The following is a 112,973-nucleotide window of genomic DNA, read 5'->3' as shown; positions in this document are numbered from 1 at the left end:
TGTGAAGGCCTGGGCCCGTTCCGCTGGGTGGCGCTGTCCGGGGACCCGGAAGACATTGCCGTGACAGATGCGGCGATCAAGGAACTGTTCCCGGAAAACACGCACCTGCACAAGTGGCTCGACGCCGCTGCGGACCGGGTGGAGTTCGAGGGCCTGCCGGCACGTATTTGCTGGCTCGGGTACGGCGAACGGGCCAAGGCCGGGCTGTTGTTCAACCAGCTCGTCGCCGAGGGCAAGGTCAAGGCCCCGATCGTGATCGGCCGTGACCACCTGGACTCCGGTTCCGTCGCGTCGCCCTACCGGGAGACCGAGTCCATGGCCGACGGGTCCGACGCGATTGCTGACTGGCCGCTGCTGAACGCCCTGATCAACACCTCCTCAGGCGCTACCTGGGTGTCGATCCACCACGGCGGCGGTGTCGGGATCGGCCGGTCCCTGCACGCCGGGCAGGTTTCCGTCGCCGATGGCACCGACCTCGCCGCGGAGAAACTCGAACGGCTCCTGACCAACGACCCCGGCATGGGCGTCATCCGCCACGTCGACGCCGGCTACGACCGCGCCGTCGAAGTCGCCAACGAACGCGGCGTCCGCATCCCCATGAACGAAGCCTAGTAACCCAACTGACTGGCAATAGTGGTTGCCACGAGCCTTCACAACAACCACAACTGCCAGTCAGTTGGGTGCTGGCACCTGGTCGCGAATGAAAGGATCGGTTCATGATCGTGATCGATGGAGTGCAATTAGAGTTGGCTGACGTCGTGGCAATTGCAGTTGGCGGCCAGAAGGTGGTTCTAGCTCCTTCGGCGATCGAACGCATGGCTGCCTCACAGCGCTCAGCCCGCGCAACGGCACAGGCACGGCCTGTGTACGGGCGGTCCACGGGTGTTGGAGCCAACCGCTCCGTGACCCTGGGTACATCGGATGCGTCCGCCGACCAGCACGGACTCAACTTGCTTCGGAGCCATGCCGTGGACGCCGGACGTGCCCTTGACCGGGAAACGGTGAGGGCCATGCTCGTGGTCAGAGCATCGCAACTGGCCGCGGGCGCTTCCGGGATCAACCCCGCTCTGTCCGAAGCGGTCGTGGAGATGCTGAACGCAGATACTTTGCCGGAAGTGCGGGAGTTCGGCGGTATTGGCACGGCAGATCTTCCTGCTCTGGCCGGAACTGCGCTAACACTCTTGGGTGAGCGTCCCGCGATGGATGGCAAGCCGGTGCCTGTGCCATTGGCTTCCTGGCCCACAGAAGATGCGCTTCCCTTCATAAGTTCCAGTGCCCTGACCATCGGGCAGGCCATCCTTGCCCACCAGAAACTGGCCACCCTGATGGAGAACCTGACCACGATCAGCGCGCTCTCCTTCACGGCCATGTCAGGGAATCTGGAGGCATTTGCCCCGGAGGTAGCAAAGGCCAGTGAATCGGACGCAACAGCGGACGTGGCTGCTATTCTGCGGGAATTGGTAGCTGGATCAGGCAAGCCTGCAAGGATTCAGGATCCGTATTGTCTGCGCATGCTGCCGCACTCGCTGGGTGCGGTACGGGAGGAACTGGAGTCGCTAAGGATCACACTGGAGCGCTTGGCTGTAGCGGGCCATGAGAATCCTATGGTCTTTGGCTCCGTGGAAGACGGCACCAACGGCGTGGCACACCACGGCCTGTTCCATATGTCCACGCTCGCCCGGCGTATCGACGGCCTGCAGGTGGCACTTGGTGCTGCATGTACAACGACGCTTGGCAGAGTCAGCCGTCTCAGCGATCCCGCTTTCACAGGTCTCCACCGATTCCTTGCAGGCGATGACGCAGGCCAGTCCGGCGTCATGATGCTGGAGTACGTCGCCGCTGCAGCGGTGGGCCGTATTCGCGCCAACGCGCAGCCGGTAAGCCTGCAAACCGTGAACCTTTCCCTGGGCGCCGAGGAAGATGCAAGCTTCGCGACTCTCGGTTCTGCACAGTTGGAGTCCACTGCGCACGCGTTGGCAACCGTCGCCGGCGTCGAGCTTGTTTGTGCGTCCCGGGCGCTCCGCGCGCAAAGCAGGCATCCGGAGGAATTCAGCAGCCCCAGGCTGCGGGCCATGATGGAGGTAGGCTTCACCTTGCCGTCCGACGTTCAGGACCGCGACTTGCGGGACGACCTTGAGCAGGCCCAGCGCCTTGTCCAGGAGTCTTACTGATCTCCAAGCAGTGAAGGACACCGACTTCGAACGACCATGGCTCCAAAAACAATAACGGCAGGCGGTCCGATGACCGCCTGCCGTTTCTGGTATTCGAGGAGCCGGTACCGCCTAGTGGGCGGGGACGGATTCCTTGGCTGCCGCCTTGGGGTCCATGAGCTTCTTATTCGGCAACGCGAAGCTGATGAGGAAGGCGATGAGCATGAGGCCAGCTGCCGTGAGCATCACAGTGTCAATTGCCTGTGCGAAGCCCTCGGTGATGGGCCTAGTGAGCGTGCTGTTGGCTGCGTGCAGCCAGCTGGTGTCGTTCAGGGAATCGTTGTTGGCGCCATTCTTGAAGAAGTCGAAGAGCTTGGCATTCGCAGGATCTGCCGCCACGGCCGGATCCTTCATGACCGCTTGGTAGTCCGGGCTGGAAGCAGCGGACTTCATGCCATCGGCGATCTTGTCCGCGGCCAGGCTGAACAGCATGGAGATGAACACGGCCGTGCCCACGGCTCCACCCATGGAACGGAAGAATGCCGCCGTGGAGGTTCCGACGCCCATGTCCTTCGGCGGTACCGATACCTGCATGGCAAGTGTCAGCGGCTGCATGCAGAAGCCCAAGCCGACTCCGAAGAACACGGCAATGAGTCCGGGGACCCAGAGGCCAGTGTCCACACCGAGCACAAGGCCCATGACCGTCGCGGCGCCGGCCAGGATTGCCGTACCCAGGATGGGGAAGATCCTGTAAACGCCCGACGACGAGATGGTGCGTCCGGCGCTGATGGAACCGAACAGGATGCCCACCGTGAAGGTGATCATCATCAGACCTGCTTCGGTGGGGGTGAGGCCTTTCACCAGCTGCAAGTACATGGGCAGCATTGCGATGGCGCCGAACATGCCGATGCCGATGATGAAGTTCAGCAAGGATGACAAACCGAAGGTTGCGTTCTTAAAGAGACGCAAGGGGATCAGCGCGTAGTCCCCGGCCCGCATCTCGGCGAGCAAGAAGGCCACGATACCGATGACGCCAAGGCCGTAGCAGATCCAGGATGCGCCCGATGCCCAACCCCAGGACCGGCCCTGCTCAGCGACAAGAAGGAGCGGAACGATTGCCAGGGTGATGGCTGCAGCGCCCCAATAGTCGATCTTCTGCTTCACGTGCCGGGCAGGCAGGTGAAGGAACATAAAGACCACGGTGAGTGCCGCCAGGCCAATGGGAAGGTTGATGAAGAATACCCAGCGCCAGCCGTCGAAGCCCAGGATGCTCGATGTTCCCGCGAAAGCGCCGCCGATGACAGGACCGAGAACGGAGGAGATACCGAATACGGACATGAAGTAGCCCTGGTATTTGGCCCGGTCCTTCAAAGCAACGATGTCGCCGATGATTGTCAGTGCCAGCGCCAAAAGGCCACCTGCGCCCAGGCCCTGCACGCCACGGGCGATGGCAAGCTCCGTCATGGAATGGACGGACCCGGCATAGAGGGAACCGGCCAGGAAGATCAGGATGGCTGCCAAGTACAGCGGACGGCGCCCGAAGATGTCACTGAGCTTGCCGTAGAGCGGCGTACTCACAGTAGAAGTGATGAGGTAGGCGGTAGTGGCCCATGCCTGGAGTGACAAGCCATCGAGGTCGTTGGCGATGGTGTAGATGGACGTCGACACAATGGTCTGATCCAGTGAGGACAGGAACATGCCGAGCATGAGTCCCACCATGACGGTGAGTGTCTGACGATGCGTCAGGACCTCGCCGGCGGCCCTGACGGGCACAGATTTGGACATATCTTCTCCAGAGGTGGCAGAAAAGTGGATTTTAAGCAGGATAGTTGCTTTCAGTAACTATCCTAATGCCTGTTTGATTCCCGGAAGAAGAATGTTTCTTGAACAACTCTCGTAAGTCGGCCAGTCCCGGCGTCAGCGTTCCACGAGAATGCCATCCGGATCGCTGTAGATCATTACGCCGGGTTGGATCCTCACGCGGTCAATCACCAGCTGGACATCAACCTCACCTACACCCGTCTTTGCGCTTTTCTTCGGGTTGCTGCCCAGCGCCTTGATGCCCAGCGGCAGGCGCGCAAGGGCTTCTCGATCCCGGACTGCTCCGTTAATGATCACGCCTGCCCAACCATTGGCTACGGCACTTTCGGCGATCATGTCTCCCATGAGGGCAGTCCTCAATGATCCCTGACCGTCAACAACCAGAACGGCTCCTTCGCCGGGCGTCCCAAGGACTGTCTTCACCAGGGCGTTGTCCTCGAAGCACCTGATGGTACGTACCTGTCCGCTGAAGTGCGTGTGACCGCCAAGGTTCTGGAACTGGACTGCTACCGATTCCAATTCATCGCCGCGATCGTCATAGAGATCAGCCGTATTAATCTGCTCGCTCATGTCCTTCTCCTCCATATGTTTGAGGCCACACTAACGCGTACGGCACGTGAGCGGCACGGCACGTCGTTGGCTATGTGGATAACTGACAACAACTTAGATCCCATGCCCTTCACGCGCGCTAATCTGAATCCAGACGTTGAAACTAGGGGGAACCTGCCATGAGCCTGTCCGACCTGCCCGGTCCAATTCCGGATCCTGCCGTTGTGCGGGGCGGTACGGCCACTGCCCTGGCCGAGCCTGTGGACCGTGTCCGGGCACTATGGATTACAGGCGTTGTACTCATCAATGTGGGCATCAACGCGGCGTTCTTCGGCCCCATTCAGGTGCTGTTGGGCCAGCAGGCGGCTCACTTTGATGAAGAACAAAAGGAAGCGATTCTGGCTCTTGTCACGGGCTGCGGCGCCGCTGTTTCCTTGGTGGCCAATCCCTTGTTCGGGGCGTTCAGCGACCGTACCGTCTCCCGCTTCGGACGTCGCGTTCCGTGGGTCCTCGTGGGAGCAATCCTGGGCGCGGTAGCACTCGTAGGACTGGCGGGAGCACCGAACGTCGCCGTCATGACGGTGCTGTGGTGCTTGGTGCAGGCCGGATGCAACGGCGCCTATGCGGCAATCACCGCTGCGATTCCAGACCGCGTTCCAGTGCCGCAACGCGGCACCGTCGGTGGCTTGGCAGCCATGGGACAGACAGTTGGCATCCTGGCGGGCGCGGTGATTGCCGCCGTCGTAGCTGGAAACTTTGCTGCCGGCTACCTGGTGTGTGCAGCGGCGCTGCTTGCCGGCGTCGTGTTGTATCTGTTCAAGAATGACGACCAGCCGCTTCCAGTCCAGGCGCGTCCCCCGTTCAGCCTTTTGCGGTTTTTCCAAGATTTTTGGATTTCGCCGGCGCTCTATCCAGATTTCGCCTGGGCATGGCTCACGCGGTTGCTGGTGAACATCGGCAACCACATGGTCACGCTCTATCTGCTGTTCTTCCTCAGCGATGCCGTGCATGTGAAGGAAACCGAGGGCATCGAACCCGCGTTCGGAGTGCTTATCCTGACTGGCCTGTATGCGGTCATGGTGATTATCACCAGCGTGATTGGCGGAACATTGAGCGATCGGATGGGCAAGCGGAAGCCTTTGGTCATCGCCTCGTCCGTCATCATCGCTATTGCGTCATTGATTCTCGGGTTTGCGCCGACGTGGGCCGGCGCCATCACGGGCGCCATCGTCCTCGGCATCGGCTTTGGAGCCTATTTGGCAGTGGACTTCGCACTGATAACCCAGGTCCTGCCAACGGCGCTGGACCGTGGCAGGGATCTGGGTGTGATCAATGTGGCGAACTCGCTGCCGCAGGTGGTTGCCCCGCTCATCGCTTTCCCGTTCGTCACGTACTGGGGCGGCTACGTCTCGCTGTACGTAGCCGCCGCCGTCATCGGACTCCTTGGGGCCGTGTTCGTGGTCAAGATCAAGAGTGTGGCATAGGCCTAGAAAACGGCGGTGAAGCCTCCCCAGCCCCAGCCGACGACCGGTGAGCCTTTCCATCGGTAGCCGGCGATGCCGGAGTATGAGTAACCCGAAGTATCGCCCAGATACATTGTCAGTCGGCCATTTCGATCGATCCCGTAAACGTCGGAATCACCGTCTCCGTTGAAGTCGCCTGCGACCCCAAAACGAGCAACGGTCTCCCAGCCCCAGCCAATGCTCCCTGCGTAGCTGCCCGGCGCGCCATAATCCTCGAACCAGCCGTTCCGATGCCCCGTGCGTGCCATGAGATAACCCGTCCAGTCTCGTGACAGGACCACGAGGTCATGGTTGCCGAAGAAGTGTCCGGCGCCAACTGACTCCAAACCCTGCCAGCCCTGTCCAATGCGCGTGGGCGTCAGCCAGCCGCCTGCGCCATTCCCCGGGTAGAGGAATAGGTTGCCTGCGTCGTCCTTGGCGAGGATGTCGTTTGTGCCGTCCCCGTTGAAATCGCCGAGCGCTAGAAGTTCCTTAAATCCTTGCCAACCCTGTCCTACCTGCAGAGCCTTCTTCCACCCTCCGGAACCGTTGCCTTGGTAGAGGAAGAGGCGTCCCTGCCCATCGCGGGCCAAAACATCGACAGCGCCGTCGCCGTCGAAGTCGCCGGGCGAGACCAGCAGGTTGAAGCCGTTCCAACCCCAGCCGATGACCTGTGGGGTCTGCCAATTGCCGTGTCCATCGGTGGGATACAGCAACAAACGGCCCGAGGAGTCGCGGGCAAAGAGATCCAACGTGCCGTCTCCATTGAAACCACGCGCGCGTGCAGCTGCTGCCACTCGCAGCGGATTTGCTGCTTCCACAGTCAGCTGTGAGTCGGCGTCGTAGGTGATGATCACGTTCGCCGCGATCACCCTCGCGAGGTCGGCAGCGGTTGGGCGGTAAGTAGCACTTGTAGCGCCGGGAATCACCGTTCCGTCTCTTGTCCAGGAGTACGAAACGGTTGGCGAGCCGCCCTCAGGTAAGACGTAGGCAAAGGTCGACGAGATGTCTACCTTCATCAATCCGCCAACTGTCGGATCGCCGCCAAGAACGGGAGTCCCGTTGGTGTACACGTAGCGGGTCGGTGCTGCAATTGCAGGCTCAGCAGCATCAGCAGGCAGTGCCGGAGCCATAAGAAGACCTGCCACCAGGGAAGCTGTCAGGACTGAAAGTAAACGGCGCAGCCGTGGCGCTACGTTGCGTGAAGGTGTACAGGGCTCCAAGGGGTCCTCCAGGAGAAGGGTGGGTGAGATTCAATTGGCGGTAGTAAGGGTCATGCGGTGCGAACGCAGGGACGCCGCCGAGTCAATCCGGTCAGGGCCCCTTCCTGCGCGATGAGGGGTAGCTCTAGAAAACAGCGTTGAAGCCGCCCCAGCCCCAGCCGACTACAGCGGAGCCCTTCCACCCGCCTGAGCCATTGCCGTAGTACATGCGCATCTGGCCGGAGGTGTCGATGCCCCAGACGTCGTTGGCGCCATCGCCGTCGAAGTCGCCGGCACCGCCGAGCTTGGTGATGGCGTTCCAGCCCTGGCCGATCACACGGCTGGTGGTCCACCCGCCATGACCATTGCCACCGTAGAAGACAAGGTTTCCGGCGCCGTCGCGGGCCAGGACATCAGGCTTGTGGTCGCCGTCGAAATCGCCAGGGGAGAACACAGAAGTCATGCCGCCCCATCCCCAGCCGATGGTTGAAGCAGCCAGGAATCCGCCTTGGCCATTGCCCGGGTACAGCACGAGCTCACCGGAAGACTTGCGGGCAAGGAGGTCGTTGTTGCCGTCTCCACTAAAGTCGCCCGCGGCGAAGATGCTGCTGAAGATTCCCCAGCCCCAACCGATCTGCTGCCTCGGATACCAACCGCCATGCCAGCCGGCCGGATAAAGGAAGAGCGAGCCGGCGCTGTCACGGGCGATGACGTCATTTTCGCCGTCGTTGTTGAAGTCGCCGGCAGCGAACATAGTGTTGAAGATGTTCCACCCCGAGCCGACTTCATATGCCTGTTGCCACGTGCCATTTCCGCCGGTAGGGAACAATCCGAGGCGTCCCCAGGAGTCCCGGACGTACAGGCTCATGGTGTACTGATCCCAATACTCGGCACGGTAGAAGCCGGACGTGTGGGGACGATCGATGTCTACGGGAGTCACGTAGTTGAAGTCCAGAGCGTCCAAGGCCACAGCCGCAGTTCCGGAGGCGGGGAGGTTGCCGGGATTGTGGATCAAGGAACCATCGCGCCAGTAACCAACTTCCTGACCAGCTGCGGTTTGAATCTGCATGTACTGGGCAAGGTACGTTCCCGGCGGGGTCCCCTGTGCAAAGAAGACGTCGAACGAGTACGTCGAATCAGCGGAGCTGTAAGAGCCCTGCGTCATCGTCGTGTGCAATTTGCCCGTTGCAGTATTCCGGAACAGGACGTAGACGTCAGTGATTGGACCGGATGCCTGAAGGGTGACACGTGATGTTGCCTGTCCTCCAGCGCTGATCGCGTCTGGCGTCGTAGAGACCGCTACAGGTACCGGTGCGAAGGCGTCATCGGCGTGGGCTGCAGGTGCCAAACCCAGCCCGCCGACCAAAATAGCGCTGCCCATAAATGCGGCCAGCCAGCTGCGCACGCGGCGCAGAGGAGTGCTCCCCATGGTTCCCCCAGATTAGGCCGGTCGCAGATGGCCGGCGGGTGTAAGTGACTTGAGAGTACATGGAGTCGCCGACAGTCTGGGAATTTGCTGACAAAAATTCGCGCAAAAGACAAGTCAAGCCGAAAACGCAACCAAAATCGGCTTAGAAAACCGCCGTGAACCCACCCCAGCCCCAGCCAACAACTCCGGCGCCTTTCCAGCCTCCGATGCCGCTGCCGTAGTACATGTTCAGTTGGCCGGCGGCGTCGATGGCCCAGACGTCGTTGAAGCCGTCTCCGTTGAAGTCGCCGGCCCCACCAATGCGGGACATGACGTTCCAACCAGTGCCAATGGCTCGGGCAGTTGTCCATCCGCCGTTGCCGTTGCCGCCGTAGAGCCGCAGGTTTCCACCGCTGTCACGGCCCAGGACATCGGGGTTGCCGTCGCCGTCGAAGTCGCCGGGCGAGAAGACCTGGCTGAGTGCGTTCCACCCCTGGCCTACGGCGCCGGGGGATTTAAAGCCGCCCGTCCCGTTGCCGGGGTAGAGCACTAAGGCGCCTAAAGGCGTGCGGGCGAGGACATCGTTGGTGCCATCGCCCGAGAAGTCGCCTGCGGCGATGATCGAATCGAAGACGTCCCAGCGCCAGCCGATCTGCTTGCGCGGAAGCCAGCCGCCAGTCCCATTGCCGGGGTACAGGAACAAGGAGCCATCGTGGTCCCTTGCGATGACGTCATTGAAACCGTCTCCGTCAAAGTCGCCGGCGTTGAAGACGATATCGAACACGTCCCAACCAAAGCCGATGGTCCGGGCAGCTTGCCAGTGGCCTGCGCCATCAGTGGGGTACAGGAGCAGGTTCGCCGCAGCATTCCGCGCGAACAGGTCCATGGAGGCCCCGGCGTCGAAACCTGTTGTGTGCGGTTTGTTCCGAACCACGGTGCGGCCGAAGACCGTAAACGGACGCGTGGCCGTCACAGGATTGCCCACTTGGACTACTGCCCGGAAACCAACGACGGCGCCGCGGTCCGCTGCCTGAAGAGTGTAAGTCTTCGTCGTGGCACCGCTGATCACCGTACCGTTGCGCACCCATTCGTATCTGACGCTTACGGGTCCTGCGAGTGTCCCGCTGGAAACACTGCCCTCGTTAAAGACGCCGGTGAGCTTCTCGCCCACGATCAACTTGCCTTGGAGTGTAGGAGCGGTAGCTGTGATGGGTGACGTTGGCGTCAGCGGGAGCGACGATGCCGACACAGCCCGGTAGCCTGACCGCGTGGCCGTGACCCGTACTGACAGCGTCTGGTCTAGGTCTGCTTCTGCGATGCGGTAAGTGTTTTGCGTGGCTCCAGGGATCGGCTGGCCGTTGCGCAGCCACTGGTAGGCGAAGCCAGTCGGCGGCTGGGTCCAAGATCCGTTGTCCGTGGTCAGCACTTGGTCGTAGCGTGCCACGCCTGTGATGCTTGGTGGCTTGATATTTGGATTGTCCACCAGCGGGAAGTTGGGATTATTGACGGCGAAGTCGACGCCGTCCAAGGGGCCCGGCCGCTGCGTCGGTGCTTCCAGCCCTTGGGAGAGGAAGAGGATGTTGCCGTCGCGGCCGTAGCGGACAACCCCCTGGCCCAAGGGGAGCATGATGTTGACGCTGAGGAGTTTGTAGCGCCCGGTTCGCTGGAAGGCGCTTCCGTCCACCGGCACTTTGGCTTGGGCGCTGTAGGGCCCGGACAGCTGGCTGGTAGGTCCGTAGAGGGTGGCCTGCTCCAAGGTGTCCTCATTGACGTAGGTGAAACCTACTTCCTTCGCAGGACCGCTCAGTGTGAAGGACAAGGAGATAACACTCCCGGGACCCACCGTTGCCGATGACGTCCGGACCACCACGGTGGGAAGCGGGGCGGTTGTTCCTGCAGCTGTAGCGCGGGGCGGTGGGACTGCGATGGCCAGCGCGGAGCACAGGAGGATGGCTAGAAGGATGTGAAAACCCGTCCGTACTGAATGCACAAAAGCCGCTGGGCGCACGGAAGAAAAAGTCGTCATGGTATCCCCCTATCCCTAGAACAAGGCGTTAAAACCGCCCCAGCCCCAGCCGATGGTTTGGGCGCCGTTCCAGCCGCCGTCGCCGTCGCCGTAGTAGGCCAGCAGCTGGCCGGATCCGTCCACTGCATAGACGTCTACATTGCCGTTACCGTCGATGTCGCCGGCGGCGCCAATGGCGGCCATTCCGTTCCAGCCTTGCCCGATCACGGCCATGCCTGCCCAGCCGCCAGCTCCATTGCCCTTGTACAGGCGCAGGGCACCTGAGGTGTCGCGGGCCAGGATGTCCACGTTGTGGTCACCGTCGAAGTCACCGGGTGTGATGATCTTGTTGACCACGTTCCAGCCGCTGCCTACAACAGACCGGTTGAGCCAGCCGCCGTCGCCGTTTCCGGGATAGAGGTAGAGCAAGCCACCGGAGTCGCGGGCGAGGATGTCGTTGTTGCCGTCCCCATCGAAGTCGCCAGGGGACACTATCGAATTAAAGCCATTCCAGCCCGCGCCTACTTGGCGGCCGGCGAAGAACCCGCCATCCCCGGTTCCTGCGTAGAGGAAGAGGTTTCCGGCTGAGTCCTTTGCGAGGATGTCGTTGGTCCCATCCCCATTGAAGTCGCCCGGCGAGACCACGGTCCCGAAACCATTCCAGCCGGGACCTACGGTCCTGGCGGATTCCCAGGCGCCGCCAACGCGGGGATACATCATGAGGGTGCCATCTGCGCGGCGGGCAAGCAGTTCGAAGGTGCCCCGCCCGGTGAAGCCGTTGGCCCGGTTGGAGGCGGAGATCTCTACAGTCTCGGCGCTGCCAACTTCCATGGGATCACAAGGATAGTTCGAGGCGACGTACGCGGCGATGGTCTTGCCGCGGTCCTCTTCGGTGAGCTTGTAGTTCCACCATTCCCAGTGGTCCTCGGCATGCACGCCGTCACGGGTCCAGTAGATGTGGTAATCGGGTCCGGCGGCCGCGCCGCAGCCACGGTAAGAGTCAGGATCGATCTCCACGGTTAGCGTGGAGCCAACAAACGGCGCACCGTGAACCACGGGATCTGTGGGGTCCATGGTTGCCATGGCAGGTGCCGGGGCGAAGGCGACGGCGGCAATAAGCGCGGCCGCAATCCCGGCTACCGCTCGGCGCACGCCTGATGCACGGCATGATAGAGCGTTCATTTTGTCCTCCCCAGACTTATGCCGTTAATGGTACCGCGGCTGGGACTCAGCTAGAAGATTGCTGTGAAGCCGCCCCAGCCGTTACCCACCACCTGGGATGTGCGCCATCCCGTCCGGCCATCGCTGTAATAGATCACCAGCCGGCCCTGCTGGTCCACGCCGTAAACGTCCGGGAAGCCATCATTGTCGAAGTCACCCGCCGCACCCGCGGCTTTGAGGGCATTCCAACCAACACCGATAAGCCAGGACCGCGTCCAGCCGCCGGCCCCGTTGCCGCCGTAGAAATACAGGTAGCCGCTGCGGTCACGGGCCAACACGTCCACCTTGCCATCGCCGTTGAAGTCGCCAGGCGTCAGCAGGGTGTCCATGACCTGCCAGCCCTGCCCGACGGCGGTCCTCGCCAGCCAGCCTCCGGAACCATTGCCCGGGTACAAGTAGAGGGCGCCGCCGGGTTCCCTGGCCAGGATGTCGTTGTTGCCGTCCCCGTTGAAGTCACCGGGGCTGACGATTGAGTCGAAAATGTTCCAGCCCTTGCCGATGGTCTGGGCCGGCTTCCAACCACCGGTTCCGTCACCGGCATAGAGATAAAGCGTGCCTGCTGAATCCCGTGCGATCACGTCGCCCTTGCCATCACCGTTGAAGTCGCCGGGGGAAAGGACAAGGTTGAAGACGTTCCACCCCCAGCCCACGGTGCGGGCGGCATCCCAAGCGGCGCCTGTCCGCCCATACAGCATCAATGAGCCGTCACTTCCGCGCGCCAGGAGTTCAAAGCTGCGGCCCGTGAATCCGTTGGCCCGGTTGGGCGCAGCGACGGGGCCGGTCTCGTCGCTGTGGAGGGTTTCGCCTCCGCAAGCGGTCTTGCTGGCAGTCAGGTGCGCGGCCATCCGGGCGCCCGTGTCATCCTGCTGCAGGAGATAGCTGCGCCCGGTTTCGCCCGCGACGAGGAAGCCATCCCTTGTCCAGTAGACGGTGAAATCAGGGCCCTTTCCGCCGCCGCAGCCGTAGAAGGTATATGGGCCGATTTCGGTTGTTAGCGTCTTGCCGACAAACGCGTCACCAATGACAACGGGGTCCGGCCCGTTGCTGGACGCGCCCGACGCCGGCAGGGGGCTAAGCGCCACGACCGCCACAGCGGCGGTCAGCAGCGCTGCTGCCAACCGGCGTCGAAAATTCCCCATGGTGGTCTTCCTCCCGTGTGCTCACCCAAATCTTCCTGCAGTGTATGTGCGGCAACCGCCCTTTCATGGGAACGGCATGGATGCGTTCGAAGAAGGGCGCTCTCAGGAAACGGTCATTTTGCTCACGTATCATTGGTGCGATCGGCCTGCCGCGGGTCCTTTGACCTGAGCCGGCCGTTTCCTTGCCAGCCTGCCAAGAGATCGCCGGAAATGCCCGAACCGTTTTCCCTGGAACCGTACTCCCTTGATCTGACGACGGGGTTGCCCCGTATGGCTGCCGCACCCACCACGCCGCGGCAGCTGCTGCGCTATGCCCGCATCCTGAAGACCGCGGCGGGCTTTGCTCAACGTCAATTCGACACGTTGAGTTTGTCGGACATTGCCGCTAAAGCGGACGTGCCGCTGGGCACCCTGTATCGCTACTTCCCCTCCACAGCGCACCTGATGTTGGCCGTGTACCGGCAGCAATTGCGCGAGCTTCGGGATGGCTTGCGCCAGAGGAAAGGCAAGGGCCATGCACTTGCGGGTTTGATGATGGAGATCTTCCACCTGAGGGTTATGCAGCCCGGGGTGGAGCACTGCCTCATCCGGCCTGCCGGCAAAGACAGCGATACCGCCCAGTTGCTGCGGGAGATCGACCTCTTGTCCGAAGAAGTCGTGGGTTCCTTGAGCAAAGAGCCCGGAAACGATGCCCCGAAGGCCAGGATTCTGTTGCATCTGGTCAGTGGTCTGGTCCAGGCCGTCCGGTGTCGTCGCTTGTCGCTCTTTGAGGCCGAGAAGGACCTCAAGAAGGCGTGCAGCCTCATGACCGGGGAATGACGAAGTAGGTCTTCTGGTCTAGACCACTGACCGTTGAGAATGCGTTTTTCCGCGTGAGCTGGGTCACTTTTGGAGCTGCCTAAACGTTTTACTCTCGAATCGTCTCTCTTGGTATTGAATCTTGTACCCTCCGCGCTTCCTTACGCTGGAAACACCGAAGCGGCTAGCAGCCCATACCTGCAGATGCACCTTCCGGGCCAGCCACCCTTGGTCCGAACCAGCAGTTCTGTTCCTGCCCGAACCATGCCGTGGGTCCACGGCTAGCCTGAGGAGACAAAGACGTGTCCATTGAGACAATCGCTACTGACAACGACGCCTTGGTACTGAGCGAAGAAGAGATCTTCGCAGCACACGAGGGCGGCAAGCTGACGATTTCCAGCACCGTTCCCCTGAACAACAAGCGTGACCTTTCCATCGCGTACACCCCGGGCGTCGCCCAGGTCAGCCGCGCAATCCACGCCAACCCCGAGCTTGCCCGCACCCACACCTGGGCTGAGCGCCTGGTAGTTGTGGTCAGCGACGGCACCGCGGTCCTGGGTCTGGGTAACATCGGCCCCAGCGCTTCCCTTCCGGTCATGGAAGGAAAGTCTGCCCTCTTCAAGTCCTTCGGCGACCTCGATTCGATCCCGCTGGTTCTCAACACCACCAACGTGGACGAGATCATCGAGACCTTGGTCCGCCTCCGCCCGAGCTTCGGCGCTGTGAACCTTGAGGACATCTCGGCTCCGCGCTGCTTCGAACTCGAAGAGCGTCTCATTGAGGCTCTCGACTGCCCCGTCATGCACGATGACCAGCACGGCACCGCCGTCGTGGTTCTCGCAGCCCTGACCAACGCTGCCAAGGTGACCAAGCGCGAACTCGCGGGCCTCAAAGTGGTTGTCTCCGGCGCGGGTGCCGCCGGCATCGCCATTGCCGAGATTCTTCTTGCCGTTGGCATCAAGGACGTCATCCTGCTCGATTCCAAGGGTGTGGTCAACGCTGAGCGTGCTGACCTCGCGGCCGATCCCAGCAGCGTCAAGGCCCGCATGGCCCAGCGGACCAACCCGCGCGGCATCAGCGGTGGTCCGGGCGAGGGTCTGACGGGTGCCGATGTTTTTGTCGGCGTGTCCTCCTCCAAGCTGGACGAAGAACACCTGAAGCTCATGAACGATCAGTCGATCGTGTTCGCGCTGTCCAACCCGGACCCGGAAGTTCTCCCCGAGGTTGCCCAGAAGTACGCGGCTGTTGTCGCCACCGGCCGGAGCGACTTCCCGAACCAGATCAACAACGTGCTGGCCTTCCCCGGCATCTTCCGCGGCGCACTCGACGCCAAGGCCCGCCGCATCACGCCCGCCATGAAGATCGCTGCCGCCAACGCCATCGCTGAGCTGGCGGCGGAAGACCTTTCCGCGGATTACATCGTGCCGAGCCCGCTGGATGCCCGCGTGGCACCGGCTGTCACCGCGGCTGTTGCCGCCGCAGTGGCTGAGTAGCGGTTACTAACGCAAGAACAACGACGACGGCGACGCCTCCCATGCCGGGGAGCGTCGCCGTCGCTGTTCGGTAAGGAGCAACGCGGGGTCACCTACGGCCCATGTTGCCCCGTGGGATGGGCCGTAGGTGACCCCGCGTTGCAAGTGGGGGCGGAGGGTCCGCACCTAGACTGGGGCCATGAACGCCGAACTCGTTGTGACCATTCTGTGCGGCCTAGCCATTGCGGTTGGGGTCGCCGGGACCATCATCCCTGTCCTCCCGGGCAGCATCCTCATTGGTGCGAGCCTGCTCGCTTGGGCCATTTGGGGCGGTGCGGGAACCCTCGGCTGGGTGATCTTCGCGATCGGCATGGTGTTTGTGGTGGCCGGGATGGCTGCCAGCGCCGTACTCACGGGGCGAAAACTCAAACAGCATGGGATTCCCAACAGGTCTGTTGTGGTTGGAATAGTTCTTGGCGTGGTGGGAATGTTCGTGATTCCGGTGGTTGGGCTGGTGGTGGGGTTCGCCGTCGGGCTCCTGCTGAGCGAGGTCCAGCGGACCCGTGACTTCCGTACAGCTGTCCGCTCAAGCGGCGCCGCGCTCAAGGCCACGGGCATAGGCATTCTTGTGGAGTTCGGGCTCGCATGTGCGGCTGCGAGCACCTGGATTATCGGAGTCTGGATCAACGCGGTGAATGGTTAAACTCCGGCGCCGAGATGGCAAAAGATGACAATCCCGGGCCGTGGGATTGTCATCTTTTGCCATCTCAGCGAAGCGCTAGCGGAGGGTGGGTACCCGCACCTGGGCCGGGCGGAATGAAGCGCCGGCTCCCGGGAACAAGGGGACGTCGATCCGCGCGTGGGTGTGGATTTCCTGAACCGTATCCTTCGTGTGCTGCGCGATCTCGGCAAGAGTGGTGACCCACATACCGTCGAGGTCTTTCACCCGTTCGATCAGCTGCTCCAATGCGACAGCCCTGGATGGCCGGCCGGAGATGAACGGGTGGTTGGTCAGGACGAAGCAGCTGCCCTGGGCGTGGTGCGCCTGGGCCTCAAGAGTCCACATTTCCAAAGCCTTGGCCGGACTTTCGATGACCCCGCTGCCCGTGATGCCGGGGTAGAACGCGTACTGCTCCCAATCATCCAGGGCCCAGTCAACGGGAATTTCCACGATGTCCCGCGGATCGTCCTCGGCCACTGACATGCGGTAGGGGGCATCGCCGTCGAGCAGGCTTGAGTCGTAAAGGAAGCCGCGGTCCGCGAGCAGTGCGGGCGACTGCCAGTTCAACTCCCACCACGGAGCCCGGTAGCCCACGGGCCGAACACCGGCGACGTTAGCCAGGGCTTCCAATCCACGGTCCAGGTAGCTGGCTTCGGTGGCCGCGTCGATGCCCTGCATTGGCTCGTGAAGGTAGCCATGGTGGGCTATTTCGTGCCCACCGTCAGCGATCCTGCGCACCACTTCGGGGTAGCTCTCCGCAGTGAATCCAGGGATGAAGAACGTTCCCTTGACGTCCTGGCGATCCAGGATTTGGAGGAGCCGCGGGACGGCAATCTTGGGGCCATACGACTGGTGGCTCATGAGGGACATGCGCCGGGTGCTGGACGGATCGTGGGCGATGGTGCAGGACTCGGCGTCCACGTCGAAGGTGAAGGACGCTGCGGCTTTGAAACCTTCAGGCCAGGTGATCGGGTGGAGGGAGTCCGCGAAGGCGGGCTGGCTCATGCTGTGGTCCTTTCAACGGCCGGGGCGGTTGCGGGTTGGGTAACGGACACGTGGTTCGAATCGGCAAGGATAAACTTTCGGTGCGCCCGGGGACCGAGGATTGCGTAGGCTGCCGCGCTGGTCAGTCCGCCGGCCAGCCACGAGAGATCCCAGCCGCCAAGTGCCACGGCGATGGGGCCTTGCATTACTGGGATCAGGCCGTACATGAACAGCCAGGTGGAGAAGATGCCAGCCAGCAGGGAGACGATGCCGGCCCAGTTGATCACTGGGAGGCGGTTGGTGCCGACGCCGTCGAAGAGCCGTTCAACCTTTCCGGGCCAGCGCTTCTCCAGCCAGAAGTAGTGCACCAACATGACGCCGCCCCAAGCAGCTACCCATGCCACCAGGCCGATCAACCAGGCGTCCAGTACCGAGGCGAAGTCCTCCTGGAAGATGAAAAACACGACGGCGAGCAGCGAGAAGACGCCGACGAACAGGTTGAGCTTGCGACGATTGATCTTGATGTCCAAGGCCTGCGTAGCCACTGAGAAGGTGTAGATGTTCAGGATGTTGGTGGCGATGGGGCCATGCAACACCATGAGGAGGACGGGGAGGGCAAGGACGCCGAAGTTCTGCACGATCAGCTTGCCGGGGTCGATCTCGCCGCTGTTCGTGGCAAGGCTCGCACCGAGGACACCGAGCCAGACCACGGGAATGAACTGGCCAAGGACCGAAGCCAGGTAGACCTTGCGCTTGGGAACCGAGGTGCTGACGAAGCGTGAGTAGTCCGCGGCGTACGTGAACCAGGTGATGCCCCAGCCGATGCCGATGGCCGTCATGACTGCACTCATCGCCGCGATCCGTTCGGATCCTTCAAGAATGTTGCCGGCCGGACCTGCATAGCCCCAGTCGATCTTCATGCCGAACCAGGCCACTGCGGACATAACGGCCAGGATGATGATGGTGGGCGGGACAGTCCACTTTTCGAAAGCGGCGATCGCCTTGTAGCCGAACCAGGCGATGGCAACCTGGGCGGTCATGATGAGAGTGGCCACGCCGATCTTCCAGGCGTAGTTCTTTGCGGTGGGGTCCACCCAGCCCAGCGTTCCGAAGAGCGCCATGACCAGGTCCAGGATGATCCACGTATTGACCGCGCACCATCCGATGACCAGGAGGGCCTGGATGGCGGCGGGGAGGTAGTTACCACGGCGACCGAACGCGGCCCGGGCGAGGACCATGCCTGTGGCGCCGGTCCTTTGGCCAAGGAGGACGAAACAGCCAAACAGCAACATGCCGATCAGGTTGCCCAGGACCAGGACAAAGACGGTGTCGGCGAAGCCGAGGCCGAGGTGGATTCCGAGTGCGCCCAGCACCCAGTTGATAGGAGCAAGGTTGGCGCCGGCCCAGATCCAGAACTGGCCTGAGACCTTGCGCGTGCGGTCTGACTCGGGGATGGGCTGCAGCCAGGCTTCGCTGTCATGGGCCGGCGCCGTTGCCGGGTCTGACTGCGCTGAGCCTGACTGCTGTGAGGCAGGGGAGAGGTTGTCTTGCATGAGGGAGAGCCTCCGTGTGTGAAAGGGACTCTTTCAGCGTATGTGCCACAGATCACAGCAACAAGATACGATGTGTCTACAGAAACTGTATTCGACAGTACGGAGTGTCATGTCCATCCTTCTCGGTCAGGCTTTGGAACGTGAAAGCCTCAAAGCCGCCGAACCGCGCCTGCTTAATTCGGTGGCTGACGCCCTGAACCGCCCCGTCCGTTGGGTGCACTCCAGCGAGGTTCTAGACATCGCTCCCCTCCTCAGCGGCGGCGAACTGCTCCTCAGCGGAGGCCAGGCGCTGGCCCTTGAGAGGCCCGGGCGGCAAGCCGAATACGTCCGGGAGCTGGCGGCCCGCGGCATAGCCGCACTGGCCCTGGAAACCGGACCGACACTGCCCGAAGTTCCGGGTCCCATGCTGGAAGCCGCCGAAGCGGCAGGCCTGCCCGTTATTGAATTGCGTCACGTTGTTCCGTTCGTGGCCGTCATGCAGGAGATCAACTCCCTCCTCGTCAGCGAGTCCGTCGAACAGCTTCAACGCGGCGACCAAGCCAGCCACGCGATGGCAGCCGAACTCGCCCATGGCGGCGGACTTGACCAACTTCTGGCTGTCTTGGCAGAAAGGACAGGTGCCAGCGCGCGGTTGGTATCGCCGTCGGGCCTTACCCTGGGTTCGGCAGTGGGTTCCCCAGCGGCTTCGGCCCCAGGCACAGCGCCGCCGGAGGAGGACGGCGGACTCATCACTGTTGATGTGCCCGTGCGTGGCGTCCTCGCCGCCCGCTTGGAGCTGCGAGTGCCCGACGACGGCGACAGTGGCCTCGCGCGCGTGGCGGGCGAGCGGTCGGTGGACATCCTTGGCCTGGCCCTGTTGCAGCGGATGCCGCCAGGATTGAAGGAGTTGGCGGGCATTGAACTGATGCGGGCCATCAATTCCGGCAGCCAATCGTGGCAGCTCCAGCAGCTCGGGCCGGCGTCGGGTTTTCCCGCCAACGGCCAGGTTGCTGCGCTGGTGATCCGCTCCACAGGTGCAGGGCATCTCCGCTCGGCCTTGGATGCAGTGCTGCGTGCGAACGTGCCGCACAGCGCAAGCTATGCAGATAACGCGGAGCTGATCGCACTCGCTTCCGTTGGCGATGGCGCTGCTACCCGGGTGGCCCTGATGGACGCGCTCAGGGCATTGGAAACGCCGGCCGGATCTGCGATAGCGCTAGGCCCGGTCGGCAAGGGGATCGATGAGGCCCCTTGGTCGTTGGCCGAGGCGCGCCGGACGTTGGACCTGGATCTGGTGGGAGGTGGCGTAGTGGATGCTGAAGCCTTCGCCGTGGAGCGCCTCGCCGAGGAACATCTGGACCCAGCAACCCGCGAAGGGTTCGTGCAGCGGCAGTTGGGTGCCGTCGTCGAGCATGACCAACTGCGGCGATCCGAGCTGTTACGGACGCTGACCGTGTGGTTGGACACCGGCTGCAACACGGCCCAGGCCGCACGCGAACTACACCTGGAACGGCAGTCCATGCACCACCGGTTGCAGCGGATCTTCGAGCTGTGCGGGGGAGATCCGCGGGGAACGGGAAGGCTCGCCGCGTTGCACCTGGCTTCGAGGCTGGCTCGGCTGCCGAACCCTTAAACGCCAAAACGACGGCCCGCTGCGCACACGACGATTTAATACGTCGACTGCGTAGCGGACCATCGAAATGGGGCGCGCAAGGCGTTACGTCAGCACAATCGTCCTGTTCCCATTCAGGATGATCCGCCCTTCGCAGTGCCAACGAACGGCGTTGCTGAGGGCCTTGCACTCCGTGTCCCGACCGGCGGCTACGAGATCTTCCGGTCCGAACGTGTGATCCACCTCAACCACCTGCTGGGAGATGATCGGGCCCTCGTCCAGCTCGCCGTTGACGTAGTGGGCGGTGGCGCCCACGGTCTTCACTCCGCGGGCGTAAGCCTGGTGGTACGGCTTGGCACCCTTGAAGCTCGGCAGGAACGAGTGGTGGATATTGATGGCGCGCCCGTCGAGCTTCCGGGCGAGATCGTCGCTGAGCACCTGCATGTACCGGGCCAGCACAACGAGTTCCACGTCCAGCTCGTCGATGATGTCCAGCAAACGCGCTTCCGCCGCAGGTTTGGTAGCAGCGGTGACAGGGACGTGGAAGAAGGGAATCCCGTGCCACTCCGCCAAGCCCTGGTGGTCCGTGTGGTTGGACACGACACCCACCACATCGATCGGCAGCTCACCGATCCGAGCACGGAACAGCAGGTCATTGAGGCAGTGCCCAAACTTGGAGACCATGATCAACACGCGACGCTTGGACCCCTGGCGTTCCAGCTGCCAGTTCATGTTGTACTTCTCGCCCACAGGGGCAAACGCTGCACGCAAAGCATCCACTGTGGTCTCGTCGCCGGAGGACGCGAAGTGAACCCGCATGAAGAAGTGGCCCTCGGCGCGGTCACCGAACTGCTTGTTGTCGATGATGTCGCAGCCATGCTCCAGCAGGAAGCCGGACACAGCATGGACGATTCCGGGACCTTCAGGGCAGTCCAAGGTAAGGACGTGCTCCACGGTGGTTCCGGCAGAGGAATCAGTAGACGATTCGGTTTGGATGGCAGTCATGGCTAGCACTCCACTACGTTGACGGCGAGTCCTCCACGGGAGGTCTCCTTGTATTTGGATTTCATGTCGGCGCCTGTCTCGCGCATGGTCTTGATGGCTTTGTCCAAGGACACTTTGTGGCTGCCATCGCCATGCAGTGCCAGACGGGCAGCATTGATCGCCTTGACGCTGGCGATGGCATTGCGTTCGATGCACGGGATCTGCACCAGTCCGCCAACGGGATCGCAGGTGAGGCCCAGGTTGTGCTCGATGCCCACCTCGGCCGCATTCTCCACTTGCTCCGGCGTTCCGCCCAGAACCTCGCAAAGACCAGCGGCGGCCATGGAGCAGGCGGAACCCACTTCGCCTTGGCAGCCCACCTCTGCACCGGAAATGGAGGCGTTGATCTTGAAGAGAATCCCGACGGCGGCCGCCGCGAGCAGGAAGCGCACGACGCCGTCGTCGTTGGCTCCGGGAACAAACTTTGTGTAATAGTGCAGCACCGCAGGCACAATTCCTGCGGCACCGTTGGTCGGTGCAGTGACAATCCTGCCGCCGGCCGCGTTCTCCTCATTGACCGCCAACGCAAACAGGTTCACCCATTCCATGGCGAGCAAGGGGTCCGCTGAGGATTCGCCCTTCAGCTGGGCGTCGGTCTCGGAAAGCTTCTTAAACAACGACGGCGCCCGTCGCCTGACTTTCAAACCTCCAGGCAGGATCCCCTCGGCCGAGCAGCCGTTGTCAACGCATTCACGCATGACAGCCCAGATCCCGAGGAGGCGCTCGCGGAGCTCCTCCTCAGACCGCCAGACGAGTTCGTTGGCCAACATGACATCGGAAATCGACATGCCCTCGCGTGAACAAATGGCAAGCAACTCGTCAGCAGTGGTGAACGGGTAGGGGAGCACGGTGTCATCGGCTACTACTTTGTCCGTGCCCGTGGCGTCCCCATCCACCACAAAGCCGCCACCGATCGAGTAGTAGCTGCGCTCACGCAGTACTGCCCCGGTGTGGTCAAGGGCCCGGAACGTCATGCCGTTGGGGTGTGCCGGAAGGGACTTGCGGCGGTGGAGGACCACGTCCTCGTCCCAGTTGAAGTCCACCCGGTGGTCGCCGCCCAAGCGCAGTTCGGCGTCGAGGGCTGCTGCGGCCACCTGGTCGTCAGCCGTTTTGGTGTCGACGGTTTCGGGTGAGTGGCCCTGCAGCCCCAGCACCACGGCTTTGTCGGAGCCGTGGCCCCGGCCGGTGGCGCCCAAGGAGCCAAAGAGCTCTGCCTGGACGCGCACCGTGGCCGGAAGCTGGCCGGACGATTCAAGACCGTCCGTGAACTGCTTTGCCGCCCGCATCGGGCCCACCGTGTGTGAAGACGACGGCCCGATGCCAACAGAAAACAGATCAAGCACACTCAGTGCCATTAGGGGACCTCAGGGGAGGCGTACTCCCGCATGGCGTCAAGGAGCCAGCGTCCCAGGAAATCGGCAAACGAGGCCCGGGGAAAGATCCGGTAGTTCTCCTCGGAGGTCTTCCACAGCATCACGGGGATGTGTGCGAGCTCCGTCGAGACGGCTGTGCCGGCCTTGAAGACGCGGGGGTGAAGGTCCAACGAGCACGTCTTTTCGAGCACAGCGCGGGCGTGGCTGCCATTGAGCTCGAACGTGGTGCGGTTGGCGGACAGGTCCACTACCTGACCTTCATCGCTGCCAAGTGCCGTGGTCAGGTCGCTGACCAAGGTACCGCCCAGTGAGTCGTGGGACTCCTCCGGAGCAACCACAAGGAACTCGGTGGGGCCGAGCCAGAGTGCGTTGACTGCGCCTGCCCCCGTCACTTCACCGCAAGTGGCCGGCAAGCCGCCGGTGATGGACGCAACGCGGGCGCCGGCGTCGGACGTTCGCTCAACCCGGATACCCACCATCGCCTGGTAGGGAATCTCCTTGAGCGTCACCGTGCCCGGCACTGAGCCGGAGGTGAAGGCGTCAGCCAGGTGTTCGGCCGGGCTGCGGCGGGCACCCCGTACGCGGTCGACGTGTGCGGTTTCTGCTGGTGTTGCTGTTTCAGCCATCTTTGCGGGTCCCTTCAGCATCGAAAAGTACGGTTTCGCCGACAACCACGTCCACCAATTGGTCTCCCACCGAGGCCACGAGGGTCTCGCCGATGCGGTTGCGGCCGTTTTGGATCAGGGCCAGGCCGAAGGAACGGCCCAATGCGGCACTGTGGTAGCTCGAGGTGACGAAGCCTTCCATGGGGACGGGTCCGTACGCCGGGTTGACGGGGATGCCCTTCTCCACAAGCTGAGTGCCTTCCGGCAGCCTCAGCGAGTGATCCACGGGAAGGACGCTCACCAGGTGCTTGCGGTCCTCGCGTTTGGCGTCCGCACGGAGGTAGGAGCGCTTGCCGATGAAGTCCTTGGCCTTGGAAACAATCCAGTCCATGCCAGCGTCCTGGGGGGTGACCGTGCCGTCGGTGTCCTGCCCGACGATCGGGTAGCCCTTCTCAGCGCGCAGCACGTGCATGGTTTCCGTGCCGTAGGGGGTGATGTTGAACTCAGCACCCGCAGCGGCAACGGCTTCCCAGGTGTTCAGCCCGTACCAGGACGGAACGTTGATTTCGTAGGCCAGTTCACCGGAGAAGGAGATACGGCAAACGCGTGCCTGCACTCCGGACGCCAGCGTGGTTTCACGGAAGGTCATGAACGGGAAGGCTTCAGCGTCCAGGCCGCCGTTTTCGGCAAGTTCCGGGGCAACCTTCGCGATCACTGCACGGGACTTGGGACCGACGACGGCGATGGTGCTCCACTGCTCCGTGACGGACGTGAAGACCACATCGAGTTCCGGCCACTCCGTCTGGTGCCACTCTTCCAGCCAATCCAGCACCTTGGCAGCGCCGCCGGTGGTCGTGGTCATGAAGTAGCGGTCCTCGTCCAGGCGCAGGGTCACGCCGTCGTCGAAGATCATGCCATCCGGGGTGCACATTACGCCGTAGCGGGCGGATCCCGGAGCGAGCTTCTTGAAGGCGTTGGTGTAAACGCGGTTCAGGAATTCGCCGGCGTCCGTGCCACGGATTTCGATCTTGCCCAAGGTGGTTGCGTCCATGAAGCCCACGGAATCGCGAACCGCTGCGCACTCACGCAGGACTGCCGTGTCCATGTCCTCACCGGACTGCGGGTAGTACCAAGGGCGCTTCCACTGTCCAACATCTTCGAACAGGGCACCCTGGGCGACGTGCCACGGGTGGATGGAGGTCACGCGGGCGGGGTCGAACAGCTCACCGCGCTGGCGGCCAGCCAAAGCGGCGAACGCGACCGGGGTGAACGGTGCACGGTAGGCGGTGGTGCCGATCTCGCCGACGCCGGGAACGCTTTCCGCGCCGCCGAACTTCAACGCAGCAGCGATCACGCCGATTGCGTTGACGCCGGAGGTCTTGCCTTGATCGTTGGCGGTGCTGATGGAGGTGTACCGCTTCACGTGTTCCACTGAACGCATGCCGGCACCGGTGGAGCGCAGGACGTCAGCCACGGACTGGTCACGCTGGAAGTCGACGAAGTGGTGGTGCCACTCGCCCGGTTCGCCGGTCTGGCCCGGGACAAGCCACAGCTGGCGGGTCGGTGCGGACGCCACGGGTGCGGTCAGCTCTTGTGGCGTCACCTCGGACTCAAAACCAGCAGCGATGGATGCTGCCGCTCCGGCCGAGATGCCCTCTGCCAGGCAGTCCTGGAGTTCGTAGCTGCCGCGGCCTGCGCCAACAACCTGCTGGTCGCGAACCACCGTGGAAGGAACAAAAGCGGCGAGTTCATCGTCCCAGCGCAGCTTGCCCTGGCGCTGGCTATGGAGGTGCACCACAGGGCTCCAGCCACCGGAAACAGCAAGCAGATCGGCCGCGATGTGCTCGACGCCCGAGGTGAGTTCGCCGTCGTCGTTGATGCTGCGGACGGTGACCCCGCTGAGACGGCCGTTGTCATCGGCGCTCGTGTCGGCAACCGCGCTGCCAATGAGGACCCGGATACCGGACTCGACGGCGGCAGCGGCCTTCGCGCTGATCTGCGGACGGGCATCGACGACGGCGGCAATCGCCACGCCTGCTGCCTTCAAGTCCGCGGCGAGCAAGTAAGCAGAGTCGTTGGTGGTGGTGATGACGACGCGTGAACCGGCTGCGACCGCGTAGCGGTTCAGGTACGTGCGGACAGCCGAAGCGAGCATGATGCCCGGGCGGTCGTTGTTCTCAAAGACCAGCGGACGCTCGTGGGCGCCCGGTGCCAGGACAACCTGCTGTGCGCGGATGTGCCAGATACGCTGACGCGAAACGCCCGGAGCGGCCGGAACGGTCAGGTGATCTGTGCGGTTCTGCGCTGCGATGAAGTAGTTGGAATCGTAGGAACCGAAGGCGGTGGTGCGGTTCAGCACGGTGCATTCTTCGGCGGAGACCAACTCGGCTTCCACATCGGCAACCCATTCCAGGGCAGGCTTGCCCTCGATGGTTTCCTGCAGGTCCTCGGCCGTCGAGCCGGAGAGCAGTGCACCTCCCAGTTCGGGCTGGTCGTCGATCAGGATGACGCGGGCGCCGGTGCGGACTGCTTCACGGGCGGCTGCAAGGCCTGCAACACCGCCGCCGACCACCAGGACGTCCGTGTGGACGTACTTCTTGTCGTACTCAGCCTTGTCCTCGGCAGGGTCAAGCTTGCCCAAACCATTCAGCAGCTCAACGTTCATGCCGTCCACGAGTGAAACGGCGGTGGCGGGGAGCATGGATTCGGCAACGTGGCCCGGGAAGCGGGGAGCGATCTTGACCAGGGCGTTGGACTCTTCCACGCCGGCGGCCATGATGCCGCGGGGGCGGTCCTCGTAGAGGGAGTTGCCGGCGTTGATGTGGCCGTTGGCCAGCAGCGCGGAGGCGATGGTGTCGCCGGGGTGGCCGGTGAATTCCTGGCCGTCCACAGTGAAGCGCCAAGCGATGCTGCGGTCAATGCGTCCGCCGGTGGCGAGGCGTGCGTTCTTGCTGGTCACTTCTAGACTCCTTCCGAGGAGGTGGGGGCGGCAGCGGCCGTCGAGGTTGTGGGTGCGCCGGGAGCCAGGCCTGCTCCGCCGGCCTGGCCGTACTCGCCGGTTGTATCCGGGCGGGGCTGGCCCATGGCGTAGATGGAGTGGATGTCGTAGCTCACGGTGTCGCGCAGCATGTTGAACCACTGGCGGCAACCGGTGCTGTGTACCCAGCGTTCGGCAAAGGTGCCCTTGGTGTTCTCGCGGTAGAACAGGTATTCAGCCCATTCGCGGTCCGTGAGGTCGTTGGGGTTCTCCGGGTAGGCGATGTGTGCCTGGCCGCCATAGTGGAATTCGGTTTCGTCGCGTGGCCCGCAGTTGGGGCATGAAATGAGAAGCATGTCTTTTCCCGTCCTTACTAGTGGGCCACGGCTGCGGCGCCGTGTTCATCGATCAGGGCGCCGGTCTCGAAGCGTTCCAGGGCGAATGGCTTGTTGAGCTTGTGCGGGGCACCGGTTGCGATGGTGTGCGCGAAGGTCAAACCAGCCGCCGGGGTGCCCTTGAAGCCACCCGTTCCCCAACCGCAGTTGACGAACATGTTCTCCACCGGGGTGAGGCCAACAATCGGCGAGGCATCCAGCGTGGTATCCACGATGCCGCCCCAGGTCCGGAGCACGTGGGCCCGGGCGAAGATCGGGAAGAGCTCCACGGCGGCTGCCATCTGCTCCTCGATCACGTGGAACGATCCGCGCTGGCCGTAACCGTTGTAGGAGTCCACGCCAGCGCCCATCACCAGTTCACCCTTGTGTGCCTGGGACACATACACGTGGACGTGGTTGGACATGACCACCGTGGGGTGGACCGGCTCGTGCAGTTCAGACACGAGCGCCTGGAGCGGGTGGGACTGGATCGGGAGGCGGAAGCCGGCCATCTCTGCGAGGACCGAGCTGTGACCGGCGGCGCAGAGGCCTACCTTTTCGGTGTTGATGTTGCCACGGGTTGTCTTGACGCCGGTAACCCGGTTTCCGTCCTTGATGAAGCCGGTGACTTCGCAGTTCTGGATGATATCCACGCCGAGTTCATCGCACTTGCGGGCGAAGGCCCAGGCCACGTGGTCGTGCTTGGCGATGCCGGCACGTGGCTGGTAAGTAGCACCCATGACGGGGTAGCGGATGTTGTCGCTGGTGTTCAGGATGGGGCAGAGTTCCTTGATCTGATCCGGTTCCAGCCACTCAGCGTCCACACCGTTTAGCCGGTTGGCGCCTACGCGGCGCATGCTTTCGCGGACGTCACCCAGGGTGTGGGCGAGGTTCATCACGCCGCGCTGGCTGAACAGGAAGTCGTACTCCAGCTCTTCCGGCAGGATTTCCCACAGTTTGAGGGCGTGCTCGTAAATCGCAGCACTCTCGTCCCAGAGGTAGTTGGACCGGATGATGGTGGTGTTACGGGCCATGTTGCCACCGGCCAGCCAGCCCTTTTCAAGGATGGCGATGTTGGTCATGCCGTGGTTCTTGGCCAGGAAGTAGGCCGTTGCCAGGCCGTGCCCGCCGCCGCCGACAATAACGGCGTCGTACGAGGACTTGGGTTCCGGGTTGCGCCAGAGGAAGTCGGGGTGTTCGGGGAGGTGGTCCGCGCTCACTGGGCTGCTCCAATCATTTCTTTGAGTTCAGTTGCGGCGTCGTTGCCGTTACTGAGGTGGGGGTAAAGCGGGAATTTGTCGGCCAGCGCGGTCACGCGGCGGCGGAGTTCGACGGCGGTGGCTTCGTCCAGGGTGACGTCACCTTCGGTGCCTGCTGCGGAGCTGCCGCTATTCGCTGCGGCGATCAACGCCGTCGCAATGATGTCCGAGACTTCCGTGAAGTCCTCAGCGCCGAAGCCGCGGGCGGCGAGGGCGGGGGTGCCGATGCGCAGGCCCGAGGAAACCATCGGCGGGCGGGGGTCGAAGGGGACGGCGTTGCGGTTCACCGTGATGCCGATGTGGTGCAGCGTGTCCTCGGCCTGCTGGCCGTTAAGGACGGAGTGGCGGAGATCGGCGAGCACCAGGTGGACATCGGTCCCACCGCTGACCACGGAAATGCCGGCTGCGGCCACGTCTTCCTGGAGGAGGCGATCGGCCAGGATCTTGGAACCCTCAAGTACACGGCGCTGGCGTTCCTGGAACTCCGGTTCGGCGGCCATCTTGAAGGCCACAGCCTTGGCGGCGATGACGTGCTCCAGTGGACCACCCTGCTGGCCGGGGAATACCGCGGAGTTCACTTTCTTGGCGATCTCGGCGTCGTTGGTGAGGATCACGCCACCGCGGGGACCGCCAAGGGTCTTGTGCGTGGTGCTCGTGACGATGTGGGCGTGCGGGACCGGGCTCGGGTGCAGTCCAGCTGCAACGAGGCCGGCGAAGTGGGCCATGTCCACCATCAGGTAGGCGCCCACGAGGTCCGCGATGCGGCGGAATTCTGCGAAGTCCAACTGACGGGAGTAAGCGGACCAGCCAGCGACGATCAGCTGCGGCTTGTTTTCAATGGCGAGGCGCTCCACCTCTGCCATGTCTACGGTGTGGGTGTCTTCGCGGACGCCGTAGGGAACAACCTTGTACAGCTTTCCGGAGAAGTTGATGCGCATGCCGTGGGTCAGGTGGCCGCCGTGGGCCAGGTTCAGGCCCATGATGGTGTCGCCAGGGGTGATCAGTGCGTGCATGGCCGAGGCGTTTGCCTGGGCGCCGGAGTGGGGCTGGACGTTGGCGAATTCTGCGCCAAACAGGGACTTCAGGCGGTCGATGGCCAGCTGCTCGATCACATCAACGTGTTCGCAGCCGCCGTAGTAGCGCTTGCCCGGGTAACCCTCGGCGTACTTGTTGGTAAGGACCGAGCCCTGCGCTTCCATGACGGCCGTGGGGGCGAAGTTCTCAGAGGCGATCATTTCCAGCGTGGACTGCTGGCGGATGAGTTCCAGGGCGATCGCCTGATCGACCTCCGGGTCCGCCTGTGCGAGCGGGCGGATCAGCGGTTCAACCATGGTGTTCTCCTTCGAAAGCTTGTCTAGTGGCCGACTGTTAGGCAACTGATATATTAGAACTATTGCCATAGTATGTTGAAGATCACAAGGTCGTCAACAGGTCTGCGGCAATCCATTCAGCAAACTGGATTGGCGACAACGGGAGAGAGCAATGAGCGCAGCATTGGAAGCACTGGAATCAGCTCCGCAGGGTTCGTCCCTGGCGGAGAACGCCTACCTGCTCCTCCGCGACAGGCTCATCATGCTGGACATCAAGCCGGGTGACCCCATCAACGACGGTCAGATTGCTGCGGAACTCGGCATTGGACGTACGCCCGTCCGCGAGGCCATCAAGCGCCTCGAAAGCGATCATCTAGTGGTTTCCTATCCACGGCGTGGGACGTTCGCCACCGGCGTGGACATTACCCAGCTCGCTGAGGTCTCCGAGATCCGCGAGCTACTGGAGCCACTCGCCTCCAGGAAGGCTGCCCGCATGGCCAGCCCTGCCATGCGTTCAGAGCTTCGCGCTGTCGCCGGTGCAATTCGTGATCTTGAAGGCCAGGACAATTCCTCCCAGGAACTCATGCGCTACGACATCCAGGTTCACCGCCTCATCTACAAGGCCTCGGCGAATGCGCACCTGGAAGACGTCCTGATCCGATACGACAACCTCGCCACCCGCATCTGGTGCTACATGCTGGAAAGAATGCCCTCCGTCTCCGGCCACATCTCCGAGCACGCAGAATTGCTGACAGCCATTGCCGACGGCGACGAAGACCGCGCCTCCGAGCTCGCCCTGCACCACGTAGTCAGCTTCGAGGAGACGATCCGCAAGGTCCTCTAGGCGCGGCCCTCCCTCACGTCCTGCCGCGTTCGGCGCGGTCCTCTCTCACATCCAACGCCCTTTTCGCGGATTCTCTCTCACGTCCAACGGCCTTTCTGCGGATCCTCTCTCACATCCAATGGCCTTTCGGCTGACGTTCTCTCACGTCCCGTCGCGTGTGGCGCGGTCCCCTCTCACGTCCTGCGGCGTTTGGCACGGTCCTCTATCACGTCCGTCGCGTCGGCTGAATAGCTGTCCCGTACTAAAGGCTCGACGTCGGCACCCACCCCGGGTGCCGACGTCGGGCCTTTCTTCGTGAAAGTGAGAGAGCGTTCCGAAATGGGCCACACGATGTGAGAGAAGATCCGGGGAAAAGGGTTTGGATATGAGAGAGGATTGGGGCATTTCGGCGCTCAGTGCAACCGTGTATCGCCCATTGCAACAAGCGTAATCAGAGTCGCGCCCACCGCAGCCGCCCAGAAGCCGTCGAATTAGTTTCAAAAACACTCTTGACCGTGATGCGGCGCACACGTAGTCTGATGCAACAGCGTTGCTTCTAATGCAACCCCAATTTTCTTGGTGGACACATGAGTAATGAACTTTCCTCTGTGGCAGCCGCGGGAGACCGGTCCAATGGCGGACGCAGTACCTCTCCCGAGTCAGGCCCCAATCACACAGTCAGCAAGGACACGCGCCGACGCGTCGTCACTGCAAGCTTCATCGGTAACTTCGTCGAGTGGTTCGACTACGCCGTCTATGGATACCTGGCCGGTATCATCTCCACGGTCTTCTTTCCCGAATCCGATCGTCAAACGGCTCTGCTTGCAACGTTCGGTGTTTTCGCCGTCAGTTTCTTCGTAAGGCCGCTTGGCGGATTCATCTGGGGCCATATCGGAGACAGGCTGGGTCGGAAGCAGGCGTTGTCGCTCTCGATCGTCCTGATGTCCGTGGCCACATTCTGCATCGCACTGATCCCCGGGTACGCCACTATCGGCGTCATGGCGCCGATCCTGCTATTGCTCGTCAGGGTTGTCCAAGGCTTCTCTGCTGCAGGCGAGTACGCCGGCGCGTCCGCCTTCCTGGTGGAGTACGCACCGTCGAATCGCCGCGGGCTCTATGCCGCCGTCGTACCTGCCAGCACCGCAGCGGGACTCTTGCTGGGATCCTTGCTGGCCGCCCTGCTGAGTTCAGTCCTGACCGCAGAGCAGCTCAACGAATGGGGTTGGCGCCTGCCATTCCTGTTGGCGGCGCCTATGGGCTTAATCGGCAGATACATCCGGACCAAGCTCGAGGACACCCCTGCCTTCCGTGAACTGTCCGAGAAGGAGACTGTGAAGGCGCCGGCGCTGGCGATGTTCAAGACCTACCGGAAACAGCTCGTGATCGCTACGGGCGCAGTGCTGCTGAACGCGGTGGGCTTCTACGTGATCCTCAGTTACATGCCAACTTACCTGTCGGTGGAATTGGGCTTTGGGGCGGCGGAATCGTTCCTCGCTACAACGATCGCCCTGGCCAGTTACATCGGCTTCATCTTCCTGACCGGTATCGCGTCGGACAAATTCGGCCGCAAGCGCATGCTTATCACGGCATCTGTTCTGTTTGTGGTGCTGACCGTCCCGGCGTTCATGCTTCTGGATACGCGTAACTTCCTGGTCATCGTCCTCGTCCAGATCCTGCTGGGCGGAATGCTCACCCTCAACGACGGCACCCTGCCGAGCTTCCTGGCTGAACTCTTCCCCACGAAGGTCCGCTACACGGGATTCGCCGTCAGCTTCAATCTTTCCAACGCGTTGTTCGGCGGCACTGCTCCGTTCATGGCAACCCTCCTCATCGGCATGACCCACAACCAACTGGCCCCAGGCTGGTACCTCGTGGCTGCCGCCCTTGTTTCCCTCATCGCAGTCCTGTTCGCCGCCGAGACTTCCAAGAAGCCACTGCAGCAGGACTGAAACCAACCACCCATTGAAAGGAACCACCATGACCATCACCGAGAACGAGCCCATCAACGACGTAGCCAAGCTCGAGCGTCTCAAGGTCCTCAACAACGGCGAGAAGGTCTCCCTGACCTTCTCCGACGCAGAGTTTGAGCGTCGCCTTGCCGGACTTCGCGGCATCATGGCCGAGAAAGACCTCGACGCCGTAGTCCTCACCAGCTACCACTCCATCAAGTACTACTCCGATTTCCTCTTCACTTACTTTGGCCGCTCCTACGGCATGGTGGTCACCAAGGATGACACGGTCACCATTACGGCAAATATCGACGCCGGTATGCCTTGGCGCCGCAGCTTCGGCGACAACCTCGTGTACACGGACTGGCGCCGTGACAACTACATCCACGCCATCCAGGAAGTCCTGCGCACCCGCGGCATCAACCCCCGCCGCCTCGGCGTCGAAGACGACTCCCTGCCGCTGGACAACCGCAACAAGATCCAGGCCGCATTCTCCGGAGCAACGCTGGTGGATGTCGCCCAGGCTGCGATGCGCCAGCGAATGATCAAGTCGGACGAAGAAATCGCAGTCATCAAGCACGGCGCCCGCATCGGCGATCTTGGCGGCGAGGCCATCCGCAACGCCATCACGGCTGGAATCACGGAGTACGAGGTCGCCCTGATCGGCACCGAAGCCATGGTCCACGAAATTGCCCGGACCTTCCCGGACTCAGAAATCCGTGACACGTGGGTCTGGTTCCAGTCCGGCATCAACACCGACGGCGCGCACAACTGGGCAACCACGCGCAAGATCCAGGAACACGACATCCTGTCATTGAACTGCTTCCCGATGACCAGCGGTTACTACACGGCACTGGAGCGCACCCTGTTCTATGGCGAACCGGACGCGCGCTCATTGGAGCTGTGGAACATCAACGTGGAGGTTCACAAGCGCGGCCTGGAACTCATCAAGCCCGGCGCAGTCTGCAAGGACATCGCCGCCGAGCTCAACGAGATCTACGTTGGTCACGGGCTCCTGGCCAACCGCACGTTCGGCTATGGCCACTCGTTCGGCGTCTTGAGCCACTACTACGGACGCGAAGCAGGCCTTGAACTTCGCGAAGACATCGACACCGTGCTGGAACCGGGCATGGTGGTTTCCATGGAACCGATGATCACCGTCCTGGACGGCCAACCAGGCGCGGGCGGCTACCGCGAGCACGACATCCTTGTGGTGGGCGAAGACGGTGCGGAGAACATCACCAAGTTCCCCTTCGGCCCTGAGTACAACATCATCGGAGCCTAGGTGGCGCGGCCGGTGGACGCAGTGCACGGCGTCCACCGGCCCAGCCCTGTCCGTGTCCGCCACCTTCGGCCAAATATAGTGAACCCATGACTCCCACGGAATCCAACGACGTTTCAGGCAACGGCGAAGCCAAAGGTACCTCGGTCATTGTCAACGCCATCGCGGTCCTGCGGAGTTTCAGTGCCGAAGAGCCGCTATTGGGGGTCACTGAAATCGCAGGGCGAATTGGCCTGCACAAGAGCACGGTTTCCCGCATCCTGGCCACGTTGGAGCAGGAGCACTTGGTGGAGCGCGACGTCGATTCGCGCAGGTTCCGCCTGGGGCTGGGAATGATCGCCATGGCGGGCCCACTCCTGGCGGAACTCGAAGAGCGGCGCGTGGCGTATCCGGTGCTACGCGAATTGACCGAACGGACGGGGGAGACCAGCGCGCTCATGGTCTGGAACGGCACCGAATCCATGAGTGTGGAGCAGATTCCCAGTCGGCACCAGGTCAAGCATTTGGCTCCGTTGGGTGTCCGCTACAACGAGGCACTCAGTTCTTCTGTTCAGGTCTTCCTGGCCGCGGAGGACAAGGATCGCGTTCGCAATCTACTCCGGAGCGGCGCGATCACTCTTCCTGGCCTCGATGAGGAAGCCATGGAGGCGTACTTGCGGCGGCTGGAGGACTCCACGAAGCGCGGCTGGGCAGTGAACTTTGGCGAGACGTCCATCGAGGAAGTGGGGGTGGCCTCGCCTGTCTATGACCACAGGGGAAACATTGTGGCGTCCGTGCTCATCCCCGCACCAAAGTTCCGGGTCTCGCAGGACACGCTTACCAGTCTCGGCGAAGCTTGTGCCGACGCCGCGGCCAAGGTCACAACACGCCTTGGTGGCCGCGCCCCGCGCTGAGGCCCCCGCGCTGAGCCTCCCCCGCGCTGTGCCATCTCGCGAAAGCAGAACGGCGACCGTCCCCGCGAAGGGGACGACCGCCGTCGTTCGTTGAACCGACGTCCGCGAGGTTACATCCTCCGCCGTGCCGTCGTTGTCTCGTCCATGGCATCCCTGCCCAGCCAAGCACCGAGGCCGATCATGGCCACGCCAAGAACGAAGTGCAGCCAGTTGTCAGCGGTGTTGAACGGAACAAAGTTGGCGCCGGTTTCCTGGTTGATGATCAGGCCGTAGATCCAAAGAACGAGATATACGGCGCCGCCACCAATGAGGAACAGGCGAGCCATACGAGCTGTCCTGGCCATGGCCAAACCGGCTACGCCAAACAGCAGATGGACGATGTTGTGGAGAATGGATACTTGAAATACTCCAAGCAGCATGGCGCCGGATTCATGTCCCGCGAAGGTCATGGCGCCGTAATTGGTGGTGATACCCGGGATGAAGCCCAGGACACCCACCAGCAGAAATACAATGCCAACGCCCATGGCGGTGTTGTGAAGCGTCAACCCCATCGCATGATGGTGTTCGGTGGGGTGCGAAGCGGTGGTCATGAAGTCCTCCCTTTCACGCTGTTAAACGGCTCTTCTCATGGAGAACCGTCCCGCGGCAAGGGGTGTCGGAAAACCTTGCCGACGCCGCCATAATACTCCTGAAATGCCTCCAATTGCAGGGGAATGGCCAGTCAGCTGACAGTTAGCATGGGTTCATGAGCCAGGCTCCCAACGGCGATTTCCAATCGATCTTCCATGACACCCGGGATCTCACTCCCTTCCGCGATGGATACGTTCGCACACCCGTCCGCGGATTGGCCGACGGCGTGGGTGAAGTGCTGTCCGGTGTCCTGACTGGCCGGGATCCTGCCCGCCTTTCTGTGCTGGGCGATGTTCCCCGGTTGAAGCGCCTGTCCACCAAGCAGGCCAAGGCAATGCATGAGGCCGTCTTCACTTCTACCGAGCCTGATCGGCTTATCTCCCTGGGTCGCGTCTACCCGGGGTGGGCGGGCTTGTGTTACGTGATGGCGGGACTATTGGCGTACAAGCACGGCGGTTATCTGCGGGCCTCCGAGTTGCTGCGGCGCGGCTTAACAACAAGGATCGACGACGACGCGAGCCAGTTCTCGGCCCTCTACCTCGGGCAGGTGGTCACCAGGGTTGAGGTGGCCGAACGCATTGAAGTTCCGGTTTTGTTCAGCGAGGAGTCCGTGTTCCTCGCGCTGGCCCATTGCCTTCGGGAGATGGGAATGATCGAGTCCGCGTTGGAAGCAGTGGTGGGTTTGCCGCCGTCGTTGCCTTCAGCCTTGGCGCGGTGCACCGCAGCGTTTGCCCTGGACCGGCACAGGGACGTGGTGATGTGTACGGAGGGGTTGTTGAATACGGATGATCTCTCGGCAGCCTTGCTTCTGATCCGGGCTAGGTCGCAACGGGCTCGTGGCGATTTTGAATCGGCCCAGGCGGCGCTGAAGGAGGTCCTTCGCCGGAGGAAGACCAGCCTGGCCTTGCGAAATGACGCCCTGACTGATCGCGCCCTTCTCGCCTTGGACCAGGGGCGGCGCACGCTGACTCCCCGATCCAAACGCCCCGCCCCGCCAGCAGAGCTGGAAGCCTTGGAAGTGATCCGCAAGGACGCCGAGATGCGTCGTTTGTGGGAGAACGACTTCAGGGAACTCAGCGGGGAATAAAGACCATTGTGGAGGAGCAGCTGCAAGCGTAGCCTTGTAATCAACCAAGTGATTGATAAAGCATTTGGTTGACAAGGAAAGGTCGCGCAGGGTTATGGATTCAGACGCTCTGGACAAGGCGTTCATGGCCCTTGCTGATCCCGTCAGACGGGGAATTGTTGCCCGGCTGTCCCGGGGAGACGCAACGGTCAATGAACTGGCGGAGCCCTTTCCGATCACCAAGCAGGCAGTTTCAAAACACATCCAGGTCCTGGAGCACGCAGGGCTGGTGACCCGGTCCCGTGATGCCCAACGCAGGCCGGTGCACCTGGATGCAGCCGCCCTCGAAGAGCTGACGGCATGGATAGACCAATATCGACTGATCGCCGAGCGTCGCTTCCGGCTGCTCGACGAACTCCTGGCTGAGTCCCGCCCCGGGGTCCTCCCAGGGCTACAACAACAAGATGAAGAGGAATTGAAATGAGCAATCCAACGGCAATCACTGCTGATGACGGCGTTCCGTTCGTCGATACTGTCCGCGAATTCGATGCACCAGTCAGTGCAGTGTTCAAGGCACACGTGGACCCGGATCTCCTGGCCAAGTGGCTTGGTCCGCGGGACGCGAGACTGAATGTCACCGAATACAACGCCACCACGGGCGGTAGCTGGCACTACGAAAGTGGCCACGAAAACGCGATGTACGGATTCCGTGGGGTCTTCCACACCGTAGACACCGACGAGCTGATCATCATGACCTTCGAATTCGACGGCGCCCCGGGCCAAGTGGGCATCAGCACCACCAGGTTCGAGGAAATTGACGGTCGCACCAGGATCGTCGCCCACGAGGTCTACCCATCGGTGGAAGCGCGTGACATGGCCCTCGCCACAGGCATGAATTACGGCGTGATCGAAGGGTACGAGCGACTGGATGAGGTACTTGCCGCCTAAGCCCGGCTCGCCACGAGGGGAAGGAGTTGCTCCGTCAACAACACTGCTCCCAGCCCAATCATGATGATCCCGCTGGCCAGCGTCACCACGCGCGCGGCGCCTGGACGTGAAGCGAGCAGCCTCCGCGAGGTCAACGCGACCCCGGTGTACACAAGGCCGGCGAGGATCACGAACGTTAGTCCCAGCAACCCGGACTGAACAGGAACAGGCAGTGCGGCTTCGGGGCTGACGAATTGCGGCACCAGCGCCACAAAGAACAGCAGGCCTTTGGGGTTGATGCCACTGGTGCCCATGCCTTGGAAGAACGTCCGGACCTGGTTTCCGGACTGCACGACGGCGCCTTCCGCACTAAAACTCGCACCTCGCCATGACCGGATGGTGGTGAAGCCGAGCCACAGCAGGTATGCAGCACCGGCAATCGTGAGCCAGCCCAGCAGGCCGGGTACTCCCGTCAGCAGGGCTGCCAGTCCGGCCGCCATCAGCACCGTGTGAATCACATATCCGCTGCAGAGTCCCGCTACGGCCGGCACGAAACTATGCTTCCTGAGTCCAGCTGAAATCGAGTAGGCCCAATCGACGCCGGGGGTGCAAGCCAAGGTGACTGACACAAGCAGGAAGGCGAAGAACAATTGCGGGTTCACGGTCTCTCCAGAGTTTTCGTTGGTAGGAAAACTCTAGGGAAAATCGCCTGATAAGTGTTCCCTGATTTATCCCAGAAACTGGGTATCTGGGTAAGATCATTGCGTGATTGACCACATTGACAGAAGTATTTTGCGCCACCTCCAAGAGGATGGTCGAATGACCGCCACTGCCTTGGCATCGAAGGTCGGATTAACAGTGGCTCCGTGCCATCGAAGACTCCGGGACCTGGAGTCTTCCGGGGTCATTCGGGGCTACCGTGCGGACATTGATCCAGCAGCGGTGGGGCTTGGTTTCGAGGCAATCGTGTTCGTCACGCTCCGTCAGGTGGAACGCACCATCATGGCGGAGTTCGAGGAACGTGTGGCTTCAAGCCCCAACATCGTTGAGGCACAGCGGCTGTTCGGCTCTCCCGACTATTTGTTGAAGGTCATCGCGGCGGACCTTCCTGCCTACCAGCGCTTCTACGACGACGAACTCGCGGCCCTTCCGGCTGTTGAGCGTCTCACGTCCACCCTGGTGATGAAGAATCTGAAAACCAACGTAGGTCCACCGGTCTGATGGCAACACAGCGGATGGACTGCCTGTGAAATCTGGCTAGTACCAGTACCGGCGCCCAGCCAAGATGGGGCGATTGAGCGCGCCGAGAATAAGCAGGATGAGGCCGATGGCCAGCACAATCCAGCCTATGGTGACGAGGATGCCAATGTTGAGTAACCAGCCGGCAATCAGAAGAACAAGTCCCAGGACGATCATTTCTTTCCTTTCGCGTTGTCGAGCAGACTAGTCATTAAATAAGCACCCTGACTAAATCAAGATTACCTGAACCGGCAGGAAATGGGGATGCTGCTTTGTTTGCCGAGGCGGCAGGTGCCTTGGACAGGGTGGTGCGCTTCAGGCCGGTCTATTCCGTGATTTCGTGGATGCTTGCTCCCTTTGTCCTGGAGCGTGACAGCATGCTCGATCTTCGCTGGATCGACCACGGACGTGTTTGAAGGAGGTGCCATTCGCGTCGGTGCTGCACTTGAACGAAGGCTGTAGCTTTAGAGCCATGGAATGGTACGAGAACCGGCGGCAATTGCCACCGCCCTCAACGCACCAAGAGGTATGGTCGCCTGCCCGCCCATCGCAGGGTTCATCCTCGACGCAGTAGCGCTTTTAGGCTGGGTTCTGCTTGTGCTGATCGTCGTCCAGCCTTGTAATTTCTCCGTCCCACCGCAGAAGTGACTTCCAAAGCTACCTGATAAGGAGACCAGCCACTAGGGCGATAGCCAGGGCTGCGATGACAGCAAGCGTGAAATACTTCATCGCTTTCATGGAACTCTTTTTCACGGTGGCACCGGCCAAAGGCAACGTCTCCTGCCACGCCTTGATTGCTTCGAGCCCCCGGTAGTAGGCGTATTCCATGGCGACACCTCCAGCGACGCCGGCGACTGCTCCGATACCGTCCGCGGCGCTCATGGCCGCGCCAGCAGAACCCAACCGGCCCAGGTTGCTGTCATTACCGGAGTTCCCGCCTGAGGCCGTGCCAAGTTCAGCCAACTGTGCCCTGGAAGGACTGGGAGACATTGATGCTCCAACGCCGACAATGTCGTGTTGTTGGCCATGAGCCTGCACCACCATGGTTCCCCAACTGGTGAAGCGGACCGAAGCATGGCTTACCGGCAGAGCGAATATCGTCCGCAGCTCAGCGTTCTGCATACTCAAGACGCCGGAGGGATCCAGGCTCAAAATGACGGGAACTGTCGCAGCTCCATTCACCTTGCTCTTTCGCCAGTAAAGCAGCGACTTGATGGGTTGAACCGGGGACTGTGTCTGAGGACTATCCATGCTCTCCAGAATAGGGTCAGACAGGGTCTGGAGCCCGGACGCGGCCCACCGAGAACCCCTGGTTCAAAGGAATATGGTTGCAGTAATCCCCCCGCCATCGTGCATTTCACCGTGCGGGTCTTGCGTGCATCGTCCAAGTCGGCAACTGCAAGGAACGCGTAAGCACGTTTCGTTGGCACGGTGATCGACCGGCTTACGGGCGCGGTGGTGTTCAAATGGAAGAATTCGAGGATGACAAAGGCTGCTGCGACTATCCCTGGCCGACTTCGGCCCACCCTTGACGCCTTGGCGTCCGCGTGCAGGGACGACAAGAGGGTGCGCTCAGCCTGGCTCGAAGGCTCGATCGCGCAAGGTGTGGCCGACGACTGGAGTGACATTGACCTGCATCTGTTGGTCGAGGAGTCGGAAGCGTTCGACGCACAAGGCTGGTTGAGCGCGATCGTTCCGCTTGTTCTGGCTGACGCGATCCCCGGGGTGCCAGGAGCGTTGATATGCCTCACGCCCGACTGGATCCACATCGACCTCGTTCTCCACTCAACCACCGAGAATTTGCCGGATTGCCAGCGTGAGGTGCTTTTGGATCGGGCCGAGGAAAGGGTTGCGAACACGGTCGGGACCCTGCCCGGTCCTGCCGATCCCTACTTCCCTGAACAGCAAGTTCGGATCTTCCTGTACTTCATGGGGACAGCCATCGCTGCCCATCACCGCGACGACCTGATAGCCCTGCTCCATGTAACTACGATGATGCGAGATCGGCTCCTGATTCAGTTGATGCTTGCGGAAAACGGGGTAGAGGCAGCGGCTGGAGCCAAGAGGACTACGCGGCGTTTGAATGCCGAACAGATGGACTGTCTTCGTTCCCTGCCTTCCACCGCGGTCAGCGAGGCATCCTTGCTCCAGGCGCTGAAAGTGATCGCAGCCGAGTACCTAGGGAGGGCACATCGGCTGGCGCGCAATTGCCACGCTGTGTGGCCAGATGAGCTCGAACTCGCGACCAAGCGCTTGTGGGCCCGCGAGCTCGGCTTCATCCTCTAGCGGCTAGCCGAGGTCTTTCCCTAAGTTGAACCAGTCCCATCCTTCCGCTGCAGGCATGTCCCTGTGAGGGCTCCTTCACCGGGGAGCACCGCCGCAGTCCTGCAGTGGCTGGAGGGGGCAACCTTGTACCGGCACCAGCAAGCAACCGGCGCCCAAAGTGAATTGAGCTGAGAGGATAGGGACCATGCGAGGAACCGTGTGGGCGTGGGCCAGTGCCCTGATTGGGGCTGCAATTCTGGTGTTGATCTTCTTCTACGGCACCGAATACGGAACATGGGTCGACGAGGCTGGCCCCCTTAGCGTTGAGCCCCCAACCTTCATCCTTCCGTTCGCCATCGGCGGACTTGGCTTTGTGCTCCTGATCGGTGGCGTCATCGCGGGCTCAACCGGAATGCTGAGCGCCGAACGTTCCGGCCGCAAAGCTAAACACTAACGCTAGCGGTCGCAACAGGGGCAATGCGCTCCTACTCCGTTGTAGAGCTCAGAAGTTAGAGCCTGTGCCCGCCAAGGGATCCGTGGGTTCTTGCGGGCATCAGTCATGTGCGTGCCCAAGCAGGACCGGCGTGACGGCCTGATCCAAGACTGCCCACGACTGACTCGCTCAATCGTTGTTGGTCCCGGCCAGGGGAAACTGATCGCAACGGAGGTCAGGGCATGGCCACGGGCCATGCGGACCCAGGGTGGGCGCGTCGTCCCGCCGCTTCCGGTAGGGCTTCTTTTTGGGGAGCCATAATTGCCACATGGCTATAAGTACGGGCGGCATTGTTGAAGATTGGGGTCCGCCGCGCTTGGCGCTCGAGGAGGTTCGAAAGCAGGTGGCGAACTTCGCACCTCGCCAATCGGACCAGGATTACGTCGTCGACATTGCATTTCGTTCATGGCACCTAAACAGAGAGCCCGAGTTCACCGGCGTTCAACCCGCCATGGTCGGGCGCAAGCAGCGACGCTTTATTATCTGGCGTTCAGTCCCCAAAGGATTGAATACTGCTGCAGCCGTTCGTACTTGGCTGGCCAGCGCGCTTCCTGAGACGACGCGGCTAGTCCGTGAGTATCTGCCTCAGAAGTCGAAGTCCTACCCTTCTGAGCAACTCGCAGCCGAGATCGACGGGTTGCGGGAGATGTTGCTAAGAACGGACTAGGTCGACCATTCCAGAAGTACATTCATGCGTACCTGCAGTTTCCGCCCTCGTGCACTGCAGTGCTGCAGGAGGGAATGGAGCGTCCGGTGAGGCATCGGCTTACGGCCGGTCGTTGTCGAGGTGATAGCACCGGGCAGGAAGTAGACGGGTAGCGCTAGAATCGCAGGTCCTTATTCATACACTCTGGCCGCGAGTAGCATCTGGGCGATGAGCCGCCAGGAAGGTTCGTCGGGGACTGGCTCCCCCAGGTTTGCGAAGTAACCATCCATGTCACGCGTCCAAGCTGACAACGCCTCCGGGAAGCTTTCGAGGTCGCTATTCTCCCAGTTTCCAGGTTCTTGTCTTAGTGAGTTTGCCTTTTCCTTCGATGGAGACTTCGAAGCTGTCTCTGCTTTTATTTGCCCGAATCCAATAGGTGTTCCGGTCATGATCACGTCTCCCGGGAGCAGCGTAAATCCCTGCGATATGGCGGAGACCAGTTCGTAGTCGTTGTGAACCATGAGCGCTGTAGTGGCGTTTTGCGCAGTTGGCCGTGGAACTGGCCTTGAACAGGCAGGGCTGTGATGTCGAGATTGGTTTCGATCCAGGGACCTAGGGTGAGGAGGTGTCGAAGCCTTTGGCCCTGGTCCATTGCCCGTCAGCGTTTTGGACGTCCTTGGCGGTGAGGTCGTTCCCGCAGGTAAAACCAAAGATGAAGTCCTTGGCGTCGTCAGGTTCCACTTCACTACAAGGCTGGCCTATGACGACGCAGAGCTCGGCTTCGAACGTTACGTGTGTAGGGAACTTCGGTAGTACGACGTCCTCGCCCGGCCCGACGACTGCGGTGTAGGGCTTCATTAAGAGCTAGCGGGTGACCTCGGTCTGCTGCTTGCTTGTCCAGGTCTTCCGCGGTGACGGCAAAGTTCTTGGCGGCCCAGATGATCTTGCTGCGGGCCGTGATGGGTGCGAGCAGACGGACGTCGGCCAGGTTGTAGGTCTATTTGGTGAGGCTGAGTCAAGAAGCGGATCCCCGATGGCGGTGATTTTCTCGTGGCCGGGCTGGCCGGAATCGGGCGATGCGATGGATGTCCTATGCGTCAGGGCCGGGCGGCTCGGGTGTGGTGCATCGGCGCCCCGCTGGATTGGCGGGGGATCAGGGTGGGCGTTGCACGCCGGATTCGCGGTTCTGTGCCGGGATTGACGATGAGATCTATGGCCGTGGCGGCGATCTGGTCCAGCGGGACGCTGACCGAACTGAGGGGTGTGGGCAGGCGCGCGGACAGCGGCGTGTCGTTGTAGCCAACCAGAGCGAGAGCATCGGGGATGGTGATGCCGTTGTGCTGGGCGGCTGCCATGATACCCATCGCGATGTTGTCGTTTGCGGCAAAGATGGCCGTTGGTCGGTTTCCGGGTCCTGCGGCGAGGAGGGTTTGTCCTGCGGTGTAGCCGTTTTCGATGCCGTACCCGGCGGCGACCATCCATTCCTCCCTTATTGAGATGCCTGCTTCCTCAAGTGCCCTCCGGGCACCTGCCAAGCGTGCCGTTCCGGTAGAAGTGAAGTCTGGGCCGGTGATTACGGCGATATCCTGGTGGCCCAAGTCAACCAAGTGCCGGACGGCGAGGTAGCCGCCGACCTCATCATCTCCGATTGCGGACGGGCTTTCCCCGTCGGTACGAAGGACAAGCGCGTGTGCCACCTTGCGGTGACGCAGGAGTTTTGGCAGTTCATCGCCGAGCCGGGCGGTGGCAAGGATCAGCCCGTCGACGTTCCGGTCCAGCAGTGTCTCGGCTGCACGGCGCTCATCTTCGGGATCATCGCCGCTGCTGGCCACCATGGCAAAGTAACCGCGCGCCGCTGCGGCGCGTTCCACCGCTTCGAACATCAGCGCCATGACCGTATCGCTAAGACGCGGTACCAGCACTCCGAGGGTGCGGGTCTCTCCCCGGCGAAGGCTGGAGGCAAACGAATTTCTGCGGTATCCGAGCTCCTCGGCGACCTTCCGCACATGGGCGGCGGCGGCCGACCGTGAGGTGGTGCGCTCGTCCAAGGCGCGGCTGGCCGTGGAGATGCTCACGCCGCTGGCTGCAGCGACGTCTTTGAGCGTGACGATAGCGCCAGGGGCCGGCTCCATTGCGGTTCTCCTCTTCAGCAGGGGCGTTATGGACACTCTATTCCTTCTTCTTGCAAACGTTCTCTTGACAGTGAGCTGCGACACGTGCAAACTTGAAAACGTTCCCGCAAACGTTTTCATTCTAGCGGAACTACTGACCATCAAAGAAGACAAGAAGGTAGCTGCAAATGGCACTCGATCTCCGCGGACTCAGCCCCGCACCTGTCACCCCATTCACCGAAGATGGCGCTGTCGACTTCGCTGCGATCCAGCGTCTGGGGTCGTGGCTCGGATCGATTGAGGGCGTGAAGAGCCTCGTCGTCCTGGGACATGCCGGCGAAGGTACGTTCCTCACCGAGGAAGAGCAGTTGGACGTTATCCGCGCATTCGTCGCATCCACCGACGGCCGCGTACCGGTCGTGGCCGGCATCACCAAGGAGGGCAACAAGACCGCCGCCCTCGAGGCCAAGAAGGCCGTCGAGGCCGGTGCATCCGCTGGCCTCGTTTACCCCTCGCATGGGTGGCTGCGCTTCGGATACCAAAAAGGCGCACCCCAGTCGCGTTACAAGGAGATCTACGAAGAGTCCGGCCTGCCGCTGATCCTCTTCCAGTACCCGGACAACACAAAAGCAACCTACGACCTCGACACTCAGCTGGAGATCGCAGGCCAGGAAGGCGTCTTTGCAACGAAGAACGGTGTCCGGAACATGCGCCGTTGGTACACCGAGATCCCCGCGCTGCGCGCCGCATACCCCGAGCTGCAGATCCTGTCCTGCCATGATGAGTACCTGCTGCCGACCATGTTCGATGTCGACGGTCTGCTCGTTGGCTACGGCAACATCGCCCCTGAGCTGCTCGTCGAACTGATCGAGGCCGGCAAGGCCCAGGACTACCCGCGTGCCCACGCCATTCATGAGCGGCTCCTCCCGGTGACCCGGAACGTTTACCACCGCGGCTCCCACATGGAGGGTACCGTCGCCTTGAAGTGGGGCCTGGTGAACCGCGGCATCCTGGACCACGCCACCGTGCGCACCCCGCTGCTGCCCCTGCCCCAGGGTGCCGACACCGAAATCGCAGCCGCCTTCGCCGAAGCCAACATCGGCAAGGTCACCACGGCCGCTGCCATCTGACCTCGCCTTGCCCCACGGGGCAACCAGAGGTCCTAATGGGCGGCGGGTCCCTCGGCCCGCCGCCCGTGCCCCAGCTTTTGCTCTCCACCCCGGGCAATGACGCCCCCAGCAATGTCGCTGTATAAGGAGGACTCGCCGATGCGCGAGCAGAATAAGACCATCACCCGTTCAGCTCACAGGGAAGAACAGATGGCAACCCAGCAAGGAAACCAGCCAGCTACCGCTCCGAAGCGTCGCACTTTCCTGGGCTACCTGGCTCTGATGGGCCCGGCCTTCGTCGTCGGCGCCTGGCAGTTCGGCCCCGGCAACCTCACCACCGCTGTACAAGCCGGCAGCCGCTTCGACTACAGCCTCGTCTGGGTCATCGCAGTATCCACCATCATGATGATTTTCTTCACCGACATGAGCGTCCGGCTCGGCATCGTCACACCGACTTCCTTGATCACCTCCATCAAAGACCACCTGGGCAAATGGGTCGGCGTGCTGGCCGGTTTCGGGGTCTTCGGCATCACCTTGATGTTCTCCGTCGGCAACGCCGTGGGCTCCGGCCTCGGCCTGTCCTTGGTCTTTGGAGGCTCTCCGGTTCTCTGGACGATCGTCTGCACAATCGCCGTAGGCATTGTCCTAGCCTTCAAAAACGTCTACGGCGTGGTTGAAAAAGCCCTTCTGGTAATCGTCGTGCTCATGGGGCTGGCCTTCATCGCCAGCACTGTTGTGGCACAACCGGACTGGTATCGCGCCCTCGAAGGCGCTGTTCCGACCCTGCCGGCAGGAAGTGAAATTCTGGTCGTCGCACTGGTCGGCACCAACTTCTCCATCAATGCCGCGTTCTACACCGCCTACGGCATCAAAGAACACAAGCGCACCCGAGCCGATTACCGCGACATCACTCTCGCGGACACCATCCCCGGTATCGTCGCACCCGGCATCATGACCGCACTGGTGATCATGGTTGCCGCCGCGGTCCTCGGCAGGACCGGCGGCGAAGCAGGCACGATCAATGCCCTCGCCTCCATCTTCACGCCCCTCGCCGGTCCCGTGGGATCCATGGTCTTCGCTCTCGGACTCTCCGGTGCGGCGTTCTCCTCCATGATCGCCAACGCCACTGCCGGCGGCACGATGGTCTCGGACGCGCTCGGCCGCGGCGCGAAAGCCGGGTCCCCCATGGCCCGGATCTTCACGGGCATGATCCTGGCATTCGGCCTGATCATCACTCTGTTGTTCCAGTCCTCTCCCGTTGGCCTGATCGTCATCGCCCAGTCCCTCACAGTCCTCATCGCACCCCTGCTGGGCGTCCTCATAGTCGTCATGGCCAACAAGGCCTCCGTCATGGGAGACCTGCGCAACAAATGGTGGCAGAACCTCTTCGCCGCCATCGGCATGATAGCCATCATCGCCTCCTCTATCCGCCTCATCACCACACTCATCGGCTAAGACGCCCCCACCAAAAGTAGTGCCCCTGAAAACTACAGGGGCACTACTTTTGTTGCTACCTAAACGCTGCGGCGATCAGGGGGCAGATCTATGGCGCTGCAATTCAAACGGATCGCCCGTAAGCCGGTGGCTCACCGGACACGAAAGGTCACCTTCAACTACAAGGTCGACAGCCCTCCAGGAAAGGACCCGGATTCCCATAGTCCGCTGCACAAGGCTGACCATCAGTTGCTCTGGACCAAGGAGCTATGCGACGGGGAGCTGTTCAAAGTGCAGGTCCCGGCGGGCCAAAGGAGCGTCGTAAGAACTACCTAATGTTCGAGCAGACCCCCGACAAAAGGTTCACGTTCGGGAGTGATGCCGTCACGAACTCCTACACCAAGTGGGGGAAGCCGAGGAACTTGGTTGAGGCTAAGGCCGAGTTGAGCGAGGAGCAGCAGCACCGCTATTTCAACCCGCCGTACACGATCGGCAGTGCCATGATCTGGCCCGTCAGGAAAATACACCGGCCCACCCTGAACACCGCCAGGGGAATGAGGCTACGGATCGCGGACCGGATGGACCTAACTCTGGAATGCATCCGGCGCCACTACGCTGCCGAGCCAGGCGGTCCCCTCGCCGATGTCACCACCAACTACGCGGACTTCTTCAAACTCTTCTGCACGTTCAAGCAGTTCGTGGAGTTCTTCCACTTCCAGGACCTCGTGACGCCGGAGGGAAAGATCGACTTCTTCCTAGAGGAGGACGAGAACTTCAACCGTCCCGGAGTCCCGACGACGAAGGACGAGTACATCAGAGTTCGGGAAGCCTCGCTGAAGTTCATAGCGCTGCGGGGCAACCGGATGGCCGACTGGGTCGAGAAGAACCACCCCGACATTAAGGTCCGCCGGCAATAAACAACGCTTGCCGCAGGTGCTCCCTATGTGCATAACTTCGATACATCCAGGGGCCTACGCTGGGCCCTCCTTCAGCAACCCCGTAGTCCGGTAAGGAATCACTTCGCGCAGGAACATGCTGGTGGACGTACGCACGATTCCCGGGCAGAGCCTGATTTCCTCAGAGACGCGGTACAGGTCATCCGGGCTCTTGGCTACCACCCTGATGATGAGGTCGGTATCGCCCGCGGGAGCGTGGCATTCGAGTACCTCAGGGATCTCCCGTAGCGCGGCAATGGCTTCATTGAGGTGGCTTTGATCGAGTTCGGCGCTGACAGCAGCGGCCACACCCCGGCCAAGTGCCGAGGGCAGCACGCGGCTGCTGTTGGGGCGCAATGCTCCCGATGCCGTCATCCGCTCCAGTCGGGACTGGACGGTGCCGCGTGCCAGGTGCAGCTTCTGGGCCAGAACCATGATGGGGACGCGGGGATCCTCATCAAGTGCGGCAATGATCCTGCGGTCCGTCGCGTCGAGTTCCTGCAAAATGACCACTTCCTGACTGCGATTTCAACTCTGATTAGTCAGATCGACTACTCAATGCCATGTCTATTGCACCTACTGTATGCGTACTGCTGAAATGGTGACAACGAAGCAGGGCGAGGCTACCGCCGGATCCCGCAGGCAGCAGGCACCTGGAACACCACCCGGACCCCTGTACAGGTTTCCCGCAAGGAAGCAGCCGCTGATTGACTCTTGTTCACAGCATTGTCATTCTGCACCCGCCTGTCCTAACGGGCAGCACAGCAAGAGCCCCTGAGCCACCGGATCGTTGCGGTAGCTGAGGGGCTCTTGTGTTGTGCGCGGACGCATAGGCTTGGATCATGACGTCTGCAGGCCGCTTCGCCCCGAGTCCTTCCGGGGAACTGCATGTAGGCAATCTCCGGACGGCGATCCTCGCCTGGCTCTTCGCTAAATCCACTGGCCGCGACTTCCTGCTCCGCGTTGAGGACCTGGACCGGGCCCGGTCCGGCGCGGAGGCTGAGCAGCTCCGCGACCTGGAGGCCGTCGGCGTCAGTTGGGACGCCGCCGTCGTGCGTCAGACTGAACGAGGGCCGCTGTACGAGGACGCAATTGCGCGCCTGGCTGCCGAGGGCCGCACCTACGAATGCTTCTGCACGCGCCGGGAAATCCAGGAAGCGCCGTCTGCGCCGCACTCTCCACAAGGCGCGTATCCGGGCACGTGCCGCACGCTGTCCGAGGCCGAGCGCGAGATCCGCCGGGCGTCGCGTCCGGCCTCGATCCGCCTCCGATCGGAGGTCGCTGAGTGGGCTGTTGAGGACCAGTTGCACGGCAACTATGTCGGTGTGGTGGACGACTTTGTGCTGCGCCGCAACGATGGTGTCACGGCCTACAACCTGGCAGTCGTAGTGGACGATGCCGCCCAGGGAATCGACCAGGTGGTCAGGGGCGATGACCTCCTTCCGTCCACTCCGCGGCAGGCGTACTTGGCCACCCTGTTGGGCTTGCCAGTGCCGGAATATGCCCACGTTCCACTGGTTGTAAACCACGACGGCGTGAGGCTGGCGAAGCGCGACGGTGCAGTAACCCTGGGCGACCTCGCCGCCGTCGGAGTAACAGCGGTGAGCGTGCGCGACCTCCTCCTTGAGTCGTTGGGACTACCGGCTGGTTCCTTGCAGGATGCCGTGCCGGAATTCGACCCCCGAAGGCTTCCAAGGGAGCGCTGGGTGTGGAAAACGCCCAGGGGCTGAGTGCAGGCAAAGTAGGCTGTCTGGATGCATTCACAGGTGATCGCCCCAGGTTTCGAATCCGTAGCCGAACTGTTCGGCCGTTTCCTTGAACAGGACCCGGACTATTCTGCGCAGGTGGCGGCGTACCATCGGGGTGTCAAGGTGCTGGATATCAGCGGTGGGCCCCACATTCGTCCCGATTCGGTGACAGGTGTTTTCTCGTGCTCCAAAGGCATGGCAGGCCTTGTCATGGCTCTGCTCGTTCAAGACGGCGAACTGGATCTCGACGCGGAAGTGGGCAAATATTGGCCGGAGTTCGGGGTTGAGGGGAAGGCCTCCATCACTGTTTCCCAACTCCTTTCGCACCAGGCCGGACTGTTGGGCGTCGAGGGAGGCGTGAGCCTTGAGGAAGTCAACAATTCCGAACTCGCGGCGGCGAAGCTCGCCAAACTTCCGCCCCTGTGGAAGCCCGGGGCGGCATTCGGTTACCACGCACTGACAATCGGAGTTTTCATGGAGGAGCTGTGCCGTCGAATCACGGGTTCCACGCTCCAGGAGGTCTTCGAACAGCGGATCCGATCCGTGACGGGTGCCCACTTCTACCTTGGCCTACCGGATGCTGAGGAAGAACGCTTCGCGCCTTTCCGCTGGGCCGCCGACCCCGCCTTGCCCTGGGTAGACCCCGCCAGCCACTTCGGTTTGGCGGCCAATGCTGCAGAGGGCGACATCCTGGATCTTCCGAACATCCGCGAAGTCCGCGCCGCGGGTATGAGTTCGGTAGCGGGCGTTTCCAGCGCTGAGGGGATGGCCAGGATCTACGCTGCAGCGGTGACGGGGTTGGCGGCAGGCGGTCAGGCCGCCGTCGCACCCTTCCTGACGGAGGAGACCATCCGCAGGGTTTCCGCTGAGCAGGTGTTTGGGATCGATCGCGTCTTCGGCGAGACCGGTTGCTTTGCCACTGTTTTCATGAAGTCGCACAGCCGCATGCCGTTCGGCAGCTACCGCGCGTTCGGGCACGACGGCGCCAGCGCGTCTTTGGGGTTCGCGGACCCGGTGTATGAACTTGGCTTTGGATACGTCCCGCAACAGGCCGAGACCGGAGGAATTGGATGCCGCAATCTCCTGCTCAGTTCAGCCGTCCGGGAGGCAATTGCAGGGCTTTCGTAGTCCCGCCAGTGCCCTTTTGGCCGGGGGCTTAGGCTAACCAGGCGCTCAGGCTGGTTAGGAGCCCGTTGTCTGTGAGAGTTGCGCTGCCGGAACCCCCGCTGCCATGCCGGCCCACAGGGTGTCAGTGGTGGCAGCGACAACGTCCTCAACGCTATTGCCGTCCAGCTGCTTGCCTGCCGCCAGGAGCGCGGCGCCATGCAAGCTCACGAAGCACACCATGGCCAGGGTTTCCGTGTCGCCCGGCGCCAAGGCTCCACCATCCTGTGCCTCTGCAATGAGGGCGCGGGCTACGTGGATCCCTTGCTCCCCGATATTCCGCAACTCACTGCTGGACCCGGGGTGATGCTTGGTGGAGTACATGACGGTCAAGAGCGCCGGGTGGGAGACCGCGAAGTCCACATAGGCGTTGGCCATGCTTGCAAAGCGCTGACGAAGGTCATCTCCACTGCCGGCCTCAACTATGCGCTGGTTCATCATCTCAAAGCCAGCCAATGCCAAGGCATCGATGAGGGATTGCTTGTCGCGGAAGTGTTTGGCCGGCGCCCCATGGCTGACGTTGAGGTCCCGGGCCAACTGCCTCAGGGAGAGGCCGTCGACGCCGGCTTGCTCAATGGTTTCCATGGCACGCTCCAGCAGAGCCTCTCGCAGCTTGCCGTGGTGGTAGGGCTGATCCGTCATACAGCAAGTCTAGCGGAGAAGTAGTCATTGACAACAATGTAGTCAGTGCCTACGATGTTGGCATTGACTACATTGAGCGGGCTTCACCGGAGCCGGCGCTTACAGATTGGAATTGCCATGACCATGACCTATTCGGGTACGACTGCATTGATCACCGGCGCCAGCTCCGGGCTTGGCGCCGAATTCGCAAGCCGTTTGGCCGCTCGAGGTTCCAACCTGGTCCTCGTAGCCCGCCGCGCCGACCGTCTTGAAGAACTGGCCAGGAAATTGCGTGCCGAGCACGGCGTAGCCGTTACCGTGCTTCCCATGGACCTGGGCCGTGCTGGTGTGGGCAAGGAACTCTTGGAGGAAATGGCCACGCGCGGAATCACCGTGGACACCCTAATCAACAATGCAGGCTTTGGAACCCGCGCTCCGTTGGTTGAGGAAGACCCGGAAGTCATCGCTTCCGAGATCGCACTCAATGTGGCTGCATTGGTGGATATCACCCGGGCATTCATGCCGGGCATGCTCTCCTCGGGCAAGGGCGCCCTGGTGAATGTCGCCAGCACCGCAGCGTTCCAGCCCATCCCCGGAATGGCCGTATACGGGGCAACCAAGGCGTTCGTCCTCAGCTTTACCGAGGCCGTTGCCCACGAGGCCAAGAGCTCGGGACTTCGTGTGCTTGCCCTCTGCCCGGGCGCCACCCGCACCGAGTTCTTCGATGTCCTCGGCAGCGAATCCGCGGCAGTCGGACGGATGCAGACCTCAGCGCAGGTTGTGGAAACAGCCCTCAAAGCGCTGGGCCGCCCCGGAACTCCGGCAAGCGTTGTGTCCGGTTGGGCCAACCGGATCGCAGCAGGTGTCGCGCAGCGCTTGCCCAGGGCGCTCGTAGTGGGCATCGCCGCCCGCGCTGTGCAGGAGTAGTGCCAGGGCAGGAATAGTGCACGGCAGCGCGGCGGGGTAGTGCCAGCACTTGGGTAGGCGCCGTGCGGGACTTTACGGATAGCCTGAAGAAAGGTCCGATCCCTGTTCGGTGCCTACATCAATCCGGAGGCCAGCATGACCGAACCACGCTTCACCGTTGAGACGGCGAAGATACTCGCCGAGGTGGCCCACAACCGCCAAAAGGACAAGCTCAAGCGCCCTTATCGGGAGCATGTCTTGGCGGTGGGGGACGCGCTCGCCGACTTCGACGAGGACATCCAGATTGCGGGCTACCTTCACGACATCGCCGAGGATACTCCCATCACGCGGCAAGCCCTGCTGGATATGGGGGTCTCCGAGCGCGCCCTCGCAATCATCGAACGTGTCACGCGCCGCTTCCACGATGACCCTGACGATTATGAAGCAGGGATCCGGTTTGTGGCCGAAGACCACGATGCCACCTTGGTCAAAATTGCCGATAATGCCCACAATTCCCTTCCGGAGCGAGTCCAAGCGCTGGCAGAGAAATGGCCCGACAAGCCGCCCACGACCCGCTATGCCGACGCCCGTCCGGTGCTCTACACGGCCGTGCCGCGGGAAGAAGTGGAGTTGATCCTGCAAAGGGTCAACCCGTACCTGCTCCCGGAGCTTGACGAAATCGTTCCTGACTAACCGCGGGGTCAGCCCTCCATGAGGCGCCGACGATGCTTGAGCTCCTTGGTCCATTCCTTGGTTTGCCTCGCCGCGAAGGGAGAGGCGCCGCCGTCGAGGTCGCTGATCAACGAGCCGGTTGCTTTGAGGGCGATGTCCACGGAATGTTGTGCCGCCCGTTCGGTCAGTCCAAGCTTCGCGGCCCAGGCGAGGAAGTGCTTGCGGGAGATACCCGTCTTCTTCCCGCCGACGGCCAGAGCCAGCGTCTTGTCGCCGTAAACCACTGTGGAGGGAATGTCGTAGACCGGGGCGATGGTGAATTCGCGCGCGCCAAGAACGCCAGGCGCCTCCACCATGGAAACGTTCTTGGCGTGCAGATCCCCGTTCCCTGTCAGCCAGGCAAACGCGAGTTGGATGACCAGATTCCGGAGTGCCGGAAGGCGTGCAGGGCAATGCCCGGCCAGCGCCGCACAGACTTCGCTGAACGGAACGCTGTACTTGTCCGCGGGGTACAGCCCCAGGATCTGGGCCCCGTCCTCCACCGCCAGTCGCAGAGGCGAGCCGTCAGCAGCGGTGATCCGATCAAAACGCTCCACCAAGAGGCCCGCCCTGCCGCCGACGTCGTGCACCAACTGCACGTTGCTTACAGGAATCCGCAGCCGACGCGCATAACGGAACATCAGGAACTCGTTTTCCACCACGGAGGGGAACTCCGGGGCGTTGAGCTTAAGGATGTATCGCTTGCCCGCCTGCGCCACGGGCAGTGAAATCATCCCCGCAGATAACTTGTCCTGTACACCCGCCAGCGCTACGGGATCGATCAATCCGGAATCACCCAGCAACGCATCAAAGTCCAGCGGCAGTTTTGAATCAAGCACGACGGCGGCACCCCCTTCCGCCAGCGCCTCGCCGTGGGGGACCGTCTGGACATCGCCCACTGCGTCGCCGCCCGCTGCCATGAGGAGAGCGAGTTCGTCGTCGGCGCTCGCCTTGACGCTGCGTCGCAGCGAGTTGAGCCGCCGCCCCTCAGGCAGCAGTCCGGTGAAGTAGGGCGGTACTGCGCCGCTGGGTGTAAAAACAGGCTCGGCACTCACAGGGAGCGTCGTTGCCACGGCGGGTAGGCCGGCGTCGAGGTACTTCGGAAGGTAGCTGAACTTGGTGCCGCCCTCATGCCGTTCGAGGCGCGCCGCAAGGATGCCTTGTTTGTAGACGTCGGCGATGCGGTGGAAGGTCATTGTGCTGTCTCAGAGGCTGTCTCTAAAGCGGTAGGCCTGCCGGCTTGGCGCAGGGAAAGTTCCAGGCCGAGGGTGTCCAGCACGGCCAGAAGGGGCTCAAGCTGGACTGTGCTCTTGCCAGTTTCCACGAACCGGACGAACCGTTCGGAGACGCCCGCGAGATCGGCGAGGTCCTGTTGGCTCAGGCTCAACGAGGCACGGCGGGCGCGTACTTCAGAGCCCAGAGTTGCCATGAGGCTGTTGGCTGGCATGAGGCCCTCCCACTTCGCGAATCGGTACGAACGTGCCGATTCACTTAGTGTGCGCCCATAAGGAGTGAGAAAACAAGGCGTTCCAACGAAAAACCGGCACGAACGTACCGGCTCCGTCACCGGACCTTAGCCCGCCGCGGCCTCCAGCCGACGCAGCGCCGCTGCCCGTCCCTTGTGGCCAGAGCGTTCATCCAGAGCGATGGAGACGCCCAGGGCCAGGACCATGACCAGCATGCACAGTGGCACGGAAACGCCCGCTGCGGCCAACGCCACGCTTCCCGCGAGGACGGCCGCCACCATTCCGGTGCTCCAGAGGACGTGCTTGTCCGGCCCCAGCATTGCCGTATAGAGCAGTGTCAGTGAGACCTTGAATATTGCCACCGGCGCCGCGATCCAGGCGATCGTTGCCGCCGCGCTGATGTGAGCTTCATGGTCTATGAAGTAAGCCGCCACGTGGAGTCCGGCCCCCGTGGCAGCGATGGCGGCGAAGATGATCATGTGGCCGTAGCCGAACAGGTAGGAACGATGCCGCTGCAGGTGCAGCGACTTCCCTGACGGGAGGATGAAGTAGATCCACCACATGCCGAATGCCAAACCGGTTCCTCCAAGGCCCACCACTGCAGCTTCGAGGGACCAGCCGTGAAGCGCCACGATTGCTCGGAGAGTTTCGATGGCTCCGATGAGGCATTCGCCCAAGGCAATGATCGCCAGCAGCCCGTATCGTTCGGCAATGTGGTGTGCGTGCCACGGTGTTGACGCTTTCCGCTCCGCAAGCTTGGGCACGGACATCTCCAGGACGAACAGCGGCGCAGCAAGCAGGAACGTAGTGAGAACATCGGTATCGACCACCAACGCCAAAATCCAGCCTACCTGAACCACCGCCAGGTACCTGGCGTAGCGCAGGCAAATTTCCCTGCGCCCGGGATCCTGGCGGGCGGCCCGCAGCCACTGGAACACCAGCGCCAGCCTCATCACGATGTAACCGATCAGGATCGCAACATTGTTGACGTGATCGCCCTCCAGCAGGGAATGGAACATCGGTTCGATGCCCATCGCCAGAATGAGGACGCCCAGCATCTGGACCATGGTGACTACCCTGAACACCCAGTCGTCGGTGTCGTAGGCGCTTGCGAACCACGTGAAGTTCACCCACGCCCAGATAACGGCAAACATGGCGTAGCAGAAACCAAGAAGACCCGCTCCAAAGTGCGCTTCAGCTACATTGTGGGCCAACTGATTGGCAGCAACGCTGAACGCTATGACGAACGTGAGGTCGAAGAACAGCTCCAACGGGGTAGCGGTGCGGTGTTTTTCGTGGGGATCACGGCCGCCCATGCGGGACAAGGCATGGCGAAGGGGATTCGTGGACATGGGTCAAAGATTACCGGTGCCACACCCGCACACCGAGTTCGCGGGAAAACGCCCACATCGCCCGGAACATCCCTGTGTGTCAGGCTGTTGTGTGACAGTTTTGCTGTCCGTAGCGGCCTGACACACGGGGCGGGGAAAGGTCCGTCATGGATTTTGTTGTCCCCTTGCGTGCTTCGAAGCGGAGTCACTTCACTTTGGCCCAGAAACACATGATTCTGGATGAGTATGAGAAGTGTTTGGAGCGTGGATCAAAGATCGCGTTCTGCAGGGCTGTTGGTATCACCGATGGAACGATCCGGCTCTGGGGCAGGCAACGTGAGGCCGGGGAGTTGAGATCCCGGGCCATGACCGGAAAAGAGGACCAGCGTTTGAGAGAAGGAGACAGGCGGCTACTGAAGCAGGTCTTGAAGGAGAACGAGATCCTCAAGGCCAAGCTGGCCAAGTCCGAGGCCGCGGTGGACATCCTGGGAAAAGCTTCCGCGCTCTTGGATGCCATGGCCAGGAGCGCAGCGGCGACGGACCCCGAACTGAAGGATCCGGAGCCGCAGCGCCCGGACTGGTTGAACCCAAAATCTGGAAAGACATTGCCCTGACCTTTGTCGGGAATCTGGTCGCTGCTGGCTGGTCAGCTGTGAAGGCGTGCGCGGTTGTTGGGCTTCACCGCACCACGTGGTACCGGTATCTGAGCCCGCCGGCAGCGGCCGGGATCACTATCGCCCATGCCGACCGGGCGTATCCGAACCGGATTACCTCAGCCGAAGCTGAGGAGTTCATGACCGCTCTGAACTCCGAGGACTACGGAAACCTTTCGGTCACCCAGGCCTATTACCGGATGCTCGATACCGGACACTGCTCCTTCTCCATCGCAACAGCGCACCGTCTCGTTGCTGCGCGTGGACAGAACGGTGACCGGCGTGTTCAACGCGGAAACACCAGCCCGAAGCGGATCAAACCCGTCGTGGAAGCCACCGGCCCGAACCAGCTCTGGAGCTGGGATATCACCATGCTCCGCGGCCCGGGCAAACACACCTACAAGCTCTACGCGATCATCGATGCGTTCTCCCGCAAGGTCATCGCCCACCGCGTCGAACACCACGAGACCGCGGCCCTTGCCTCCACATTCATACGTGAGGCCGTGGACACGACTCACCAGCGGCCCTTGGTTCTGCACGCCGACAACGGAGCTCCCATGCGGGCCGGGACCACCGTGGACCTGGCCCGGGCGCTTGGCATCACCTTGTCCTACTCCAGGCCCCGGGTCTCGAACGACAACCCGTACTCCGAAGCGCTCTTCAAAACCGTCAAATACGACCTGGGATTCCCCCAACGGTTCCGGGACCTACAAGACGCCCGGGACTACATGGACCAGTTCTTTGCCGCTTACAACGCCCATCACAGGCACAGCGGCTTGAACTTCTACACCCCCGACACCGTCCACTACGGGCTGATCGAGCAGGCGCGCAGGCAACGACAACAAACCCTCGATGCCTGCTACGCCCGCAACCCGCACAGATACCACCGCAGACCCACCGCGCCAGGAATACCACCCACCGCCGGAATCAACCACAGAAAAACCACCCAGCTGTCACAAACAGCTTGATATATACCGACATTGCGGCGAGCTCACACCGTTCCAGCGAAGTCGGGGCGGACGGAAATTACACGCGCCCCAGCACATCGATGTCTTCCAGGAACTCCTGGTACACCTCGTCGCTCACAGTTGTGCGGGTATCGGCGATGGCGTCGAGGTAGTCCTGTGTAACCGGGCCCTTCCGTCCGTTCGACGAGACTGTGGACGCCGCGCCCGAAGTAGCGGCGTCGTCGTACACGGCCTTTTCCAAGGCACGCTGGGAGGCGCTGCGTGCTGCGAACTCGATGTCCGCCGGCGAGAAGCCTTGGGTGCGTTCCACCAACTGGGCAATGTCGACGTCGTCCACCACGGTGGCGGGGATGAACCGCTGCCACATTGCCTCGCGGGCGTGGACGTCCGGCAGGCCAATGGGTATGACGTAATCGAACCGGCCGTGGCGCAGGAACGCGGTGTCCAGGGCGCGGATGAAGTTGGTGGCGCAGACCAGGAGTCGGCCGGGCTGTTCCCGGAATGCAGGGATGATCTTGAGGAGCTCGTTGGTGACGCCCTGCAGCGGCGACGGCGGATCGCCCGCCCGCTGCGAGGCGATCTCTTCCACTTCGTCGATGAACACTACGGCGTGTTCCAGCTCGGCGATTTCAAGGAACGTTTCCCGCAGCGCCCCGGCCAGGCCCTTGGGGTCAGACGCAAGGCGGGACGGGAACACCTCCACGAACGGCCACTCGAGCCGGGACGCGATGGCCTTGGCGAACGTGGTCTTGCCGGTACCTGGGGGACCAAAAAGCACGACGGCGCGCGGCGGCACTACACCGTACTCGTCGGCGAGGTCGGCCTCAGCCAGCGGGAGAACCAGACGGCGTTCCAACAGTTCCTTCTCGCGCTTCATGCCCGCCACGTTTTCCCACAGGTCACGGGCCAGGATCCGGCCACCCAACAGACTTAGAGGTTCCAGCTCTTGGCGTTGCACAGGGATGGTCCGTTCGAAGTACCGCAGGTTCTTCTTCACCACGAAGCCGCGGCCCAGGAACGCTTCCACCCGGGTCTCGGTTTCCGGCATGAGCGCGGACAGCTTGTTCAGGCCGTGCGGAGCCATGCGGTTCTCGACGGCGGACAGCAGCGAAGTGCCGATGCCCTTGCCACGGAACTCCGTCAGCGTGGCGAGGAAAACGACCCAGCCTTGGTCATGCGCTGCCCGTCCGACGGCGGCGCCAACCACCTGATCGCCCTGGACCGCCACCACTGCGTGATCCTTTTCGCACGAGGCAAGGACCTCAGAGAGTGCGTACACGGGCTCTACACCATCAGCCTTGAGTGACTCCCAGAGGTGCAGGATCCCATCAAGATCGGACGAGTGGAAGTCCCTGATACGCCAGTTGGTCATGGGGTTTCTCCTGGGTGTGCTTGGTGGATCGCCGTTGATTCCTTGGAGTTGAGCATAGGGGAAGCATCCGCACTGGGACGTTGCAGGTCCGTTGCGTTACGGAGGAAACCCACGACGGCGGCCTGTCGGCACCGGGTTTCGTCCCGGCGTCGTGCGTGCCACCTAAGATAAGCGCAACAGACCGGTGTGGCGCGCGTTGCGAGGGAGAATCGTGGGCTTGTTTTCTGGGAAAGCGACCGTGGGCGGTAGTACGGCTGGGTTACTGTGTGCGCTGCTGATCGGCACAACGTTTGCTCCGGCCGCGGAAGCTGTCGACGCCGATGACCTCGCTATATCGGGGCCCGGAGTGGTGGGCAGCGCCCTTTCCGTGATGGGCGCCTACGAATACTTCCTTTCCTGCGATCCAAGTGAACAACCAAGCTATTCCATCCAGTGGTTAAGGAACGGACAGCCGGTGACAACGAGCCCGACGTATGCGGCTGTTTACTACGATCTGGACATTGAGGACGTCGGAAGCCGGATATCAGCGATTGTTACAGGGGCCAGTGCATGCGACCCGGCGCGCATTGTCCTCGAGGACCCGCAGGTCATCAGGGCGCAGCCAGTGCGGGCCGAAGGCTTCACCGGCCGAGGTGTGTTTGAGTTGGTGGGACGACGGCCCGATGGCGTTCTCATGATGTACCTGGGGAAGCAGGGCGCCCAAGGTTGGACGCAAGTGCTTCGCGTCGGTGCTGGCTGGGCTGGGTACACACGCATCATCGCCCCCGGTGACTTCACTAACGACGGCGTTGGTGACCTTCTGGGCACCAACAGTTCAGGGACACTATTCGCCTTCGGCGGAGCCGGCGACGGCGGCTTTGCCACCACGTACCCTTACGAGATCGGCTGGGGTTGGAATGCCATTGACAAGATTGTTGGTCCCGGGGATTTCGACGGCGATGGTACCAATGATCTTCTTGGCGCCGACGCCAATGGCGACTTGTACCTCTACTCCCAGCACAAAGACAGCGGCTGGAATCCTCGCTTGAAGGTCGGCCAGGGGTGGCAGGTCATGGATCTGCTTTTCGCACCGGGTGACTTTGACGGTGACGGCCACGTGGATGTCATGGCAAAGGACAAGGATGGGCGGCTGTTCTTGTACGGAGGCAACGGACGAGGCGGATGGACCAGCGTCCGCCAGATTGGTCAGGGCTGGAACGCCTTGTCCAACATTGGAAGCGTTGGTGATTTCAACCGCGATGGCTTCAACGACATCCACGGCGTTAATGCCGCCGGCGACCTGGTGATGTACTACGGCAACGGCCTAGGTGGTTGGAAAGGCGTGGAAACCGTCGGTTGGGGATGGGGTGGTTTCAATGGGCTTTACTAAGAGGCTTCGCCGCGCAGGTGCTTCAGGCCTGCTGGCGCTGCTGTTCTCAGTTTCGGCCGTGCTGCCAAGCGCCACAGCGGTGGACGCTGCCGATGTCAGGGTAACCGGGTACACCATCATGGGCTCAACGCTGACAGTAGAAGCCGCACACACCTACTTTGAAGGCTGCAGCGGTTCTAGTTGGAAACCGAACCACAGCATTCAGTGGTTGAGGGATGGCGTGCCGCTTCCCGGTGCCAGCTGGTATAGCTATCGACTCACACCTGCCGATCTGGGAAGCCATATTTCGGCAGTAGTTACAGCCTCCCCCGTGAATTGCGCAGGTCAGACACTCACCACGCCACCCTCCGACGCCATCCGGAAGGAACCCGCGCGGGCAGAGGGCTTCACGGGCCGGGGCGCCTTTGAACTCATGGCGCGCAGACATGACGGCACCCTGATGTTGTACCTCGGCCGCGACAGTTCAAAGGGGTGGAAGGAAGTGCGACAAGTAGGTCCGGGCTGGGCTGACTTCACCAAGATCATCGCTGCTGGAGATATGGGTAGCGACAGTGTCAACGACCTCCTGACCGCCGACCGTGCCGGGCGAATGTACCAATTTAACGGAACAGGTGACGGCGGATTCCATACCTATATGGACCCAAGCATTGACTACGGTTACGGACCAGGCTGGGACGCTTTCGACAAAGTGGTGGGCCCCGGCGACTTCAACGGTGATGGACTCAACGACCTCCTTGCCAGTGAGCCCAATGGCGATCTGTATCTTTTTCCCTCAGGCTTTGACCGGGTTATCAAGCCCGGCGTTCAAGTCGGCCAAGGCTGGGACGTCATGGACCTGCTCATCGGGCCTGGTGACTGGGACGGCGACGGGAACGTGGACGTCCTGGCGAAAGACAAAGCCGGACGCCTGTATTCATATGGCGGGGATGGCCACGGTGGCTGGACCACCGCTCGGCAGATTGGTCAGGGCTGGAATGCCTTGACGATGATCGGCAGTGCTGGCGACTTCAACCGGGACGGTTTCAACGATGTCCCACGGCGTCAACGCTGCCGGTGATTTGTTGATGTACTACGGCGACGGCCACGGTGGGTGGAAGGGCGTTGAGACTGTCGGTTGGGGCTGGAATATCTTCAACGGGCTCTACTGACCCGACGTTCAAAGCCAGCCCCAACCAAGCACCCCTACTGAACCGGCCTTAGCCGCAAGCCTTGCATGCCGCCGTCGACGGCCAGGGAGGTTCCCGACGTCGAGCCGGACAGCGGGCTCGCGAGGTAGGCGACGGCGCCTGCAACCTCGGCCGGGTCCACCATCCGGCCATGAGGTTGACGGGCGTTGAGGGCGGCGCGCTCAGCCGCCGGGTCGGCGGCGGAATCCAGGAGGCGCCCCACCCAGGGTGTGTCCACAGTGCCTGGGTTCACGCAGTTCACGCGGATGCCCTCGCGAACGTGGTCGGCAGCCATGGCAAGCGTCAAGGAGAGCACGGCGCCCTTGGACGCCGAGTACAGCGCCCGCTGGGGAAGCCCGGCGGTCGCGGCAATCGAGCACGTGTTCACGATGGCCGCGGACGGCGACTCGCGCAGGTACGGCAGGGCCGCACGGCTGACGCGCGCAATTCCTACGACGTTGATGTTCAGGACCCGGAGCCACTCGTCGTCGTCGTTTGCGGCGATGTCACCTTGGGCGCCTATGCCGGCGTTGTTGACCACGATGTCCAGGCGGCCAAACTGCTTGGCAACGGTCTCGACGGCGGTTCGCACCGAGGCATCATCGGCCACGTTGCATTCCACGCCGAAGTGCGGGCTCGTTTCCGGTGCCAGGTCCAGGACGGCAACCCGTGCGCCACCGGCGGCGAGCCGCTCCGCGATGGCCGCTCCAATGCCGGAGGCTCCGCCGGTTACGATTGCGGCCAGGCCTTCGAATTCCTGGGTCATAGGGGATGCCATCAGGCGCTGATGTGGGCAGGAGCGGCGGAAACAGTCCCGGCTTGAGCGCGGTAGTATTCCTGCCGCTGCCGTCCGAGCCCGTCGATCTCCAGTTCCACTACGTCGCCGGGCTGGATGTACGGGAATCGACCGGAGAGGGCCACGCCTTCGGGTGTGCCGGTGATGATGACATCGCCTGGCTCCAGAACCATGTACTGGCTGAGGTGGTGGACGATCGTGGCAGGATCGAAAATCATGTCCGAAGTGTTCGAGTCCTGGCGGGCTTCGCCGTTGACCAGGGTCCTCAGCCGGAGGTTGTTGGCATCAACGTCAGCTGCGGGTACAAGCCATGGGCCCAGGGGAGTGGAGGCGGGGAGTGACTTGCCCTTGGTCCATTGTCCGGCGGCTCCGGGAATCTGGTAGTCGCGCTCGGACAGGTCGTTGGCCACTGCGTAGCCCGCGATGCACGCTTCGGCGTCGTCCAGAGAGGAAAGGTAGGACGCTTCCTTGCCGATCACGATTGCCAATTCCACTTCCCAGTCGTACTTTTCCGACGACGGCGGGATGGGCGCGGCGTCGAAAGGTCCGCTGATGGTGTTGGACGGCTTCAGGAAAACCACTGGGACCTCGGGCGGCGTTGCCCCGGATTCGGCGGCGTGCGCGGTGTAGTTGAGGCCAATTGCCACGACGGATCCTGGGCGCGCAACGGGAGCACCCACGCGCAAGCCCTCCGCGGAAATCTCAGATAGTTCCCCGGATTGGAGGGCTGCGCGGGTCCGGGTGAAACCGTCTGAGGCGAGGAAAACGCCGTCGATGTCTTTGGTCAGCGGCGTGAGATCGAAGTACTTCTCTGTGCCGTCGGCGTCCTGGGCGATGACGGCCGGTTGTTCGTTTCCGGCCGTACCCAGCCTGGCGAATTTCAAGGTCATGGCTTCCTCCGTGCGTTTGGGACTAACATCCGAGCTCTAGTGTGCTGTTTCACTACATAATACGGAAATGTGACCCATTGACAAGGTAGACATCGGATGTTTAGCTCTACCTAGATCAACCGCCAGCTGCCAAGCAAGGAGCGCAATGAGCGTCATCACTGCAGTGGACACTTTCGATATCCGCTTTCCCACCTCACAGGACCTCGACGGCTCCGATGCCATGAACCCGGATCCCGACTATTCAGCCGCATACCTGATCATTCGCACCGATGCCGGTGACGACCATGAAGGCCACGGCTTCGTGTTTACGATCGGGCGCGGAAACGAGGTTGAGACGGCAGCCCTCGACGCACTCCGGGACCACATTCTGGGCCGCAATGTGGAAGACCTCCTGGGAGACATGGGCGCCACCTGGAAGCTGATGGCCCACGATTCCCAACTCCGCTGGCTTGGCCCGGAGAAGGGCGTCATGCATATGGCCATAGGCGCGGTGGTGAACGCCCTCTGGGATCTGAAGGCCAAACGGGCAGGCTTGCCGCTCTGGGAACTGCTCGCAGACATGAGTCCCGAGGAACTCGTGGCATTGGTGGACTTCAGATACCTCACCGACGCCCTCACGCCGGATGAAGCGCTGGCGATCCTCCGGGCAGCGGAGCCGGGCAGGGAAGTACGCAAAGTGGCGCTGCGCGCTGAAGGCTACCCCGCTTACACCACGACGCCGGGCTGGCTGGGTTACAGCGACGAGAAACTGACTCGCCTGGCCAAGGAAGCCGTGGCCGATGGGTTTGCGCAGATCAAGCTCAAGGTGGGCGCCTCCTTGGAGGACGATATCCGCCGCGTTGGAATTGCCCGTGCGGCGGTGGGGCCGGACATCAGGATTGCGGTGGACGCCAACCAGCGCTGGGATGTCCAGGAAGCAATCGACTGGATGGCCCACCTGGCTCCCTATGACATCGCCTGGATCGAGGAACCCACCAGCCCCGATGACGTCCTGGGGCACGCGGCCATTGCCCGAGGGGTGGACCCTATCCCTGTGGCTACAGGGGAGCACGTCCAGAACCGGGTGGTGTTCAAGCAAATGCTCCAAGCTGGTTCCCTCCAAGTCCTGCAGATCGATGCAGCGCGGGTTGCAGGCGTCAACGAGAACATCGCCATCCTGCTCTTGGCCGCCAAATTCGGTGTGCCGGTGTGCCCTCATGCCGGTGGCGTGGGCCTGTGCGAGGCTGTCCAGCACCTGTCCATGTTCGACTTCGTTGCCGTTTCAGGGACAAAGGAAGGCAGGACGATCGAGTTCGTGGACCATCTGCACCAGCACTTCACCACACCCGTGGACGTCCGAAGCGGCGCCTACTGGCCGCCGTCGGCTCCTGGTGCGGGCAACGAAATGGTGCGTGAAACACTGACCGAATACGCCTTCCCCGACGGACCCGTCTGGGCCGGGACGGGCGCGGCAGGAAACGCACCCGATCCGAGCAGGAAGGTATCCCGTTGATCCAGCACGCACCTTGGTTCGAAGAGTCACGCTTTGGCATGTTTGTCCATTGGGGCCTCTACGCCCTACCGGCACGCCATGAGTGGGTGATGAACCGGGAGGAAACCACGGTGGAGGAGTACGCCAAGTACTTCCGGCGCTTTGACCCCGATCTCTACGATCCAAACGAGTGGGCGCGGGCCGCGCGCAGGGCCGGCATGAAGTACGTGGTCCTCACTACCAAGCATCACGACGGTTTCTGCCTGTGGGACTCAGCTCTGACTGACTACAAAGCCACCAACACGCCAGTCGGCCGTGACCTGATCGCGCCCTACGTGGACGCGCTTCGGGCTGAAGGGCTCAAAGTCGGTTTCTACCATTCGCTGATCGACTGGCACCACCCCGACTTCACCATCGATGGCGTGCACCCGCAACGCAACGCTACCGACGTCGAAAGCCTCAACGCAGGGCGCGATATGGCACGCTACCGCGAGTACCTGCATGGCCAGGTCCGTGAGCTCCTCAGTAACTACGGCACCATCGACTACCTGTTCTTCGATTTCTCCTACGCAGAAACCGGACACGCAGAGTTCTGGGGCGGCAAGGGCGCGAAGGACTGGGACTCCGAAACCCTGCTTGCCATGGTGCGGGAACTCCAACCGGGCATCGTGGTCAATGATCGCCTCGGTATCCCCGGAGACTTTGTCACTCCCGAGCAATACCAGCCAGCAGGTCCCATGATGGTGGATGGCGCACCGGTCAGTTGGGAGGCCTGCCAGACGTTGAACGGCAGCTGGGGTTACGACCGTGACAACCTCAACTACAAGTCCGTGGACCTGCTCATCCGAATGCTGGTGGATGGCGTCTCCAAGGGCGGAAACCTGCTGCTCAACGTAGGCCCAACAGGCCGCGGCAGCATCGACCCCCGGGCTCTCGCCTCCCTCGAGGGGATCGGCGCATGGATGCAACTGCACTCCCGGTCTATATACGGTGCAGGAACATCACAGTTCACAGCACCTGCGGATACCCGCTACACCCAGCGTGGGGACCGGCTGTACGTGCACCTCTTTGCCTGGCCCTTTGAATACGTCCATCTCCCGGACCTGGCAGGCAAGGTGGAGTATGCCCGACTCCTCAACGACGCTTCCGAGGTCTTCCTCCAAGAGGTGGACCCCGGGCAGCAAGCCATGAACATGACACCCGGGGGCCAGCCGGCGGGCACCCTGACCATCAAGCTCCCGGTCCAGCGGCCCGACGTCGCTGTGCCCGTGCTGGAACTGTTCCTGAAGCCGGAGGATGTCAATGACTGAAAGCATCGCCCTCCACACCCGCCTCAAGCCTGGAACCGAAGAGGCATACGCCCACGCCCACGCGAACATCCCGCCCGAACTCGTTGAAGCCCTCAAAGGAGCCGGCGTACGGAATTGGCGGATCTGGCGCAGCGGGCTGGACCTTTTCCACGTGGTGGACGTCGAAGACTACCAAGCCATGCGGCATGCGCTCGCGGATCATCCGGCGAACGTCCCCTGGCAGGCCCGGATGGCCGAACTCCTTGAGGTTCAGGACGATTACTCCGGGAACGATTCGGGTATCCAGAAAGTATGGGAGCTGCCATGAACCTGGAACCACTTAACCTCGGCCGGCTCGGATTCGGTGCGGCCGGCATCGGGAATCTGTACAAGCCCATCCCTGATGGGGAAGCCTTGGCCACTGTCCTGGCAGCCTGGGATTCAGGAGTCCGCTATTTCGACACCGCACCCCACTACGGCCTGGGCTTGTCTGAGCAGAGATTGGGCGCCGTCCTCCGGGACAAACCCCGGGAAGAATTCGTCATCTCTACCAAAGTGGGCCGCTTGCTGGAAGCCAACCCCGATGCCGGCTCGGGAAAGGACGACGAGGGCTTCGACGTCCCCGCTACCAGCAGGCGCGTATGGGATTTCACCGAAGCCGGCATCCGACGGAGCATCGAGGACTCCTTGGAACGCCTGGGCTTGGATCATGTGGATATCGCGTACCTCCACGATCCCGATGTCCACGATCTCCACAAGGGCATCTCCCAGGCCCTTCCAGCGCTGGAGAAACTGCGCCAAGAAGGGGTGGTCAAAGCCATCGGTGTCGGCACAAACTCCGCCGAGGCAGCCTTGGAATGTGTCGAGGCCGCGGACCTGGACCTTGTCATGCTCGCAGGACGCTACACATTGCTCGAGCAGCCCGGCGTCCCGCTGCTTGACCGGTGCGAGGAGCACCGCACCGGCGTGGTGAATGTTGGCGTCTACAACTCCGGGCTGTTGGCCCGTCCCGAAGTCCCCGACGACGCGCATTACAACTACGACCGCGCCCCGCGTGCAGTGGTTGAGCGTGCTCGGGCACTTGCGGCGGTCTGCCGGGACTTCGGTGTTGAACTTCCGACGGCGGCACTCCAGTTTCCGTTGCGGCATCCGGCTGTGGTGAATGTGACTGTCGGGGCGAGCAGACCCGAGCAAGTCACCTCGAACGCGAACCGTATGCAGGAATCCGTGCCGGAAGAGTTGTGGGACGCGTTGGAGGCTCTGGGGCGTGATTGACGCACATCTGCACCTCTGGGATCTGGACGACTCTGCTAGCGGAGGCGCCCGGTCCTACTCATGGCTGGGTCCGCAGCACGGTGCGCTGTTCCGCAGCTTCGGCTCGGACGAGGCTGGAGAGGTTTTGGCCGAAGCGGGGATCAGGGGAGCGGTGCTGGTCCAGGCCGACGATACGGTTGCCGATACCCAAAGTATGCTCGGCGTGGCCGCCCGCCATCCTTGGGTGCTCGGCGTCGTGGGGTGGATCCAATTGGATTCGCCAACACAAGCCGCGGAACACTTGGACGCCTTCACCGCTCACTCTGTTTTCAGGGGAGTCCGGCATCTCGTACACGATGATCCCCGCGACGACTTCCTCGACCTGCCCCCGGTACGGGAATCCCTGGCCTTGGTTGCCGCGCACGGCCTGGCCTTCGACGTCCCCGATGCCTTCCCACGTCACCTGGGAGCCACCGTGCGGCTCGCCCGGGAACTTCCTGAGCTGACCGTGGTCCTGGATCACCTCGGCAAGCCACCCCTTGCGGACGCGACTGCGATGGAGGCTTGGAGCTCTGATTTTCGGGAACTAGGGCGTCTGCCCAACACGGTGGCCAAATTGTCCGGCCTGCACTTGCCCGACGTGGAGTATTCGGCAGATTCGTTGCGGCCACTGTTCGAGGAAGCGTTGGAAGCCTTCGGGCCCGATCGCTTGATGATCGGCAGCGACTGGCCAGTCAGCACACTGGGTGCGCCTTATGGCAGGACCTTGGATGTGTTGTTGGAACTCGTGTCTTCACTGAGCGTCCCTGAACAGGATGCCGTGCTCGAGGCGACAGCAATCCGCGCCTACGGGCTGCCGGTTACGCCGATTCCACAGGATTAGCGCTTTCCCAGGACTAGAGCGCCTGCCGCAGCCAGTTCTCCACGCCACTGATGTGGACAGTCACGAGGGCCCGGACCAGTTCGGCATCGCCGCGTTCCAAGGCGTCGGCGATCGCGTGGTGCTCGGCAAGGGTATGTGCCACGGCCTTTTCCTGCGTCAGGCCTCGCCAGATCCGGGCACGAACCGTGCTGCTGGACAGGGCCTCCAACAGGCTGCCGAGGTAATCGTTCCCCGCGGCTTCGGTAATGATGCTGTGGAACTCGAGGTCGTGGGCTACGAGCTCTTCGACGTCGGTGTTTTCATCGATGCCGTCCATGGTGGCCCGGAGTGCCGTGAGTTCATCTGGACTGATCTTGCTCGCAGCGAGGTGGGCGGTGGCAGGTTCCAGGATTCGTCGGACCTCAAAGAGTTCCAGGATGGACCGGTCCTGATGCAGGTCGACCACAAATGCCACGGCTTCGTTGAGCAGCTTGGCATCGAGACTGGTGACGTAGGTTCCGTCGCCGCGGCGCACGTCGAGCACGCGGATCAGCTCCAGCGCCTTCACCGCCTCACGCAGTGAACTGCGCGAAAGGCCGAGCCGCTCGCTCAGTTCCTTCTCCGGCGGAAGCCGATCGCCGGCCTTGAGTTCCCCGCGGATCAGCATGTCCTTGATCTTGCCAATCGCCTCATCTGTCACAGCCATGGATCCATAGTAGTGGCGAGTCATCGGATGTTTGGCTTAGGCGCGCTCTCACCCAACTGGGTAGCAGCAGATGCCCTTTTGAGCGCTCAAAACGGCGTCTGCTGCTACTTACTTGGGTTCGTTAACCGACGACGGCGGCACCCAGGTTCCGTTGTTACGGAACCCCGGTGCCGCCGTCGGGCGTTGTTTGGGGCCTGTTAGGAGTCGCCGCCGCGCATGGGGCGGTTGGCGACCACCGGGGCGCTGCCGGTGTAGCCGTCGCGGGTCGCAGCAAGCTCGTGGATCTGCTTGCGGCAGAGGTACCAGCCGACCACCATCAGTGCGCATGCGATCGCGGTGACCAGCATGGTAAGCGGGGAGTCGATGAAGACCATCACCAGCACGCCCACCAGGAACAACAGCGAGAGGTAGCCGGTGTACGGCGCGCCAAACATCCGGAAGGACGGACGCTTCAGCCAGCCCTTGTCTGCCCAGCGCTTGAGCTGCATCTGGCAGAGGACGATGGTTGCCCAGGTGACGATGATGCCCACGGAGGCAACGTTCAGGACGATCTCGAACGCCTGCGCCGGGACGAGGTAGTTCAGGGGAACGCCGAGGAGCGAGACGCCTGCCGTGATCGCAATGCCGCCGTAGGGGACACCAGCCTTGTTCATGCGCTGGGCAAACTTCGGGGCGGAACCGGCAACGGACATGGAGCGCAGGATGCGGCCGGTGGAGTACAGGCCGGCGTTCAGCGAGGACAGCGCGGCGGTCAGAACCACGAGGTTCATGATGACGTCCACGCCCTGGATGCCGATGGAACCGAAGAACGTCACGAACGGGCTGACGCCCTTCTCGTATGAGGTGTAGGGGAGCAGCAGTGCCAGCAGGATGACCGAGCCAACGTAGAACACTGCGATACGGAAGACCACGGAGTTGATGGCCTTGGGCATGATCTTCTCGGGGTTGGGAGTCTCGCCCGCGGCCGTGCCCACGAGTTCGATCGAGGCGTATGCGAACAGCACACCCTGCATGAGGATGATCATGGGGAGCAGGCCGTTGGGGAAGATACCGCCGTTGTCCGTGATGAGGCTGAAGCCGACTTCCTGGCCCTCAACTGGAGTGCCGAAGATGACGAAGTATGTACCCACGAGCAGGAATGCCACGAGTGCGGCCACCTTGATGATGGCGAACCAGAACTCAAGCTCGCCGAAGACCTTCACCGATACGAGGTTCAGGCTGAGGACCACGACCAGGGCGATAAGGGCCCAGGCCCACTGTGGAACGGCACCCATCCAAGGGACGTATTTGCCGAAGAAGTTCATGTACAGCGCCGCTGCTGTGATGTCCACGATGGTGGTGGTGGCCCAGTTGATCCAGTAGAACCAGCCGGAAACGAAGGCTGCCTTCTCACCGAAGAACTCACGGGCGTAAGAGACGAAGGATCCCGAGGACGGGCGGTGGAGAACGAGTTCACCGAGCGCGCGGAGGATCAGGAATGCGAAGAAGCCACAAACGGCATACGCGATTACCAGGGAAGGGCCAGCTGCGTTGAGGCGGCCGCCTGCGCCGAGGAACAGGCCGGTGCCGATTGCACCGCCGATCGCGATCATCTGGATCTGGCGGGGCTTGAGATCCTTGTGGTAGCCCTTGTCCTCCGTATGGAGGGCTTTCTCGCTGGCGTGCGCCTGGGGCGGGACCGTGTGGTCCGTGATGGGTGGGTTGGTCATTGGAATCCTTAGGGGTGTCCTGTTGGGGTGTCCTGCACGAGGCCGGTCGGGGGCCGGAGCGCAGGACAGGGCCTCGTGGGGGTGTGCCTCATTGGGCGGAAATGGCTCGCTTGAGCCGCTGGGCTTACTGGCCGGTTTCGGCTTACTTGCTCAGGTTTGCCAGACGTTCCGGGCTGAGCAGTTCCTCAAGCTGGGCAGCGGTCAGCAGACCGTGCTCCAGGACGAGTTCTGCAACACCCTTGCCGGTAACCAACGCTTCTTGGGCGATGGCCGTGGCGGAGGCATAACCGATGTGGGGGTTCAATGCCGTGACGAGACCGATCGACTGCTCCACGGTAAGCCGTAGCCGTTCGGTGTTTGCTGTGATGCCCCGGACGCAGCGTGCCGTAAGGGTGCGGCACGCTGCTTCCAGGTGGGAGATGCTCTTGTGCAGGCTGTGCACAATGATCGGTTCGAAGGCGTTCAGCTGAAGCTGGCCCGCCTCCGCGGCCATGGTGACTGTGACATCGTTACCGATGACTTCGTACGCCACCTGGCTGACCACTTCCGGGATCACCGGATTGATCTTGCCGGGCATGATCGACGAGCCGGACTGTACGGCCGGCAGGTTGATCTCACCCAAACCCGCACGCGGTCCGGAGGACAGCAGGCGGAGGTCGTTACAAATCTTGGAGAGCTTCACTGCCACGCGCTTGAGGACGCCGGACAGGTGCACGAAGGCGCCAACGTCCTGGGTGGCCTCGATGAGGTCGGCTGCAGTGAGGAGCGGAAGGCCCGTGATTTCGGCCAGGTGCCGGCACGCGGCATCGGCGTATCCGGCCGGGGCGTTGAGCCCTGTGCCGATGGCGGTGGCCCCGAGGTTGATCTCGTGGATCAGCATGTGGGACTCGTCCAGTCGCGCCCGGTCTTCGCCGATGGTCACGGCATATCCGCCGAACTCCTGGCCCAGGGTCATGGGCACTGCGTCCTGAAGCTGGGTGCGGCCCATCTTCACAACGGTGCGGAATTCCTTGCCCTTTTCAGCAAACGCGAGCTCCAGCTCTTCCAGTGCGAGGAGGAGTTCCTTCACCGAGAAGATCGTGGCGAGGTTCACCGCGGTCGGGTAGACATCGTTGGTGGACTGGCTCAGGTTGACGTGGTCATTCGGGTGCAGCTTTGAGTAGTCGGCCTTGGGGTGGCCGAGGATTTCCAAAGCACGGTTGGCGATGACCTCGTTGGCGTTCATGTTGGAGCTGGTGCCCGCGCCGCCCTGGATCACGTCCACCATGAACTGCTCCTGGAGCTTGCCGTCCATGATGTCCTGGCAGGCCTGCTCAATGGCTCCGGCGCGCTCTGCGTCCAGAAGGCCGAGCTCGTGGTTGGTCCGGGCTGCAGCCATCTTGACTGCGGCCAAGCCACGTACCAGGTGACGGTTGGTGGAGAGGGGCTGCCCTGTGATGGGGAAGTTCTCGATTGCCCTGAGGGTGTGAACCCCCCAGTAGGCGGTTGCCGGGACATCCCGGTCACCCAGGAGGTCGTGTTCGGAACGGATGGGGATCGCCTGATCGACGGTGGTCATAGCTGTCCTTGGTTTAGTTCTTGCTGAAAAATTGCGCTGCACGGAGCTCGCCGACTGGAAGGCCGCCACCCAGCACCGGTGGGCTTTGAAGCGTGTCCAGGCTGCCGCCGTCGACGCCCAACTGGCGGAGGACCTCAACGGTGACGGGCATGCGTGCGCGGTCACCGCCGTCGGAAATCTTCACGGCGACGCCGCGGCCGTCCCGCAACCCCACCAGCTGGAGGCCTTCAAAGCCGTCCTTGGCGAGGAGTCCGGGGACGGCGCGCATCAGCGCAGTGACGTCGCGGCCTTCGCCGGCCACCATCTCGGGGAAGCGGCGCATCGCGTGGGCCACCTTGCCCTCATCGGTGCTTTGGTCGGCGGCGGCCAGACGGCCGTAAGCGCGGGCCATGCCGTGCAGCGAGTGGGCAAAGAGCGGTGTTCCGCAGCCATCGGTGCTTACTGCGGCTGCGTCTTCGCCGGTCAGTTCGGTGATGGTGTCGCGAACCAGGACCTGCAGTGGGTGCTCCGGGTTCAGGTACCCCTCCACGGGCCAGCCGTTGATGACACAGACTGCAGTCATTGAGGCGTGCTTGCCGGAGCAGTTCTGGGCAAGCTGGGTGGGGCCGTTGCCGGCGCGGAGCCACTCTTCGCGCTCAACGACGCCGTACGGCAGGTCCGTGCTGTTGCCCAGAGCCGCTTCGGTCAGGCCGTGAAGCGCCAGGATCTCGGCGGCGCCGTCGCGATGCGTTTTGCTGCCCGAGTGGCTGGCCGCCGTCAGGGCCAGGAGGTTCTGGGGGATGTCCAAGCCTGCGCGGAGGAGGGCTACGGCCTGCAGCGGCTTAAGGGACGAGCGCGGGTACATGGGTGCGTCCGGCTCGCCGGCTTCGATGGCACTGCTGCCATCGGCGTTCAAGGCGATCAGCGATCCATAGTGGATGCTCTCCACCAGGCCGTCGCGGGTCTGTTCGACGAGCGGGACGTGGTTGGGCGTTCTCTGTGCTGTTTGGGCCGCTGCTGCCGCGGTCACTTGGGGCATGGTGTCCTTTGGGTGGTTCATTTGCTGAGGATCGTGTCCAGTGCGACGCTGACGGCCTGAAGGTGATCGGCCATCGCTTTGCTCGCTGCTTCGGCGTCGCCTGCTTCGATTGCATTCAGCACGGCAACGTGTTCCTCGTCCGAGCGGTGTTGCCGGTCGGCGACGAGGTTGAGGGTTTCAGACTGGTGGGCCAAGGCGTCGCGGATATCGGAAACGACGCTGGCGAACACCCGGTTGCCACTGGCCCGGGCGACGGCGGAATGGAAGCTGGCGTCCAGGTTCACCCAGGCTTCGGGATCGTTCTCGTTGAGCATTTCCTGGACGATGTCCTTCAGGTGCTCAAGTTCTTCTTCGGTGCGGCGCAGGGCTGCCAGTCCGGCAGCGGGAATCTCAATGTGCGGACGTGCCTCGTTCAGATCACGCGCACTGTACTGGCCCAAGGTAAGGTCGTTGGCGACCTTGTTGGCCACAATGAACGTGCCCTTGCCGGTCTTGGTCATGGTGAGGCCCAAGGTGTTGCAGGACCGCAGCGCTTCTCTGATGACCGAGCGGCTCACGCCATACTGGGCCGCCAGCGTTGCTTCAGAGCTCAACTTGGTGCCGATATCGAACTGGCCGCCCTCGATAGCCCTTCTGAGTGCCGCGAAGACAGCCTCAGCCGCGGAAATGCGAGAGATCGGCGTATGCCCAGCGGAAGAGCCCTGAGGGGCTGGCTGTCCGGCTGTCCGGCTGTCTGACAGGTTCACGTTATCGAATATGGCACGGGTCACAAGGCCGTGTCAACGCTGAAAGATTCGCTTCACGCTTTGGGTGTTCAGGGTGCTGCGTTGCTCCCGCACAATGGAGCATGCTATTCACCAAAAAGTCGCTCACCGCGGACGGTTTCACGGGCTTCCGGGCCCTGGACGAACTCGACATCATGCGCGTCCCCCAGGGGCCGGGAGTCTTTGCCCTCCTTTGCCCCGCGGGTTTCGATCCCGTGTTCCTCACCAAGAGCACTGCCGGCACCTTCAAGAAAAAGGACCCGTCGCTCAATCGTGAAGCTTTGGAAGCGGAGTGGGTTCCGGACTCTTCCCTGTTGTACCTGGGCAAGGCCAGCGCCGGAAGCCAGGGAAACCGGGGGCTTCGGAAGCAGATCCAGGAGTTCATGGATTACGGCCGCGGGCGACCCACCGTTGTCTGGGACGCGCGCCTCATCTGGCAGCTCCGGGATGCCTTGGATCTGATCATTGCGTGGAAGGAACTCCCTCCTTCGGAGGTGAATGGAGCCGAGGCCGCCTACCACGCTGATTTCGTTGCCACATATGGCCGCCTGCCGTTCGCGAATCTGGTTCAGGCTCGCACCAAAAAGTAGGGCGTTAAGTACGACGGCGGCACTGGGCTTCTGTTGGGGCCTGCCATGAGAGCCGCGCGCGGCGCATAATGTCATGCATGACGGCCAGTAACCCCGCTGGAGGCAAACCGCATGGATCCCGGATCACCGTCGAGGCGCCTGTCCTCCGCATCGGTGCCGGGCAATCCGACTACGAGGGACTAAGCCGTTACGTCGATTTCCTCCGGAAGCCGCGAGGACTCCACATGACATTGCTGCACGTGGGAATCCTCGATGATTTGGCCCAGGATATTGAAGCCTGGACCAAAGGAATGTCCAGGTCAGAGAACGTACTTCCGGAGATTGTGGGTTGGTTGACGGAGTTGCCTGTACTGCAGGGGTTTCTGGGAAAGTCGGACAAGCTAGTCCCTCTGGGCGGTGGCCGCCTTATGGGGTTGGAAGTGGACGTTCCTCAAGAGGTGCACGATTATCAGGCCCTACTGGTTCAGGGGCTTCATGTGCTTTTGGATGACCTGGGCCTGGATAACATCGACGACTTCATCCTGAGCTCACCTGCCCTGGGCTACAGGTCACCCCGTTGGTTGCCTCATATCGCCGTTGGCAAGGCCCGGACGCGCCATGACCCGCCGGTGGAGATCGCTCCAGTGCCCGTTGAATTCGGGGACTCACAGATCCGGAACCGGGACTCGCTGCCACTGCCGGGGTGAACGTGTTTGTCCTGTCACGGTAAATTGGACGGGACTCCCGTTTCCCAGCCCAAGGACTTTCATGCAGCCCCGCACCCTGTTTCGTACCGTAGCTTTTGCCGAAGCTGTGACGTGGACGCTGTTGCTGATTGGGCTGTTCCTTAAGTACGTCACGCACACCACGGAGATGGGCGTGAGCGTAGCCGGAGGTATCCACGGCTTTGTCTTCCTTTGCTACGCAGCGACAGCCGCCTTCACGTGGATCAACCAAAAATGGACTACCCGTACGGGACTGCTTGCCATCGTTTCGGCGGTAATTCCCTATGCGACCATCCCAGTGGAGAGGTCGCTTGATCGGCGGGGATTGCTCGACGGCGGGTGGCGGCTGGCCGCTGGCGGCGAGAAGCCCCGCGGCGCCCTCGAAAAGGCGCAGGCATGGGTGCTGGGCAATCCCATTCTGGCGGTTGTTCTGGTTTTGGTGGGCGTCGGCGCAGTATTCAGCTTCCTGCTTTTCATGGGCCCGCCGGACACCTGGTTCTCCTGATCCCTTCCGCTCTGTGGCTCCTGACCTTGTTTGGAGCCCAAAGCTGCACTTTTCCGGCGATTTGGGTCTCTTTTTGTCTCAATGAAGGTCAGGAAGCCACGGGCTCAGTCATTTTTCGGCGTTGGGGCAGCCCCAGGATGTGGGGTTTTCCTGGCAGGTGTCGGCGACGAGTGCTTTTTCTGTTTTCCAGACGTGGATGGTTTTGGGTTCTGTGGTGAGGTCCAGGGTTCCGTTGATGGGCAGTGGTGGGCCGTTGTTCACGGAGTAGGTTCCGGTGTAGCTGGTGGTGATGGTGGCGGGGTAGTTCCCTGTTGCTGTGTAGGTGTGGCTGGTGCGGGTTTGGTTGAGGAGCCAGTCGGCTTCGGGGATGGGGTAGCCGGCGGCCGGGGTGGGGCCGAGGCTGGTGCCGTCGCCGAAGGTGTAGGTGAAGCTGGCCGGGGTGGCTGTCAGGTGGACGGTTTGGCCCAGGATGGTGAGATCGAAGGCTTGTTCGGTGGCGGTGGTGTAGAAGTTTGTTGGTCCGCCTTTGAGGGTGTGGGGGAAGGGTTGGGCTTGGAGGGTTCCCGGGTTGACGGGGAGTTGGCGGAAGTCGTTCAGTACCCGGGTGGCGATGTTGGCCAGGACGTTTTCGGGTTTGGCGTCGTACAGGCACGTGGGTCCGCTGATGGGGATCCAGTTGGTCCAGCCGGGGTTGGTGATGGACTTGGGTGCTTGTTTCCAGATGACCGGTGTTCCTTCATCGCCGCCTGGTGTTGTGGCAGGGCAGCTTAGGGCAAGGCAGCCGGGGTCGACGGTGTCCGGACCGTCTGCCCGGCAGTGGGTGTCCGCCATGTACTGGTTGGGGTCGTCAGGGGCGGGTGCCCCCAGGTTTGCGGTGGGTATTCCAGTGTTTCTGTCCAGGATGAAATGACCGCTCAACTCCATACCTGTTTCGCCCCTATTGGCCCTGATTTCGGGTTCCTCAGCCGCAACCGCGACGCGCGGACCTAGTATTTGGATCAGCGACATGCAGATTACGAGAAAAATTAAGGTTATTTGGCGGGTTCGCATGTTCAGCCCAAAATCAAGCCGTTGTCGATAACTTGCCACATGCTGTCCTTGTAAATTGCTTTCACAGCCTCGGCTGTGTTGGACGCTTCCGATACCTTCTGTCTGACGGTGGCGTTGGCGTAGAAGTACGAAATTTCCTCTTGGATGACCTGAACCTTCGCTACTTGGAAGTCGGCTCCGTTTTGCCACAGGACCTCGATCGAAGGCGTGGCTATTCTGCCTCCGACCAGCCAGGAACCGTCGGAATAGTTCGCATCGATGGCCTTCTTGTAGGCGGTACCAGACTCTGTAGTCGTATCTGTCAAAACCATCCACGCCCCCAGATCACCCGTCTCGGTGGCGTACGAATAAGTCGCGTACCAGTACCGGATAAACGCCTCCAGCCCCGCCCTCGAGTTCTCCTTCGCCAACTCGGGCATCACCGGCACTGGCACATTCTGTGCCTTGCCCTTCGCGTCGGCCGGCTTGTACACAGCGGCGGGAACGACACTCCCCGAAGATTCAGTAGCCGAAGGACCTGGCGAGAAGACCGCCGAGGTGGGTGACGCCGTCGTCGAGCTTTCGGAAGGAGAACCGCCGGGCTGGCCGCCCTGACAGCCAGTGAGCAGCAACGCGGCTGTGAGTCCGAAGACCGCTCCTCGAACACGGGCACGTGAAGAAAAGGCAAAAAGGCGTGGCATGACAGGCTCCCCCAGCAACTGTTTGGCGATGAGTCGGCCAGTCTAGGCGGGGTAAAGGGGCGGTTTCACTTCGAAGAGGACCGCTTGTGGATAACTATCACGAATGGCCCCTAGCCGCGGAGCTTCTCCATGTCCCGCCGGTCCTTCTTGGTAGGCCTGCCGGCACCGCGGTCGCGCTGGGGAAGGCCGAGCTTGGGGGCAATGGGGCGCGGGGGAGTGTGGTCCGTGAAGCAGTGCGACGCAGCCTCGGCGCCAACGCGTTTCGCGATCAGTCGCCTTACTTCGAGGATCCGCTCCCAACCGGATTCGCGGACCCTGATGGTGTCGCCGATGATCACGCTTTGCGAGGCCTTCACCGGATTGCCATTGATACGGATGTGGCCAGCGCGGCAGGCAGCGGTGGCCGCGGATCGGGTCTTGTAAGCGCGGATCGCCCACAACCAGGCATCCACCCGGACATTCGCTGGAGATGAAGACGGGATACTCATGATTTGACCGAGTCTAGTCCGGCGTGGACGGGTCAGCCGAGTGATAAGAACGGCGAGATCGCCGGAAGGCTGTGAGATCGCCGGAGAACTCCCTGTGTGTCAGGCTGTTGTGTGACAGTTTTGCTGTCCGTAGCGGCCTGACACACGGGGCGGGGAAAGGTCCGTCATGGATTTTGTTGTCCCCTTGCGTGCTTCGAAGCGGAGTCACTTCACTTTGGCCCAGAAACACATGATTCTGGATGAGTATGAGAAGTGTTTGGAGCGTGGATCAAAGATCGCGTTCTGCAGGGCTGTTGGTATCACCGATGGAACGATCCGGCTCTGGGGCAGGCAACGTGAGGCCGGGGAGTTGAGATCCCGGGCCATGACCGGAAAAGAGGACCAGCGTTTGAGAGAAGGAGACAGGCGGCTACTGAAGCAGGTCTTGAAGGAGAACGAGATCCTCAAGGCCAAGCTGGCCAAGTCCGAGGCCGCGGTGGACATCCTGGGAAAAGCTTCCGCGCTCTTGGATGCCATGGCCAGGAGCGCAGCGGCGACGGACCCCGAACTGAAGGATCCGGAGCCGCAGCGCCCGGACTGGTTGAACCCAAAATCTGGAAAGACATTGCCCTGACCTTTGTCGGGAATCTGGTCGCTGCTGGCTGGTCAGCTGTGAAGGCGTGCGCGGTTGTTGGGCTTCACCGCACCACGTGGTACCGGTATCTGAGCCCGCCGGCAGCGGCCGGGATCACTATCGCCCATGCCGACCGGGCGTATCCGAACCGGATTACCTCAGCCGAAGCTGAGGAGTTCATGACCGCTCTGAACTCCGAGGACTACGGAAACCTTTCGGTCACCCAGGCCTATTACCGGATGCTCGATACCGGACACTGCTCCTTCTCCATCGCAACAGCGCACCGTCTCGTTGCTGCGCGTGGACAGAACGGTGACCGGCGTGTTCAACGCGGAAACACCAGCCCGAAGCGGATCAAACCCGTCGTGGAAGCCACCGGCCCGAACCAGCTCTGGAGCTGGGATATCACCATGCTCCGCGGCCCGGGCAAACACACCTACAAGCTCTACGCGATCATCGATGCGTTCTCCCGCAAGGTCATCGCCCACCGCGTCGAACACCACGAGACCGCGGCCCTTGCCTCCACATTCATACGTGAGGCCGTGGACACGACTCACCAGCGGCCCTTGGTTCTGCACGCCGACAACGGAGCTCCCATGCGGGCCGGGACCACCGTGGACCTGGCCCGGGCGCTTGGCATCACCTTGTCCTACTCCAGGCCCCGGGTCTCGAACGACAACCCGTACTCCGAAGCGCTCTTCAAAACCGTCAAATACGACCTGGGATTCCCCCAACGGTTCCGGGACCTACAAGACGCCCGGGACTACATGGACCAGTTCTTTGCCGCTTACAACGCCCATCACAGGCACAGCGGCTTGAACTTCTACACCCCCGACACCGTCCACTACGGGCTGATCGAGCAGGCGCGCAGGCAACGACAACAAACCCTCGATGCCTGCTACGCCCGCAACCCGCACAGATACCACCGCAGACCCACCGCGCCAGGAATACCACCCACCGCCGGAATCAACCACAGAAAAACCACCCAGCTGTCACAAACAGCTTGATATATACCGGAACTCCCGGCGATCTCACAGCTTTCCAGCGATCTCGAGGAAGCCGGACGGACAGCCCGGACGCACACGCCCTACCGAACTGTCACCTCAACCCGCTGGGCCATGTTGTTTCCGATGCCTTGGTAGTTCCACACCTGATCGCTGGGCTGCAGCGCACCCGAGGAATCCATCGCACGGCACCGCAACTCGTGTTCGCCCGGGCTCGCAACCCACACCATGGTCCACGAGCGCCATGCAAAGTCACCAACAGCGGGTTCCAGGTGGGCCGGCATCCACTCGCCGTCGATCCCCACCTCCACGCGTTCCACTTCGCCGTGACCGGACCAAGCCCTGCCGCGCAGCATGACTGGGCCGGCATCCACTACACGGCGTCGGGTGAAGAAGTCAGGGATCCCGGGCGGCACCATTAGGGAGCGGACGCGAATGTGTGTCACGGGCAATCCCGGCCCATCGGGTCCCTGAAGGTAGTGATATGCCACCGCCTGTTGGAATCCCATAAACCGTGAAGTCACTGCCTCGATGGACGTCAACCACTTCACACTTGCCATGCCATACCAGCCCGGTACGAGCAGCCGTAGCGGGAAACCGTGCTGGATCGGGAGGGGGTTACCGTTCATGGCGTAGACCAGCATGACTTCGGGGTGCATCGCCTCCGCGATCGAAAGACTGCGGGCGTACGGTTCCTCGACGCCACCCTGGATGCCGCTGTCGGCGCCCGTAAAGACAAGTTCGACGGCGTCACTCGCCAGGCCTGCCTCTTCCAGGAGTGGTGCCAAAGGAGTTCCGGTCCACTCCGCAGTGCCTACGGCTCCCAGCACCCATGGCTGGCTGAGGGGACGTGGCTGCAGGAGCGAGCGCCCATTTCCGGCGCACTCCATGGTGACCGGCATGGTGACAGCTGGACGCGACTTGATGTCGTCGAGGCTCAGTTCCAAGCTGTGATTAACCGCCCCACCGAGCCGCAGCCGCCATGTCTCGGCGGAAACGTGCGGGATATCGAAGTGAATGAGCAGGTAGTGCAGCCCCGCTGGCGTGATGTCGTCGTGGAGGGCTTCCAGCGGCATTGAATGGTTGCGGCCGGAGAGCTGCAACTCTTCGTGGGTCAGGGGACCTTCGGTCGGCTGTCCCGGGATGACGGCTTTCGCCGCGTCTTGCTTGACATGGGGTTTGGACATGGGAGGCGGCGTTCTACTGGACCTGACGCTGCGGGCGTGCCGCAGCACTTAGGACAAGGATCACGCCGGGGCCCAACGCCGTCAATAGGCGATTGTGAGGCGTGCTCGACGTGCTTCACGAGGATTGAAGGGCGCAGAGCGGGCCCCACAACGGGAGACGAGCTACCGACGTCGAAGTTCCGGGTACTCCAGGTGGGGAGCAACCGTGCCGGCATCCCGCTCAAGGAAGTTGACGGCGGGGGCCACGATGTCATCGATTTCATCCAAAACCGCTTCGCTGAGCACCACATCGGCGGCCTTCAGATAGTCCGTGAGATGGTCCTCGGTCCGTGGCCCAATGATCACACTGGTGACGGCGGGATGGTTCAGGGCAAAGGCAACAGCAAGCTGGATGAGGGTCAGTCCGTACCGTGCAGCCAGCTGTGCGAGTGCGTCCGCCGCATGAAGCTTGCCCTGGTTGAAGGGCGCAGTCACATCAAAACGCCCTGGCAGAGCAGAGAAGCGTGAGCTGTCGGGCTGGCCCGCGCCAACGCGGTAACCGCCAGCCAGCCAACCGCCGTCGAGCGGGCCATAACTTAAAACCCCGACGCCGTACTGCTGGGTGATGGGGAAAACGTCGCGTTCGTTGGCGCGAACCAGAAGCGAATAAGGAACCTGGTCCGCCACCGGCGGCGTCAAGTGGTTGGTGTTCGCGATCCACTGTGCCTCGACGAGCTGCGCCGGACTGAACACTGAGGTGCCGTAGTAGAGGATCTTGCCCTGCCGGATGAGATCGTTCAGGGTGGTGATGGTCTCAAGGAGATCGGTGTTGTAGTCGGGACGGTGCGCTTGGTAGAGGTCGATCCTGTCCGTGTTCAGCCGCCTCAAGCTGTCCTCCACAGCCCGGACAATCCATCGTCGCGAATTTCCGGCATGCGCTGGGTTGGACCCCATCTGGCCATGGAATTTGGTGGCGAGAAAAACGTCGTCGCGCCTACCTTGGATTGCCTGGCCCACCACGACTTCGGCCTCACCCTGCGAGTAGATATCGGCGGTGTCGATGCTGGTGATGCCCCCGTCTAGCGCCGCTTGGATGATGCGGATGCTCTCCGCAGGGCCCGTGGGAGCGGTGCCGGTGCCAAAGTTCAAAGTACCCAGGGTGAGAGGGCTGATCAGGGCGCCAGTGCGTCCAAGCGTTCGTAGCTCGTTGAGGCTCATGTCGGCTTCCTGTGGTGAGTCAGTGGTTGGACAGTTGCGGGCCTGAAGTTGGGTCAACCGTCATCAAAGGGGATGTCCAATCGAGGCTACACAGGGCCGTGGGACGCCCAAATGCAAACGGTAGAACTTCTTCGTTTTTCGTCTTGCGAGGTAATGGAAGCGGCCTTACTTCGCGACATTTCTTGACATGCGGCAACGCAAAAGTCTTTCGAATCAACAAATATTGCCGTTCCCGGAAGCGGGTGAATCATGGGAAAGGAACTCAGGCAACGCACGATAGGGGACAGCAAAATGACACAGACCACCGTGGAAGAAACAGCGGCCATCAAGGCTGCATTTGCGCAGTTCCCGTCCGGAGTGGCTGCTTTCAGTGCCATGGTGGATTTCACGCCGGAGGCCCTTGTGGCATCGTCCTTCACTGTGGGCGTGTCATTGGAGCCGCCGTTGGTGATGTTCGCGGTGCAGAACTCCTCCACAACCTGGCCTAAGCTCCGGCAGGCCAGCAGGCTGGGGGTATCCGTTCTGGCTGAGGGCCAGGAAGCGGCCTGCCTTCAGCTGTCCTCCAAGACCCGGGACCGTTTCGCCGGATTGTCCACCAGCGTCAGTGACTCAGGGGCCGTTCTGATCGACGGCGCCGTGCTGGGTTTCGAATGCGAGGTTGTCTCCGAGACGCCAGCGGGGGATCACGCGATCGTTGTCCTTGAGGTCAAATCGACCACGATCAACCACGAATCCAAGCCGCTGATTTATCACGGAGCATCGTTCCGGCAACTCGCTGCTTAGGAGTTGCGGTTGGCCCCGCTGAGCGAACCCTTGCGGATCGGGCTCGAAGACTTTCCGTTCTTGGAAGTGTTCGGGCCCGATTTCTTCGGGCTGTTCCCCTGGGTGGGGCCGTTCCCTTGCCCCGACTTGGTGGATTCAGGTCCAGACTTTTTGGGACTGTTGCCAGGAGGCTGGTGCGCGTCCGGGGTCTTCGGGGCGGGCGGTTCGTCTTTGCTGGACGGCGGTGTTGGTTCGCCCACCTCGCGGACCGTCACCTTGATGGCGGGCGGTTCCTCTGCCTTTGCCCGCGCGGCTGCCCTACGGTCAGCTTCCGCGACGGCGTCGGCCCAGTCTTTTGCAAGAACGGTGGGTTCTTTGCTGGCGGCCACAAGCAAGGGGTGGTGGGCGGTCTGCGTTTCGACCACTTCCTTAACCTGGATCGGCCTGGGCACCTTTTTCGGGCCAACCTTCCACGCACCGTCCTTGACGGCGGAAGTGGCATCCGAGACCCGGCGTCGAAGATCGCCAAGGAGGTCCTTCTTCGGCTCCGCAACCACAGGATTGGGCACGGGATGACCTGCAACCTCGGCAGTGGAACCGGTAGGGACGTAGGCAAGATCTTCAAGAGGTGACTCAACAGCGTGACTGGAGTGCTCGACGTCGTCACTCGCCGGTGCGGGCACGTGTTCCGGAGCCGGGGGCAAGTGGACGATGGTGACTGTGTCTTTCTTGGGGAAGATGCCGACCATCGCCAAAAGAATCACCGACACAAGCCGTCCCACTCCGGCAACTACCAGAGTGATGATGATGACCAACCCGAGTCCCAGGAACATGAGGATAGCCATCCCCACTGTGCCCAAATATGTCAGGTTGATGGCGAGTGTTGTCGGATCCTCCACGTAGCCTCCCCTGGCTGTCGTTTTGCGATGCGCGCATTGCCCACCAAGCTTGCACATCTAGCCTACGGTCCAGCACCGACGGAATCACGCCCCGCGCCACCCTCTGGCAGGGTTGTTTCGAAGCTGTTATACGGCGTGGGAAAATATGTTGCCCAGCTCTCATTTTCAGCCTCAGATTGGGACCCAGTGACCCCTGATTTCAACCGACTCCGCGACGGTGCGTGCCCCTGCCTTTCCGGTGAGCAGTATGACGATTGTTGTGGGCGCTTCCACCGGGGTGAGGCCGATGCGCCCACAGCCGAGCAGCTTATGCGTTCCCGGTATTCGGCGTTCGTCATTCTGGATCCGGAGTACCTCCGGCGAACGTGGCACGCCTCAACCCGCCCGGCTTCCCTGGAACTGGACCCGGACATGCAATGGCGCAGGCTCGACATCCTGGGCACGTCCAAGGGTGGGCCCTTGGACACCACCGGGACTGTTGAGTTCGCCGCGCATTACCGGTCCGACGGCGAACGCGGAGTCCAGCGCGAACACAGCCGTTTCGTACGCGAGGACAAGCGCTGGTACTACGTGGACGGTGACGTCCTGTAGGGGGGGCTACCGATACTTGCGGTGCAGGTTCTCCTTGCTTGATGCGCCTGGGGAAGCATCGGCGATCCACGGTCCGGTTCCTTCGGACTGATCCAGGACCCCGGCCTCAAGCCAGGCGTAATCCCCGGCGAGGACCTTGCGCGAAAGCTGGTGATCGCCGTCGTCGGTGTTCCGCCATAGCTGGTCGAAGTATTCGTCCACCCGCACGCGCGCCTGCTCACAGTAGGCGTCGGCCAGCTCAAAGGCCGCCGCGCCGTGTTCCGGGTGGGTACGGAGCAGCATTTCGGCCCGGGAGCAGCATGCTGCCATAGCGAACAGTTCGGCGCCGATGTCCACGATCCTGCCCAGGAACGCTTGTTTGTGTTCGAGCTTCGCTTGCCAGCGGCCCATGCCGTAGAAAGTCTGCCGCGCGAGCCGCCGCGAGGATCTTTCAACAAACCGCAGGTGCTTGCCCAAGCGCCCGAACTCACCGTAGGAGCGCGGATCCATGCCTGCTCCGGCTACTAGTTTTGGCAGCCAGCGGGCATAGAAACCTGAAGCGCCGACGGCGGCCCTCGCCTTGTCCTGCAAGCTCGCGTCCGCAGAGGCGAGGTCGCCCGCGGCGGCAAGGTGCGCATCCACGGCTTCGCGGGCGATGAGGAGTTTCATGATCTCGCTGGAACCCTCGAAGATCCGGTTGATGCGCAGGTCCCGGAGGAGTTGTTCGGCCGCCACGGCGCGCTCCCCTCTGGCTTCAAGGGACTCGGCGGTTTCAAAGCCACGGCCACCGCGTATCTGAACCAGTTCATCGGCGATCCGGCAGCTCAGTTCCGTGGACCAGAGTTTGGCAAGTGCCGCTTCAATGCGCACGTCCTTTTGGCCGGCATCTGCCATCTCCGCCGACAGTTCAAACACAGCTTCCAACGCGAAGGTCGTGGCGGCGATGAACGCAATCTTCTTTCCTACGGCCTCGTGCTTGCCCACCGGGCGGCCCCATTGCGTACGCGCGTTTGACCATTCGCGGGCAATCTTCAGGCTCCATTTCCCAGCGGCAACGCATAGACCGGGGATGGAGAGACGTCCAGTATTGAGTGTGGTGAGGGCTATTTTCAGGCCTTGGCCCTCGCGGCCCAGACGGTTCTCCACCGGCACGCGCACCTGGTGGAAACGGGTCACGCCATTCTCAATACCGCGCAGGCCCATGAAGCTGTTCCGGTTTTCCACCGTGATGCCGGGAGAGTCCATCTCCACGACGAACGCTGAGATGCCGCCCTTGTGCGTGGTGCCGTCGGCGTCGGTGTGGGCTGGAACCCTTGCCATGACTACCACGAGTTCGGCGATCACCCCGTTGGTGGTCCAGAGTTTCACGCCGTCCAAAAGGTAAGACCGGCCGTCGTCGGATAGTACGGCAGTGGCGCCCATACGCGCGGGGTCGCTGCCGACGTCGGGCTCCGTCAGGAGGAAAGCGGTGATGGCGCCGGCAGCGCAGCGCGGAAGGTATTCCTGCTTTTGCTCAGGCGTGCCGAATTCCTTCACGGGCTCCGGAACGCCAATGGACTGATGCGCCGAAATGAGTGCGCCAAGGCTCGGATGGACGGAGCCCACTAACGCGAGTGCGCGGCCGTAGTAGACCAGGGACAATCCCAGGCCGCCGTACTCGCGCGGGATTTTCATGCCGAAGACGCCAAGGTCCGCGAGGCCTGCAAGGTACTCGTCCGGGATCTTCGCGTCGCGTTCGATCACCCGTCCGGACATGGACCCGCAGAACGCCTCGAGCTTGGCCATGAACTCTTCGCCGCGCTCCACGTCCTCCGTTTTGGCTTGTGGCCACGGATGGATCAGGCTGAGGTCGAAGCTTCCCAAGTACAGGCCCTTGGCAAAGCTGGGCCGGTTCCATTCAGTTTCGCGGGCGGCTTCGGCGACGGCGCGGGCTTCTTCTGCTGTGGCGTTGACGCTTGCGGCGGTGAGACTGCTGTCAGTAGCGGACGTCATTTGATAACTCCTCTAGCCGGTTGTGCCGGTGGAGCCAGGGTCCGCCTCGGGTGGGGAACCCTTCAGCTGTCCCTCAATGCTACCCGCGAGTAGCTACCCGTGCTAGGGGAAACCTGGGGCTGGAATTCGGCCGGGATTTCCACTTGTCCTGCGTGATGGACCAGGCTGTCCCACGCAAAATTGATGCCATGCACCAAACCGCCCAGGACTGCCTTGACCGTGTACCAGGCCATTCCCATGGCGCCGATGAGAACGATAGTTGCTATGGCTGCTACTGCGATGAACGCGACCAAAATGGCGGCGAAGGCCAGCGTTCCAATGAATACGTAGGTGGCTGTTTCCAGAGCGGTAAAGTCGAAATCCATGGTTCCCCCTATGCGGCAGTGCGTGGGTAGACGCCGCGTGGCTGCGTCGATGATCCGACACTAGGGGTGGGCGTAGTTTTCGGCCAGCACAGAACCGCGTCGCGGCCGTGTCGATATGGGATCGAAACCGAACCGGGCGGTATGTTACGGAATGGGCACGACGGCGGCGCTCCTCCCGGCCCCCGCCCACCCAACTAGGTCGCATTAGTGCGCGTTTTGAGCCGTCAAAACGCGCACTAATGCGACTTAGTTGGGTGCGGATGCTCTGCGTTAACCTTGTACGGGGCAGTTTCCGCTGCCAGCCAGGTTTCGCAGCAGCTGAAGGAGAGTAGTTGTCCCATTCAGCCATGTCCTCCGCCGACGCCATCAGTGCCCGGCTTCGCGACCTCGAGCAACTGACCAAAGGCCCAGCCTGGGCCCTGACACGTTCGGCGCCTTGGGTGATCGCGGTGCTGCAGGCTTCCTTCACCCGCACCCGGCCGCAGCTTCCGCTGGAAGAGTTCCATGCCGACGTCGACGCTTTCCTTGAGCAGCTCCGCCGCCAGGAACCAGGGCTGGGCGGCCAGCAGAACGGCAAGGCCTTCGGCGACGAATGGACGCGCAAGCAGTTCCTGACACGCCGCAACCAGTCCGGCCAGATCGTCTACGAGGTCACCGAAGCAGCGGCGCGTGTGCTGGCATTCCTGGATAGCCTTTCCAGCGAACGCTCCACGCTCAACGGTTCCCGCTTGGGGACGCTGCTTGGCGACGTGGAGAAGCTCGCCAACGAGACCAATCCGGACCAAAGCGCACGTTTGGAGGCGCTGGAGGAAGAAATCCAAGAGCGCCAGCAACTCGTCGAGGACATCAGCTCCGGAGAGTTCGACGGCCTCCTGGACGACGAAGAAGCTGTTGAGGCCGCCGGCAACATCCTGGACCTGGCCGCCAGCCTTCCCGCTGATTACAAGAAAATGCGCGACCGCATCGAGGAGTTGGTGGGCGAACTCCGCAACCAGATCATCGAGGAGTCACTGAGCAAGGGCGCAACCATGGCCCAGGTTCTGGAGGCCGACAAACGCCTGCGCCAAAGTCCCGAGGGTCGAACGTTCCGCTCTTTCACGGCCTTCCTGGAAGACCCACAGCAGCAGTTGCGTTTCCGCTCCGCGATCGGTGAAGTCCTGAGCCGGCAGTTCGCGGACGATCTTTCGCACGAGGACCGCGAAACGCTGAAGAACCTCGTGGCTGAACTGCGAACCCAGCACAGCCAGATCCAGAGAATCTACGGCAAGCTGTCCGAAAGTCTGAACACCTACATCCAGAGCGACGACGTCCGTCAGTCGGTCAGCCTGCGCAAGGTTCTGGCTGAGGCAGAGCAAGCCATCCGTTCCATGCCCTACGAACGTGACCGGCCCGGCCTGGTCCGCGGCCCCGTTCTGTTTAACGCCGGATTCGAGTCGTTGGCTATGGTCAAGCTCTTTGACCCGGACGAGTTCGCGACCCCGCCCCGTCTGGCAGACCCCATCGCCTTCAGCGATTCGGACAGGGTTCGGTCGGCACGCACCGGCAAGGCGAGGCCTGCTGTTGTGCGGGCCGCGATGGCCGGGGCAGCCACCCTGGGCGAGGCGTGGGAAAACCTGCCCGCCGAGGAACGACACATCAACACCGTCCGATCCCTGCTGTCCATGGCGCTGCACAGCGGTGCCGGGTTCGACCGGGCCGCCTGGGAACACATCGACTTCGAACAAATCGACGGCAGTATCCGCACTGCGTACCTGCCTGTCGTCACGCTGAATGAGGATTCTGATGACTGAGGAAATCACGACGACGGACGTCACCGAGGAGGAGCACGTCACCCTTGAGGAGGCTGAAGTCCCGGCTGAAACGGCGCCTCCCGCCAACCACGGTGACCCATTTCGCGTTACCCCGCGGGACACATTCGTTGACGGCGCGGCGCTTTTCCCCGGTGACACAGGTGTGCTGCCCATGAAGGTCCGTCACGCGCTGGTCAAACTGCTGAAAGGCCCCTACGTCGACGGCGGCCGCGACGAGAAGTTATGGACGACGCTCCTGGACAACCAGCTCATCCTCCGCAGCCGCCTCTCCGAACTGTTCCTCACCCTGCAGCTCGATCACGACCGTAAGATCGCCGTCCTCCGCCCCGTCGACCCGGAGATCGTCGGTGCCAGCTCACGATCAAGCATCCTGCGGCAGCAGCGTGCACTGAGCCGAGTGGAAACCATCGTCCTGCTCCGCCTGCGCCTCCTCCTAGACCGTCACGTGACAGCCCAGACGGACCCCACGATCACCCGCGAAGAGATCTCGGACCTCGTCGCCAATTACACGCCCGCAGGCCAGCAGGATGCACTCCGCGATTCCGACGTCGTCACCCGCACCATCACCAAACTCCTGGCCCGCCAACTCCTCCTCCCCACCCCCTTGGACGACACGTACACCATCAGCAACGCCCTCCCGCTGGCTCTCCCCTTCGAGAACATCGGTGACATTCCAGCCCAAATAGAGGCTCTCATCGCCGTAGCAGCCGACGAGTCGGGCACAGAGCCGTTGCTGGACATCTCAGATTCAGAATCCAATTCCAATTCCGAGGACGACGACGCCGATGCCGCCCCCGCCGCGGACGGAACCACGACTGACGGGACAGAGAAGTGACGATCGCAAGCATGCTCCCGCTCGGCGAGCTGACGAACCCCGGGCAGATGCGTTTGGCCTTGGTGCAGGTGGTCAACTGGGGCACCTTCCATGGGGCCCATACGATGCACGTGGACCGGAACGGGACCCTTCTGACGGGCAATTCGGGCGTCGGCAAGTCGACGCTGTTTGATGCCATGCTCCGCGTGTTTGATGCGCGCCCGCGGTCCAATGAGGCTGCGGCGCAGCGTTCAGGTGGGGCTGTGGAGGACAAGAGAACCACGTTTACTTATATGCGGGGCAAGGTCGGTGATAAGGCTGTTGGCGATGGTTCGGCCAGTGCCTTCCAGCGCCCTGGTGCCACGTGGTCCGCCGTCGCACTGACGTTTGATAATGCGGCAGGCACGAAGGTGACGGTCTCTGCGCTGTTTGATTTGCCGAAGAATGGCACGGAGCCCAGCGTCGGGCGTTTTTATGTGATCGACAACAAGCCCCTGGACTTGGAAGCGATCGAGGGGATTGCCCAAAAGAGGTTCACCAAGGGGGCGTTGGAGGGGATCTTCCCGGACGGCCAGGTCTTCGACGTGCACAAGGCGTTCGCCGAGCGGTTCCGAAGGCTCCTCGGCATCAACTCCGACCAAGCGCTTCCCCTGTTGCGTGTCATTCAGGCCGGGAAAGGCCTTGGCGGCAGCGTTAATACGTTCTTCCGCGACCAGGTACTTGATGCTCCGGCAACGCTCGCAGCGGCGGACGATGTGGTGGAAGAGTTCAGCAACCTGATGTCCATTCGGCAGCGGTTGGAGGATGTCCGGCAGCAGCGCGACCAGCTGGCACCGGTTCCGGGGCTGAACAAGGACTATGCGCAGGCCTTGCTAGATGCGAACAGGCTTCGCGAGTTGGCTGGCGAGGAATTCGAGGCTTACAAGCAGCAGCTTGCGGTCACTGTCCACGCCAAGACCTTGGCGCGTTTCAAGGAATTGGCACAGTCCAAGGCCCAGGAACTCGCTGCCGAGCGCACGGTCCGGGATGCTTTGGCCAAGGAGCTCCGTGAGCTGGAGCTGGATTACAACAACCGCGGCGGTAACGCGATTTCGGCTATCGAGCAGTCGTTGGAGAACGCCCGCGTCAGTCTGAAGTTGCGCCAACAGGTGGAGGAATCTGCCCGGAAGGCGCTGGCCGATGCTGGGCTGAACCTTGAATGGTCGGCCGAGGGCTGGGACCAGGCCCATGAGCAGGCAGCTGCCCGTTCGGCGGAGTTGAAGGACGATTCGGAGGCTCTGAAGGAGCTCCGTTTCGAGGCCTTCGACGGCCACGCGACCAGGAAACGCGAGCTGGCTGCGGCTGAGCAGGAGCTGCTGTCGTTGCGGTCGCGCAAGTCTTTGCTGCCGCCGTCGAGTATTGAGAACAGAGCCGCGATTGCAGCCGCAACCGGCATCCCCGAGGAGCGGATGCCCTTCGGCGGTGAGCTGATCGACCTCGCCGAGGGCCAGGATCAGTGGCGCCCGGCCGCGGAACGTGCACTGCGCAACCTCGCCACCACGCTGTTGGTTCCAGGAGAGCACTTCGCTGCGGTTACACGGTACTTGAACGACAACACGGTCCGGGGCGCACTGCGTGCAGTGGATGTGTCCAAACCCGTTGCCGGTGGCGCGATGGCTGTGGAGGACGTGTCCGACGGCGACCTCTTGACTAAGTTGAGCATCCTCACCTCGGGCGCCAACGCCGACGCCGGGGCATGGATCCGCGAGCGGATCGCCTTGGACTTCGCGTACCCGTGCGTGGAGGACCCGGACGAGCTTGCGGCGATGGACAAGGGCCTCAGCCTCGGTGGCGTGGTCAAACGCAACCGGCACACCGTGGAAAAGGACGACCGTTTCACGAGCCGGCAGGATTATGTCCTCGGCTTCGACAATGCATCCAAGCTTGAACTCGTGGCGGCCCGGGTTGGCGAGCTGGAAAACGAGCTGGCCAAGGCTGCCGAATTGGCGCAAAGCCGTGAGGATTCCCACCAAGGGATGGCCCGGCAATTGGAAGCCCTTCGAAGGGTGGCCGAGGATGAGCGTCCGTGGGAACAGGTCTCCGCAGCGGTCGCCGCGGACGAGCTCGCGCGGATTGAGCAGCGGCTTTCTGACGCATTGGCTGCCCAGGCGGACCTTGAACCGTTGCGTGCCAACATCGAGGCCGTACGGGAAAAGCACCAGTCCTCCACAGGTGCGGCGGCCGTGCTGCAGAGTGAATACAAAGCGCTCGACCAAAAGATGATCACGGCTGACGGCCTGCTCGATGCCGCCAGGTTGAAGCTTGAGCAAGCACCGCCGTCGGGCTCTACCGTAGCCGCGCTGGAACCGTACTTTGCCGGCGTCGGCGAGGTATCCGAGCTTTACGAACTCGACAACCTGGCCAACAGCGTCCGCAACAAGCTGCTCGACGAGCTGCACGCCGCCGAATCACGCAGCCAGGCTACGGCAGAGCGTCTGACGCGAATATTCGAGGCTTTCGTGCGCGATTGGGGCAGCGCCATCAGCGCTGACCATGGCACGTCCATTGGGGCTGCCGGGGACTTCGAATCGCGATATCACGCGATCGTGAGCGATGGCTTACCCGCCCAGGAGGCCGAGTTCCGACTGTTCTTCAACCAGCGCACGCACGAATCGTTCAGTACGCTCCTGCACCTGCTGGACGAGGAGCGCCGGAGTATCACCAGCCGGATCCTGCCCCTCAACGGCATCCTGTCCGAGGTGAATTTCCACGAGGGCAGCTACCTGGAACTGGACATCAAGCAGACGCTTCCGGCTACGGCCAAGCAGTTCAAGGATGCGATCCAGAACGCGCTGAAGGCCAAACACACGCGGCCCTCCCGCAGCGCATCTGCCGCTGCTGGAACAGAGGCCGACGACGACGCCGAGCTCACCGCCCGCTACAAGTCCCTGGAGACCCTGGTGAAGCGTCTCGGTTCCCAAACCCCTGAGGACCGCCGCTGGCGCGCCGAAGTGTTGGACGTCCGCGGCCACCTGTTTATCCAATGCAAGGAGCACAGGGAGGTGGCCGCGAAGTCGGCGAAAACCGGGAAGGCCGGCAAGAAGAAGACCGAGGTCTTTATGCATGCCGATACGGGCTCCATGTCCGGCGGTGAACGTCAGCGCTTCACGGCGTTCATCATGGCCGCGGCGCTGAGCTACCAGCTGGGTATTGCAGAGCAGGGCTTCACTACCTACGGCACCGTGATGATGGACGAAGCGTTCGTGCTGGCATCCGAGGAATTCGCCGGTGCCGGAATCAAGGCGCTTCACGAATTCGGCTTCCAGTTGTTGCTGGCCGCGCCGGAAAACGTGATCGATCTGTCCCGCCACCTTGGCTCGGTCACGGAAATCCTTCGCGACAAGCGGACCAACCGCTCCGGCGTGCTCACGGCTCCCGTCATCGCAGGCCCGGGAGAGCCCGGCGCATGGCGGTCGGAAGCCAACCCAGTGGATATCGTCCTGCGCTAAAGCAACGCGGGGATCCTTCTATGGTTGTCAAGGGTGGCGTGGGTCCGTGTTTGTGGCGTTAAGGGTTCGGTAGGTCCGTCGGGCGAGATAGCGTTTCACGCACCGGCGGATCTCCTTTTTGGTTCGTCCTTCGGCTTGTCGTTTGTGGACGTATCCGATGGTGGCCGGGTCGAAGGTCATTCTGCTCAGGGCGACCATGTGCAGGGCTTTGTTCAGGGTTCTGTCGCCGCCGCGGTTGAGTCTGTGCCGGACGGTGTTGCCGGAGGACGCCGGAATCGGGTTGACCCCGGCTAGGGACGCGAAGGCTGCTTCTGAGCGGAGCCGTCCGTGGTGGGACCAGGCGGTAAGGCAGATGGCGGCAGTGACGGGACCGAAGCCTGGTTCCTGCAGGAGCGGGGCGGCTTCGCTTATTTGGACCAGTTCTGTGATTTGGCGGTTGTTGGTTTTGATGTCCGCGTCGAGCTCGCTGATGCGTTTGGCTAGCCGGACCCCTTCGGACCGGGCGACGGTCAGTGCCAGTGGTTCCTCCCGGGAACGCCACCGGGACGCCTCGGCGATCTGTGCTCCGGTCAGGGGTTTGCGGGCATCCAGGCCGAGGTCGTTTACGCGCAGGAGGGCGGTCAAGGCGTTGACCGCCCGGGTACGGTCGGTGGTCATGGCTTCCCGTGCGCAGACCAGGACCCGCAAGGCGGCGCGGACCCCTTCGTTCAGCCGTGGCTGGCGCAGCTGCTGCTCATCCAAGGGCAGAACGGCTGCGGCGATCCGGTGCGCGTCGAGCGGATCGGATTTACCGGTTCCCTGACGTGCATCCATGCGCGCGGCTTCGGCGACCTCGTAGCCGGCGGCGCCGACCGCGCCGGCCAACAGGGCGCCGTAGGACGCGGCTCCTTCAACGACCCATAAGGCAGCCAGGTCAGCGCCGGTGTGGCGCGCGACCCAGGCGATGGCACGGTTGATGCCTGCCCCGGTGGTCGGGAAGGCCCGGGTGGCAATCAATTCACCGGTGCCTGCGGTGATGATGGCGTAGACATGGTTTTTGGCGTGCGTGTCGACGCCGACGACAAAAGGACGGGAATGCGCGACGATAGTCATGGCGGTTCTGGCGTCTTCCTCTATTCGCGGATGTGGTCAGGGCCGTAAAACGGCCGGTACCGGTCCCGGGTAGAGGTCACTTCGGAACAACACTGTGACGAGTCACGCCTGAGGGCGGACAACCTTCTGATCAAGTTACCGAGGTGGGCCGGGCGGTACCGGCCGCTCCACCCCGCGGACGGACAGATCCCACTCAAAGGCACCCTCTACAGGGCCAGTCACTTACAGAGTCACACCCGCGAGGCAGAACGACTACTACCACTCTGCCAGCCAGTCCCAGACCAGCCACCCCAATCCTCACAGTCACTTACGGCCCATGGGAGAGACCTTAATGGGCCGAAAGTGACCCCGCGTTGCCTTTAGCGGGTGGAGGTACCTCGGACCCTGTCCAGGAACTGGGCCGTCCGTTCCTCCAGGCCGGCGATCTGCCGGACCACGACGACGGCCGGGTCCGGGTTGATTTCATTGACGGGCGGTTCCTTGCGCACATTGGCGCTGCACCCGAACTCGGCACAGATCAGGGTCCCCACGGTGTTACCGTCCTTGCCGGACTGTCCGGCCTTCTTGGCGACCCACAGGTAGACGTCGTCCTTGGAGAAGACGTCGCGGCACAGTTCACAGAGCACCACACGCTTCTTTCCGGAGCCGCCTTCAGGCGCCCGGAGCATGATTCCTGTGAGCTTGCCCCTGTGCGGGACCACCAAGTACCCGCGCTGGGGCATTTTTTCGTCCCGCCAACCGAGGAATTCAAGGTTGTCCCAGTCGATGGTTTCAAAGTCGCGGGGAAGGTTGAGCTTGGCGGCTTCGGACCGGCTGGCATTGATGAATGATGAACGGATTTGTTGGGCAGTGATTTTCTGCATGGCAAAGCTACTTTCGGAATTGAACGACGTCGCGCTGAACAGGAGCGCGCGAGCTGGAAAGGAGCGTCGGTCATCGGTGAAAGCAAGGCACAGCAAAGAACGCGAACAGCAAAGAGACCCGAAAACAGGGGTGCTTGTGGAGGGCGTGTACCTAGAGTGATGCCGACGGGTGGGGGAGTGCCAAGCAGGCCAAAATGGCCACCTCGCCAACCATGGCTGCAGCAACTGAAACCGTGCGCACGCTCATCTCCTCGTCGTTCTCTCTGGAAGCGGTAGTCCGCTGCCGATATCTTAGCAATGCCGCAGCATGGACATTACGTGACGCAAACGTTTCGTAATTATTCAAAGGCTAGGCTAGCCTTACTTAGGTTCGCATCCCTTACCTAAGGAGTCCCGTGGCTTCCCTTCTTCCACGCCGCGCCCTGCTGAAGACCGCAGGCACCGCGACAGCCGCTTTGGCCGCCGTCGCCCTTTCCCTCACTGGCTGCTCCACCGGGCCTGCCACCTCCACTCCGGCAGCGGAGCAGGCAGAAACCGCGGCTTTCCCCGTGACCATCAAGCACGCTTTCGGTGAGACCACCATCAAGGAACAACCCAAGCGCGTAGTCACCATCTCCTGGGTCAACGACGACGTCGCAATAGCCCTGGGCGTTGTCCCGGTTGGCGTTCCCAAGAACGAGTGGGGCAATAACGACAAGGGCTCCACGCCCTGGAAGGACGCCGCGCTGGAGAAGCTTGGCGCAGGCTTCGGTTCGGACAAGGCTCCCGTGCAGTTCTCCGAGGCGGACGGCATCAACTTCACCGAGATCGCCAAGCTCAACCCTGACGTGATCCTCGGCGCTTACTCCGGCCTGGAGGAAGCCGATTACAAGAAGCTCTCCGAAATCGCTCCCGTGGTTGCTTACCCGGAGCTCGCCTACGGTACGCCCTGGCAGGAAAGCACCACCATCATCGGTAAGGCCCTCGGCAAGGAAGCCGAAGCCAAGAAGCTGATCGAAGACACGGAAGCCACCGTCAAGGACAAGGTTTCCAAGTACCCGCAGATCAAGGACAAGACCTTTATCTACGGCAACCTGGAGCCGGCCAAGGGTGACGGCGTGAACGTCTACACGGCCATCGACAACCGCCCGCGCTTCCTCTCGGAAATCGGCATGAAGCTCGCTCCGGTAGTGGAACAGAACACGAAGACCAACAAGGACTTCTTCATCCCGTGGTCCGCTGAGAAGGCTAACGAGCTCAAGTCCGATGTCTTCGTGACATGGGTGCCCGAAGCCGCCACGGCCGACGCCATCAAGGCTGACCCCCTGCTGGGCCAGATACCCGCCGTCAAGTCCGGCGCGCTCGTTGCCGACGCCGATCAGACCCTTACGCTGTCCATCTCCGCTTCCTCGCCGCTGAGCCTGCCGTGGGCACTGGATACGTTCCTGCCGCAGCTGGGCAGCGCCGCGGACAAAGCGGCAGGCAAGTAACTGCAATGAAATTGAGTACGACGACGGCGGCTTCCGTGGGGCAGGTTGGCGGCACATCCGTGCCGGGTGACCAGCGGGATAGCGCCCCTCGGAGCAATGCGGCCGGAGGGGGAACCGGTTCCAGAGTCACAAGCGGGCGCACTGCCTGGCTGGTGGCCGCCGTCGTCGTACTCGTCGCTGCCTGCGCAGCATCCCTGGCGGTCGGCGCGCGTGGGCTTCCCTTGTCCACCATTTGGGAAGCCATCACCAACTTCAATCCTGAAAGCGGCGACCACGCAGTGGTCATCGCCCGGATTCCCCGCACAGTCTTGGGCCTCCTCGCAGGCGCAGCCCTTGGCTTGGCTGGCGCAGCGATGCAAGGCGTGGCCCGCAACCCGCTGGCCGATCCCGGCATTCTGGGACTCAACGCGGGTGCGGCCCTTGCGGTTGTGGTGGGCATCTATGTTTTCGGCGTCGGTTCGCTGACCGGCTACATCTGGTTCGCCTTCATCGGCGCAGCAGCGGCCGCCGTCGTCGTTTACGCGATCGCGTCCAGGGGCCGTGACGGTGCGACGCCGGTCAAGCTCGCCCTCGCGGGCGCGGCCCTGAGCGCAGGTCTTTTCTCGTTGATGAACGTCATTCTGGTTTCAAGCCAGGACACCTTGGACCGATTCCGTTTCTGGCAGGTGGGAAGCATTGGTGGACGGGACTGGTCCGTTCTGCTGCCTGCACTTCCGTTCCTGGCCGTCGGCGCCGTGATTGTCCTGGCCAGTGGCCGCATCTTGAACAGCCTCGCGCTGGGTGACGACATCGCCCGTGGACTTGGTCAGAATGTTGCCCTGTCCCGCGGAATCATCGGCCTGGGCATTGTCCTGCTGTGCGGATCCGCAACCGCGCTGGCTGGACCCATTGGCTTCCTCGGCCTGGTGATTCCGCACGCTGTCCGTTCGCTCACCGGCCCGGACTACCGCTGGGTCCTGCCGTTCTCCATGATCTCCGCGCCGATCCTGCTGATCATCGCCGATGTGATCGGCCGCGTGGTTCTGCTGCCGGGCGAAGTTCCCGCCGGCATTATGACGGCGCTCGTGGGCGCGCCGGTCTTTGTCTGGCTCATCCGCCGCGGAAAGGGGGCCGGGCTGTGAGTGCACTTAAGCCCGCTCCCGAGATAGCACTTAATGGCAATGTTCCCCGGAAACATTCGCATCAATTGTCATCTCGGCGCGTGCTCAGCCCCACCTTCTTCCTTGGCGTGGCCCTCGTGGTCATGTTCGCGGTGTACGTACTGCTGGGCAGCTACACCGTCACCATTCCCGATTTCTTCACAATCGTCATCAACCACCTCACCGGCGGTGAGAAGATCCCCGGCGCCAGTTTCATCGTCATGGAGCACAAACTGCCGCGCGCGGTGGTGGGAACCATGATCGGCATTGCCTTTGGCCTGGCTGGCGCCCTTTTCCAGACCATGCTGCGGAACCCCCTGGCCAGCCCGGACATTATCGGCATCAGCTACGGAGCCAGTGCGGCGGCGGTGACGGCGATTGTGATCTTTGGTGCTTCCGGCGCAGTCGTTTCCTGGGCAGCCCTTGGCGGCGCGCTGGGTGTCGCTGCCATTATCTACGCGATTTCGCGCGGCGCGGGCTCAGGCGGAGGCAGCCGCAGCCATGCTGCCGGCAACCGCCTCATCCTTGCGGGTGTGGGCATCGCCGCGGCACTGCACGCAGTGGTCAACTTCCTCATGACCCGTGCCGACATCCGTACCGCGGCTGATGTCCTCGTATGGCTTAACGGTTCGCTGAATTCTGCCACTTGGGAGCGCGCCGGCATCCTCACGGCCTCCTTGCTGGTCCTGGTTCCGGCTGTCATCATCCTGGCCGGCCCGCTGCGCATTCTCGAACTCGGTGACGACGCAGCAGCCGGCTTGGGCATCAGGGTCAACGCCACCCGGCTGGGACTGGTGCTGACCGCTGTCGGGCTTGCCGCCGTCGCAACCGCTGCTGCCGGTCCCGTAGCGTTCGTTGCTTTCCTCGCCGGGCCGATTGCACGCCGCATCGTCCGCAAACCCAGCCTCCCGGCGTCGGCCTTGACCGGTGCGCTGATCGTGCTGGCTGCTGACTTCTTCGCCTCCAACATCGCGCCCGTCATCCTCGACGGAACCGTCCTCCCGGTCGGCGTCATCACCGGCGCCCTCGGTGCACCCTTCCTGTTGTGGCTCCTGGTCACCTCGAATCGAAAGGAAGCCTGACATGGCCATCCTTAATGCCAAGGACCTGACACTCCAATACGAGCAGCGCAAGGTGGTCGAGGGCCTCACCACCGAAATCCCCGAAGGCAAAGTCACCATGATCGTGGGAGCCAACGCCTGCGGTAAATCCACGTTGCTCCGTGGATTGTCGCGGCTGCTCAAGCCCGCTGGTGGTGCGGTGACCCTCGACGGCAAGGACATCCACTCCCGACCCGCGCGTGAGCTCGCCCGGACTTTGGGCCTTCTTCCCCAGCACCCCACCGCTCCGGACGGTATTAGTGTCCGCGACCTCGTGGGACGGGGCCGGTATCCACACCAAGGCTTCTTCCGGAGTTGGAGCGAGGGGGACGACGCCGCGGTGCAGCGGGCGCTCGAAGCAACCGCAACGCTGGAACTCGCAGAGCGAAGCGTCGACGAACTGTCCGGCGGACAGCGCCAGCGCGTCTGGATTGCCATGGCCCTTGCCCAGGAAACCGACCTGCTGCTGCTTGACGAACCAACCACGTACCTGGACCTTGCGCACCAGGTTGAAGTGTTGGACCTCGTGACGGACCTCAACCGGAGCCGGGGCACCACCGTGGCGATCGTGCTTCACGACCTCAACCTCGCCGCGCGCTACGCCGACCACGTCATCGCCATGAAGGGCGGATGCATTGTGGCCGAAGGTCCCGCACCCGTTGTAGTGACCGAGCAACTGGTCAACAACGTCTTTGGCCTGGAATCCCGGGTGGTTCCCGACCCCATCTCAGGAACACCGCTCATCGTCCCTATAGGACGCCACCACGCACAGCCCGTTTCAACCAACGAACTGGAGATCGCCTCATGAGTGCACAACCAACACGGGCCCAAGCGAGCGCCGCCGTGGAACCCATGACCCTGGCCTTCGACGTCACAGTCTCGGCCGTGCAGGACCTGAGCCCGAATTTCCGCCGGATCACGTTCGGTGGCTACTTACTGCGCGGCTTCGGCGTTGCAGGCGACACCCTGGACCTGCGCGTGAAGCTGATGATTCCTTCTTTCGACGCGAACGGACAGCAGATCCCACTGCCCGAATTCAAGATGGAAGAAGCCGGTTGGTACCAAGAGTGGCTGGCCATGGATGCTTCCGTCCGGGGAGCAATGCGCACCTACACCGTCAGGGCTGAGCGACTCGACGCCGTGTACCCCGAAATCGACATCGACTTCGTCATGCACTTCGACGACGCAGGCCATGGCGGACCTGCAGCCAACTGGGCGAAAGAAGCCAAGCCCGGCGATGCCCTCACCATCATTGGCCCCAACAACCGTGCGGCGCAGTGCACCACCGCCGGTGCCTACGGCGGCATCGAATGGCGCCCGGGCCTTGCCCAGAGGATCCTCCTCGCCGGAGACGAGACAGCGGTGCCGGCCATCAGTGCCATCCTCGAGAGCCTCCCCGCGGACATGACCGGCCACGCGTTCCTTGAAGTACCCGAAGCCGGCGACTTCCAAGACATCAGCACAGCTGCAGACATCGAAATCACCTGGCTTGCCCGTGGCGCAGCGATCGGACGCTCCCGCCCGCACGGGGAACTCCTCAAAGAAGCCGTCGCCAAGGCTGTTCCCGTCCCGGGCTGGGTAGGCATCAAGGGCTCCGGGAGCGCGGCCGGACCCGAGCCCGAAGACGTCAACGTGGACCAGGACATCCTCTGGGAAACCCCGCAACGCATGGACACCGCAGCCATCGAAGCCACAAAGAACCCCACTTTGCCTGCCGGTGCGCTGCCGTTCTACGCCTGGATCGCCGGGGAAGCGTTCGTGATCAAGGAAATGCGGCGGTACTTGGTGCGGGACGTCGGAATTGATCGGAAGCAAGTTGCTTTCATGGGGTACTGGCGACGGGGCAAGGCAGAGGGCTAAGCCTTAGGGCGCGTCGCCGCCCGGTCCGGCCGCTTGGCGGGCATCCTCGGCGTGCTGCTCCTTCGTCGCTTTGACGCACGCTGCCGGACCCCCGCCAAGCGGCCTCGTGCGTCCCTTACCCTTCCGATGCTCTCTCATTTCCCGACGGTTTTTTGGGGAATGCTCTCTCACTTCCCGTCGTTTTTTGGGGAATGCTCTCTCACTTCCCGTTTCACCTGTTCACTTTGGGTTGGCTGGGGTGTAACTGGGGGTGGGTAGCGTTGGCGGGATGCGGGATGGTTACGCGGATGGGCAAAGCGGACGACGGCGGTACGTCGCCCTTGGGGATTCCTTCACCGAGGGCGTGGGGGACCCGAGTACGGTGCTGCCCAATGGGGTTCGCGGGTGGGCAGACCGGGTCGCCGAGAAATTGGCGAAAGCGCAGCCGGGATGGGAGTACGCGAATCTCGCAGTGCGCAGTAAGAGGCTCCGGCACATCATCGATGAACAGCTTGAGCCCGCCCTCGCCATGGAACCAACGCTGATCACGTTGTATGCCGGTGGCAATGACATCCTGGACTTTGGCACGGACATGGATGCGCTCCTCACCGACTACGGACTGCTGGTCGCCCGGCTCGCTGGCACTGGGGCAACAGTGGTCCTTTTTACCGGCTTTGACGTGAAGGTCTCAGCCGTCCTGGAACCGTTCAAGAAGCGCAACACCCTGTACAACCAAAAGGTCCGTGAGGTGGCCGCAAAATACGGGGCGATCCTGGTGGACTACTGGTGCTTCGACGCCTACAAAGACTCACGGATGTGGGCCCCTGACCGGCTTCACATGTCCAAGGCGGGCCACAAATATCTCGCCGCTCAGGTCCTGGATCACTTGAACGTCCCGCACAAGATTTCGCTGAAGCGATGGGACCCACCCCAAAGAATGACTATGCGCGAATGGGAACGCAGGCAGCGGCGGTGGGTGAACGACTGGGTCCTGCCCCTCTTTGGACGCAAACTCCGGGGCGTTACCCTGGGTGATTCCCTGAGTGCCCGCTGGCCGCAGCCCGTCAAAGTCCCGCGCAAGGGCGGATTGAAGAAACTGGTCGAAAACCAGCAGGCTATGCAGTGAAGCTACCCGGCAGGCCTCAGTTCTCGAGCAAGTTCTCGTAGCCCTCGGACACAGTTGTCGCGGTGAATTCGATGATCTCGAACTCGGCCACGCCGTTGCTGAAGAACGGGTCTTTGGCCAGTGAGTCATCCAGCGTTGCCCGGTCAACCTTTGACAGCAGCACGCCGCCCGTGGCTGGAACGCGACGTCCCGACGCAAGGAACACGCCGGCGTCGAACGCGTTCTTAAGCCAGGCCATATGGCCTGGCCGGTGGAAATCGACGATTTCGTCGGGAACTTTGTAGGTCAAGGAGACAACAAACATTCCGCCAGCCTACCGTTTGCGGCGGCAGCAAGGCCGGGCCAACCGGCTAATTCTCCTAAGATGGATCCATGACTGAACCCCGCTGGCTTAATGCCGACGAACGCCGTGCCTGGTTGGCCCTCTTGAGCATTAATACGTTGCTCCCCTCGGCGTTGGATACGCAGCTTCAGTCTGCTGGAAAATTGTCACTGTTCGACTACAACGTGCTGGCGATGCTCTCCGAAACCGAGGGCCGGTACCTGCCCATGAGCGAGCTCGCCGCCCGGACCAGTGCGTCGCTATCGCGCCTGTCGCACGTGGTCACCAAACTCCAGAAGCGCGGCTGGGTGGAACGCCAGGCACATCCTGGCGACGCGCGCGTCACCGTCGCCCACCTGACCGAGGCTGGCATGTCCACCATCGTGGCCCTCGCTCCCGGTCACGTTGAGTCCGTGCGGGCGCTGATGCTGGATTCGCTCTCGCCCGACGACGTCGCGGACCTCGCGCGTATCGGCGAGAAAATCGTCTCCAGGCTGGACAATAACCATTGGATCCTGCGCGAATCGTAGCGTTGCCCATGCTTTGTAGGTAGTGGTGGGCTAATGGCAGACTGACGGCATGGATTTTTCTGCCCGTTATGTTGCCTTGGGGGATTCCTTCACAGAGGGCGTTGGCGACCACGACCCAACGCGCCCCAACGGCGTCCGGGGGTGGGCAGACGTCGTTGCCCGGCAGTTGGCCCACAGCAACGAGGACTTCGGCTATGCCAACCTCGCAATCCGCGGCAGGAAGCTCCGCCAAATCATGGCAGAGCAAGTGGACGCAGCGGTCGCGTTAAAGCCCACTTTGGTCACGATGTATGCCGGTGCCAACGACATCCTGCGGCCCAAGATCGATATTGACTCGCTTATGGAGGATTACGACGCCGGCATCGCCAAGTTAAGCGCAACCGGCGCCACGGTGGTCCTTTTCACGGGCTTCGATGCCCGTGGTTCGAAGGTCTTCAGCACGATGCGTGGACGGACCGCGATCTACAACGAGTTGCTCCGTGAAATCGCCGAGAACCATGGCGCCCTGCTGGTGGATTACTGGCGGTTTGATGAGTACTACGACGTCCGGATGTGGGCGCAGGACCGGATGCACATGTCGACGGCGGGCCACGTTAATATGGCCAAGCGCGTGCTGGACGTCCTCGAACATGAGCATGTGCTCGAAGTCCCGGAACTCGCACCGCTTCCCACGCTGAACAGGTCCGAAGCCATCCGGGCGAACGCGCGATGGGTCCGGGAATTCGCCGGCCCCTGGGTGGTGCGCCGTGTGCGGGGTACGTCCTCGGGCGATGGGCTTAGCCCGAAGTATCCGGCTCTGATCCGCCCGGTCTAGCCCGGTCCAGAAGGACTGGGCTCAGTGAGCGTTGCGGAAACCCGGCGTGGCGAGCAGCGTGCCGGTCCTGCCAACCGCGAGCACTTCGACGCCCCATTTCTCCACTGAGCGATCCAAAGTCTGCGTTCCGCCGGCGACTATTGCCGTTGCCAGGACGTCGGCCGTAACAATGTCCTGCGCCGCCACGGAGACCTGAAGGAAGTCGGACCGTCCGCTCCCTACCGTCCAAATGTGTTCTCCACGTTCAGCCGAGCCTGACGTTGCAAGGGCCGTCATTCCGCCTTCCGCCGAGGCGCCGAGGCGGTATGTACTGATCAGCTTCTGGCGATCGAACGGATCAACGATGCCGGCCTGCCACGGGTCGGGATCTTCAAACCCAGTGTCCGCGGGCCCCGGTGACCCGCTTACCAGCACATCCCCGCCAGCGTTGAGGCACCAATTTTGCAGGCCGAGGGCACCTAAGGACAGTGCAGCTTCACGCATGGCGTGGGCTTTGACGATTCCGGAAAGATCCAACGCGCCGTCCGGTCGTTCGGCCGTGAACGCACCTTCGGTGTCCACGCGCCATTCCGAGGCCGCTGCATAGAGCTCCTGCATTAACTCCGAGGCATAAGCCAACGTCAGTTCACCCCGGACCAGCCGGCTTGCCTCGGATCCTTCGCGATAAAGGCTGAACGTCAGGTCGAGCTGCGTAAATATCTCTCCTACGACGTCGACGGCGGACTGCAGTTCATCGACGGCGGTTTGGGCGGCCGTTCCGCTCGCCACGGTCAGGCTCACCACAGTGCCCATGCTGCGGAACGCACGCGCGCGGAGTTGTTCGCCGTTAAAAGTTGGCTGCATCGAGGGCCGCCTGAAGGGAGGTGAGATAGGCCTCGCTGGTGACCGTCGCACCACTGACAGTTTGGACGTTGGCTGATTGGGCCTGCAGGACCTCGGATCGCAAGACCGGTGCTGCCCGGCTGCTGATCTGGGCCGACTTCCGCTCGGCATCGGTGAGCTGCAGGGGTACTACCTCAGTGATCTTGCCGTCCTGGATGGTCACCTGCACCTGGACCGTGCCGAAGCGGGTCCTGACCGACGCGCCGTCGTACGTTGCCGCCGTCGTGCTTTCCGCGCTGGCGCCGCTGGTGCCGGTGGTGCCGGTGCTGCCGTTCGCAGCCGAACCGCCAGCCGTCATGCTGCTGCTCAGGCTTGTTGTGGTGGATGTGGTTGTTTCGGCAACATGAGCGCCTGATTGCCAGCCTGCGAGCAGTATGCCCGCGGACGCCAGGGCCGTTGCCATTGCTGCCCGGATTCTCACCAGTCGAACCTTTCGTAGTGGAGTTGTTCTGCAGATACCCCGGCGGCCTGTGCCTCTTGGACCACCTTGCCGGCCCAGTCGGCAGGGCCGCAGACGTAGACGTCGGCGTTGGCCACGTCCGGGACATAGGAGCGGAGCGTGAAACCTGCTTGGACGGCTGATTCGGGCAGCCATTCATTGAGGCGTGCGGAGCGCGGGCCGGTCAGGTGGAAGAGGGTTGCGCCGCGGGCTTGGCAAAGGGTCATGATTTCCTGACCCAGGAAGAGCTCTGATTCGTCGTGTCCGCGCAACAGAACCGTTGCATTGCCAGGCTCAAACGGCGTGGATTCCAGCAGCGACCGCAGAGGAGTGATGCCAATGCCGGCGCCGATCATCACCACTCTGTTGCGGGACCGGGCGGCGGTGCTGAACATCCCATAGGGTCCTTCAAGGGCGACCCTGGTGCCAGGCCTGAGGCGGGCCAGCCGGGCGGATCCGTCGCCTAGATTTCGGACGGTGATGCGGAGTTTGCCCGCTGCAGTACCCGTGGCCGGAAGCGGTTCCGCGGACAAACTGAAGGGATGCGGCTGCCACCAGAACCCGGGAGCCAGGAACCTCCAGATGAAGAATCTCCCGCCGCTGCCTCTCAGCTTCTCCAGCTGCAGCCCAGTCATTTCGATGCTGAACACTTCAGGTGCCACGCGGACTACCCGGCTGACCGTGAGCTGATGCCGGAAGGTTGCGGCGAGTGGCTGGTAGATCCTGAAGAAAAGGAGTGCCGCACCCGTCCCGATGCAGAAAGCCAGCCAATACCAGCGCTGCCAGGTTCCTTCGGCAAAGAGTCCGCCCACACTGAACTGATGCGGGATGGCCGTTGCCACCGCGGCGTATGTCAGGAGATGGATCACGTACCAAAATTCGTACGGGAACTTGCGTCGCACGGCCACCAATGAGGTCACCACCACGGCGATGAACAGGGCCATCGCGACGAACGCGAGCCACATATCCGGGACGTTGACCCACAGGGACACCGATTCGCTGATGGGGTCAAGGCCTTCTGCCGCCCCGTAGCCGACCGCCAGGAGGATCCCATGTGCCAGAAGCAGGTAAAGCGCCGGCTTACCCAGCGATTTGTGGATCTCAAGAGCACGGTCATGCCCGATCGTGTTGTCAACGAACGGGATCCGGGCCGCCAAGAGCAGCATGACGAGGACCAGGTCCATGCCGACCAAACCAGCCACGATTCCCAGGCCTGTCGCGCTTCCGGCAAAGGAGGAGAACCCGCCTGCGCCGCCGTCTGCGAGCCACAAGGCGACCGCGACCACCGGGGACACCCACGCGAGGAAGCCCAGAAGGTCGGCCCGGGCCAGCCGCCGTCGGGCTTGCGCCAGGAAGGGTTCGACGGCGGCTGGTGGCGTCCGTGGGCCCGGCGCCGCGGAGTGTTCAGCACCCGAAACACGTGAAAGAAGCGATGTCATGATCCAAGACTCGCCAAGCATCCTTTCGTTCTGCTGTGAATGGGCTTGTGAGGGCTTATGATTCCTGATTGGTCTTAATTTGGCCTGGCCCGTAGAATAGTTAGGCGCTAGGTAGTGCGGATCGTGTGCAATTGCTCCGGTTGGCGGTGAGGTCAGTCTGACTGACATCCCGATGGCCGGTAGTTAGGGGCTCAAGTTGCGTACATTCCTGTATTCGCCCGGTATCCCAGGATCTGTTCCAGTGTTTATCACTGTCCGGTTCTGAGGCCCAACCTTCTTCGCCGTACTTGATGCGGAAACTACCGAAATGGTAAGGATCGGACGCGAACGCTGCCTATCGCACGGTAACGCAGGAACATCTGCACACCGTTACATTCAATCTTTGGAGGAGAGTCATGGCAGCACACTGCCAAGTGACCGGGGCCGAGCCGGGCTTTGGACACAGCATTTCGCACTCGCACCGCCGCAACAAGCGTCGGTTCGACCCGAACATTCAGAAGAAGCGCTACTGGGTTCCGTCCCTGCGCCGTAACGTCACGCTGACCCTGTCAGCCCGTGGCATCAAGACAATCGACGTACGCGGCATCGACTCTGTCGTCGCCGACATCCTGGCACGAGGAGTAAAGCTCTAATGGCAAAGGACAAGGACGTACGTCCGATCATCAAGCTGAAGTCCACTGCGGGCACGGGTTACACCTACGTAACGCGCAAAAACCGTCGTAACGATCCTGACCGTCTGGTCCTGAAGAAGTACGACCCCAAGATCCGCCAGCACGTCGAATTCCGAGAGGAGCGCTAAACACATGGCAAAGAAGTCCAAGATTGCTCGCAACGAGCAGCGCAAGGTCATTGTTGAGCGTTACGCTGCCAAGCGTCTCGAACTGAAGAAGACCCTGGTTGACCCCAACGCGACTGACGAAGCACGCGAAGCTGCACGCCTCGGCCTGCAGAAGCTGCCCCGCAACGCCTCCCCGATCCGTCTGCGTAACCGCGACCAGATCGACGGCCGTCCCCGCGGCACCTTCCAGAAGTTCGGTATCTCCCGTGTTCGCTTCCGCGACATGGCTCACCGCGGTGAGCTCCCGGGTATCACCAAGTCTTCCTGGTAATCACGAAGCTCTGAAAGGGCCGGCAACCGTTATGGTTGCCGGCCTTTTCTGCGTTTAAGTGGCTCTTTGGCGGGTAAAGGTGGCGGCGGTGGGCGGGGTAAAGGCGGCGGTCATCCTCTGTGCGCTCGCTCGTCCCGTCCCCGTCGACTCCCTAACCTCGCGAGCTCGGTCAGGGAACCCTGTCGCCGTGGGCCCTCTTGGGGCTGCCGGATAACCGCCGCCTTCCAGTTGCTCGCTCACATAATCGTTGTTTTCGAGCATCGTTCTCTCACTTCCCGCGGGGCTTGGGCGGTTGCTCTCGCACATCGTGGCGTGTTTGGGCTGTTGCTCTCGCACATCCTGACGTGTCTGGGGCGGCTGCCCTTGAATTCAGAGGCTGTTGGCCTGGCCGATGTCGGCCGCTGGATTAGGCCCGACGGCGGATCCTGGGTGCCGCTTCAAAGGGCAGGGGAGTGTCGCCGTTTCTTGGTGTGATGGGCTTCACGGAAAGTTGTTTTGGTGGTTTTGGGCTGGTTTTGGGTCTTGGGTGGGGGTGTTTGGCGTGTGTTTGCGGGGTTTTGGGTGGTGTGGGGGTGGATTTGTGTCGGGGCTTGTGGGCGTGTAATGTCTTCTGAGTCGCCGCGAGTGAGACAGCCTGGTGCTGGGAGCCGCGGGGGCCGACCCCCTTTGATGACAGCCTGGAATATGGTTCGCTTTTGAGCGTGCCTGTGATGGTGGGGCCGGGGACTGGATCGGTAATTGCGGAAACGCTGATTTGCAAAGATCTGGTTGATCGGGTAAGTTTGAAAAGTTGCTCCGGAGCGATTCTGAGGCCCTTTGGGTTTTGGTTGGTACTGCTCTGGAATAGTGACCTGTTGTTTGAGAACTCAATAGTGTGCCAAGTTTGTTGATGCCGATTGTTTTTTGATTGGTTGAAATTATGGCCAGGTTGCTGCGCACCCCCGTGTGTGGTGGTCTGGTTTTCAGCTGGTTTCGAATTTTGTGCAGCCGCGTTCTTGCCGTTATTTCCGGTGGGTGTGGTTGTGTCTGTTTGATTTTTTGTTTTCAACGGAGAGTTTGATCCTGGCTCAGGATGAACGCTGGCGGCGTGCTTAACACATGCAAGTCGAACGATGATCCCTAGCTTGCTGGGGGGATTAGTGGCGAACGGGTGAGTAACACGTGAGTAACCTGCCCTTGACTCTGGGATAAGCCTGGGAAACTGGGTCTAATACCGGATATGACCATCTGGCGCATGTCATGGTGGTGGAAAGCTTTTGTGGTTTTGGATGGACTCGCGGCCTATCAGCTTGTTGGTGGGGTAATGGCCTACCAAGGCGACGACGGGTAGCCGGCCTGAGAGGGTGACCGGCCACACTGGGACTGAGACACGGCCCAGACTCCTACGGGAGGCAGCAGTGGGGAATATTGCACAATGGGCGAAAGCCTGATGCAGCGACGCCGCGTGAGGGATGACGGCCTTCGGGTTGTAAACCTCTTTCAGTAGGGAAGAAGCGAAAGTGACGGTACCTGCAGAAGAAGCGCCGGCTAACTACGTGCCAGCAGCCGCGGTAATACGTAGGGCGCAAGCGTTATCCGGAATTATTGGGCGTAAAGAGCTCGTAGGCGGTTTGTCGCGTCTGCTGTGAAAGACCGGGGCTCAACTCCGGTTCTGCAGTGGGTACGGGCAGACTAGAGTGCAGTAGGGGAGACTGGAATTCCTGGTGTAGCGGTGAAATGCGCAGATATCAGGAGGAACACCGATGGCGAAGGCAGGTCTCTGGGCTGTAACTGACGCTGAGGAGCGAAAGCATGGGGAGCGAACAGGATTAGATACCCTGGTAGTCCATGCCGTAAACGTTGGGCACTAGGTGTGGGGGACATTCCACGTTTTCCGCGCCGTAGCTAACGCATTAAGTGCCCCGCCTGGGGAGTACGGCCGCAAGGCTAAAACTCAAAGGAATTGACGGGGGCCCGCACAAGCGGCGGAGCATGCGGATTAATTCGATGCAACGCGAAGAACCTTACCAAGGCTTGACATGAACCGGAAAGACCTGGAAACAGGTGCCCCGCTTGCGGTCGGTTTACAGGTGGTGCATGGTTGTCGTCAGCTCGTGTCGTGAGATGTTGGGTTAAGTCCCGCAACGAGCGCAACCCTCGTTCTATGTTGCCAGCGGTTCGGCCGGGGACTCATAGGAGACTGCCGGGGTCAACTCGGAGGAAGGTGGGGACGACGTCAAATCATCATGCCCCTTATGTCTTGGGCTTCACGCATGCTACAATGGCCGGTACAAAGGGTTGCGATACTGTGAGGTGGAGCTAATCCCAAAAAGCCGGTCTCAGTTCGGATTGGGGTCTGCAACTCGACCCCATGAAGTCGGAGTCGCTAGTAATCGCAGATCAGCAACGCTGCGGTGAATACGTTCCCGGGCCTTGTACACACCGCCCGTCAAGTCACGAAAGTTGGTAACACCCGAAGCCGGTGGCCTAACCCTTGTGGGGGGAGCCGTCGAAGGTGGGACCGGCGATTGGGACTAAGTCGTAACAAGGTAGCCGTACCGGAAGGTGCGGCTGGATCACCTCCTTTCTAAGGAGCTGCTAACAACTTGCTGTTGCCCTGCATGGGGTGGTGGTGGTTGTCAGTGTTGCCCATTGCGCAGGCGTTTGTTCTGCGGTGGGTGCTCATGGGTGGAATATCAACAAATCAAATGTTTTTTGGCATGGCCTTGCTGGTTGTGTCCTGGTGTTAGTACGGTGCTGCTGCGTCCTCTTGTGGGGGTGTGGTGGTGTTGGGAACGTGCCGGGGCGTGGTTGTAGGGGGTTGTGTTTGGCGCACTGTTGGGTCCTGAGGCAACAGGACCTTTTTGCAGCAATGCATGGGGGCACTTTCTGGTGTTTCTTTTGTTCCTGCTTCTGTCCTTTCACTGCCGTGGTCGGCCCCGCCTTTGGGTGTGGGTTGTGGTGGTGGGGGTGGTTGACGGGGTTGTTGTTTGAGAACTACATAGTGGACGCGAGCATCTAGGACACACACGCATTTGTGTGTGTTCTTACAGCAATTTCTTATGAATGAACCTGGCCCTTGTGGTCATGGTTCTCTCGAATAGATGATGCATGACTGAACGTATGTTTGGTTTGTGTGTGGTCAAGTTTTTAAGGGCACACGGTGGATGCCTTGGCATTAGGAGCCGAAGAAGGACGTAGGAATCTGCGATAAGCCTGGGGGAGTTGATAACCGAGCGTTGATCCCAGGATGTCCGAATGGGGAAACCCCGCACAACGCCGCAGGGTGATTGTGTGACCCGCATCTGAACACATAGGGTGCGTGGGGGGAACGCGGGGAAGTGAAACATCTCAGTACCCGCAGGAAGAGAAAACAAGAGTGATTCCGTTAGTAGTGGCGAGCGAACGCGGATCAGGCTAAACCGTTTCATGTGTGATAGCCGGCGGGCGTTGCATGGGCGGGGTTGTGGGACTTTCCGTACTGGTTCTGCCGGACCGGTGGGGTGTGTAGTGCAGGCATAGGTGAACGGTCTTGAAAGGCCGGCCAGAGAGGGTGTGAGCCCCGTAACCGTAATGTTGTGTGCCGCCTGGAGAGGATCCCAAGTAGCACGGGGCCCGAGAAATCCCGTGCGAATCTGTCAGGACCACCTGATAAGCCTAAATACTTCCTAATGACCGATAGCGGACCAGTACCGTGAGGGAAAGGTGAAAAGTACCCCGGGAGGGGAGTGAAACAGTACCTGAAACCGTGTGCTTACAATCCGTCGGAGCCAGTCTGATTCTGGTGACGGCGTGCCTTTTGAAGAATGAGCCTGCGAGTTAGTGTTACGTCGCGAGGTTAACCCGTGTGGGGTAGCCGTAGCGAAAGCGAGTCTGAACAGGGCGAGTGTAGTGGCGTGATCTAGACCCGAAGCGGAGTGATCTACCCATGGCCAGGTTGAAGCGACGGTAAGACGTCGTGGAGGACCGAACCCACTTCAGTTGAAAATGGAGGGGATGAGCTGTGGGTAGGGGTGAAAGGCCAATCAAACTCCGTGATAGCTGGTTCTCCCCGAAATGCATTTAGGTGCAGCGTTGCGTGTTTCTTGCCGGAGGTAGAGCTACTGGATGGCCGATGGGCCCTACAAGGTTACTGACGTCAGCCAAACTCCGAATGCCGGTAAGTGAGAGCGCAGCAGTGAGACTGTGGGGGATAAGCTTCATAGTCGAGAGGGAAACAGCCCAGACCACCAACTAAGGCCCCTAAGCGTGTGCTAAGTGGGAAAGGATGTGGAGTTGCGAAGACAACCAGGAGGTTGGCTTAGAAGCAGCCATCCTTGAAAGAGTGCGTAATAGCTCACTGGTCAAGTGATTCCGCGCCGACAATGTAGCGGGGCTCAAGTACACCGCCGAAGTTGTGGATTTCACACGGTACCCTAGCCTTCGTGGTTCAGGGGTGTGGAGTGGTAGGGGAGCGTCGTGTGGGCAGTGAAGTCGCGGTGGAAACCAGCGGTGGAGCCTACACGAGTGAGAATGCAGGCATGAGTAGCGAAAGACGGGTGAGAAACCCGTCCGCCGAATGATCAAGGGTTCCAGGGTCAAGCTAATCTGCCCTGGGTAAGTCGGGACCTAAGGCGAGGCCGACAGGCGTAGTCGATGGACAACGGGTTGATATTCCCGTACCGGCGAAAAACCGCCCATGCCAAGCGGGGGATACTAACCGCCCGGAGCCTGCCCGCCCACCCTTGTGGTGTGTGGGTTTTGGCCGAGCGCGGGACCTGATCCCGGGAGGTAAGCGTATTAACAGGTGTGACGCAGGAAGGTAGCCGGGCCGGGCGATGGTTGCCCCGGTCCAAGGATGTAGGGTCAGGGATAGGCAAATCCGTTCCTGTGTGCTTCGAGCACGATCCTGAGATCTGATGGGACTCCCGTTTGGGGGGATCCGGTGATCCTATGCTGCCAAGAAAAGCATCGACGCGAGGTTTTAGCCGCCCGTACCCCAAACCGACACAGGTGATCAGGTAGAGAATACCAAGGCGATCGAGAGAATTATGGTTAAGGAACTCGGCAAAATGCCCCCGTAACTTCGGGAGAAGGGGGGCCTGCCCCGTGATGGAGACGTGCTCTCCGTGAGCGGGTGTGGGCCGCAGAGACCAGGGGGAAGCGACTGTTTACTAAAAACACAGGTCCGTGCGAAGTCGCAAGACGATGTATACGGACTGACTCCTGCCCGGTGCTGGAAGGTTAAGAGGACCGGTTAGCCCCTTGCGGGCGAAGCTGAGAATTTAAGCCCCAGTAAACGGCGGTGGTAACTATAACCATCCTAAGGTAGCGAAATTCCTTGTCGGGTAAGTTCCGACCTGCACGAATGGAGTAACGACTTCCCCGCTGTCTCAACCATAAACTCGGCGAAATTGCAGTACGAGTAAAGATGCTCGTTACGCGCAGCAGGACGGAAAGACCCCGAGACCTTTACTATAGTTTGGTATTGGTGTTCGGAGTGGCTTGTGTAGGATAGGTGGGAGACGTTGAAACCCGGACGCCAGTTCGGGTGGAGTCATCGTTGAAATACCACTCTGGTCACTTTGGACATCTAACTTCGGCCCGTGATCCGGGTCAGGGACAGTGCCTGATGGGTAGTTTAACTGGGGCGGTTGCCTCCTAAAAAGTAACGGAGGCGCCCAAAGGTTCCCTCAGCCTGGTTGGCAATCAGGTGTCGAGTGTAAGTGCACAAGGGAGCTTGACTGTGAGAGAGACATCTCAAGCAGGGACGAAAGTCGGGACTAGTGATCCGGCGGTACATTGTGGAATGGCCGTCGCTCAACGGATAAAAGGTACCTCGGGGATAACAGGCTGATCTTGCCCAAGAGTCCATATCGACGGCATGGTTTGGCACCTCGATGTCGGCTCGTCGCATCCTGGGGCTGGAGTAGGTCCCAAGGGTTGGGCTGTTCGCCCATTAAAGCGGTACGCGAGCTGGGTTTAGAACGTCGTGAGACAGTTCGGTCCCTATCCGCTGCGCGCGCAGGAAATTTGAGAAGGGCTGTCCTTAGTACGAGAGGACCGGGACGGACGAACCTCTGGTGTGTCAGTTGTACTGCCAAGTGCACCGCTGATTAGCTACGTTCGGATGGGATAACCGCTGAAAGCATCTAAGCGGGAAGCTCGCTTCAAGATGAGATTTCCATACACAATTTGTGTGAGAGGCCCCCAGCCAGACCACTGGGTTGATAGGCCGGATGTGGAAGCGAGGACCAAAGACTCGTGAAGCTGACCGGTACTAATAGGCCAACAACTTACACCACACACAACACTGCACGCGTCCACTATGTGGTTCCCGAACAACAACCGTTCCAGGAACCAACAACTGAATAACAACACCACACAGTTGTAACCACACAGACTTCCCACCCCCAACCGGAACCACAAACCGGCACAGGCGGGGTCGGGTAACAAGGTTACGGCGGTCATAGCGTGGGGGAAACGCCCGGTCCCATTCCGAACCCGGAAGCTAAGACCCACAGCGCCGATGGTACTGCACCCGGGAGGGTGTGGGAGAGTAGGACACCGCCGGACAACAATTAACGGGAAGCCCCGACCACCACGGTCGGGGCTTCCCCACTTTAACCACTGCTAACAACCACATCAGGTGCTCAGGTCCCCACGACGTCGCCACGTGCCAAGGCGAAAGGCAGACGATCGAAGATGATGTGGATCTCGGCGATCTGATCGTTGTGAATGCGATACAGTTCCGCGCCCGGTGCGCTCGGAACTGCCCGATTGGCTGTGTCGTACATGAGTATCGCTTCGTCGTCGGACCCGTAAGCCGCAAGAAGTGCAGATTTTGTGAGCGTAGCAGCGAAGGGCTCCATGAAGGCCCTGACAGCGGCACTACCGTTCATGGTGCCGGACGGTGCATGGCAGGTGACATCCTCGGCTAAGTGCTTGATGGCTGAGTCCAGGTTGCCGGTTGTCCAGGCCCGGTGGTAGGCGACTGCGATCTCGACGGCTTTGGCTTGCTTTTCAGACATGGTCTGGTTCCTTTCGTAGGCGGATACTCCTGTTTAGACACCACTTCGCAGCAGATCGGAACGCCTTCAAGGGTCCGTGCCAAGATTGAACCGTGACATCAGCCGAGTTGGAGGCCGCCCGGTCCGGCGATGAGGAGGCTTTTGCCTCGCTCGTAGCACCCTTTCGCCGGGAGCTTCATCTGCATTGCTACAGAATTACAGGATCTGTGGATGATGCAGATGACGTTCTGCAGGAGGTTTTGCTGGCGGCATGGAAAGGGTTGCCTGGGTTTGCCGGCCGATCGTCCTTGCGGACCTGGCTCTATCGGATTGCCACTACTCGCTCGCTCAATGCTCTAAGGGAACAAAGTCGCCGACCTCGCTCTGCTCCCGTACCTCCCTTCGAGCCGCCAACTCCGAACGACCGATTCGATCAACCGCATTTGCAGCCTTACCCCGATGTATTGGTCG

General features: G+C 61.9%; 108 protein-coding genes and 3 rRNA genes (2 of these 111 running past the window's edge). 60 read left to right on the top strand and 51 right to left on the bottom strand.

The features are described from left to right. Positions 1 to 612 carry the 3' portion of a urocanate hydratase gene (locus tag LDN90_RS22480; RefSeq protein WP_223947198.1) on the top strand. 1,128 nt of this gene lie to the left of the window's left edge, so only the last 612 of its 1,740 coding nucleotides appear in the window; its start codon lies off the left edge, out of view; the stop codon is at positions 610 to 612. 104 nt (positions 613 to 716) lie between these two features. Further along, on the top strand, positions 717 to 2,171 hold the full coding sequence (locus tag LDN90_RS22475) for an aromatic amino acid ammonia-lyase (RefSeq protein ID WP_223947197.1): 1,455 nt from the start codon (positions 717 to 719) through the stop codon (positions 2,169 to 2,171). 111 nt (positions 2,172 to 2,282) lie between these two features. Here the strand turns inward: LDN90_RS22475 and LDN90_RS22470 are convergent, their stop codons facing one another. After that, positions 2,283 to 3,935: an MDR family MFS transporter gene (locus tag LDN90_RS22470; protein WP_223947196.1), complete on the bottom strand. Its 1,653-nt coding sequence runs from the start codon at positions 3,933 to 3,935 to the stop codon at positions 2,283 to 2,285. Between the two features lie 132 nt (positions 3,936 to 4,067). Continuing rightward, positions 4,068 to 4,541 carry a ribonuclease E activity regulator RraA gene (gene rraA, locus LDN90_RS22465; RefSeq protein WP_223947195.1) on the bottom strand — a complete coding sequence of 158 codons (474 nt, stop codon included), beginning with the start codon at positions 4,539 to 4,541 and terminating at the stop codon, positions 4,068 to 4,070. Between the two features lie 158 nt (positions 4,542 to 4,699). Here rraA and LDN90_RS22460 point away from each other — a divergent pair, with 158 nt between their 5' ends. Then, entirely contained in the window at positions 4,700 to 6,004 is a 1,305-nt protein-coding gene (locus LDN90_RS22460) for an MFS transporter (protein WP_223947194.1), read from the top strand. Between the two features lie 2 nt (positions 6,005 to 6,006). Here LDN90_RS22460 and LDN90_RS22455 read toward each other — a convergent pair whose 3' ends face one another. The 5 genes from LDN90_RS22455 to LDN90_RS22435 all read right to left on the bottom strand — a co-directional run bounded on the left by LDN90_RS22455 (position 6,007) and on the right by LDN90_RS22435 (position 12,997). Beyond that, on the bottom strand, positions 6,007 to 7,170 hold the full coding sequence (locus LDN90_RS22455) for a VCBS repeat-containing protein (RefSeq protein ID WP_223947193.1): 1,164 nt from the start codon (positions 7,168 to 7,170) through the stop codon (positions 6,007 to 6,009). A gap of 199 nt (positions 7,171 to 7,369) precedes the next feature. Then, positions 7,370 to 8,653 (bottom strand): VCBS repeat-containing protein, encoded by a 1,284-nt coding sequence (locus LDN90_RS22450; protein WP_223947192.1) that lies wholly within the window; start codon positions 8,651 to 8,653, stop codon positions 7,370 to 7,372. A gap of 142 nt (positions 8,654 to 8,795) precedes the next feature. After that, positions 8,796 to 10,658, bottom strand: a complete 1,863-nt coding sequence (locus tag LDN90_RS22445) for an FG-GAP-like repeat-containing protein (protein ID WP_223947191.1) — start codon at positions 10,656 to 10,658, stop codon at positions 8,796 to 8,798. Between the two features lie 15 nt (positions 10,659 to 10,673). Further along, entirely contained in the window at positions 10,674 to 11,819 is a 1,146-nt protein-coding gene (locus tag LDN90_RS22440) for a VCBS repeat-containing protein (protein WP_223947190.1), read from the bottom strand. Between the two features lie 50 nt (positions 11,820 to 11,869). Then, entirely contained in the window at positions 11,870 to 12,997 is a 1,128-nt protein-coding gene (locus LDN90_RS22435) for a VCBS repeat-containing protein (protein ID WP_223947189.1), read from the bottom strand. A 210-nt stretch (positions 12,998 to 13,207) separates the two neighbouring features. On the opposite strand from LDN90_RS22435, the gene LDN90_RS22430 reads away from it, so the two are divergent. The 3 genes from LDN90_RS22430 to LDN90_RS22420 all read left to right on the top strand — a co-directional run bounded on the left by LDN90_RS22430 (position 13,208) and on the right by LDN90_RS22420 (position 15,970). Next, positions 13,208 to 13,816 (top strand): TetR/AcrR family transcriptional regulator, encoded by a 609-nt coding sequence (locus LDN90_RS22430; protein ID WP_223947188.1) that lies wholly within the window; start codon positions 13,208 to 13,210, stop codon positions 13,814 to 13,816. 281 nt (positions 13,817 to 14,097) lie between these two features. After that, positions 14,098 to 15,288 carry an NADP-dependent malic enzyme gene (locus LDN90_RS22425; protein ID WP_223947187.1) on the top strand — a complete coding sequence of 397 codons (1,191 nt, stop codon included), beginning with the start codon at positions 14,098 to 14,100 and terminating at the stop codon, positions 15,286 to 15,288. A 178-nt stretch (positions 15,289 to 15,466) separates the two neighbouring features. Next, complete coding sequence (locus tag LDN90_RS22420) at positions 15,467 to 15,970, top strand: DUF456 domain-containing protein (protein ID WP_223947186.1); 504 nt, start codon at positions 15,467 to 15,469, stop codon at positions 15,968 to 15,970. Positions 15,971 to 16,045: 75 nt separating this feature from the next. Here LDN90_RS22420 and LDN90_RS22415 read toward each other — a convergent pair whose 3' ends face one another. Further along, a complete protein-coding gene (locus LDN90_RS22415; protein ID WP_223947185.1) occupies positions 16,046 to 16,993 on the bottom strand; it encodes a polysaccharide deacetylase in 948 nt (315 codons plus the stop codon). Beyond that, the gene (locus LDN90_RS22410) at positions 16,990 to 18,525 is read right to left on the bottom strand and encodes a cytosine permease (RefSeq protein WP_223947184.1); all 1,536 of its coding nucleotides are present in this window, start codon (positions 18,523 to 18,525) and stop codon (positions 16,990 to 16,992) included. The genes LDN90_RS22415 and LDN90_RS22410 overlap by 4 nt, the downstream gene beginning before the upstream one ends. A 109-nt stretch (positions 18,526 to 18,634) precedes the next feature. Here LDN90_RS22410 and LDN90_RS22405 point away from each other — a divergent pair, with 109 nt between their 5' ends. Further along, a complete protein-coding gene (locus LDN90_RS22405) occupies positions 18,635 to 20,137 on the top strand; it encodes a PucR family transcriptional regulator (RefSeq protein ID WP_223947183.1) in 1,503 nt (500 codons plus the stop codon). Between the two features lie 84 nt (positions 20,138 to 20,221). Here the strand turns inward: LDN90_RS22405 and purU are convergent, their stop codons facing one another. From purU to glyA, 7 genes are read right to left on the bottom strand one after another with little or no spacing between them, the layout of a single operon-like run. Further along, the gene (purU, locus tag LDN90_RS22400; RefSeq protein ID WP_223947182.1) at positions 20,222 to 21,121 is read right to left on the bottom strand and encodes a formyltetrahydrofolate deformylase; all 900 of its coding nucleotides are present in this window, start codon (positions 21,119 to 21,121) and stop codon (positions 20,222 to 20,224) included. 2 nt (positions 21,122 to 21,123) lie between these two features. Beyond that, entirely contained in the window at positions 21,124 to 22,515 is a 1,392-nt protein-coding gene (locus LDN90_RS22395) for an L-serine ammonia-lyase (protein ID WP_223947181.1), read from the bottom strand. Beyond that, positions 22,515 to 23,159 carry a sarcosine oxidase subunit gamma family protein gene (locus tag LDN90_RS22390; RefSeq protein ID WP_223947180.1) on the bottom strand — a complete coding sequence of 215 codons (645 nt, stop codon included), beginning with the start codon at positions 23,157 to 23,159 and terminating at the stop codon, positions 22,515 to 22,517. Before LDN90_RS22390 ends, LDN90_RS22395 begins: the two co-directional genes overlap by 1 nt. Beyond that, a complete protein-coding gene (locus LDN90_RS22385) occupies positions 23,152 to 26,097 on the bottom strand; it encodes an FAD-dependent oxidoreductase (protein WP_223947179.1) in 2,946 nt (981 codons plus the stop codon). Before LDN90_RS22385 ends, LDN90_RS22390 begins: the two co-directional genes overlap by 8 nt. Before the next feature lie 2 nt (positions 26,098 to 26,099). Continuing rightward, positions 26,100 to 26,471 carry a sarcosine oxidase subunit delta gene (locus LDN90_RS22380; RefSeq protein ID WP_216926320.1) on the bottom strand — a complete coding sequence of 124 codons (372 nt, stop codon included), beginning with the start codon at positions 26,469 to 26,471 and terminating at the stop codon, positions 26,100 to 26,102. A 17-nt stretch (positions 26,472 to 26,488) separates the two neighbouring features. Then, a complete protein-coding gene (locus LDN90_RS22375; protein ID WP_223947178.1) occupies positions 26,489 to 27,709 on the bottom strand; it encodes a sarcosine oxidase subunit beta family protein in 1,221 nt (406 codons plus the stop codon). Next, entirely contained in the window at positions 27,706 to 29,079 is a 1,374-nt protein-coding gene (glyA, locus tag LDN90_RS22370; RefSeq protein WP_223947177.1) for a serine hydroxymethyltransferase, read from the bottom strand. Before glyA ends, LDN90_RS22375 begins: the two co-directional genes overlap by 4 nt. A gap of 151 nt (positions 29,080 to 29,230) precedes the next feature. Here glyA and LDN90_RS22365 point away from each other — a divergent pair, with 151 nt between their 5' ends. From LDN90_RS22365 to LDN90_RS22350, 4 genes are all read left to right on the top strand, one after another. Further along, the gene (locus LDN90_RS22365) at positions 29,231 to 29,902 is read left to right on the top strand and encodes a GntR family transcriptional regulator (RefSeq protein WP_216926323.1); all 672 of its coding nucleotides are present in this window, start codon (positions 29,231 to 29,233) and stop codon (positions 29,900 to 29,902) included. A 566-nt stretch (positions 29,903 to 30,468) separates the two neighbouring features. Beyond that, entirely contained in the window at positions 30,469 to 31,830 is a 1,362-nt protein-coding gene (locus LDN90_RS22360) for an MFS transporter (RefSeq protein WP_216926324.1), read from the top strand. 28 nt (positions 31,831 to 31,858) lie between these two features. Beyond that, positions 31,859 to 33,115 carry an aminopeptidase P family protein gene (locus tag LDN90_RS22355; RefSeq protein ID WP_223947176.1) on the top strand — a complete coding sequence of 419 codons (1,257 nt, stop codon included), beginning with the start codon at positions 31,859 to 31,861 and terminating at the stop codon, positions 33,113 to 33,115. Positions 33,116 to 33,201: 86 nt separating this feature from the next. Then, positions 33,202 to 34,005, top strand: coding sequence for an IclR family transcriptional regulator (locus LDN90_RS22350; RefSeq protein ID WP_223947175.1), 804 nt, complete (start codon positions 33,202 to 33,204; stop codon positions 34,003 to 34,005). A gap of 110 nt (positions 34,006 to 34,115) precedes the next feature. Here the strand turns inward: LDN90_RS22350 and LDN90_RS22345 are convergent, their stop codons facing one another. After that, positions 34,116 to 34,595: a DUF4383 domain-containing protein gene (locus LDN90_RS22345; protein ID WP_216926327.1), complete on the bottom strand. Its 480-nt coding sequence runs from the start codon at positions 34,593 to 34,595 to the stop codon at positions 34,116 to 34,118. A gap of 155 nt (positions 34,596 to 34,750) precedes the next feature. Here LDN90_RS22345 and LDN90_RS22340 point away from each other — a divergent pair, with 155 nt between their 5' ends. The 3 genes from LDN90_RS22340 (at position 34,751) to LDN90_RS22330 (ending at position 36,649) form a co-directional block, all read left to right on the top strand. Continuing rightward, entirely contained in the window at positions 34,751 to 35,722 is a 972-nt protein-coding gene (locus LDN90_RS22340; protein WP_216926328.1) for a hypothetical protein, read from the top strand. Between the two features lie 94 nt (positions 35,723 to 35,816). Then, positions 35,817 to 36,185: a metalloregulator ArsR/SmtB family transcription factor gene (locus LDN90_RS22335; RefSeq protein WP_223947174.1), complete on the top strand. Its 369-nt coding sequence runs from the start codon at positions 35,817 to 35,819 to the stop codon at positions 36,183 to 36,185. Beyond that, positions 36,182 to 36,649: an SRPBCC family protein gene (locus tag LDN90_RS22330; protein ID WP_216926330.1), complete on the top strand. Its 468-nt coding sequence runs from the start codon at positions 36,182 to 36,184 to the stop codon at positions 36,647 to 36,649. Before LDN90_RS22335 ends, LDN90_RS22330 begins: the two co-directional genes overlap by 4 nt. On the opposite strand, the gene LDN90_RS22325 is transcribed toward LDN90_RS22330, so the two are convergent. Beyond that, on the bottom strand, positions 36,646 to 37,290 hold the full coding sequence (locus LDN90_RS22325) for a LysE family translocator (RefSeq protein WP_223947173.1): 645 nt from the start codon (positions 37,288 to 37,290) through the stop codon (positions 36,646 to 36,648). The two genes, LDN90_RS22330 and LDN90_RS22325, sit on opposite strands and share 4 nt — an antisense overlap. Positions 37,291 to 37,393: 103 nt before the next feature. Here LDN90_RS22325 and LDN90_RS22320 point away from each other — a divergent pair, with 103 nt between their 5' ends. Next, complete coding sequence (locus LDN90_RS22320; RefSeq protein ID WP_216926332.1) at positions 37,394 to 37,849, top strand: Lrp/AsnC family transcriptional regulator; 456 nt, start codon at positions 37,394 to 37,396, stop codon at positions 37,847 to 37,849. A gap of 36 nt (positions 37,850 to 37,885) precedes the next feature. Here LDN90_RS22320 and LDN90_RS22315 read toward each other — a convergent pair whose 3' ends face one another. Continuing rightward, positions 37,886 to 38,044, bottom strand: a complete 159-nt coding sequence (locus LDN90_RS22315; RefSeq protein ID WP_216926333.1) for a hypothetical protein — start codon at positions 38,042 to 38,044, stop codon at positions 37,886 to 37,888. A 95-nt stretch (positions 38,045 to 38,139) separates the two neighbouring features. On the opposite strand from LDN90_RS22315, the gene LDN90_RS22310 reads away from it, so the two are divergent. Beyond that, a complete protein-coding gene (locus LDN90_RS22310; RefSeq protein WP_223947172.1) occupies positions 38,140 to 38,283 on the top strand; it encodes a hypothetical protein in 144 nt (47 codons plus the stop codon). A gap of 241 nt (positions 38,284 to 38,524) precedes the next feature. Here LDN90_RS22310 and LDN90_RS22305 read toward each other — a convergent pair whose 3' ends face one another. Beyond that, the gene (locus LDN90_RS22305) at positions 38,525 to 39,118 is read right to left on the bottom strand and encodes a hypothetical protein (protein ID WP_223947171.1); all 594 of its coding nucleotides are present in this window, start codon (positions 39,116 to 39,118) and stop codon (positions 38,525 to 38,527) included. A gap of 231 nt (positions 39,119 to 39,349) precedes the next feature. Here LDN90_RS22305 and LDN90_RS22300 point away from each other — a divergent pair, with 231 nt between their 5' ends. The 3 genes from LDN90_RS22300 to LDN90_RS22290 all read left to right on the top strand — a co-directional run bounded on the left by LDN90_RS22300 (position 39,350) and on the right by LDN90_RS22290 (position 41,292). Next, on the top strand, positions 39,350 to 40,153 hold the full coding sequence (locus LDN90_RS22300) for a nucleotidyltransferase domain-containing protein (RefSeq protein ID WP_223947170.1): 804 nt from the start codon (positions 39,350 to 39,352) through the stop codon (positions 40,151 to 40,153). 184 nt (positions 40,154 to 40,337) lie between these two features. Then, entirely contained in the window at positions 40,338 to 40,586 is a 249-nt protein-coding gene (locus tag LDN90_RS22295; protein ID WP_223947169.1) for a hypothetical protein, read from the top strand. A gap of 307 nt (positions 40,587 to 40,893) precedes the next feature. Next, entirely contained in the window at positions 40,894 to 41,292 is a 399-nt protein-coding gene (locus LDN90_RS22290; RefSeq protein WP_223947168.1) for a hypothetical protein, read from the top strand. Between the two features lie 170 nt (positions 41,293 to 41,462). Here LDN90_RS22290 and LDN90_RS24245 read toward each other — a convergent pair whose 3' ends face one another. The 3 genes from LDN90_RS24245 to LDN90_RS22280 form a co-directional block, all read right to left on the bottom strand. Next, positions 41,463 to 41,792, bottom strand: coding sequence for a fumarylacetoacetate hydrolase family protein (locus LDN90_RS24245; RefSeq protein WP_263426273.1), 330 nt, complete (start codon positions 41,790 to 41,792; stop codon positions 41,463 to 41,465). Between the two features lie 91 nt (positions 41,793 to 41,883). Further along, positions 41,884 to 42,129: a fumarylacetoacetate hydrolase family protein gene (locus LDN90_RS24240; protein ID WP_263426272.1), complete on the bottom strand. Its 246-nt coding sequence runs from the start codon at positions 42,127 to 42,129 to the stop codon at positions 41,884 to 41,886. A 239-nt stretch (positions 42,130 to 42,368) separates the two neighbouring features. Beyond that, complete coding sequence (locus tag LDN90_RS22280) at positions 42,369 to 43,403, bottom strand: LacI family DNA-binding transcriptional regulator (protein ID WP_223947167.1); 1,035 nt, start codon at positions 43,401 to 43,403, stop codon at positions 42,369 to 42,371. A 167-nt stretch (positions 43,404 to 43,570) separates the two neighbouring features. Between LDN90_RS22280 and LDN90_RS22275 the strand changes: the two genes are divergently transcribed. The 3 genes from LDN90_RS22275 to LDN90_RS22265 all read left to right on the top strand — a co-directional run bounded on the left by LDN90_RS22275 (position 43,571) and on the right by LDN90_RS22265 (position 46,842). Continuing rightward, complete coding sequence (locus tag LDN90_RS22275) at positions 43,571 to 44,512, top strand: dihydrodipicolinate synthase family protein (protein WP_223947166.1); 942 nt, start codon at positions 43,571 to 43,573, stop codon at positions 44,510 to 44,512. 138 nt (positions 44,513 to 44,650) lie between these two features. After that, entirely contained in the window at positions 44,651 to 45,946 is a 1,296-nt protein-coding gene (locus LDN90_RS22270) for an Nramp family divalent metal transporter (protein WP_223947165.1), read from the top strand. Positions 45,947 to 46,260: 314 nt separating this feature from the next. Continuing rightward, positions 46,261 to 46,842, top strand: a complete 582-nt coding sequence (locus LDN90_RS22265) for a hypothetical protein (protein ID WP_223947164.1) — start codon at positions 46,261 to 46,263, stop codon at positions 46,840 to 46,842. Positions 46,843 to 46,896: 54 nt separating this feature from the next. On the opposite strand, the gene LDN90_RS22260 is transcribed toward LDN90_RS22265, so the two are convergent. Further along, positions 46,897 to 47,364 carry an Lrp/AsnC family transcriptional regulator gene (locus tag LDN90_RS22260; RefSeq protein WP_216926352.1) on the bottom strand — a complete coding sequence of 156 codons (468 nt, stop codon included), beginning with the start codon at positions 47,362 to 47,364 and terminating at the stop codon, positions 46,897 to 46,899. A 338-nt stretch (positions 47,365 to 47,702) separates the two neighbouring features. Here LDN90_RS22260 and gluQRS point away from each other — a divergent pair, with 338 nt between their 5' ends. Together gluQRS and LDN90_RS22250 are read left to right on the top strand one after the other, a co-directional pair. After that, complete coding sequence (gene gluQRS, locus LDN90_RS22255; protein WP_223947163.1) at positions 47,703 to 48,590, top strand: tRNA glutamyl-Q(34) synthetase GluQRS; 888 nt, start codon at positions 47,703 to 47,705, stop codon at positions 48,588 to 48,590. Between the two features lie 24 nt (positions 48,591 to 48,614). Then, positions 48,615 to 49,736: a serine hydrolase domain-containing protein gene (locus LDN90_RS22250; protein WP_223947162.1), complete on the top strand. Its 1,122-nt coding sequence runs from the start codon at positions 48,615 to 48,617 to the stop codon at positions 49,734 to 49,736. A gap of 54 nt (positions 49,737 to 49,790) precedes the next feature. Here the strand turns inward: LDN90_RS22250 and LDN90_RS22245 are convergent, their stop codons facing one another. Then, positions 49,791 to 50,414, bottom strand: a complete 624-nt coding sequence (locus LDN90_RS22245) for a WHG domain-containing protein (RefSeq protein ID WP_223947161.1) — start codon at positions 50,412 to 50,414, stop codon at positions 49,791 to 49,793. Between the two features lie 117 nt (positions 50,415 to 50,531). On the opposite strand from LDN90_RS22245, the gene LDN90_RS22240 reads away from it, so the two are divergent. After that, entirely contained in the window at positions 50,532 to 51,320 is a 789-nt protein-coding gene (locus tag LDN90_RS22240) for an SDR family oxidoreductase (RefSeq protein WP_223947160.1), read from the top strand. A 135-nt stretch (positions 51,321 to 51,455) separates the two neighbouring features. Next, on the top strand, positions 51,456 to 51,992 hold the full coding sequence (locus LDN90_RS22235) for a phosphohydrolase (protein ID WP_223947159.1): 537 nt from the start codon (positions 51,456 to 51,458) through the stop codon (positions 51,990 to 51,992). A gap of 8 nt (positions 51,993 to 52,000) precedes the next feature. Here the strand turns inward: LDN90_RS22235 and LDN90_RS22230 are convergent, their stop codons facing one another. The 3 genes from LDN90_RS22230 to LDN90_RS22220 form a co-directional block, all read right to left on the bottom strand. After that, positions 52,001 to 53,206, bottom strand: a complete 1,206-nt coding sequence (locus LDN90_RS22230; RefSeq protein WP_223947158.1) for a HipA domain-containing protein — start codon at positions 53,204 to 53,206, stop codon at positions 52,001 to 52,003. After that, positions 53,203 to 53,457, bottom strand: a complete 255-nt coding sequence (locus LDN90_RS22225) for a helix-turn-helix transcriptional regulator (RefSeq protein ID WP_223947157.1) — start codon at positions 53,455 to 53,457, stop codon at positions 53,203 to 53,205. Before LDN90_RS22225 ends, LDN90_RS22230 begins: the two co-directional genes overlap by 4 nt. Before the next feature lie 126 nt (positions 53,458 to 53,583). Next, positions 53,584 to 54,828, bottom strand: coding sequence for a low temperature requirement protein A (locus LDN90_RS22220; RefSeq protein ID WP_223947156.1), 1,245 nt, complete (start codon positions 54,826 to 54,828; stop codon positions 53,584 to 53,586). A 146-nt stretch (positions 54,829 to 54,974) separates the two neighbouring features. Between LDN90_RS22220 and LDN90_RS22215 the strand changes: the two genes are divergently transcribed. Together LDN90_RS22215 and LDN90_RS22210 are read left to right on the top strand one after the other, a co-directional pair. Next, complete coding sequence (locus tag LDN90_RS22215; RefSeq protein WP_223946635.1) at positions 54,975 to 55,421, top strand: hypothetical protein; 447 nt, start codon at positions 54,975 to 54,977, stop codon at positions 55,419 to 55,421. A 38-nt stretch (positions 55,422 to 55,459) separates the two neighbouring features. Continuing rightward, positions 55,460 to 56,428, top strand: a complete 969-nt coding sequence (locus tag LDN90_RS22210) for an IS3 family transposase (RefSeq protein ID WP_223946634.1) — start codon at positions 55,460 to 55,462, stop codon at positions 56,426 to 56,428. A 58-nt stretch (positions 56,429 to 56,486) separates the two neighbouring features. Here LDN90_RS22210 and LDN90_RS22205 read toward each other — a convergent pair whose 3' ends face one another. Then, positions 56,487 to 57,800 (bottom strand): GNAT family N-acetyltransferase, encoded by a 1,314-nt coding sequence (locus LDN90_RS22205; RefSeq protein WP_223947155.1) that lies wholly within the window; start codon positions 57,798 to 57,800, stop codon positions 56,487 to 56,489. A gap of 238 nt (positions 57,801 to 58,038) precedes the next feature. Between LDN90_RS22205 and LDN90_RS22200 the strand changes: the two genes are divergently transcribed. After that, positions 58,039 to 59,169, top strand: coding sequence for a VCBS repeat-containing protein (locus LDN90_RS22200; RefSeq protein WP_223947154.1), 1,131 nt, complete (start codon positions 58,039 to 58,041; stop codon positions 59,167 to 59,169). Beyond that, positions 59,156 to 60,226, top strand: a complete 1,071-nt coding sequence (locus LDN90_RS22195; RefSeq protein WP_223947153.1) for a VCBS repeat-containing protein — start codon at positions 59,156 to 59,158, stop codon at positions 60,224 to 60,226. Before LDN90_RS22200 ends, LDN90_RS22195 begins: the two co-directional genes overlap by 14 nt. Positions 60,227 to 60,351: 125 nt before the next feature. Here LDN90_RS22195 and LDN90_RS22190 read toward each other — a convergent pair whose 3' ends face one another. Together LDN90_RS22190 and LDN90_RS22185 are read right to left on the bottom strand one after the other, a co-directional pair. After that, positions 60,352 to 61,101, bottom strand: coding sequence for an SDR family oxidoreductase (locus tag LDN90_RS22190; protein WP_223947152.1), 750 nt, complete (start codon positions 61,099 to 61,101; stop codon positions 60,352 to 60,354). A gap of 11 nt (positions 61,102 to 61,112) precedes the next feature. Further along, positions 61,113 to 62,021, bottom strand: a complete 909-nt coding sequence (locus LDN90_RS22185) for a fumarylacetoacetate hydrolase family protein (protein WP_223947151.1) — start codon at positions 62,019 to 62,021, stop codon at positions 61,113 to 61,115. A gap of 145 nt (positions 62,022 to 62,166) precedes the next feature. Between LDN90_RS22185 and LDN90_RS22180 the strand changes: the two genes are divergently transcribed. The 5 genes from LDN90_RS22180 to LDN90_RS22160 are packed head-to-tail and all read left to right on the top strand — an operon-like array spanning position 62,167 to position 66,918. Further along, positions 62,167 to 63,513 carry an L-fuconate dehydratase gene (locus tag LDN90_RS22180; RefSeq protein ID WP_223947150.1) on the top strand — a complete coding sequence of 449 codons (1,347 nt, stop codon included), beginning with the start codon at positions 62,167 to 62,169 and terminating at the stop codon, positions 63,511 to 63,513. Beyond that, positions 63,510 to 64,802, top strand: a complete 1,293-nt coding sequence (locus LDN90_RS22175) for an alpha-L-fucosidase (protein WP_223947149.1) — start codon at positions 63,510 to 63,512, stop codon at positions 64,800 to 64,802. The genes LDN90_RS22180 and LDN90_RS22175 overlap by 4 nt, the downstream gene beginning before the upstream one ends. Beyond that, positions 64,795 to 65,109 carry an L-rhamnose mutarotase gene (locus LDN90_RS22170; RefSeq protein ID WP_223947148.1) on the top strand — a complete coding sequence of 105 codons (315 nt, stop codon included), beginning with the start codon at positions 64,795 to 64,797 and terminating at the stop codon, positions 65,107 to 65,109. The genes LDN90_RS22175 and LDN90_RS22170 overlap by 8 nt, the downstream gene beginning before the upstream one ends. Further along, positions 65,094 to 66,056 carry an aldo/keto reductase gene (locus LDN90_RS22165; RefSeq protein ID WP_223947147.1) on the top strand — a complete coding sequence of 321 codons (963 nt, stop codon included), beginning with the start codon at positions 65,094 to 65,096 and terminating at the stop codon, positions 66,054 to 66,056. The genes LDN90_RS22170 and LDN90_RS22165 overlap by 16 nt, the downstream gene beginning before the upstream one ends. Beyond that, positions 66,049 to 66,918, top strand: coding sequence for an amidohydrolase family protein (locus LDN90_RS22160; RefSeq protein ID WP_223947146.1), 870 nt, complete (start codon positions 66,049 to 66,051; stop codon positions 66,916 to 66,918). The genes LDN90_RS22165 and LDN90_RS22160 overlap by 8 nt, the downstream gene beginning before the upstream one ends. 13 nt (positions 66,919 to 66,931) lie before the next feature. On the opposite strand, the gene LDN90_RS22155 is transcribed toward LDN90_RS22160, so the two are convergent. From LDN90_RS22155 to LDN90_RS22135, 5 genes are all read right to left on the bottom strand, one after another. After that, positions 66,932 to 67,603, bottom strand: a complete 672-nt coding sequence (locus tag LDN90_RS22155) for a FadR/GntR family transcriptional regulator (protein WP_216927545.1) — start codon at positions 67,601 to 67,603, stop codon at positions 66,932 to 66,934. 197 nt (positions 67,604 to 67,800) lie between these two features. Next, entirely contained in the window at positions 67,801 to 69,312 is a 1,512-nt protein-coding gene (locus LDN90_RS22150) for an amino acid permease (RefSeq protein ID WP_216927544.1), read from the bottom strand. A 142-nt stretch (positions 69,313 to 69,454) separates the two neighbouring features. Further along, a complete protein-coding gene (locus tag LDN90_RS22145; protein WP_223947145.1) occupies positions 69,455 to 70,870 on the bottom strand; it encodes an aspartate ammonia-lyase in 1,416 nt (471 codons plus the stop codon). 13 nt (positions 70,871 to 70,883) lie between these two features. Continuing rightward, on the bottom strand, positions 70,884 to 71,888 hold the full coding sequence (locus tag LDN90_RS22140) for an asparaginase (protein ID WP_223949362.1): 1,005 nt from the start codon (positions 71,886 to 71,888) through the stop codon (positions 70,884 to 70,886). Between the two features lie 17 nt (positions 71,889 to 71,905). Then, on the bottom strand, positions 71,906 to 72,634 hold the full coding sequence (locus tag LDN90_RS22135; protein ID WP_216927540.1) for a FadR/GntR family transcriptional regulator: 729 nt from the start codon (positions 72,632 to 72,634) through the stop codon (positions 71,906 to 71,908). 101 nt (positions 72,635 to 72,735) lie between these two features. Here LDN90_RS22135 and LDN90_RS22130 point away from each other — a divergent pair, with 101 nt between their 5' ends. From LDN90_RS22130 to LDN90_RS22120, 3 genes are all read left to right on the top strand, one after another. Beyond that, positions 72,736 to 73,242, top strand: coding sequence for a hypothetical protein (locus tag LDN90_RS22130; RefSeq protein WP_223947144.1), 507 nt, complete (start codon positions 72,736 to 72,738; stop codon positions 73,240 to 73,242). Between the two features lie 77 nt (positions 73,243 to 73,319). After that, a complete protein-coding gene (locus LDN90_RS22125; RefSeq protein WP_223947143.1) occupies positions 73,320 to 73,928 on the top strand; it encodes a hypothetical protein in 609 nt (202 codons plus the stop codon). Between the two features lie 61 nt (positions 73,929 to 73,989). Beyond that, positions 73,990 to 74,451 (top strand): DUF3817 domain-containing protein, encoded by a 462-nt coding sequence (locus LDN90_RS22120; RefSeq protein ID WP_223947142.1) that lies wholly within the window; start codon positions 73,990 to 73,992, stop codon positions 74,449 to 74,451. Between the two features lie 108 nt (positions 74,452 to 74,559). On the opposite strand, the gene LDN90_RS22115 is transcribed toward LDN90_RS22120, so the two are convergent. The 3 genes from LDN90_RS22115 to LDN90_RS22105 form a co-directional block, all read right to left on the bottom strand. After that, positions 74,560 to 75,375 (bottom strand): hypothetical protein, encoded by an 816-nt coding sequence (locus LDN90_RS22115; protein ID WP_223947141.1) that lies wholly within the window; start codon positions 75,373 to 75,375, stop codon positions 74,560 to 74,562. A gap of 128 nt (positions 75,376 to 75,503) precedes the next feature. Continuing rightward, positions 75,504 to 76,181, bottom strand: coding sequence for a DUF6318 family protein (locus tag LDN90_RS22110; protein WP_223947140.1), 678 nt, complete (start codon positions 76,179 to 76,181; stop codon positions 75,504 to 75,506). A gap of 110 nt (positions 76,182 to 76,291) precedes the next feature. After that, a complete protein-coding gene (locus LDN90_RS22105) occupies positions 76,292 to 76,669 on the bottom strand; it encodes an RNA-binding S4 domain-containing protein (RefSeq protein WP_223947139.1) in 378 nt (125 codons plus the stop codon). A 166-nt stretch (positions 76,670 to 76,835) separates the two neighbouring features. Between LDN90_RS22105 and LDN90_RS22100 the strand changes: the two genes are divergently transcribed. Next, positions 76,836 to 77,282, top strand: a complete 447-nt coding sequence (locus tag LDN90_RS22100; RefSeq protein ID WP_223946635.1) for a hypothetical protein — start codon at positions 76,836 to 76,838, stop codon at positions 77,280 to 77,282. Positions 77,283 to 77,320: 38 nt separating this feature from the next. Beyond that, positions 77,321 to 78,289: an IS3 family transposase gene (locus tag LDN90_RS22095; protein WP_223946634.1), complete on the top strand. Its 969-nt coding sequence runs from the start codon at positions 77,321 to 77,323 to the stop codon at positions 78,287 to 78,289. Between the two features lie 80 nt (positions 78,290 to 78,369). Here LDN90_RS22095 and LDN90_RS22090 read toward each other — a convergent pair whose 3' ends face one another. Together LDN90_RS22090 and LDN90_RS22085 are read right to left on the bottom strand one after the other, a co-directional pair. Then, positions 78,370 to 79,473, bottom strand: a complete 1,104-nt coding sequence (locus tag LDN90_RS22090; protein WP_216927479.1) for a sulfite oxidase — start codon at positions 79,471 to 79,473, stop codon at positions 78,370 to 78,372. Positions 79,474 to 79,635: 162 nt separating this feature from the next. After that, positions 79,636 to 80,670 carry an aldo/keto reductase gene (locus tag LDN90_RS22085; protein WP_223947138.1) on the bottom strand — a complete coding sequence of 345 codons (1,035 nt, stop codon included), beginning with the start codon at positions 80,668 to 80,670 and terminating at the stop codon, positions 79,636 to 79,638. Positions 80,671 to 80,961: 291 nt separating this feature from the next. On the opposite strand from LDN90_RS22085, the gene LDN90_RS22080 reads away from it, so the two are divergent. Beyond that, the gene (locus LDN90_RS22080) at positions 80,962 to 81,453 is read left to right on the top strand and encodes a flavin reductase family protein (RefSeq protein WP_223947137.1); all 492 of its coding nucleotides are present in this window, start codon (positions 80,962 to 80,964) and stop codon (positions 81,451 to 81,453) included. On the opposite strand, the gene LDN90_RS22075 is transcribed toward LDN90_RS22080, so the two are convergent. Then, positions 81,450 to 82,331, bottom strand: coding sequence for an FAM174 family membrane protein (locus LDN90_RS22075; RefSeq protein WP_223947136.1), 882 nt, complete (start codon positions 82,329 to 82,331; stop codon positions 81,450 to 81,452). The genes LDN90_RS22080 and LDN90_RS22075 overlap by 4 nt on opposite strands. Positions 82,332 to 82,517: 186 nt before the next feature. Between LDN90_RS22075 and LDN90_RS22070 the strand changes: the two genes are divergently transcribed. Next, positions 82,518 to 82,922, top strand: a complete 405-nt coding sequence (locus LDN90_RS22070; RefSeq protein WP_223947135.1) for a YchJ family protein — start codon at positions 82,518 to 82,520, stop codon at positions 82,920 to 82,922. 6 nt (positions 82,923 to 82,928) lie between these two features. On the opposite strand, the gene LDN90_RS22065 is transcribed toward LDN90_RS22070, so the two are convergent. Then, a complete protein-coding gene (locus LDN90_RS22065; protein WP_223947134.1) occupies positions 82,929 to 84,893 on the bottom strand; it encodes an acyl-CoA dehydrogenase family protein in 1,965 nt (654 codons plus the stop codon). 62 nt (positions 84,894 to 84,955) lie between these two features. Then, the gene (locus LDN90_RS22060; RefSeq protein WP_223947133.1) at positions 84,956 to 85,258 is read right to left on the bottom strand and encodes a hypothetical protein; all 303 of its coding nucleotides are present in this window, start codon (positions 85,256 to 85,258) and stop codon (positions 84,956 to 84,958) included. 332 nt (positions 85,259 to 85,590) lie between these two features. Between LDN90_RS22060 and LDN90_RS22055 the strand changes: the two genes are divergently transcribed. From LDN90_RS22055 to LDN90_RS22045, 3 genes are read left to right on the top strand one after another with little or no spacing between them, the layout of a single operon-like run. Further along, complete coding sequence (locus tag LDN90_RS22055; protein ID WP_223947132.1) at positions 85,591 to 87,048, top strand: DUF3375 family protein; 1,458 nt, start codon at positions 85,591 to 85,593, stop codon at positions 87,046 to 87,048. Continuing rightward, positions 87,041 to 87,904 (top strand): DUF4194 domain-containing protein, encoded by an 864-nt coding sequence (locus LDN90_RS22050; protein WP_223947131.1) that lies wholly within the window; start codon positions 87,041 to 87,043, stop codon positions 87,902 to 87,904. The genes LDN90_RS22055 and LDN90_RS22050 overlap by 8 nt, the downstream gene beginning before the upstream one ends. Beyond that, positions 87,901 to 91,371: an ATP-binding protein gene (locus LDN90_RS22045; RefSeq protein ID WP_223947130.1), complete on the top strand. Its 3,471-nt coding sequence runs from the start codon at positions 87,901 to 87,903 to the stop codon at positions 91,369 to 91,371. Before LDN90_RS22050 ends, LDN90_RS22045 begins: the two co-directional genes overlap by 4 nt. A gap of 27 nt (positions 91,372 to 91,398) precedes the next feature. Here LDN90_RS22045 and LDN90_RS22040 read toward each other — a convergent pair whose 3' ends face one another. Beyond that, complete coding sequence (locus LDN90_RS22040) at positions 91,399 to 92,463, bottom strand: IS110 family transposase (protein ID WP_223947129.1); 1,065 nt, start codon at positions 92,461 to 92,463, stop codon at positions 91,399 to 91,401. A 359-nt stretch (positions 92,464 to 92,822) separates the two neighbouring features. Further along, on the bottom strand, positions 92,823 to 93,326 hold the full coding sequence (locus LDN90_RS22035) for an FBP domain-containing protein (protein ID WP_223947128.1): 504 nt from the start codon (positions 93,324 to 93,326) through the stop codon (positions 92,823 to 92,825). 395 nt (positions 93,327 to 93,721) lie between these two features. Here LDN90_RS22035 and LDN90_RS22030 point away from each other — a divergent pair, with 395 nt between their 5' ends. The 6 genes from LDN90_RS22030 (at position 93,722) to LDN90_RS22005 (ending at position 99,999) form a co-directional block, all read left to right on the top strand. Beyond that, positions 93,722 to 94,795, top strand: a complete 1,074-nt coding sequence (locus tag LDN90_RS22030; protein ID WP_223947127.1) for an iron-siderophore ABC transporter substrate-binding protein — start codon at positions 93,722 to 93,724, stop codon at positions 94,793 to 94,795. Positions 94,796 to 94,800: 5 nt separating this feature from the next. Further along, a complete protein-coding gene (locus tag LDN90_RS22025; RefSeq protein ID WP_223947126.1) occupies positions 94,801 to 95,916 on the top strand; it encodes an iron chelate uptake ABC transporter family permease subunit in 1,116 nt (371 codons plus the stop codon). 122 nt (positions 95,917 to 96,038) lie between these two features. After that, complete coding sequence (locus tag LDN90_RS22020; protein WP_223949361.1) at positions 96,039 to 97,016, top strand: iron chelate uptake ABC transporter family permease subunit; 978 nt, start codon at positions 96,039 to 96,041, stop codon at positions 97,014 to 97,016. Between the two features lies 1 nt (position 97,017). Further along, the gene (locus tag LDN90_RS22015) at positions 97,018 to 97,842 is read left to right on the top strand and encodes an ABC transporter ATP-binding protein (protein WP_223947125.1); all 825 of its coding nucleotides are present in this window, start codon (positions 97,018 to 97,020) and stop codon (positions 97,840 to 97,842) included. Beyond that, on the top strand, positions 97,839 to 98,894 hold the full coding sequence (locus LDN90_RS22010) for a siderophore-interacting protein (protein WP_223947124.1): 1,056 nt from the start codon (positions 97,839 to 97,841) through the stop codon (positions 98,892 to 98,894). The genes LDN90_RS22015 and LDN90_RS22010 overlap by 4 nt, the downstream gene beginning before the upstream one ends. Positions 98,895 to 99,162: 268 nt before the next feature. Continuing rightward, positions 99,163 to 99,999: an SGNH/GDSL hydrolase family protein gene (locus tag LDN90_RS22005; protein ID WP_223947123.1), complete on the top strand. Its 837-nt coding sequence runs from the start codon at positions 99,163 to 99,165 to the stop codon at positions 99,997 to 99,999. Between the two features lie 16 nt (positions 100,000 to 100,015). Here LDN90_RS22005 and LDN90_RS22000 read toward each other — a convergent pair whose 3' ends face one another. Further along, positions 100,016 to 100,303 carry a YciI family protein gene (locus LDN90_RS22000; protein ID WP_223947122.1) on the bottom strand — a complete coding sequence of 96 codons (288 nt, stop codon included), beginning with the start codon at positions 100,301 to 100,303 and terminating at the stop codon, positions 100,016 to 100,018. A gap of 68 nt (positions 100,304 to 100,371) precedes the next feature. Between LDN90_RS22000 and LDN90_RS21995 the strand changes: the two genes are divergently transcribed. After that, positions 100,372 to 100,851 carry a MarR family transcriptional regulator gene (locus LDN90_RS21995; protein ID WP_216927438.1) on the top strand — a complete coding sequence of 160 codons (480 nt, stop codon included), beginning with the start codon at positions 100,372 to 100,374 and terminating at the stop codon, positions 100,849 to 100,851. Between the two features lie 49 nt (positions 100,852 to 100,900). Then, positions 100,901 to 101,665: an SGNH/GDSL hydrolase family protein gene (locus LDN90_RS21990; RefSeq protein ID WP_223947121.1), complete on the top strand. Its 765-nt coding sequence runs from the start codon at positions 100,901 to 100,903 to the stop codon at positions 101,663 to 101,665. Between the two features lie 21 nt (positions 101,666 to 101,686). On the opposite strand, the gene LDN90_RS21985 is transcribed toward LDN90_RS21990, so the two are convergent. From LDN90_RS21985 to LDN90_RS21975, 3 genes are read right to left on the bottom strand one after another with little or no spacing between them, the layout of a single operon-like run. Further along, positions 101,687 to 102,508, bottom strand: coding sequence for an FAD:protein FMN transferase (locus LDN90_RS21985; RefSeq protein ID WP_223947120.1), 822 nt, complete (start codon positions 102,506 to 102,508; stop codon positions 101,687 to 101,689). Then, a complete protein-coding gene (locus tag LDN90_RS21980; protein ID WP_223947119.1) occupies positions 102,492 to 102,950 on the bottom strand; it encodes an FMN-binding protein in 459 nt (152 codons plus the stop codon). The genes LDN90_RS21985 and LDN90_RS21980 overlap by 17 nt, the downstream gene beginning before the upstream one ends. Positions 102,951 to 102,964: 14 nt before the next feature. Beyond that, on the bottom strand, positions 102,965 to 104,425 hold the full coding sequence (locus LDN90_RS21975) for a ferredoxin reductase family protein (RefSeq protein ID WP_223947118.1): 1,461 nt from the start codon (positions 104,423 to 104,425) through the stop codon (positions 102,965 to 102,967). A gap of 395 nt (positions 104,426 to 104,820) precedes the next feature. Here LDN90_RS21975 and rpmB point away from each other — a divergent pair, with 395 nt between their 5' ends. The 6 genes from rpmB to rrf all read left to right on the top strand — a co-directional run bounded on the left by rpmB (position 104,821) and on the right by rrf (position 112,068). Beyond that, positions 104,821 to 105,057, top strand: a complete 237-nt coding sequence (rpmB, locus tag LDN90_RS21970; RefSeq protein ID WP_011776361.1) for a 50S ribosomal protein L28 — start codon at positions 104,821 to 104,823, stop codon at positions 105,055 to 105,057. After that, a complete protein-coding gene (gene rpmG, locus LDN90_RS21965) occupies positions 105,057 to 105,224 on the top strand; it encodes a 50S ribosomal protein L33 (RefSeq protein WP_003798558.1) in 168 nt (55 codons plus the stop codon). Before rpmB ends, rpmG begins: the two co-directional genes overlap by 1 nt. A gap of 4 nt (positions 105,225 to 105,228) precedes the next feature. Continuing rightward, positions 105,229 to 105,534: a 30S ribosomal protein S14 gene (gene rpsN, locus LDN90_RS21960; protein WP_216927432.1), complete on the top strand. Its 306-nt coding sequence runs from the start codon at positions 105,229 to 105,231 to the stop codon at positions 105,532 to 105,534. Between the two features lie 1,044 nt (positions 105,535 to 106,578). Then, a 16S ribosomal RNA gene (locus LDN90_RS21955) occupies positions 106,579 to 108,100 on the top strand. A gap of 553 nt (positions 108,101 to 108,653) precedes the next feature. Next, positions 108,654 to 111,797: ribosomal RNA gene (locus LDN90_RS21950) — 23S ribosomal RNA — on the top strand. 154 nt (positions 111,798 to 111,951) lie between these two features. Further along, positions 111,952 to 112,068 (top strand): 5S ribosomal RNA (gene rrf, locus LDN90_RS21945). Together the 16S, 23S and 5S rRNA genes form the textbook arrangement of a ribosomal RNA operon. Before the next feature lie 77 nt (positions 112,069 to 112,145). Here the strand turns inward: rrf and LDN90_RS21940 are convergent. Beyond that, positions 112,146 to 112,523, bottom strand: coding sequence for a nuclear transport factor 2 family protein (locus LDN90_RS21940; RefSeq protein WP_216927800.1), 378 nt, complete (start codon positions 112,521 to 112,523; stop codon positions 112,146 to 112,148). Between the two features lie 92 nt (positions 112,524 to 112,615). Here LDN90_RS21940 and LDN90_RS21935 point away from each other — a divergent pair, with 92 nt between their 5' ends. Then, positions 112,616 to 112,973: the beginning of an RNA polymerase subunit sigma-70 gene (locus LDN90_RS21935; protein WP_223947117.1), read on the top strand. 599 nt of this gene lie beyond the right edge of the window; the window shows 358 of its 957 coding nt (coding positions 1-358); its start codon is at positions 112,616 to 112,618; its stop codon lies beyond the right edge, outside the window.

This window comes from Arthrobacter sp. NtRootA1 (assembly GCF_019976975.1).
In the GTDB taxonomy this organism is placed as follows: domain Bacteria; phylum Actinomycetota; class Actinomycetes; order Actinomycetales; family Micrococcaceae; genus Arthrobacter; species Arthrobacter aromaticivorans.
Note: the sequence above shows the minus strand (reverse complement) of the source record. Positions and strands in the feature narration are given on the sequence as shown.

Coding starts and splice junctions, on each gene's coding strand:
- LDN90_RS22350 (WP_223947175.1), top strand. CDS start 33,202: ATGACTCCCACGGAATCCAACGACGTTTCAGGCAACGGCGAAGCCAAA.
- LDN90_RS22290 (WP_223947168.1), top strand. CDS start 40,894: ATGGCTATAAGTACGGGCGGCATTGTTGAAGATTGGGGTCCGCCGCGC.
- LDN90_RS22340 (WP_216926328.1), top strand. CDS start 34,751: ATGAGCCAGGCTCCCAACGGCGATTTCCAATCGATCTTCCATGACACC.
- LDN90_RS21995 (WP_216927438.1), top strand. CDS start 100,372: ATGACTGAACCCCGCTGGCTTAATGCCGACGAACGCCGTGCCTGGTTG.
- LDN90_RS22475 (WP_223947197.1), top strand. CDS start 717: ATGATCGTGATCGATGGAGTGCAATTAGAGTTGGCTGACGTCGTGGCA.
- LDN90_RS22020 (WP_223949361.1), top strand. CDS start 96,039: ATGTTCGCGGTGTACGTACTGCTGGGCAGCTACACCGTCACCATTCCC.
- purU (WP_223947182.1), bottom strand. CDS start 21,121: ATGACTGCCATCCAAACCGAATCGTCTACTGATTCCTCTGCCGGAACC.
- rpmG (WP_003798558.1), top strand. CDS start 105,057: ATGGCAAAGGACAAGGACGTACGTCCGATCATCAAGCTGAAGTCCACT.
- LDN90_RS22140 (WP_223949362.1), bottom strand. CDS start 71,888: ATGCCCCAAGTGACCGCGGCAGCAGCGGCCCAAACAGCACAGAGAACG.
- LDN90_RS22440 (WP_223947190.1), bottom strand. CDS start 11,819: ATGAACGCTCTATCATGCCGTGCATCAGGCGTGCGCCGAGCGGTAGCC.
- LDN90_RS22085 (WP_223947138.1), bottom strand. CDS start 80,670: ATGAGCCTCAACGAGCTACGAACGCTTGGACGCACTGGCGCCCTGATC.
- LDN90_RS22460 (WP_223947194.1), top strand. CDS start 4,700: ATGAGCCTGTCCGACCTGCCCGGTCCAATTCCGGATCCTGCCGTTGTG.
- LDN90_RS22105 (WP_223947139.1), bottom strand. CDS start 76,669: ATGAGTATCCCGTCTTCATCTCCAGCGAATGTCCGGGTGGATGCCTGG.
- LDN90_RS22270 (WP_223947165.1), top strand. CDS start 44,651: ATGCGCGAGCAGAATAAGACCATCACCCGTTCAGCTCACAGGGAAGAA.
- LDN90_RS22355 (WP_223947176.1), top strand. CDS start 31,859: ATGACCATCACCGAGAACGAGCCCATCAACGACGTAGCCAAGCTCGAG.
- LDN90_RS22305 (WP_223947171.1), bottom strand. CDS start 39,118: ATGGATAGTCCTCAGACACAGTCCCCGGTTCAACCCATCAAGTCGCTG.
- LDN90_RS22145 (WP_223947145.1), bottom strand. CDS start 70,870: ATGACCACCGTCGATCAGGCGATCCCCATCCGTTCCGAACACGACCTC.
- LDN90_RS21985 (WP_223947120.1), bottom strand. CDS start 102,508: ATGCAGCCAACTTTTAACGGCGAACAACTCCGCGCGCGTGCGTTCCGC.
- LDN90_RS21975 (WP_223947118.1), bottom strand. CDS start 104,425: ATGACATCGCTTCTTTCACGTGTTTCGGGTGCTGAACACTCCGCGGCG.
- LDN90_RS22000 (WP_223947122.1), bottom strand. CDS start 100,303: ATGTTTGTTGTCTCCTTGACCTACAAAGTTCCCGACGAAATCGTCGAT.
- LDN90_RS22380 (WP_216926320.1), bottom strand. CDS start 26,471: ATGCTTCTCATTTCATGCCCCAACTGCGGGCCACGCGACGAAACCGAA.
- LDN90_RS22470 (WP_223947196.1), bottom strand. CDS start 3,935: ATGTCCAAATCTGTGCCCGTCAGGGCCGCCGGCGAGGTCCTGACGCAT.
- LDN90_RS22345 (WP_216926327.1), bottom strand. CDS start 34,595: ATGACCACCGCTTCGCACCCCACCGAACACCATCATGCGATGGGGTTG.
- LDN90_RS22390 (WP_223947180.1), bottom strand. CDS start 23,159: ATGGCTGAAACAGCAACACCAGCAGAAACCGCACACGTCGACCGCGTA.
- LDN90_RS22035 (WP_223947128.1), bottom strand. CDS start 93,326: ATGCAGAAAATCACTGCCCAACAAATCCGTTCATCATTCATCAATGCC.
- LDN90_RS22180 (WP_223947150.1), top strand. CDS start 62,167: ATGAGCGTCATCACTGCAGTGGACACTTTCGATATCCGCTTTCCCACC.
- LDN90_RS22110 (WP_223947140.1), bottom strand. CDS start 76,181: ATGCCACGCCTTTTTGCCTTTTCTTCACGTGCCCGTGTTCGAGGAGCG.
- LDN90_RS22205 (WP_223947155.1), bottom strand. CDS start 57,800: ATGACCAACTGGCGTATCAGGGACTTCCACTCGTCCGATCTTGATGGG.
- LDN90_RS22450 (WP_223947192.1), bottom strand. CDS start 8,653: ATGGGGAGCACTCCTCTGCGCCGCGTGCGCAGCTGGCTGGCCGCATTT.
- LDN90_RS22065 (WP_223947134.1), bottom strand. CDS start 84,893: ATGACGTCCGCTACTGACAGCAGTCTCACCGCCGCAAGCGTCAACGCC.
- LDN90_RS22405 (WP_223947183.1), top strand. CDS start 18,635: ATGTCCATCCTTCTCGGTCAGGCTTTGGAACGTGAAAGCCTCAAAGCC.
- LDN90_RS22025 (WP_223947126.1), top strand. CDS start 94,801: ATGAAATTGAGTACGACGACGGCGGCTTCCGTGGGGCAGGTTGGCGGC.
- LDN90_RS22215 (WP_223946635.1), top strand. CDS start 54,975: ATGGATTTTGTTGTCCCCTTGCGTGCTTCGAAGCGGAGTCACTTCACT.
- LDN90_RS24240 (WP_263426272.1), bottom strand. CDS start 42,129: ATGAAGCCCTACACCGCAGTCGTCGGGCCGGGCGAGGACGTCGTACTA.
- LDN90_RS22280 (WP_223947167.1), bottom strand. CDS start 43,403: ATGGAGCCGGCCCCTGGCGCTATCGTCACGCTCAAAGACGTCGCTGCA.
- LDN90_RS22245 (WP_223947161.1), bottom strand. CDS start 50,414: ATGACGGATCAGCCCTACCACCACGGCAAGCTGCGAGAGGCTCTGCTG.
- LDN90_RS22275 (WP_223947166.1), top strand. CDS start 43,571: ATGGCACTCGATCTCCGCGGACTCAGCCCCGCACCTGTCACCCCATTC.
- LDN90_RS22010 (WP_223947124.1), top strand. CDS start 97,839: ATGAGTGCACAACCAACACGGGCCCAAGCGAGCGCCGCCGTGGAACCC.
- LDN90_RS21940 (WP_216927800.1), bottom strand. CDS start 112,523: ATGTCTGAAAAGCAAGCCAAAGCCGTCGAGATCGCAGTCGCCTACCAC.
- LDN90_RS22430 (WP_223947188.1), top strand. CDS start 13,208: ATGCCCGAACCGTTTTCCCTGGAACCGTACTCCCTTGATCTGACGACG.
- LDN90_RS22115 (WP_223947141.1), bottom strand. CDS start 75,375: ATGGAGTTGAGCGGTCATTTCATCCTGGACAGAAACACTGGAATACCC.
- LDN90_RS22100 (WP_223946635.1), top strand. CDS start 76,836: ATGGATTTTGTTGTCCCCTTGCGTGCTTCGAAGCGGAGTCACTTCACT.
- LDN90_RS21990 (WP_223947121.1), top strand. CDS start 100,901: ATGGATTTTTCTGCCCGTTATGTTGCCTTGGGGGATTCCTTCACAGAG.
- LDN90_RS22080 (WP_223947137.1), top strand. CDS start 80,962: ATGACACAGACCACCGTGGAAGAAACAGCGGCCATCAAGGCTGCATTT.
- LDN90_RS22120 (WP_223947142.1), top strand. CDS start 73,990: ATGCAGCCCCGCACCCTGTTTCGTACCGTAGCTTTTGCCGAAGCTGTG.
- LDN90_RS22315 (WP_216926333.1), bottom strand. CDS start 38,044: ATGATCGTCCTGGGACTTGTTCTTCTGATTGCCGGCTGGTTACTCAAC.
- LDN90_RS22040 (WP_223947129.1), bottom strand. CDS start 92,463: ATGACTATCGTCGCGCATTCCCGTCCTTTTGTCGTCGGCGTCGACACG.
- LDN90_RS22240 (WP_223947160.1), top strand. CDS start 50,532: ATGACCATGACCTATTCGGGTACGACTGCATTGATCACCGGCGCCAGC.
- LDN90_RS22300 (WP_223947170.1), top strand. CDS start 39,350: ATGACAAAGGCTGCTGCGACTATCCCTGGCCGACTTCGGCCCACCCTT.
- LDN90_RS22125 (WP_223947143.1), top strand. CDS start 73,320: ATGACGGCCAGTAACCCCGCTGGAGGCAAACCGCATGGATCCCGGATC.
- LDN90_RS21980 (WP_223947119.1), bottom strand. CDS start 102,950: ATGGCAACGGCCCTGGCGTCCGCGGGCATACTGCTCGCAGGCTGGCAA.
- LDN90_RS22195 (WP_223947153.1), top strand. CDS start 59,156: ATGGGCTTTACTAAGAGGCTTCGCCGCGCAGGTGCTTCAGGCCTGCTG.
- LDN90_RS22130 (WP_223947144.1), top strand. CDS start 72,736: ATGCTATTCACCAAAAAGTCGCTCACCGCGGACGGTTTCACGGGCTTC.
- rpsN (WP_216927432.1), top strand. CDS start 105,229: ATGGCAAAGAAGTCCAAGATTGCTCGCAACGAGCAGCGCAAGGTCATT.
- LDN90_RS22230 (WP_223947158.1), bottom strand. CDS start 53,206: ATGACCTTCCACCGCATCGCCGACGTCTACAAACAAGGCATCCTTGCG.
- LDN90_RS22445 (WP_223947191.1), bottom strand. CDS start 10,658: ATGACGACTTTTTCTTCCGTGCGCCCAGCGGCTTTTGTGCATTCAGTA.
- LDN90_RS22365 (WP_216926323.1), top strand. CDS start 29,231: ATGAGCGCAGCATTGGAAGCACTGGAATCAGCTCCGCAGGGTTCGTCC.
- LDN90_RS22415 (WP_223947185.1), bottom strand. CDS start 16,993: ATGAGCCAGCCCGCCTTCGCGGACTCCCTCCACCCGATCACCTGGCCT.
- LDN90_RS22165 (WP_223947147.1), top strand. CDS start 65,094: ATGGGAGCTGCCATGAACCTGGAACCACTTAACCTCGGCCGGCTCGGA.
- rpmB (WP_011776361.1), top strand. CDS start 104,821: ATGGCAGCACACTGCCAAGTGACCGGGGCCGAGCCGGGCTTTGGACAC.
- LDN90_RS22220 (WP_223947156.1), bottom strand. CDS start 54,828: ATGTCCACGAATCCCCTTCGCCATGCCTTGTCCCGCATGGGCGGCCGT.
- LDN90_RS22435 (WP_223947189.1), bottom strand. CDS start 12,997: ATGGGGAATTTTCGACGCCGGTTGGCAGCAGCGCTGCTGACCGCCGCT.
- rraA (WP_223947195.1), bottom strand. CDS start 4,541: ATGAGCGAGCAGATTAATACGGCTGATCTCTATGACGATCGCGGCGAT.
- LDN90_RS22330 (WP_216926330.1), top strand. CDS start 36,182: ATGAGCAATCCAACGGCAATCACTGCTGATGACGGCGTTCCGTTCGTC.
- LDN90_RS22185 (WP_223947151.1), bottom strand. CDS start 62,021: ATGACCTTGAAATTCGCCAGGCTGGGTACGGCCGGAAACGAACAACCG.
- LDN90_RS22360 (WP_216926324.1), top strand. CDS start 30,469: ATGAGTAATGAACTTTCCTCTGTGGCAGCCGCGGGAGACCGGTCCAAT.
- LDN90_RS22060 (WP_223947133.1), bottom strand. CDS start 85,258: ATGGATTTCGACTTTACCGCTCTGGAAACAGCCACCTACGTATTCATT.
- LDN90_RS22235 (WP_223947159.1), top strand. CDS start 51,456: ATGACCGAACCACGCTTCACCGTTGAGACGGCGAAGATACTCGCCGAG.
- LDN90_RS22225 (WP_223947157.1), bottom strand. CDS start 53,457: ATGCCAGCCAACAGCCTCATGGCAACTCTGGGCTCTGAAGTACGCGCC.
- LDN90_RS22155 (WP_216927545.1), bottom strand. CDS start 67,603: ATGGCTGTGACAGATGAGGCGATTGGCAAGATCAAGGACATGCTGATC.
- LDN90_RS22410 (WP_223947184.1), bottom strand. CDS start 18,525: ATGCAAGACAACCTCTCCCCTGCCTCACAGCAGTCAGGCTCAGCGCAG.
- LDN90_RS22090 (WP_216927479.1), bottom strand. CDS start 79,473: ATGTCCAAACCCCATGTCAAGCAAGACGCGGCGAAAGCCGTCATCCCG.
- LDN90_RS22295 (WP_223947169.1), top strand. CDS start 40,338: ATGCGAGGAACCGTGTGGGCGTGGGCCAGTGCCCTGATTGGGGCTGCA.
- LDN90_RS22190 (WP_223947152.1), bottom strand. CDS start 61,101: ATGACCCAGGAATTCGAAGGCCTGGCCGCAATCGTAACCGGCGGAGCC.
- LDN90_RS22335 (WP_223947174.1), top strand. CDS start 35,817: ATGGATTCAGACGCTCTGGACAAGGCGTTCATGGCCCTTGCTGATCCC.
- LDN90_RS22150 (WP_216927544.1), bottom strand. CDS start 69,312: ATGACCAACCCACCCATCACGGACCACACGGTCCCGCCCCAGGCGCAC.
- LDN90_RS22250 (WP_223947162.1), top strand. CDS start 48,615: ATGCATTCACAGGTGATCGCCCCAGGTTTCGAATCCGTAGCCGAACTG.
- LDN90_RS22005 (WP_223947123.1), top strand. CDS start 99,163: ATGCGGGATGGTTACGCGGATGGGCAAAGCGGACGACGGCGGTACGTC.
- LDN90_RS22170 (WP_223947148.1), top strand. CDS start 64,795: ATGACTGAAAGCATCGCCCTCCACACCCGCCTCAAGCCTGGAACCGAA.
- glyA (WP_223947177.1), bottom strand. CDS start 29,079: ATGGTTGAACCGCTGATCCGCCCGCTCGCACAGGCGGACCCGGAGGTC.
- LDN90_RS22265 (WP_223947164.1), top strand. CDS start 46,261: ATGTTCGAGCAGACCCCCGACAAAAGGTTCACGTTCGGGAGTGATGCC.
- LDN90_RS24245 (WP_263426273.1), bottom strand. CDS start 41,792: ATGGTTCACAACGACTACGAACTGGTCTCCGCCATATCGCAGGGATTT.
- LDN90_RS22420 (WP_223947186.1), top strand. CDS start 15,467: ATGAACGCCGAACTCGTTGTGACCATTCTGTGCGGCCTAGCCATTGCG.
- gluQRS (WP_223947163.1), top strand. CDS start 47,703: ATGACGTCTGCAGGCCGCTTCGCCCCGAGTCCTTCCGGGGAACTGCAT.
- LDN90_RS22015 (WP_223947125.1), top strand. CDS start 97,018: ATGGCCATCCTTAATGCCAAGGACCTGACACTCCAATACGAGCAGCGC.
- LDN90_RS22050 (WP_223947131.1), top strand. CDS start 87,041: ATGACTGAGGAAATCACGACGACGGACGTCACCGAGGAGGAGCACGTC.
- LDN90_RS22395 (WP_223947181.1), bottom strand. CDS start 22,515: ATGGCACTGAGTGTGCTTGATCTGTTTTCTGTTGGCATCGGGCCGTCG.